Origin of the sequence: Caballeronia sp. AZ10_KS36, from assembly GCF_023631105.1 — a bacterium.
Lineage (GTDB): Bacteria > Pseudomonadota > Gammaproteobacteria > Burkholderiales > Burkholderiaceae > Caballeronia.
In genome coordinates this window covers 110,805-218,460 of sequence record NZ_JALQDQ010000028.1, presented here as the reverse complement: position 1 = coordinate 218,460, position 107,656 = coordinate 110,805, and the positions used below count along the sequence as shown (strand labels likewise).

Annotated in this window: 93 protein-coding genes, 2 pseudogenes and 2 CRISPR repeat arrays (1 of these 97 running past the window's edge); of the genes and pseudogenes, 30 read left to right on the top strand and 65 right to left on the bottom strand. The window is 63.9% G+C overall.

The genetic code is table 11. The annotated features are described in order from the left end of the window. The 11 genes from NCR35_RS19395 to NCR35_RS19345 all read right to left on the bottom strand — a co-directional run. Positions 1-203: PAAR domain-containing protein (locus NCR35_RS19395; RefSeq protein ID WP_250535702.1), on the bottom strand; the 203-nt coding region annotated here is incomplete at its 3' end. 885 nt (positions 204-1,088) lie between these two features. Then, a complete protein-coding gene (locus NCR35_RS19390) occupies positions 1,089-1,943 on the bottom strand; it encodes a glycine betaine ABC transporter substrate-binding protein (protein WP_250535701.1) in 855 nt (284 codons plus the stop codon). A gap of 100 nt (positions 1,944-2,043) precedes the next feature. Then, the gene (locus NCR35_RS19385; protein WP_502801702.1) at positions 2,044-3,237 is read right to left on the bottom strand and encodes an FAD-binding oxidoreductase; all 1,194 of its coding nucleotides are present in this window, start codon (positions 3,235-3,237) and stop codon (positions 2,044-2,046) included. 20 nt (positions 3,238-3,257) lie between these two features. Next, on the bottom strand, positions 3,258-4,553 hold the full coding sequence (locus NCR35_RS19380; protein ID WP_250535700.1) for an aromatic ring-hydroxylating oxygenase subunit alpha: 1,296 nt from the start codon (positions 4,551-4,553) through the stop codon (positions 3,258-3,260). A 62-nt stretch (positions 4,554-4,615) separates the two neighbouring features. After that, positions 4,616-5,374, bottom strand: a complete 759-nt coding sequence (locus tag NCR35_RS19375; protein ID WP_250535699.1) for an electron transfer flavoprotein subunit beta/FixA family protein — start codon at positions 5,372-5,374, stop codon at positions 4,616-4,618. Continuing rightward, positions 5,371-6,537 carry an electron transfer flavoprotein subunit alpha/FixB family protein gene (locus NCR35_RS19370; protein ID WP_250535698.1) on the bottom strand — a complete coding sequence of 389 codons (1,167 nt, stop codon included), beginning with the start codon at positions 6,535-6,537 and terminating at the stop codon, positions 5,371-5,373. The genes NCR35_RS19375 and NCR35_RS19370 overlap by 4 nt, the downstream gene beginning before the upstream one ends. Positions 6,538-6,540: 3 nt before the next feature. After that, positions 6,541-8,454: a (Fe-S)-binding protein gene (locus NCR35_RS19365; RefSeq protein ID WP_250535697.1), complete on the bottom strand. Its 1,914-nt coding sequence runs from the start codon at positions 8,452-8,454 to the stop codon at positions 6,541-6,543. Between the two features lie 15 nt (positions 8,455-8,469). Then, positions 8,470-10,533, bottom strand: a complete 2,064-nt coding sequence (locus NCR35_RS19360; RefSeq protein ID WP_250535696.1) for an NADH:flavin oxidoreductase — start codon at positions 10,531-10,533, stop codon at positions 8,470-8,472. A gap of 22 nt (positions 10,534-10,555) precedes the next feature. Further along, positions 10,556-11,098, bottom strand: coding sequence for a DUF5943 domain-containing protein (locus NCR35_RS19355; protein WP_250535695.1), 543 nt, complete (start codon positions 11,096-11,098; stop codon positions 10,556-10,558). 29 nt (positions 11,099-11,127) lie between these two features. Continuing rightward, positions 11,128-12,099, bottom strand: coding sequence for a dipeptidase (locus NCR35_RS19350; RefSeq protein ID WP_206469039.1), 972 nt, complete (start codon positions 12,097-12,099; stop codon positions 11,128-11,130). Between the two features lie 21 nt (positions 12,100-12,120). Next, a complete protein-coding gene (locus NCR35_RS19345; protein ID WP_250535694.1) occupies positions 12,121-13,395 on the bottom strand; it encodes a serine hydroxymethyltransferase in 1,275 nt (424 codons plus the stop codon). A gap of 450 nt (positions 13,396-13,845) precedes the next feature. Here NCR35_RS19345 and NCR35_RS19340 point away from each other — a divergent pair, with 450 nt between their 5' ends. Next, on the top strand, positions 13,846-14,841 hold the full coding sequence (locus NCR35_RS19340; protein ID WP_250535693.1) for a GlxA family transcriptional regulator: 996 nt from the start codon (positions 13,846-13,848) through the stop codon (positions 14,839-14,841). Between the two features lie 57 nt (positions 14,842-14,898). On the opposite strand, the gene fdhA is transcribed toward NCR35_RS19340, so the two are convergent. The 20 genes from fdhA to NCR35_RS19240 form a co-directional block, all read right to left on the bottom strand. Then, a complete protein-coding gene (fdhA, locus tag NCR35_RS19335) occupies positions 14,899-16,095 on the bottom strand; it encodes a formaldehyde dehydrogenase, glutathione-independent (protein ID WP_206469037.1) in 1,197 nt (398 codons plus the stop codon). A gap of 141 nt (positions 16,096-16,236) precedes the next feature. Next, positions 16,237-17,655, bottom strand: a complete 1,419-nt coding sequence (locus NCR35_RS19330; protein WP_250535692.1) for an MFS transporter — start codon at positions 17,653-17,655, stop codon at positions 16,237-16,239. A gap of 187 nt (positions 17,656-17,842) precedes the next feature. Beyond that, positions 17,843-19,396: direct repeats of the CRISPR family, unit length 29 nt; unit sequence GGGCCTATCTCCGCGTACGCGGAGGAACC. 299 nt (positions 19,397-19,695) lie between these two features. Next, a complete protein-coding gene (locus NCR35_RS19325; RefSeq protein ID WP_250535691.1) occupies positions 19,696-20,031 on the bottom strand; it encodes a hypothetical protein in 336 nt (111 codons plus the stop codon). Between the two features lie 152 nt (positions 20,032-20,183). Continuing rightward, positions 20,184-20,495, bottom strand: coding sequence for a hypothetical protein (locus NCR35_RS19320; protein WP_250535690.1), 312 nt, complete (start codon positions 20,493-20,495; stop codon positions 20,184-20,186). A gap of 168 nt (positions 20,496-20,663) precedes the next feature. After that, positions 20,664-21,470, bottom strand: a complete 807-nt coding sequence (locus NCR35_RS19315) for a hypothetical protein (RefSeq protein ID WP_250535689.1) — start codon at positions 21,468-21,470, stop codon at positions 20,664-20,666. Between the two features lie 668 nt (positions 21,471-22,138). Beyond that, positions 22,139-22,300, bottom strand: coding sequence for a type I-E CRISPR-associated endoribonuclease Cas2 (locus NCR35_RS19310; protein WP_250535713.1), 162 nt, complete (start codon positions 22,298-22,300; stop codon positions 22,139-22,141). A gap of 29 nt (positions 22,301-22,329) precedes the next feature. Further along, positions 22,330-22,407, bottom strand: a complete 78-nt coding sequence (locus NCR35_RS19305; RefSeq protein ID WP_250535712.1) for a type I-E CRISPR-associated endoribonuclease Cas2 — start codon at positions 22,405-22,407, stop codon at positions 22,330-22,332. Position 22,408: 1 nt separating this feature from the next. Continuing rightward, positions 22,409-23,296, bottom strand: a complete 888-nt coding sequence (gene cas1e / locus NCR35_RS19300) for a type I-E CRISPR-associated endonuclease Cas1e (RefSeq protein ID WP_250535688.1) — start codon at positions 23,294-23,296, stop codon at positions 22,409-22,411. Positions 23,297-23,311: 15 nt separating this feature from the next. Then, on the bottom strand, positions 23,312-24,103 hold the full coding sequence (cas6e, locus tag NCR35_RS19295) for a type I-E CRISPR-associated protein Cas6/Cse3/CasE (RefSeq protein ID WP_250535687.1): 792 nt from the start codon (positions 24,101-24,103) through the stop codon (positions 23,312-23,314). Continuing rightward, positions 24,090-24,842: a type I-E CRISPR-associated protein Cas5/CasD gene (gene cas5e / locus NCR35_RS19290; RefSeq protein ID WP_250535686.1), complete on the bottom strand. Its 753-nt coding sequence runs from the start codon at positions 24,840-24,842 to the stop codon at positions 24,090-24,092. Before cas5e ends, cas6e begins: the two co-directional genes overlap by 14 nt. Before the next feature lie 13 nt (positions 24,843-24,855). After that, positions 24,856-26,031 (bottom strand): type I-E CRISPR-associated protein Cas7/Cse4/CasC, encoded by a 1,176-nt coding sequence (gene cas7e, locus NCR35_RS19285; protein ID WP_250535685.1) that lies wholly within the window; start codon positions 26,029-26,031, stop codon positions 24,856-24,858. A gap of 48 nt (positions 26,032-26,079) precedes the next feature. After that, positions 26,080-26,706, bottom strand: coding sequence for a type I-E CRISPR-associated protein Cse2/CasB (casB, locus tag NCR35_RS19280; protein WP_250535684.1), 627 nt, complete (start codon positions 26,704-26,706; stop codon positions 26,080-26,082). After that, positions 26,703-30,968 (bottom strand): CRISPR-associated helicase Cas3', encoded by a 4,266-nt coding sequence (gene cas3, locus NCR35_RS19275; RefSeq protein WP_250535683.1) that lies wholly within the window; start codon positions 30,966-30,968, stop codon positions 26,703-26,705. Before cas3 ends, casB begins: the two co-directional genes overlap by 4 nt. A 332-nt stretch (positions 30,969-31,300) precedes the next feature. After that, positions 31,301-33,219: direct repeats of the CRISPR family, unit length 28 nt; unit sequence GGTTCCTCCGCGTACGCGGAGATAGGCC. Between the two features lie 65 nt (positions 33,220-33,284). Then, the gene (locus tag NCR35_RS19270) at positions 33,285-33,548 is read right to left on the bottom strand and encodes a hypothetical protein (protein WP_250535682.1); all 264 of its coding nucleotides are present in this window, start codon (positions 33,546-33,548) and stop codon (positions 33,285-33,287) included. Next, positions 33,545-33,973 carry a dihydroneopterin aldolase gene (locus tag NCR35_RS19265; RefSeq protein ID WP_250535681.1) on the bottom strand — a complete coding sequence of 143 codons (429 nt, stop codon included), beginning with the start codon at positions 33,971-33,973 and terminating at the stop codon, positions 33,545-33,547. The genes NCR35_RS19270 and NCR35_RS19265 overlap by 4 nt, the downstream gene beginning before the upstream one ends. Continuing rightward, on the bottom strand, positions 33,970-34,635 hold the full coding sequence (locus NCR35_RS19260) for a sarcosine oxidase subunit gamma (protein WP_250535680.1): 666 nt from the start codon (positions 34,633-34,635) through the stop codon (positions 33,970-33,972). The genes NCR35_RS19265 and NCR35_RS19260 overlap by 4 nt, the downstream gene beginning before the upstream one ends. Continuing rightward, positions 34,625-37,627 (bottom strand): sarcosine oxidase subunit alpha family protein, encoded by a 3,003-nt coding sequence (locus NCR35_RS19255; RefSeq protein ID WP_250535679.1) that lies wholly within the window; start codon positions 37,625-37,627, stop codon positions 34,625-34,627. The genes NCR35_RS19260 and NCR35_RS19255 overlap by 11 nt, the downstream gene beginning before the upstream one ends. Continuing rightward, on the bottom strand, positions 37,624-37,923 hold the full coding sequence (locus NCR35_RS19250) for a sarcosine oxidase subunit delta (RefSeq protein ID WP_250535678.1): 300 nt from the start codon (positions 37,921-37,923) through the stop codon (positions 37,624-37,626). The genes NCR35_RS19255 and NCR35_RS19250 overlap by 4 nt, the downstream gene beginning before the upstream one ends. Positions 37,924-37,936: 13 nt before the next feature. Further along, positions 37,937-39,181 carry a sarcosine oxidase subunit beta family protein gene (locus NCR35_RS19245; RefSeq protein ID WP_175940837.1) on the bottom strand — a complete coding sequence of 415 codons (1,245 nt, stop codon included), beginning with the start codon at positions 39,179-39,181 and terminating at the stop codon, positions 37,937-37,939. A 25-nt stretch (positions 39,182-39,206) separates the two neighbouring features. After that, complete coding sequence (locus NCR35_RS19240; protein WP_250535677.1) at positions 39,207-40,601, bottom strand: L-serine ammonia-lyase; 1,395 nt, start codon at positions 40,599-40,601, stop codon at positions 39,207-39,209. A gap of 308 nt (positions 40,602-40,909) precedes the next feature. Between NCR35_RS19240 and NCR35_RS19235 the strand changes: the two genes are divergently transcribed. The 3 genes from NCR35_RS19235 to NCR35_RS19225 all read left to right on the top strand — a co-directional run bounded on the left by NCR35_RS19235 (position 40,910) and on the right by NCR35_RS19225 (position 43,217). Then, positions 40,910-41,224 carry a hypothetical protein gene (locus NCR35_RS19235; protein ID WP_206469030.1) on the top strand — a complete coding sequence of 105 codons (315 nt, stop codon included), beginning with the start codon at positions 40,910-40,912 and terminating at the stop codon, positions 41,222-41,224. A gap of 118 nt (positions 41,225-41,342) precedes the next feature. Beyond that, complete coding sequence (locus tag NCR35_RS19230; RefSeq protein ID WP_250535676.1) at positions 41,343-42,428, top strand: GlxA family transcriptional regulator; 1,086 nt, start codon at positions 41,343-41,345, stop codon at positions 42,426-42,428. A gap of 24 nt (positions 42,429-42,452) precedes the next feature. After that, positions 42,453-43,217, top strand: coding sequence for a class II aldolase/adducin family protein (locus tag NCR35_RS19225; protein ID WP_250535675.1), 765 nt, complete (start codon positions 42,453-42,455; stop codon positions 43,215-43,217). Between the two features lie 32 nt (positions 43,218-43,249). Here NCR35_RS19225 and NCR35_RS19220 read toward each other — a convergent pair whose 3' ends face one another. The 7 genes from NCR35_RS19220 to NCR35_RS19190 all read right to left on the bottom strand — a co-directional run bounded on the left by NCR35_RS19220 (position 43,250) and on the right by NCR35_RS19190 (position 49,236). Then, positions 43,250-44,242 carry a GlxA family transcriptional regulator gene (locus NCR35_RS19220; RefSeq protein ID WP_250535674.1) on the bottom strand — a complete coding sequence of 331 codons (993 nt, stop codon included), beginning with the start codon at positions 44,240-44,242 and terminating at the stop codon, positions 43,250-43,252. A 7-nt stretch (positions 44,243-44,249) separates the two neighbouring features. Then, positions 44,250-45,152 (bottom strand): choline ABC transporter permease subunit, encoded by a 903-nt coding sequence (gene choW / locus NCR35_RS19215; protein ID WP_244849695.1) that lies wholly within the window; start codon positions 45,150-45,152, stop codon positions 44,250-44,252. After that, complete coding sequence (locus tag NCR35_RS19210) at positions 45,145-46,323, bottom strand: quaternary amine ABC transporter ATP-binding protein (RefSeq protein WP_244849694.1); 1,179 nt, start codon at positions 46,321-46,323, stop codon at positions 45,145-45,147. The genes choW and NCR35_RS19210 overlap by 8 nt, the downstream gene beginning before the upstream one ends. Positions 46,324-46,578: 255 nt before the next feature. Further along, positions 46,579-47,196 carry a flavin reductase family protein gene (locus NCR35_RS19205; protein WP_250535673.1) on the bottom strand — a complete coding sequence of 206 codons (618 nt, stop codon included), beginning with the start codon at positions 47,194-47,196 and terminating at the stop codon, positions 46,579-46,581. Between the two features lie 233 nt (positions 47,197-47,429). Continuing rightward, the gene (locus tag NCR35_RS19200; RefSeq protein ID WP_250535672.1) at positions 47,430-47,582 is read right to left on the bottom strand and encodes a hypothetical protein; all 153 of its coding nucleotides are present in this window, start codon (positions 47,580-47,582) and stop codon (positions 47,430-47,432) included. 214 nt (positions 47,583-47,796) lie between these two features. Further along, entirely contained in the window at positions 47,797-48,432 is a 636-nt protein-coding gene (locus tag NCR35_RS19195) for a hypothetical protein (RefSeq protein WP_250535715.1), read from the bottom strand. A gap of 120 nt (positions 48,433-48,552) precedes the next feature. Then, positions 48,553-49,236, bottom strand: coding sequence for an MgtC/SapB family protein (locus tag NCR35_RS19190; RefSeq protein WP_250535671.1), 684 nt, complete (start codon positions 49,234-49,236; stop codon positions 48,553-48,555). Positions 49,237-49,341: 105 nt separating this feature from the next. Between NCR35_RS19190 and NCR35_RS19185 the strand changes: the two genes are divergently transcribed. Next, positions 49,342-50,454, top strand: a complete 1,113-nt coding sequence (locus tag NCR35_RS19185; protein ID WP_250535670.1) for an AGE family epimerase/isomerase — start codon at positions 49,342-49,344, stop codon at positions 50,452-50,454. Here NCR35_RS19185 and NCR35_RS19180 read toward each other — a convergent pair. Then, positions 50,451-51,992, bottom strand: a complete 1,542-nt coding sequence (locus tag NCR35_RS19180; RefSeq protein WP_250535669.1) for a methyl-accepting chemotaxis protein — start codon at positions 51,990-51,992, stop codon at positions 50,451-50,453. The genes NCR35_RS19185 and NCR35_RS19180 overlap by 4 nt on opposite strands. 247 nt (positions 51,993-52,239) lie before the next feature. Here NCR35_RS19180 and NCR35_RS19175 point away from each other — a divergent pair, with 247 nt between their 5' ends. Beyond that, on the top strand, positions 52,240-52,677 hold the full coding sequence (locus NCR35_RS19175) for a PaaI family thioesterase (protein ID WP_175940824.1): 438 nt from the start codon (positions 52,240-52,242) through the stop codon (positions 52,675-52,677). A 69-nt stretch (positions 52,678-52,746) separates the two neighbouring features. Here the strand turns inward: NCR35_RS19175 and NCR35_RS19170 are convergent, their stop codons facing one another. The 4 genes from NCR35_RS19170 to NCR35_RS19155 are packed head-to-tail and all read right to left on the bottom strand — an operon-like array spanning position 52,747 to position 56,327. Further along, positions 52,747-53,595, bottom strand: a complete 849-nt coding sequence (locus tag NCR35_RS19170; RefSeq protein WP_175940823.1) for an ureidoglycolate lyase — start codon at positions 53,593-53,595, stop codon at positions 52,747-52,749. 45 nt (positions 53,596-53,640) lie between these two features. After that, positions 53,641-54,384, bottom strand: coding sequence for an SDR family oxidoreductase (locus NCR35_RS19165; RefSeq protein WP_250535668.1), 744 nt, complete (start codon positions 54,382-54,384; stop codon positions 53,641-53,643). 51 nt (positions 54,385-54,435) lie between these two features. Beyond that, positions 54,436-55,284 carry an amidohydrolase family protein gene (locus NCR35_RS19160; protein WP_250535667.1) on the bottom strand — a complete coding sequence of 283 codons (849 nt, stop codon included), beginning with the start codon at positions 55,282-55,284 and terminating at the stop codon, positions 54,436-54,438. Further along, positions 55,281-56,327: an aldo/keto reductase gene (locus NCR35_RS19155; protein WP_250535666.1), complete on the bottom strand. Its 1,047-nt coding sequence runs from the start codon at positions 56,325-56,327 to the stop codon at positions 55,281-55,283. Before NCR35_RS19155 ends, NCR35_RS19160 begins: the two co-directional genes overlap by 4 nt. Positions 56,328-56,521: 194 nt before the next feature. On the opposite strand from NCR35_RS19155, the gene NCR35_RS19150 reads away from it, so the two are divergent. Together NCR35_RS19150 and NCR35_RS19145 are read left to right on the top strand one after the other, a co-directional pair. After that, entirely contained in the window at positions 56,522-57,322 is an 801-nt protein-coding gene (locus NCR35_RS19150) for an IclR family transcriptional regulator (RefSeq protein ID WP_250535665.1), read from the top strand. 86 nt (positions 57,323-57,408) lie between these two features. Continuing rightward, complete coding sequence (locus tag NCR35_RS19145; protein ID WP_250535664.1) at positions 57,409-57,954, top strand: hypothetical protein; 546 nt, start codon at positions 57,409-57,411, stop codon at positions 57,952-57,954. Here the strand turns inward: NCR35_RS19145 and NCR35_RS19140 are convergent. Then, complete coding sequence (locus NCR35_RS19140) at positions 57,951-60,377, bottom strand: bifunctional acetate--CoA ligase family protein/GNAT family N-acetyltransferase (RefSeq protein WP_250535663.1); 2,427 nt, start codon at positions 60,375-60,377, stop codon at positions 57,951-57,953. The genes NCR35_RS19145 and NCR35_RS19140 overlap by 4 nt on opposite strands. A 233-nt stretch (positions 60,378-60,610) precedes the next feature. On the opposite strand from NCR35_RS19140, the gene parA reads away from it, so the two are divergent. From parA to NCR35_RS19130, 3 genes and pseudogenes are all read left to right on the top strand, one after another. Further along, on the top strand, positions 60,611-61,273 hold the full coding sequence (gene parA, locus NCR35_RS19135; RefSeq protein ID WP_250535662.1) for a ParA family partition ATPase: 663 nt from the start codon (positions 60,611-60,613) through the stop codon (positions 61,271-61,273). Positions 61,274-61,297: 24 nt separating this feature from the next. Continuing rightward, a pseudogene (locus NCR35_RS30095) lies at positions 61,298-61,403 on the top strand (ParB/RepB/Spo0J family partition protein); the annotation flags it as partial. 65 nt (positions 61,404-61,468) lie between these two features. Beyond that, positions 61,469-62,362: pseudogene (locus NCR35_RS19130) on the top strand (ParB/RepB/Spo0J family partition protein); the annotation flags it as partial. Between the two features lie 34 nt (positions 62,363-62,396). Here NCR35_RS19130 and NCR35_RS19125 read toward each other — a convergent pair. Next, positions 62,397-63,761, bottom strand: a complete 1,365-nt coding sequence (locus tag NCR35_RS19125; protein ID WP_250535660.1) for a replication initiation protein — start codon at positions 63,759-63,761, stop codon at positions 62,397-62,399. A gap of 1,652 nt (positions 63,762-65,413) precedes the next feature. Here NCR35_RS19125 and NCR35_RS19120 point away from each other — a divergent pair. Continuing rightward, positions 65,414-66,610, top strand: a complete 1,197-nt coding sequence (locus tag NCR35_RS19120) for a DNA-binding protein (RefSeq protein WP_250535659.1) — start codon at positions 65,414-65,416, stop codon at positions 66,608-66,610. Positions 66,611-66,660: 50 nt separating this feature from the next. On the opposite strand, the gene NCR35_RS19115 is transcribed toward NCR35_RS19120, so the two are convergent. Both NCR35_RS19115 and NCR35_RS19110 read right to left on the bottom strand, forming a co-directional pair. Then, on the bottom strand, positions 66,661-67,674 hold the full coding sequence (locus NCR35_RS19115) for a tyrosine-type recombinase/integrase (RefSeq protein WP_250535658.1): 1,014 nt from the start codon (positions 67,672-67,674) through the stop codon (positions 66,661-66,663). Between the two features lie 173 nt (positions 67,675-67,847). Next, the gene (locus NCR35_RS19110; protein WP_244850333.1) at positions 67,848-68,204 is read right to left on the bottom strand and encodes a DUF2471 family protein; all 357 of its coding nucleotides are present in this window, start codon (positions 68,202-68,204) and stop codon (positions 67,848-67,850) included. A 260-nt stretch (positions 68,205-68,464) separates the two neighbouring features. Here NCR35_RS19110 and NCR35_RS19105 point away from each other — a divergent pair, with 260 nt between their 5' ends. Continuing rightward, complete coding sequence (locus NCR35_RS19105; protein ID WP_206469004.1) at positions 68,465-68,653, top strand: CsbD family protein; 189 nt, start codon at positions 68,465-68,467, stop codon at positions 68,651-68,653. Between the two features lie 120 nt (positions 68,654-68,773). Here the strand turns inward: NCR35_RS19105 and NCR35_RS19100 are convergent, their stop codons facing one another. Continuing rightward, positions 68,774-69,376: a helix-turn-helix domain-containing protein gene (locus NCR35_RS19100; RefSeq protein ID WP_250535657.1), complete on the bottom strand. Its 603-nt coding sequence runs from the start codon at positions 69,374-69,376 to the stop codon at positions 68,774-68,776. Between the two features lie 132 nt (positions 69,377-69,508). Here NCR35_RS19100 and NCR35_RS19095 point away from each other — a divergent pair, with 132 nt between their 5' ends. Both NCR35_RS19095 and tdh read left to right on the top strand, forming a co-directional pair. Beyond that, the gene (locus NCR35_RS19095; protein ID WP_250535656.1) at positions 69,509-70,711 is read left to right on the top strand and encodes a glycine C-acetyltransferase; all 1,203 of its coding nucleotides are present in this window, start codon (positions 69,509-69,511) and stop codon (positions 70,709-70,711) included. 63 nt (positions 70,712-70,774) lie between these two features. Then, positions 70,775-71,806 carry an L-threonine 3-dehydrogenase gene (gene tdh / locus NCR35_RS19090; protein WP_250535655.1) on the top strand — a complete coding sequence of 344 codons (1,032 nt, stop codon included), beginning with the start codon at positions 70,775-70,777 and terminating at the stop codon, positions 71,804-71,806. 8 nt (positions 71,807-71,814) lie between these two features. On the opposite strand, the gene NCR35_RS19085 is transcribed toward tdh, so the two are convergent. Continuing rightward, positions 71,815-72,444: a YceI family protein gene (locus NCR35_RS19085; protein WP_250535654.1), complete on the bottom strand. Its 630-nt coding sequence runs from the start codon at positions 72,442-72,444 to the stop codon at positions 71,815-71,817. A gap of 224 nt (positions 72,445-72,668) precedes the next feature. On the opposite strand from NCR35_RS19085, the gene NCR35_RS19080 reads away from it, so the two are divergent. From NCR35_RS19080 to NCR35_RS19065, 4 genes are all read left to right on the top strand, one after another. After that, complete coding sequence (locus NCR35_RS19080; RefSeq protein WP_250535653.1) at positions 72,669-73,139, top strand: hypothetical protein; 471 nt, start codon at positions 72,669-72,671, stop codon at positions 73,137-73,139. Positions 73,140-73,677: 538 nt separating this feature from the next. Beyond that, on the top strand, positions 73,678-74,340 hold the full coding sequence (locus tag NCR35_RS19075; RefSeq protein ID WP_250535652.1) for a response regulator: 663 nt from the start codon (positions 73,678-73,680) through the stop codon (positions 74,338-74,340). After that, complete coding sequence (locus NCR35_RS19070) at positions 74,337-75,716, top strand: ATP-binding protein (protein ID WP_250535651.1); 1,380 nt, start codon at positions 74,337-74,339, stop codon at positions 75,714-75,716. Before NCR35_RS19075 ends, NCR35_RS19070 begins: the two co-directional genes overlap by 4 nt. A 54-nt stretch (positions 75,717-75,770) precedes the next feature. After that, positions 75,771-75,965, top strand: a complete 195-nt coding sequence (locus tag NCR35_RS19065) for a hypothetical protein (RefSeq protein WP_250535650.1) — start codon at positions 75,771-75,773, stop codon at positions 75,963-75,965. A 47-nt stretch (positions 75,966-76,012) separates the two neighbouring features. Here NCR35_RS19065 and NCR35_RS19060 read toward each other — a convergent pair whose 3' ends face one another. Both NCR35_RS19060 and NCR35_RS19055 read right to left on the bottom strand, forming a co-directional pair. Then, positions 76,013-76,936, bottom strand: a complete 924-nt coding sequence (locus NCR35_RS19060) for a LysR family transcriptional regulator (protein ID WP_250535649.1) — start codon at positions 76,934-76,936, stop codon at positions 76,013-76,015. A gap of 92 nt (positions 76,937-77,028) precedes the next feature. After that, the gene (locus tag NCR35_RS19055; RefSeq protein WP_250535648.1) at positions 77,029-78,435 is read right to left on the bottom strand and encodes an MFS transporter; all 1,407 of its coding nucleotides are present in this window, start codon (positions 78,433-78,435) and stop codon (positions 77,029-77,031) included. A gap of 271 nt (positions 78,436-78,706) precedes the next feature. Here NCR35_RS19055 and NCR35_RS19050 point away from each other — a divergent pair, with 271 nt between their 5' ends. After that, a complete protein-coding gene (locus NCR35_RS19050; RefSeq protein WP_250535647.1) occupies positions 78,707-79,477 on the top strand; it encodes an IclR family transcriptional regulator domain-containing protein in 771 nt (256 codons plus the stop codon). A gap of 13 nt (positions 79,478-79,490) precedes the next feature. Here NCR35_RS19050 and NCR35_RS19045 read toward each other — a convergent pair whose 3' ends face one another. Together NCR35_RS19045 and wrbA are read right to left on the bottom strand one after the other, a co-directional pair. Continuing rightward, positions 79,491-80,024 carry a nucleoside deaminase gene (locus tag NCR35_RS19045; RefSeq protein ID WP_250535646.1) on the bottom strand — a complete coding sequence of 178 codons (534 nt, stop codon included), beginning with the start codon at positions 80,022-80,024 and terminating at the stop codon, positions 79,491-79,493. A 664-nt stretch (positions 80,025-80,688) separates the two neighbouring features. Then, positions 80,689-81,294, bottom strand: coding sequence for an NAD(P)H:quinone oxidoreductase (gene wrbA / locus NCR35_RS19040; RefSeq protein ID WP_250535645.1), 606 nt, complete (start codon positions 81,292-81,294; stop codon positions 80,689-80,691). Between the two features lie 147 nt (positions 81,295-81,441). On the opposite strand from wrbA, the gene NCR35_RS30025 reads away from it, so the two are divergent. Continuing rightward, complete coding sequence (locus NCR35_RS30025; RefSeq protein ID WP_350029218.1) at positions 81,442-81,801, top strand: FUSC family protein; 360 nt, start codon at positions 81,442-81,444, stop codon at positions 81,799-81,801. Next, positions 81,774-82,742, top strand: coding sequence for an FUSC family protein (locus tag NCR35_RS19035; protein ID WP_350029217.1), 969 nt, complete (start codon positions 81,774-81,776; stop codon positions 82,740-82,742). Before NCR35_RS30025 ends, NCR35_RS19035 begins: the two co-directional genes overlap by 28 nt. 1 nt (position 82,743) lies before the next feature. Here NCR35_RS19035 and zwf read toward each other — a convergent pair whose 3' ends face one another. From zwf to NCR35_RS19015, 4 genes are all read right to left on the bottom strand, one after another. Then, on the bottom strand, positions 82,744-84,219 hold the full coding sequence (zwf, locus tag NCR35_RS19030; protein ID WP_250535644.1) for a glucose-6-phosphate dehydrogenase: 1,476 nt from the start codon (positions 84,217-84,219) through the stop codon (positions 82,744-82,746). Positions 84,220-84,399: 180 nt separating this feature from the next. Further along, complete coding sequence (locus tag NCR35_RS19025) at positions 84,400-85,299, bottom strand: LysR family transcriptional regulator (RefSeq protein WP_250535711.1); 900 nt, start codon at positions 85,297-85,299, stop codon at positions 84,400-84,402. A gap of 77 nt (positions 85,300-85,376) precedes the next feature. Beyond that, positions 85,377-87,455 (bottom strand): 2Fe-2S iron-sulfur cluster-binding protein, encoded by a 2,079-nt coding sequence (locus NCR35_RS19020; protein ID WP_250535643.1) that lies wholly within the window; start codon positions 87,453-87,455, stop codon positions 85,377-85,379. Between the two features lie 22 nt (positions 87,456-87,477). Beyond that, positions 87,478-88,098, bottom strand: coding sequence for a glutathione S-transferase family protein (locus NCR35_RS19015; RefSeq protein WP_250535642.1), 621 nt, complete (start codon positions 88,096-88,098; stop codon positions 87,478-87,480). Positions 88,099-88,324: 226 nt separating this feature from the next. Here NCR35_RS19015 and NCR35_RS19010 point away from each other — a divergent pair, with 226 nt between their 5' ends. Beyond that, positions 88,325-90,349, top strand: a complete 2,025-nt coding sequence (locus NCR35_RS19010; RefSeq protein ID WP_250535641.1) for an AI-2E family transporter — start codon at positions 88,325-88,327, stop codon at positions 90,347-90,349. Here the strand turns inward: NCR35_RS19010 and NCR35_RS19005 are convergent. From NCR35_RS19005 to NCR35_RS18985, 5 genes are all read right to left on the bottom strand, one after another. Further along, positions 90,346-90,579 carry a hypothetical protein gene (locus tag NCR35_RS19005; protein WP_159839271.1) on the bottom strand — a complete coding sequence of 78 codons (234 nt, stop codon included), beginning with the start codon at positions 90,577-90,579 and terminating at the stop codon, positions 90,346-90,348. The genes NCR35_RS19010 and NCR35_RS19005 overlap by 4 nt on opposite strands. Before the next feature lie 57 nt (positions 90,580-90,636). Next, entirely contained in the window at positions 90,637-92,214 is a 1,578-nt protein-coding gene (locus tag NCR35_RS19000) for a methyl-accepting chemotaxis protein (protein WP_250535640.1), read from the bottom strand. 139 nt (positions 92,215-92,353) lie between these two features. Next, the gene (locus NCR35_RS18995) at positions 92,354-93,145 is read right to left on the bottom strand and encodes a 3-hydroxybutyrate dehydrogenase (RefSeq protein ID WP_244849654.1); all 792 of its coding nucleotides are present in this window, start codon (positions 93,143-93,145) and stop codon (positions 92,354-92,356) included. 66 nt (positions 93,146-93,211) lie between these two features. Then, positions 93,212-93,940, bottom strand: coding sequence for a GNAT family N-acetyltransferase (locus NCR35_RS18990; RefSeq protein ID WP_250535639.1), 729 nt, complete (start codon positions 93,938-93,940; stop codon positions 93,212-93,214). Between the two features lie 698 nt (positions 93,941-94,638). Next, on the bottom strand, positions 94,639-96,039 hold the full coding sequence (locus tag NCR35_RS18985) for a GntP family permease (protein WP_250535638.1): 1,401 nt from the start codon (positions 96,037-96,039) through the stop codon (positions 94,639-94,641). 275 nt (positions 96,040-96,314) lie between these two features. Here NCR35_RS18985 and NCR35_RS18980 point away from each other — a divergent pair, with 275 nt between their 5' ends. Both NCR35_RS18980 and NCR35_RS18975 read left to right on the top strand, forming a co-directional pair. Further along, a complete protein-coding gene (locus tag NCR35_RS18980) occupies positions 96,315-97,748 on the top strand; it encodes a sigma-54 interaction domain-containing protein (protein ID WP_250535637.1) in 1,434 nt (477 codons plus the stop codon). Between the two features lie 99 nt (positions 97,749-97,847). After that, positions 97,848-98,102, top strand: a complete 255-nt coding sequence (locus tag NCR35_RS18975) for a hypothetical protein (RefSeq protein ID WP_175940781.1) — start codon at positions 97,848-97,850, stop codon at positions 98,100-98,102. A gap of 12 nt (positions 98,103-98,114) precedes the next feature. Here NCR35_RS18975 and NCR35_RS18970 read toward each other — a convergent pair whose 3' ends face one another. Further along, positions 98,115-98,684 carry a lipocalin family protein gene (locus NCR35_RS18970; RefSeq protein ID WP_244849650.1) on the bottom strand — a complete coding sequence of 190 codons (570 nt, stop codon included), beginning with the start codon at positions 98,682-98,684 and terminating at the stop codon, positions 98,115-98,117. 461 nt (positions 98,685-99,145) lie between these two features. Between NCR35_RS18970 and NCR35_RS18965 the strand changes: the two genes are divergently transcribed. Together NCR35_RS18965 and NCR35_RS18960 are read left to right on the top strand one after the other, a co-directional pair. Further along, the gene (locus NCR35_RS18965) at positions 99,146-100,120 is read left to right on the top strand and encodes an AEC family transporter (RefSeq protein ID WP_250535636.1); all 975 of its coding nucleotides are present in this window, start codon (positions 99,146-99,148) and stop codon (positions 100,118-100,120) included. Between the two features lie 578 nt (positions 100,121-100,698). After that, positions 100,699-101,250, top strand: coding sequence for an NADPH-dependent FMN reductase (locus tag NCR35_RS18960; RefSeq protein ID WP_206468949.1), 552 nt, complete (start codon positions 100,699-100,701; stop codon positions 101,248-101,250). Between the two features lie 71 nt (positions 101,251-101,321). On the opposite strand, the gene NCR35_RS18955 is transcribed toward NCR35_RS18960, so the two are convergent. After that, positions 101,322-102,695, bottom strand: coding sequence for a hypothetical protein (locus NCR35_RS18955; RefSeq protein WP_250535635.1), 1,374 nt, complete (start codon positions 102,693-102,695; stop codon positions 101,322-101,324). 92 nt (positions 102,696-102,787) lie between these two features. Further along, entirely contained in the window at positions 102,788-105,037 is a 2,250-nt protein-coding gene (locus NCR35_RS18950) for a hybrid sensor histidine kinase/response regulator family protein (protein WP_250535634.1), read from the bottom strand. A 690-nt stretch (positions 105,038-105,727) separates the two neighbouring features. Between NCR35_RS18950 and NCR35_RS18945 the strand changes: the two genes are divergently transcribed. The 3 genes in view from NCR35_RS18945 to NCR35_RS18935 are tightly spaced (at most 12 nt apart) and all read left to right on the top strand, a layout consistent with a single transcriptional unit that may run on beyond the window. Next, a complete protein-coding gene (locus tag NCR35_RS18945) occupies positions 105,728-106,096 on the top strand; it encodes a response regulator (protein ID WP_244849645.1) in 369 nt (122 codons plus the stop codon). Continuing rightward, complete coding sequence (locus NCR35_RS18940; protein ID WP_244849644.1) at positions 106,089-106,712, top strand: chemotaxis protein CheC; 624 nt, start codon at positions 106,089-106,091, stop codon at positions 106,710-106,712. The genes NCR35_RS18945 and NCR35_RS18940 overlap by 8 nt, the downstream gene beginning before the upstream one ends. A gap of 12 nt (positions 106,713-106,724) precedes the next feature. After that, positions 106,725-107,656 carry the 5' portion of a GGDEF domain-containing protein gene (locus tag NCR35_RS18935; protein ID WP_250535633.1) on the top strand. 10 nt of this gene lie beyond the right edge of the window, so 932 of the gene's 942 nt are visible here — the first part of the coding sequence; its start codon is at positions 106,725-106,727; its stop codon lies beyond the right edge, outside the window.

Sequence of the window (107,656 nt, the reverse complement as noted above, 5' to 3'; positions counted from 1 at the left end):
GCGACACGTCGCCCCTTATGCGTCATTTTGCCGGTGGCGATGATAGGGAAGGTGCCGCCGCACTTCGGGCACTCGGTCAGGTGTTGATCGAGGGCAACGGGAATCCCTAAATGCTTGAAATCGGGCGCTGCTTGAATCACTACACCGCCGTGTGTGGTCTTGTCGCCAAGGCGCGCGGCATCGCGGCCGTTTGCATCTCTCATTTGCTGTTCTCCACGAGAAGGAACCCGCGTCGGACGGGTCTCGTTGTTGTTGGTCGAGCGCAAGAACAGACGGGCCGAAGCAACGTTAGGAGTGGCAAATAAGAAGCCGGACGGCCCGCCCGCGACGGGGACAGTAGCACGGCACCTCTATGCCGGATAAATCGGAAAGGTCCTAAAATGCTGGTGGGACGTCTTGGCGTTTCTTTGACTTCTGGCGCGTGGTTGCGCCGGAACAGGTTTGACAGCCTGTAGCCTTTACGACCCGCGACGCCCGCGCACTGCGGGCTAGCGTTCGCGCGCGCGCCGACCTTTGACCAAAGAGCGCGCGTTGCCTGTGCTCGCCTATGGGCGGGACGTGGCAGGGGAGCCGCAAGGCTCGCCGGTATTGAGGATCAACTGCATGCTTGTGCTGCGATAACCATCAAAAGCGAAAGGGTAGTTTTCGGATGGCGTCAATTACATACGAAAGATCGGGCGTGCAAACGGCGAGCGCGAGCCACGAAGGACGAGCGACCGCGTCGGTGTAGGCGGGAACGACTGATCGGGCGAGGCGCGTAGACGGTGAGCGTCCTCGACGGCGGGCAGTCGAATTGGTAAAGGGAGAGGACGAGGCGAATGGACGAGCGCTAAGGGCGAGCGCCGCGCGCGACGGGAAGCGGTGGATACGGCGGGAGGACCGTCGCAGCACCCGCTGTTACTATCCGGCTACACTATATGTAGATTGTGTCCCGATTGCCGATTCTGCTGCGGAGGGGGTTCAGGGGGGGTGTAGGCTGAATTGCTTCGGAATCCGCTTTGAAATCGATAATTCAAAATTACTGGGTTACTTTCTTTGCAAAAAGCGCCGCTCACGAGCGGCGCTTTTTCATGGGTGCTGCCTAACGCTTACTTCACCCAGCTATCCACGCGATCACCGTGCGCGCTGATCCATGCGTCCGCGGCAGCAGCCGGCTTCTCGCCGTTCTGCGTCGCGAGCATCACGCTGTCGATCTCACCCGGCTTCCATTGGAATTTCTTGAGGAACGCGACGACAGGCGGCGCCTTCTTCTCAAGCTCGGGGTTGACCACGCTATCGACATGCTCGGCCTCGCCGAAGACCTTCTTCGGATCTTCGAGGAACTTCAGCTTGTACTTCGCGAACATCCAGTGCGGCTTCCAGCCGGTCACGATGATCGGCTTGTTGGCCGCTTCCGAGCGCGCAAGCTCGGCCGTCATCGCGCTGCCGGAACTCGGCATGAGCCGGTAATCGAGGTTGTATGCCTTGATCGCTTCGCTCGTCTTCTGCATGACGCCCGCGCCCGCGTCGATGCCGACGATGCGCGAATCGAACTCCGCCTTCTTCGCCTGGAGGTCCGCCAGGCTCGATACGTCGGCGTTTTCCGGCACGATCAGGCCGATCTTCGCGTCATTGAAGTTCGGTCCGAGATCCACGACCTTGGACTTGAAGTTGTTCCAGTAAGCGCCGTGCGTGACCGGCAGCCACGCGGACAGCGTCGCGTCGAGGTCGCCGCGAGCCACGCCCTGCCACATCACGCCCGCCGCGACCGGCACCAGTTGCACCTGATAGCCGAGCCGTTTTTCGATGATGCGCGCCGCCACGTTCGACGTGGCCACGCTATCGTCCCATCCTTCGACGTAGCCGATCTTGATGGTCGGCTTCTCATCGGCGAGCGCACCCATGCTCGCTGCGAGGGCCGCGCTCATCGCGCCCAGCACGAACAGTCTTCTCATCGCTTTCATTGCTTTCCCCTTTGCGGCCCCACGCCGTGTATGCAGAATCGCCAGCCAGAATTGCCACGTAACGCACTTTTACGACACGCAGTTGTCCAGAAGCGACGCGTTATTTATCGACGACGAGATCGCTAAGCGGCGTGCTGCAACACAGCAGCACCATGCCCTGATCGATCTCGCGCTGACGGATGCCGCCCGCATGTTTCATCGATACTTCGCCGGAGACGAGCTTCACCTTGCACGTGCCGCACATGCCCTGCGTGCACGACGACGGCAGGCGCACGCCCGCTTTCTTCGCGGCGTCGAGCACATGCTGCGTGCTGCCGCATTCGATCTCGCGCCGGCTCTTGGCGAAGCTCACCTTGAACGTGGTGTCCACCGGCGCGGGCGCGAAGCCGCTCGAATCATTGCGTGCTTCGATGGTCTCGGCGTGTGCGGCCAGTGCATCGCCGACATGCGCGCTCGCCAGTTGCGAGGCCACGTCCGCGATGGTCTCGAACGAGAAGCTCTCTTCGTGATAGTGCGTGCGATCGAAGCCGCCTTCATCGAGCAGATCGCGCACTGCTTTCATGTACGGCGCCGGACCGCACGTGAAGACTTCGCGTTCGAGAAAGTCCGGCGCAATCAGCTTCAGCAGCGGCAAGCTCAAAAAGCCCGTGATTCCAGGCCAATTCGTGCGCGCGCCCACCCGCTCGCACACGAACGCCGTGCGGAAGTTCGCATGATTCGACGCGATGAGATCCAGCTCGCGCGCGAAGATGATGTCGTCCGGCGTGCGCGCGCTGTGAACGAAGACGATATCGGCATCGTCGCCCAGTTCGTGATGCGCGCGGCTCATCGACATGAGCGGCGTAATGCCCGATCCCGCCGAGAGAAACAGGAACTTGCGCGCCGGATGCCGCGCGCAGGTGAACTCGCCCGATGGTCCGAGCACGCGCACGCGCGATCCCGCGACGACGTTGTCATGCAGCCAGTTCGACACCTTGCCGCCCGGCACGCGCTTCACCGTGATCGAGATGGTGTGCGGACGCGTCGGCGCGGACGAGATCGTATAGCAGCGGTTCACCGGCTCGCCGTCGATGTCCAGTTCCAGCGTAATGAACTGTCCCGGCTCGAAGACGAATGAGCGTTCATCGGCTGCACGGAAGAAAAAGCTCTTCACGTCGTGCGTTTCCTGCCGGACGTGGCAGCAGACGAGCGTATCGTCGGTGTCGCTGTTCCAGCGCGCGGGCAGCGCGCCCCAGAACCTCGGTTGAGTCACGCGGCTTGGAGTCGGCTCGAACGTCGCCTGATCGCGCATCATGATGTGCCTCTTTAACGCGCCTAGCGCATGAAGGAAACGACTTTCTCGCCATGCGACGCGAGCTTCTCGTCGGGCGCGTTCGCATAGTCGCCGAGCCGCCCGATGTACCACTCGCAGAACTTCTCGACGAGGCCTTCGGTATAGGGCGAATACGGGCCCGGCTCATAGGCGCTGCTCACCGCGCCGAGTTGCGAGTACTCGACGAGCGTGCGGTCCTGATCGTTCGTCGCGCGCCACACGGCGGTGAGGTTATCGACGTCGTAGTCGATGCCTTCCTGCGCGTCCTTGTGCACGAGCCACTTCGTGCGCACGAGCGTTTCGCCTGCCGAGAGCGGAATCACGCAGAACGTCACGATGTGATCGCTCATGAAGTGATGCCACGAATTCGGCTGCGTCCAGAACGACAGGCCGCCCAGGTCCGCGCGCGCGAAGCCGCCCAGCAGTTTCTTCGATGCGACCTTCGCATCTAGCGTCTGCGATTCGCCGTCGCGATCGAGCGGCAGGCGCTGCGTGCGAAAGCCGGTGACGAGGTCGGAGAGACGATCGATCTCCGCCGACGGCAGATTCATCGCTTCCCATTGCTTCGTGCGTTCGACGACCGTGCGCTCGAACGCCGCCATGCCTTCTTCGTTCGCGGGCGAGCGTTGATAGCCGAAGCCGTATTCATAGAGCGAAATGGTGAGCTCGGGATGATTCGCGACGCAGTGATAGCACTCGCGATTATTCTCCATCGTGAGCTTCCAGTTGCCCTTCTCCACGATATCGATGCTCGCCGCGATCTTGCAATCCGCAAGGCCATGCGGAAGCAGATACGGCTCCATGGCCGCGCGCATCACGGCGAAATCGGCGGGCGGTTCGTCGGCGAGACAAATGAAGATCAAGCCTGCGAGATTCTCGACATGCACCTTCTTCAGGCTGTGCTTGCAGCGGTCGAACTGGTCGCCCATGTGCTCCGCGAACATGAGATCGCCGTTGAGGCTATACGTCCAGCTGTGATACGGGCACACGATATTGCCGAGCGAGCCTTTCTCTTCATTGCACAGCCGCGCGCCGCGATGACGGCACACGTTATGGAACGCACGAATCTGCATGTCGTCGTCGCGCACGATCAGAATCGAATCGCTGCCGATCTCGACTGTCGTGTAGTCACCGGGCTCGGGCACGTCCGGCTCTACAGCGACCTGAATCCAGTGCCGCTTGAAGATGGCGTCCATATCGAGCGCGTGGATCTCTTCGCTCGTATAGAACGGCGCTTCGAGCGTGTAGCCCTTCTTGCGGCGTTCGATCATTGCGCGAACGTCTGCCGATACTTTCATCGTGTGCTCCTGCATCGCTTTGGCCCCGCTTTGGCCCGTTTATCGTCTGCTGCGCGTCGATATCAGTAATCGACCAGTTGATGCTCGCGCAAATACGCCAGAATCACTTGTGCTTTTTCGACGGAACTCCCTTCAATTACGACGCTGCCGCCACGGCTCTCCGTCGTCGTCGCGGAGAGCATGCGCGCGTGGCCGCTGCGCTTCTCCGGCGCGGCGAGGCGCTTGGGCTTCGCTGCGATAGGGCCGAGCGTCCACGCCTTGCTCTCGTTGTCCACCGGCGCATTCGATGCCATCGGCACGACCTGTCCCTCGCGCATGCGCGCATACGCATAACGCGGCGCGGCATTGGCGAGCGGATGCACGGCGATGAGCGCAGGCAGTTGCACGCGCACGCGCCGGCGCAGGCCCTTCGGCATGAACTGACGCACCTCGACGCCTTCCTTCGTCACGCTCAAATCCACCGCTGACCCGACGAGCGCGATGTTCAACGCATTCGCGAGCTTGTACGGCAACGTGCCGCTATCGAATGCGCCTTCTGCGCGCGTTCCCGTCAGCACGAGGTCATAGCCCGCGATGCGCCCTGCGAGCGCGGCGCACGCATCGCCTTCGGTGTTCAGCACTTCGACGCGCGGCGCGCCGAGTGCGAGATATTCCGCAAGCGCGGGGTTCGAAGGATCGCCCGCGTGCAGCACGTCGAGTTGAGCGCCTTGATGCTTCGCGATATCAAGCGCGATGGTCAGCGCGGCGGCGTCGTTGCGGCTATAGCGCGCGACACCGCTTACCGGATGGCGTCCCACGGAAACGAGTACGGCGATCTTCATGCGAACACTCCTTCCGCGAGCGGCGCGCCGAGCACGATGGACGCTCCGTTGCCACGCGATGCGCGCGCGGCCGCCGCTGCATCGGTAAGCGCCTTGATCGTCTCGTGCGTATCCGCGACGACCGTGAGGTTCGCGCGTTTCGCGATGGGCGCGCTTGCATCGGAATTCACCGCGATGACGTGACGACAATCCTTGATGCCTTGCAGATGCTGCACCGCGCCCGAGATGCCGAACGCGATATACACGCTCGCCTGCACGGTCTTGCCCGTTGCGCCGATCTGCTTGTCGCGCGTGAACTTGCCGTCATCCACTGCGACGCGGCTCGCGCCTATCGCAGCGCCGAGCGTGCTGGCAAGCGCCTCGAACGCGGCAACGTCGGAGACACCATTGCCCGCCGACACGATGAAATCCGCCTCTTCCAGCGCGATCTGCGCGGCGTCCAGCTCCTCGATGCCGAGATCGACATACGCGCTCGCCGTCGCTGCGGGCACGATGCCCTCGCTCGCCACGCGTTCGCCCGCGCCGACGAAAGGCAGCTTCGCATCCACCGCATTCGGCGCGAGCATCACGACCTCCGGCAATGCGCGCGATGCCCATGCGCGGCCCGCTTGCGCATAACTCGCGGCGTGCGTCGCATCCAGTTCGACGACATGCGTCGCGATGCTCGCACCGGCGAGCGCCGCGTAACGGCGGCCGAGATCGCCATCGCCCGTTGCGTTGTCGGGCATGAAAAGATGCGCGGGCGCGAACGCAGCGGCGCATGCGGCGAGCGCGCGCAGTTCTTCGTCGGGCGCGAAACGCCGGCTATCGAACGCATCGATTGCGATATAGCGATCCGCGCCGAGCGATGCCGCGTCGTCGTTGAACGCGCCAAATGCGATCAGCACGACCTCGGTTTCGTCGTCCGCGAGCAGCGCCGCAGCGGCAAGGGTCTGGCGCGCGTGGTCATCGAGCGCGCCGCGATCCGTATGCGCCGCCACCAGCACGCTGCGCCGCGCGGGCTTCGTCGTGCGACGCGGCTTTGCCGTATCGCGATGCGTGGCATGGGCCGACGCGAAATCCTGCAACACGCCCGTGCCGACTTCGCCCAGCGTGATACGCCGCAGGCCCGCTGTCGTGACGATGAACGGCCGGCGCGGATCGATTCGTTTGATCGTGTTCATGCGTTACTCCAGTGCTGCGGCGACCAGCTCCGCCACGTCGAGCACTTCGGGACGAGCACCGACCACGCCTTCGAGCATCGCGGTGCATTGCGGGCAGCCCACCGCGACCACATCGGCGCCCACCGCTTTCGCGTCCGCGATGCGAATGTCGGGAATGCGCTGCTTGCCGGGGATATCGGTGAGCGGCGCGCCGCCACCGCCACCGCAACAGCGCGCGCGCATGCCGTGACGCTCCATCTCGACGACCTTGATGCCGATGGTCTTCAGCAGCTTGCGCGGCGCTTCGGTCTCGCCGTTGTAGCGGCCGAGATAGCAGGGATCGTGATACGTGATCTTCTTGTCCGCGAGCACGGCGGCCGCCTTCGGCGTGAGCTTGCCGCCGGCCATGAGTTCGGCCATGAACGCCGTGTGATGCTGCACTTCGTAGAAGCCGCCGAGCGCGCGATACTCGTTGCGCAGGCTATGCAGCACATGCGGGTCCGCCGTGACGATGCGCCGGAACGTATAGCGCGACAACGTCTCCATCAGCTTCGAGGCGCATTGCTGGAACGTGGCTTCGTCGCCCAGACGGCGAGCGGTATCGCCCGTATCGGTTTCGACGCCGCCGAGCACCGCGTAATCGACGCCCGCCTTGTTCAGCACCTTCACGAACGCGCGCAGCGTGCGTTGATAGCGCATGTCGAACGCGCCTTCGCCTGCTATCAGCAACACGTCCACCGGCCGTCCCGGCTGGGCGACCTGCACTTGCAGATCCACCGACCAGTCGTAACGCGCGCCGATGTCGTAGCCATTCGCGCTGCCGGTCTCGCGCAGATTGGCGAGCGTGATCGGACCTTTGCCCGGCACGTCCCCTTCGACGAGCGTCTGATTGCGGCGCATATCGACGATGGCATCGACATGTTCGATCAGCATCGGGCACTCCTGCACGCATGCCCGGCACGTGGTGCAGGACCAGATCGTGTCTGCTTCGACCATGCTCGAAATCAGCGGCTTGCCCGGCGCGCCCACATGCTTGCCGACGGGAATGCCCGGCGTGGGGCTGCCCGCATAGGCCGCGTCCGTGCCGCCGACCATGCCGGTCACGAGATCCTGTATCAGCTTCTTCGGGTTCAACGGCTGGCCCGATGCGAACGCGGGGCAAGCCGCCTCGCACTTGCCGCACTGCACGCATGCATCGAAACTCAGGAGCTGGTTCCAGCGGAACTCGACCGGCTTGCCGACGCCGTATTCCTTCGCATCCAGCACGGGCTTTTTCAGCGCCGTGGGCGGCACCACGTCGTTTTCATGCTGTGCCTTGAAACGCTCCTGACGCGGATGAAACGCGAGATGCAGAAGACCCGCCATCGCGTGCTTCATCGGGCCGCCTCGCGCCGCGCCGAACGTCATCGTGTAAGCGCCCGCCGCGATCGACAATGCGACGATGATCGCAAGCGCACCCGACATCCACGTTGCAGGCAGCAGCGTGAACAACGCGAGGCCGAACGCGAACGCGCCGAGCAAGAGCGGCAACGCGTCCCACGGTCCGCGCGACAGACGCGCCGGCACTTGCTTCGCGCCGTGCCTGCGCTTCCACACGAAGAACGTGCCGCCCAGCATGACGAGCGCCGCGATGAAGATCAGCTTGTCGATCCACGGCGAATAGATCGCCAAACCGTAGTTGACGAAGACGAGCGCCATCGCGAGAATCGCGCCGCCCGCTGTCGCAACGTGCGTCTTCGCGATGTACGGATCGCGCGCCACGACATGGTGCAGGTCCACGAAATATCGCTTCGGGATACTAAGCAGATTCGCCCATCCGTACGCGCCGGCCGCGGTGGCGCGGCCTTCGCGCCAGTAGGCCGCGCGCTTCATGACGGCGAAGGCGAGACCCGCCACCGAGAGCCACAGCAAGGCGGTGATGACAAACACGGGGTTCATCGTGCAATGCCCTCGTCAAAAGTCTTTGCAAAGCCGCAGCGCGTCGTAGATCGCGCCGTGGATGTTGTGCATCGAGATGCAGTCGCCGACTCTGAACAGCAGGAAGCGCCCGTTGCCGAGCTCTTCGGACAAGCACGGCTGCGGTTGCGCCGCGAAGAGCGTGTGCACGTCCACCTGGCCGCGATTGAGCGATTCGGGCTTGAGCTTCCAGTACAGCGCGTCGTTGGGCGTGCTGCCGTTCTCGATCACCACCTGATCGACCGCGCGCTCTTCCTGCTCTTCCGTGTACTCGTTGCGCAGCACGGCGATCTTCTTGCCGTCTTCCTCGTACACCTTGTCGAGCCAGTAGTTCGGCGTATGAATCACGCCTTGCGCATACAGACGCCGATAGAAGATGGGGAACGTGGTGCCGCCTACGTCATCGGCCACTTTCACATCGGGCGTCACGATCTCGACGTTTCCACCGCGTGATGCGATGAAGTCCGCCACGCCCGCGCCGGCATGCGTGCTCACGCCGTCATAGACGAGCACGTTCTTGCCCGGCTCGACCTTGCCCGAGAGAACGTCCCACGCGCTCACGGCGAGCCCTTGCTCGACGCCCCATGCAGGCACCTGATCCGTGAACGACGAACCGCCCGTCGCGAGCACGACGATATCGGGCTTCTCCGCCATGATGGCCTTGTCGTCGGCCGCGACGCCCAGGCGACGATCCACGCCGAGCCGCTTCGTTTCCATGTCGAACCATCGCACGATGCCCGCCATCTGCTCGCGTTGCGGCGCCTTTGCGGCAAGCATGATCTGGCCGCCGACGTAATCGTTCTTCTCGAAGAGCACGACGTCATGCCCGCGCGATTTCGCCACGCGCGCCGCCTCGAGTCCCGCAGGCCCCGCGCCGACGACCACGACCTTGCGCTTCGGTCCGCGCGTCTTTTCGATGACATGCGGCATGGTCGCTTCACGCGATGTCGCCGCGTTCTGCACGCACAGCACGTCGAGCCCGTTGTACTGGCGGTCGATGCAGTAGTTCGCGCCGACGCATTGCTTGATCTCGTCCTCGCGGCCATCGCGAATCTTGATGACCATGTGCGGGTCCGCAATCTGCGCGCGCGTCATGCCGACGAGATCGACCATGCCGTTCGCGAGCAGACGCTCGGCCTGCCCTGCATCGCGAATGCTCTGCGCATGCATGATCGGCAGCTTCACCACCGACTTGATGCCCGCCGCAAGATGCACGAACGGCTCGGGCGGGAGCGCCATCGGCGGCATGCAGTTGGCGAGCGTGTTATGCGTATCCGCGCCGGAGCCGATCACGCCGATGTAATCGATCAGGCCCGTCTCCGACATGGCCTGCGCGATCTCCTTGAGGTTCTCGTGCGAGAGGCCGTCTTCATGGAACTCGTCGCCGCACATGCGCAGGCCCACACAGAAATCCGCGCCTACCGCTTCACGCACGGCCTTCAGCACTTCCACGCCGAAACGCAGGCGGTTTTCGAGCGAGCCGCCCCATTCGTCCGTGCGAAAGTTGGTGCGCGGGCTCCAGAACTGATCGATCAGATGCTGGTGCGCCGCCGAGATTTCGATGCCGTCCATGCCCGCATCTTTCACGCGCTTCGCAGCGGCAGCGAAGTCTTCGATGATGCGGCGAATCTCTTCCACTTCGATGATCTTCGCGTTACCGCGATGCACCGGCTCGCGCACGCCCGAGGGCGTCATCAGATGCGGCCAGTTCTCGCCATGCCATGCGGAGCGGCGGCCCATGTGCGTGGCCTGAATCATGATCTTCGCGCCGTGACGGTGCATGGCTTCGGCAAGACGCGAGAGCGGATCGATGATCTTGTCGGTCGACAGGTTCACCGACTTCCACCAGCCTTGCGGGCTGTCGATCGACACCGGGCTCGAACCGCCGCACACGGCGAGTCCCACGCCACCCTTCGCTTTTTCCTCGTAATAGCGGATATAGCGATCGCCGGGCAGGCCGCCCGGTTCGGCATAAACCTCCGCATGCGCCGTGCTGACGATGCGGTTACGCAGAGTCAGCTTGTTCAGCGTGAGCGGCTTGAAAAGGTTCGGGTAACGCATGGCGGACGACCTCGGATTGAAGCTACGCGTGGAGTTGCAACGGCGACACTTCGAACACGCAATGATCGTGGCCTTCCGCCGCGCATTGCGTTTCGATGGATCGCGAGCGCGGGCCCTTCTTCGCGCTGTCCGATACGGTGTCGTTCACCCAGTCCATCGCGCCGGCGAACCAGCCCGCGAACATGTAGCAGAGCTTGCCCTGCTTGCCGGGCTGCGCGAGCACGAACGACGAATGCCGCAAGTGGATGCGCGCCATCGCGCTTTGCGGGTCCGATTCGACGATGTCGAAGAGACCCCAGCCGCGTTGCGACAGGCGCTTCAGGTAATGCTCGAACACGTCCATGCCGGCGATGCCGTGCTTTGCGGCTTCCTTGTCGCACCAGTGATACGCGGACTTGTAGCCGGCCTTGTAGAGAATCTCGGCGTACGTCTCGCGTCCCAGCGCTTCTTCCACGGCCACATGATTGTTCGTGAAGAAGTGACGCGGCACGTAAAGCATCGGCAGCGCGTCGGTGGTCCAGACGCCCGTTTGCGCGTCCACGTCGATAGGCAGTTGCGGTTGCATCTCAGGTTCCTGTTCTTGTGTCGTTGCGTTCACACGTTCCAGACTTCGCCGAATACGCGCAGCCAGTTCTCGCCCATCACCTTCTTGATGCGCGATTCGCTCCAGCCCGCGCGCTCCATCGCGGCCGTCAGATTCGGAAATTCGCCGATCGTTCGGATTCCTTCCGGATTTACGACCTTGCCAAAGTTCGTGAGCTGGCGATAACGGCCCTTGTCGTGCGTGATCCAGTCGAAGAACTCCGTGCTGTAGCCTTGCGTGAAGTCCGTGCCGATACCCACGCGGTCTTCGCCGATGAGATCGACCACGTATTCGATGGCTTCCAGATAGTCCTCGACGGTCGCGTCCGGGCCGCGCTTCAAAAACGGCGCGAACATCGTCACGCCGACGAAGCCGTTGGCATCCGCAATCTCCTTCAGTTGCTCATCCGTCTTGTTGCGCGGATGCTCCTTGAGACCGGACGGACAGCAATGCGAATACGTGACGGGCTTCTTCGAGCACGCGATCGCATCCGATGACGTCTTCGCGCCCACGTGCGAGAGATCGACCATGATGCCGACGCGATTCATCTCCTGAATCACTTCGCGGCCATAGCCGGACAAACCGCCGTCGGCTTCATAGCAGCCGGTGCCGACCAGGTTCTGCGTGTTGTAGCAAAGCTGGACCACGTTCACGCCGAGTTCCTTGAACACTTCGATATAGCCGAGGTTGTCCTCGAACGCATACGAGTTCTGGAAGCCGAAGATGATGCCCGTCTTGTTCTCTTTCTTCGCGCGCAGGATGTCGTCGGTCGTGCGCACGAGCGTGAGAATTTCGCTGTAGTCGCGGATCTGCTGCTTCATTTCCGCGATGTTGTCCACGGTCTTCTGAAAGTCTTCCCACACGGAGACGGTGCAGTTCACCGCCGTGACGCCGCCCTTGCGCATGTCCTCGAACACGGAGCGCTCGAACTTGGAGATGTTGAGGCCGTCGATGATGATGCTGTTATCGTGCAGAGTGCTCATCGCTTGTTGCTCCGTGTGTGCTCAGTAGATGGGGAAGCGTTCGCACAGCGCGAAGATTTCGCGGCGCACGCGTTGTTCGGTTTGCGGGTCGCCCTCAGGATGCGCGCGCAGCGAATCGAAGACTTCGAGAATCAGGCGGCCGATGTCGCGAAACTCGTTCACGCCGAAGCCGCGCGTCGTGCCCGCCGGCGTGCCGAGGCGAACGCCTGACGTGACCGTGGGCTTTTCCGTATCGAACGGAATGCCGTTCTTGTTGCAGGTGATGCCCGCGCGCTCCAGCGCCTGTTCGACCTGATTGCCCTTCAGGTTCTTCGGACGCAGATCGACGAGCAACAGATGGTTGTCGGTGCCGCCCGTCACGAGATCGACGCCGCCTGCCTTGAGCACTTCGCCGAGTGCCTGCGCGTTGGCGAGCACGTTGTCGATATAGCTCTTGAAATCGGGCTGCAGCGCCTCGCCGAAGGCCACCGCCTTGCCCGCGATCACATGCATCAGCGGACCGCCTTGCAGCCCCGGGAACACGGCGGAATTGATCTTCTTGGCGATGTCTTCGTCGTTGGTCAGCACGAAGCCGCCGCGCGGACCACGCAGCGTCTTGTGCGTGGTGGACGTCACGACATGCGCGTGCTCGACCGGATTCTCATGACGCCCCGCCGCGATGATGCCCGCGATGTGCGCCATATCGACCATCAGCTTCGCGCCTGCGTTGTCCGCAATCGCGCGCAGCCGCTTGAAGTCCAGCTTGCGCGGATAAGCCGAGAAACCAGCGATGATGAGCGAGGGCTTGTGTTGCTGCGCCAGTTCCTCGATCTGCTCGTAGTCGATCAGCAGGGTGTCGCGGCTCACGCCGTACTGCACCGCGTTGAACCACTTGCCCGAGAGCGCCGGCTTCGCGCCATGCGTGAGATGGCCGCCTGCATCCAGCGACATGCCGAGCACGGTGTCGCCCGGCTTCGCCAGTGCGAGCATCACCGCGCCATTGGCCTGTGCGCCCGAATGCGGCTGCACGTTCGCGAACTTCGCGCCGAAGAGTTGCTTGATGCGATCGATTGCGAGCGCCTCGACTTCATCGACGAATTCGCAGCCGCCGTAATAGCGCTTGCCCGGATAGCCTTCCGCGTACTTATTCGTCAGAACGGAGCCTTGTGCTTCCAGCACGGCGCGCGACACGATGTTTTCCGACGCGATCAACTCCACCTGCGATTGCTGGCGCTCCAGCTCTTTCAGTATCGCGCTGCGCACCGAGGCATCGCGGGCCGCGAGCGGCGCTTCGAAGAAGGGATTCGAGTTCGACATGGGCTTGAGTCCGGGTCAGGAAGATCGGTCGTTGGATGAAGCTCGCGTCGCGTGTTTCAAGGCCGCTCGTGTCTTCATCGTTGCGTCTATTCTTGACCCTCGCCCTGCTGGTCAATTTATGAATTCAGACGTGTTCTTGGCCTTTTCCGACATGCGCGTCCTTTTTCGACAAGTGGCGAAAAGGCTTTGGGTGTAGGGCGCTTTGCTCGCACGCGCTGCACTGCGGAGGAACGGTCGTGCGCTGTAAGAGTGCTTTGGAACGGGCGTTCGCGCCGCGTTAGTGCGTGCTTTGACGCGTGAATCGCAGATGCATTGAGGCGCTCAGGGTTTAGCCTGATGGCATGGTAGTTGCACTCGAAATCAAAATGCAGAAGTGTCAATCAATGACACTGTGACCAAGCGCCGCGAGTGACGGCGTCGAACATCAGATTCCAAGGAATCAACTCCCCCATGTCTTCCGATCGCACGGCGTCGCTGGCGCACTTCGCCTTCATGCCGCTTCCCAACTTCACTATGATGGCGTTCACCAACGCGATCGAAGTGCTGCGCATGGCGAACTATCTGACGGGGCAGCCGCTGTATCGATGGTCCATCGTGAGTCCCACGGGCGGGCCCGTCACGGCGAGCAATGGGCTCTCCGTCGATACGGGACCGGTGGAATGCGTGGGCCAGCCGGACATCGTGTTCGTGGTCGGCGGCATCGACGTGCAGCGTTCGACCGCGCTCGAACATCTCTCCGCGTTGCGCCGCTTCGCGCGCACGGGCTGCGTGCTCGGCAGCCTCTGCACCGGCACGTATGCGCTTGCGCGTGCCGGCTTATTGGCGGGTTATGCCTGCGCGATTCACTGGGAGAACATGTCGGCGCTCAAAGAAGAGTTTCCGGACACACGCTTCCTGAAGGAACTCTTCGTGATCGACCGAGACCGCGTGACGTGTACCGGCGGCGTCGCGCCGCTCGACATGATGTTGAATCTGATCGCCTCGCGCGTCGGCACATCGCGCGTCACGCAGATCGCCGAGCAGTTCATCGTCGAACACGTGCGGGATACGAGCGCGCAGCAGCGCATGCCCCTGGTCGCGCGGCTCGGATCGGCGAACAAGTCCTTGTTCGAAGTGATCTCGCTGATGGAGAACAACATCGAAGAGCCGTTGTCGCGCGAAGAACTCGCGCGGCTTGCGGGCATGTCGCAGCGGCAATTGCAGCGGCTCTTTCGCGAGCATCTCGGCATGACGCCGACGCATTACTATCTGACGCTGCGTTTGCGACGCGCGCGCGAGCTGCTGTTGCAGACGGATATGTCGATCATGCACATCACGATGGCTTGCGGATTTCAGTCCGCGTGCCACTTTTCGAAGAGCTATCGCGATGCATTCGGCACTGCGCCCACGCGCGAGAGAAGGAAGCAAGTGCCGCCTTTGAGTTCAGTGCCTGTGATGGTGGCTTGAGTTAGTTCGGCGGTATACGGAAATGCGCCCCTTCTTCAAGGGGCGCATTGTTTTTGTTTAGGCCGCTTTGAGCATGCCGTGCGGATCGAGCACGAACTTGCGCGGCGCGCCGCCATCGAATTGACGATAACCGTCAGGCGCCTGATCGAGCGATACCACGGACACGTTCACGATATCCGCAATCGGCAGTCGATCCCACAGAATGGCCTGCATCAGGTTGCGGTTGTACTTCATCACCGGCGTTTGGCCCGTGTGGAACGAATGCGACTTCGCCCAGCCGAGGCCGAAGCGGATGCTGAGACTGCCCTTCTTCGCGGCGGCATCGGCGGCGCCGGGATCGTCGGTGACATAGAGACCCGGAATGCCGATCGCGCCCGCTGCCTTCGTGATTTCCATCAGCGAATTGAGGACCGTTGCCGGCGCTTCCGCGTTGTGCTCGCTGCCATGACCGTGCGCTTCGAAGCCGACGCAATCGACGGCGCTATCCACTTCCGGCTTGCCGAGAATCTGTTCGATCTGTTGCGCGAGCGTCGCGTCCTTCGATAGATCGACCGTCTCGAAGCCCATCTTGCGCGCGTGCGCGAGGCGCTCTTCGTTCATATCGCCGACGATGGTGCAGGCCGCGCCCAACAGACGCGCCGATGCCGCCGCCGCCATGCCGACCGGTCCCGCGCCCGCGACATAGACGGTCGCGCCGGGCTTCACGCCCGCCATGACGGCGCCGTGATAGCCGGTCGGGAGAATGTCGGAGAGACAGGTGAGGTCGCGGATCTTGGACATCGCCTGAGCCTTGTCGGGGAACTTGAGCAGGTTGAAGTCGGCGTACGGGACCATCACGTACTCGGCTTGTCCGCCGATCCAGCCGCCCATGTCGACATAGCCGTATGCCCCGCCCGCACGCGACGGGTTCACGTTGAGGCACACGCCCGTGTGCTGCGCCTTGCACGTCGGACAGCGGCCGCACGCGACGTTGAACGGCACGGACACGAGATCGCCGATGGCGAGCGTTTCGACGTCGCGGCCGATCTCGATGACTTCGCCTGTGATCTCGTGCCCCAGCACGAGTCCGATGGGCGCGGTGGTGCGGCCGCGAACCATGTGCTGGTCCGAACCGCAGATGTTGGTGCTGACGACTTTGAGAATGACGCCGTGGCCGATGTCGCGGCCACGCGGATCGACCATTCTCGGATAGTCGATGGACTGAACTTCGACCTTGCCCTGACCGAGATATACGACGCCGCGATTCGTGCTCATGTGACTCGTCTCCTTGGATTCGTGGACGGCCGGCGCGAGCTCGTTCTTTGCGATGCTCGCGGCCGTGCGGGAAGAGTACGCCCGGCCGCTGAAATCACTTGCGTCGAATGCGACGTGGGTTTGGTTGTGAGCGACAGCGGCTCAGTTCTTGGCCGAAGCCCAGACCTTCGCGCCTTCATCGTGCTCGGCTTCGGACACGAGTTTCTCGAGCGCCACGCCTCGCGTCTCCACGCCCAGCACCCAGACCGCCGAGGCCGCGACCACGAAGCACAACGCTCCGAGCGAGAACACGCCGCCCTGCCCGAACACCGGCAACACGACGCCCACGACATAAGGCCCGATCAACGACCCCACGCGCCCGATCGCCGACGCGAAGCCCGACCCGGTGGCACGCGCGCCGGTTCCGTACAACTCGGGCGTATAGGTGTAGAGCGCGGCCCACATCGCGAAGAGGAAGAATTGCATCGCGAGTCCGGCGCAGATGAGCAACGTGGGCGTTTCGGCGTGCAGCGCCGTCTGTCCGTACAGGTAGGCCATCACGCCGCTGCCGACGAGCGATGCGATGCACGTCGGCTTGCGTCCCCATCGCTCGACGAGCCACGCCGCGCACAAGAAACCCGGCACGCCGCCGAGCGAGATCAGCACCGTATAGAGCACGGACTTCGTCACCGCGAAGCCCGCTTGCTGCATGAGCGCGCCGAGCCATGAGGTCAGCCCATAGAAGCCGAGCAGCGCGAAGAACCACAGCATCCATACCATGATCGTCCGACGCCTGTACGCCGCGCTCCAGATTTCACGGAATGCGCCGACGCCTTTCGCGACCGGCGGCTCGGCGAGCATCGAGGGCGCCGGCAGCTGGCGCAAGCCGGTCGCCTTCATCACCTTTGCTTCGACTTGCGCGAGCACGCTGTCCGCGTCAGCCGTGCGCCCGCGATGTTCGAGCCAACGCGGCGACTCGGGCACCACGCGCCGCACGATCAGCACGAACACCGCAGGAATGGCGAGCAACGCGAACTCGGTACGCCAGCCGAAGTGCGGCAACACGAAGTACGACACCACGCCGGATGCGATGAACCCGAGCGGCCAGAAGCCATCCATCAGGGCAATCACTCTGCCGCGCGATGCGGTCGGCACGAACTCGGACAACAGCGTCTGCGCGATCGGGAATTCCATTCCCATGCCGATGCCGAGCAGCACGCGATAGAAGATGAGCGATTCGACGGAATGCGCCGTCGAACAGAGATACGACGCGACGCCCCAGAGCACCATGCTCCACTGGAACACGGGACGTCTGCCGAAGCGATCGGCAAGCAGGCCCGCGACGGCCGCGCCCAGCACCATGCCGAAGAAACTCGCGCTCGCGACGAGGCCCGCTGTCGCGGTCGACAGGCCGAACTCGGTCTTGATCGAACCGAGGACGAAGGTCATGGTGCCGAGATCGACGGAATCGAAGAAGAAGGCCACCGCGATGATGATGAAGATGGTGCGGTGATAGCTCGAAAACGGCAGGCGTTCGAGCCGCGCCGCGGCGCTCGCGCGGGGCTGTGTGGCGGTGGACATTTGGTTCCTCTCGATGCGGTGGGTGGACGCTTGGTTCGTTGCTGGCCTTTTCAGTAGACGCCGACATAAATCCGGGACATAGAAGGAATGCGTCATGGGGGTGGAATGGGGGCGTCATGGGGGGTGTGGGCTGGGTGGGGGTATGGGGAGAAAGCGAAGTTCAGCGCGAGCAGGAGGCACCGCTTCCGGGGCTATCTCCGCGTAGGCGGAGGAACCTTGCGCATCGCTCGACGGCGCAGCAGGCGATGCGGGCTATCTCCGTGTATGCGGAGGAACCCGGACACATCCCTGAAGGCTGACGCCAAGGTGGGGCCTATCTCCGCTTGCGCGGAGGAACCTTGGTCTGATCTTCGCTGAGGCGCTCGTGAAGGGGCCTATCTCCGCGTACGCGGAGGAACCAGCGAGGAATCAGCATGAACTGGGCGGGCGATGGGCCTATCTCCGCGTACGCGGAGGAACCCCTGTTGTTGAATCCGGGGTGGGTGCTCTGGTGGGCCTATCTCCGCGTACGCGGAGGAACCCCTCGCGGGCAATCTTAGTCCGCGAAGGAGCAGGGCCTATCTCCGCGTACGCGGAGGAACCATTGCATCGAACTCAGGACCATCGCCTTTCAGGGGCCTATCTCCGCGTACGCGGAGGAACCTCGTTTTGCGCGGCGTCGACAACGGGCGAGGGCGGCCTATCTCCGCGTGCGCGGAGGAACCCTCATCGCGATCATGTCCAGAAACGCGCGCCGGGGCCTATCTCCGCGTGCGCGGAGGAACCTCGTCCAGGCCCGCGATCCACACTTCGCTGCCGGGCCTATCTCCGCGTGCGCGGAGGAACCGGTTGCTGCGGGCGTTGCTGGGCTGCTCATGGGGGCCTATCTCCGCGTGCGCGGAGGAACCGTGCGTGCGCGCATCGACATCCCCGATGGCGCGGGCCTATCTCCGCGTGCGCGGAGGAACCATGGGGCCTCGAGCGCGCTCAGGATTCGGATGGGGTCTATCTCCGCGTGCGCGGAGGAACCGCGGACCAGATCGGCGCGGATCCGCCTATGGGGGGCCTATCTCCGCGTGCGCGGAGGAACCGAGGGATATGCGTAGTCCATCATGAAATAGACGGGCCTATCTCCGCGTGCGCGGAGGAACCCATCCTCGCAAGGACGCGTGCGCGGAAGTCTTCGGCCTATCTCCGCGTGCGCGGAGGAACCACCTCGACCTTCAACCTCCCAGATACTCGCGGGGGCCTATCTCCGCGTGCGCGGAGGAACCGGAGTCACCGAGAATTGACCGGGGAACGTAGGGGGCCTATCTCCGCGTGCGCGGAGGAACCAGTAGCGTCGCGTTGCCGATCTGTATTCTCTCGGGCCTATCTCCGCGTGCGCGGAGGAACCCCATGCCTGCTCCGGCATCTTCACGAGAAAGCCGGCCTGTCTCCGCGTGCGCGGAGGAACCAGCGGAGGCGACGAGCTGCGCAAGGAACTGGCGGGCCTATCTCCGCGTGCGCGGAGGAACCGTGATTTCGCCGACGGTGTGCATGTTGCCCTCGGGCCTATCTCCGCGTGCGCGGAGGAACCCATCGGGTACGGTGCCGTCTTTCGACCAACAGGGGCCTATCTCCGCGTGCGCGGAGGAACCGTCGGCACAGACGTCACCTGATCCCAGATCAGGGGCCTATCTCCGCGTGCGCGGAGGAACCTCCATGACCATGAAAGAAAACAAGGGATATGACGGCCTATCTCCGCGTGCGCGGAGGAACCTCTCCCTCATAAACTCCATGATCGCAAACGCAAAATGCCCAACTCCATCCACCGAAGAATTCAGATTTTCAAAGAACGAATATCGGCTCGCCCAGCGCGCTTCCCGCCTCACCAGATACACCGCGACCACATCTATGATCTTCCTCGCTGACGATCTCAACTGCGCGATCCCTATTCCCCGCCCGCATCCAGCTTCCGCCAGAGCTCGGCTCGGCGCCGTGCCACTCGGCGAGCACCGACCACGTTCGCTCGCCGACACCTCTGTTCATTTGCAGCGCCACGCACACGCCAGCCGTCAATCAGCACCCATAGTCGTCTTTCGGTTCCGCCAGCCCTACATCAATCTCGCCCCATTCCATCGTGCCTGGCGTACCGAACTGGAACCGGGACCGGAGTTCGGGGTGTGCGATCCCTTGACTCAGTACCGCAACTCCCCCGATCTGCCTCAAGACTTCATCGGTAATGGGCAACGTGTTGTCGTCATCTGCACCGAGCGGCAGGTTCATGGCGAGCCCACGCGATAATCGTCGGTCGATCACGCTCTGCACTTCAGTCAGAGGCACGGTGCATAGCTGCAGTTGCTGGCTTTTTGCGTTATAGAAAACGATCGTAGCGCGTGGTAGTTGGGACATCATGGTCCTTCGTCGTCTCAACGTCGTTGCGTGGCGCTCATGTATTGTTTCGGTTCGGGCTGACCTACCGCCAGAAGGTTGCCCATGCGACGCCGAGTGCTTTCATCGCCAGCGGCTGTCCCTATAAGCCCAATTGTTGAAGCGACAAACTGTACTCAGTGTCCGCCGTCTCGATCTTTTTCAGGCGCAGCATCCCAATGCATCGGCTCCTTGAGTGTGAGACGCAGGCGCGCTCGCAGTTCGGGATGGTTCTGTGCTTGACTAAGAATGGCCATGTAACCGATCTGACGTGCGTGTTCATCCGTCACAGGTTCCGTGCTGAAATCTTCCCTGTCAGTGGGAATATTGAATACAAAACCGGCGCGATCGATGGCCGACTGCACGCGATCGCGGAATGTGCCGCATAGTCGAAGTTGCTGGGTGTCTTCGTCATAAAAGACGACCGTTGCGTAAAGACGTTTAGTCATCAATATCCTCGACAGGCTTGATATCTTTCGAACGCACGCTCTTTGCAGAGCGCAAGCGTGCGCAGGTCTTGGAAGGTGGCGCGAGCAGCCTCGCACATCGTCAGATTCATTTCATACTCGCCAAAGCAGTCCGCCTCATCGGCCTCGCTCACGCTTCTCGCTGCTAGGTCAAGCACATCGCCCAGAAGTATCCTCAGAATACTCGAATGGCGAAGCGTCACTGAGCGGTGTGCTGTCATCGCCGAAGGTCATCGCCTGCGAACTGGCGTCATCAGATTCGAGATCGTCGGTGGCCGCCCGTGCGACCGTCATCATGATTCCAGCGAACTGCGAGCCGCCCTCGGTCAGCGGCGTAGCGATGCGCCCGTCCGGCAGCACGTCACCCGGCATTGACCGGAAGATCGCAGGTCCGTCTTCAGCCGGAAGCCTCTGCCATGAGCGGACGACGCGCCCGAGCGCGCTGTCTGGTCTTTCTGGCACAGCTTTGCGATAAAGCTGCGACGGGGTTACCGTCGCATAAGAGGGACGCGGTGGCGGCTCTGCTCGACCGCCCCAGCCTGCTTGTCGCGACTCCCGTGGGGACGAGACGGCCACAATGTCGCCGCTGGCCACCCCGTCCTTCAGCCGACGCAAGACGTCCGAAGGATGGATGTCTGGCGACAAGTATCCGCCGCTCGTATGCCTGCCCAGGAACTTGCGCAGGCTGTCCGAACCGTCCACCGATAGGTGAAGTGTTTGTGCTAATTCGATCGCTCGGCGCGCCTCGAAGTCTCCGCGTTTGGTCGATTCGTTGCGGGAATACAAGGTGACGTCAACAAAGCGAACCGATAACCGACAAGCCATGATGTGCTTCTCTGCTAACTTCGTTTCATTAGGAAAGCAGAATATCGGCTTGAAGCGTTTGTGTGCCGGCCCTTGCGCGTCAAAAATTGTGGGGCTCTGCAGTAAGCATGGGAGAAGCTTTCCCGTTCCCATGAGGAATCGCTGCGGGCAGAACGGCAGGGGTGGGATTGCAGTCGGTGACCTTCTGCTTGCGCCGCCGAGGGACGGGGTGAGCAGGACCAACAGAGGAACTAGTGAGGCAATCCCCGATGGTACGGCCCATCTCCACGTACGCGGAGGATCCTCGCCGGTCGCCTCTCCTCGGCCGGGGGCGCTGGGCCTATCTCCGCGTACGCGGAGGAACCGGCCCTTCGATCAAGTACGGGTTCCGCGATTCGGGCCTATCTCCGTGCACGCGGAGGAACCGTGATGCTGGACAGCGCATCGCCAATTTTGTGGGGCCTATCTCCGCGCACGCGGAGGAACCCTGGCCGGACGGGTGTAGTCGCGTCTGTTCAAGGGCCAATCTCCGCGTACGCGGAGGAACCAGTGCGTAACTCGTAGTGCCGGCCGAACCGACGGGCCTATCTCCGCGTATGCGGAGGAACCCCTTCGAGCGACTTGATCGATTCGGCGGTGTGGGGCCTATCTCCGCGTACGCGGACGAACCAGTTCAAAGCCCGATGCCCCATGGAGGCACGAGGGCCTATCTCCGCGTACGCGGAGGAACCTCTTCCACATAACTCGATGATTGGAAACGCAAAACGCCCAACCCCATCCACCGAGAAATCCAAATTTTCAGAGAACGAATGTCGGCTCGCCTACCGCCCTTCCCGCCTAACCAAATACATCCCATCCACATCCACGAGCTTCCTCGCAGGCGATCCCAACTGCGCGATCCCGATTCCGCCGACCGCATCGAGCTCCCGCCAAACCATCACGACGCTGCCCCTCGGCTCCGCGCCATGCCACTCGGCGAGCACGGACCACGTCCGCTCGCGCACGCCTTTGTTCACCGCGGGGCCACGTACACGCCAGCCGACAGCTCGAGCATCACCGATGCCAGATACCCCCGAAAGCGGTCCGCCACGTCACACGTCACCACTACGACCAGCGCCGTCCGCCTCCTCCAGCTTCTCGTCGACCCTCAGCACCTGCTTGATACGATCGATCATCGCGGGAATCACCTGCTGCTTGCGAAAGACGCGCGCCGCCTCGCGTCGCACGAGCCGGTCGATGCTCTCCGCGCCACGCTCGGCCTGCTTGACCGCGGCAAAGGCTATCGAGAGCGTCACGTCGTCGCGGAAAAGATCAGCGATATCCAGAACGAATGCCTGGCCCGAGTCCTCGTGGATGAACCCCAACTGAGGCACCGCCGCCAGCGCCTGCACGGCGATGGCCGCCGCCGCCTGGACCGCCGTCGCCGCGTGATTGATGGCCTGATTGGCGAGATCGGCGGCATCGGGATTCGCGCGGTCGTAGTGCCGCCCGTTCCAGTCGATGCCGAATTGCTGCGCGCGCAACCGATAAATCGTCTTCACGCGCGCCCCTTCGATGCCGCGCAGCGTGTCCAGATCGCGATGCGGCAACACCTCGCCCAACCGCAGCGCATACATGTGCCGCGCAAGGGCCAGGCGTCGGCGCGCGCTGCCCCACAGCTCGGCCTGCCGCCGCGCGACATCCGAGCGATCCGGCATGAGCGGCAACGCGGTGTAACTGCGCACCCCGCTCGCGCCGACTGCGGCAAGCATGGTGCCGTGGCGCGCAAGCAAACGCAGTGCGTCGTGCGTCACGCTGCCGCCCGGGCCGAGCAGAATCATGGATACCGACTGATGCGGAATCTGATCGACGTATTGCCCGCTCGTGAAATGCAGGCACCCATCGATCACGCTGAGTTCGCCGCGCTCCAGCCACAGCAGCCCATGACGATCCCTATACGGCACGCGCGACGTGTCGAGCGGGAGCCGCCCCTTCAGCATGTCGCGCCTGCGCGATCAACCGTCGATTGACGCCGGCTTCAGCACCAACATGCCGAACCCGAACGCGCGATGTCGTCCGACGCCGCGCGCGAGCAGCCGAGCGAAGGCATCCGCCTCTTCGACGCGCAAGTGTCCGGTGAACACCGCATCCGGGCCGTCGATGGAACGTGACTGCCGAGGTGTGCCGTCGCCGGCAACGGCTTGCGTGCGACGAAGCACCGGCGTCAGCTGGAACCGCGTCATGCGAGCTTCGACCAGACTGGCCGCTCCGGTCGATCGGAACTGTTCGTTCAGCCATTCGGCGTAGACGGCCTCGCGTCGCAGATCGTCGTCTTCGGGTCGTTGCGAGCACGCGACCAGGAACGCATCGCGTTCGCGGACTCTTTTCTCGTCGGCGCGTTCGCGGACTTTATTCTCGTCAACGTACTCGCGGCGTCGCGTGGGCCGCACGCGAACTTCGAAGCCCAGCACGCGCCCTGCCTGCCATTGCGTCGGAAACGCGCGGATGTTGAGGCCCGCGCTACGCGGGCCTGCATCGAGGCCGAGTGCATCGGCGAGTTCGGGCGCGGCGCAGAGCGCGCTCGCCTCCCGCAACGCCTGAGCGGAGTGTGGGGAATAGGCGATCAGCCCGGCGCGCGCGTCGCGGTAATAGAAAGGCTTGGGCGCAAGCGGGCCGAAGACTGCCTGCAGCGCCGCGTGCAGTGCGTAGCCGAGATCGCCGCCGGACGGCAGCACGCCATGCCGCGATGCCCACAGCCCGAACTTCTGCGGATCGGGCCGACAGTGAATGAGATTAAGCGCGGTCATACGAGAATTCCGGCGATATCGATGGATGTTCGACGAACGATGCCCGCTTCGCGCTCATTTCCAGAACGGGACGCCATCCGCCATGCACGCCGCTTGTCCAGTTGCGCTCGTCGCAGACGTCGAGCGCCTCTCTCTTCGCCTCAGGCACCGCGCCTTCGTCTTTCGGCCATTGAATGCGGAAGGCGTCATCGGGCGCGCCTGGCGGCAAGGGCGCGCGCAGCAGCGCATCGAGCACATGCTCGGCGTCGATGAAACCCGCGAACACGCGCGTGGACGGCAAGCATGGTTTGCGTCCGATAAAAAGCGGACGCTGCGGCCGGTCGAGCGCGCGAGCAATGTCGGCGAGCGTAGGCGACTCGTCGGCGGGTTCGACTCGCAATGCGACCAGCGCATCGAGGCCGGCGTGATAGTCGCGGTATCGCAGGTGCGGGCTTTTGTAGGTATCCTCGCCGCCATCGCGCGACTCAGGAATGCCTCGCCACGTCCAGCCGCTATCTTTCCGCGAAATCTGAGCCGTCTGAAAGTCGCAGAGCCGCTCGCCGGAATTGTCCAGCCGCGTTCCCATCACGAGACGCGTCTGAAGGCGATCATGCTTCTCGCATTCGCCGCGATCCCAGCCGAGTGCGTTCGCGATCAGCCCGGTAATCATCGATAGCGCCGGGAAGTCGCGGATCACGCCGTACCTGTCGATCGCCTCGCCTCCGAACGCGACGAGCGGCGCACGCAGGCGCATCAACATGTGACGCCGCATCTCACGCGCCCTTGACGATGCGCGTCTGCACCCAATTCGCGAGCTTATCCAGCGAATAGTGCTTGGCGTTCGGAATATCGGCGGGATTGAGAGCGATAAAGCCTCGGTCCAGCGCGCCGTATGCGGCATCGTGCTTCTTCAACTCTTGCGCGATGCGATCGACAGCGGCGTTGCGTATGTCATGGCCCTTCAACGGCAACGCGGTTTCGAAGGCCGCGCTCAGGCTGCGCGGCTGCCAGTCTCCCGTCTCCACGAGCATCAGATTGGCGTAGCCGAAAGGAGCGGTCGATCCGCGTTTCGCGCCGGGGCTGACGGTAGCGATCAGATGCAAGAGGTGATGCACGACCTGAGCAGCAAGCTCGCGCCGGTCCGGAGGCGCATTGAAGCACTCGCTCGCGGCGATGCCTTCCAGATTCGCCACGAGTTGCGGAATATCCACGACGACGTAACCGTAGTAGAGGCCCGATGCCAGTTCGGTATCGAAAATGCCCGCGGAACCTTGCTCGCCAGCTTCGCGAAGAAGGTCGTCGACAACGGTGAAGTAGTCGTTCTCCACCTGCGCCTCGTGGACCGTGAACGCATGCGCGACGTACACGGCGGCATCGCGCTGAGCGAGCACATCGGACGTCACCATGCGCCCGAACAACGCCGATTCGAGACCGCTGCCATGCTTCAGCGCAACGATATTGGCGGCTTCGCTCTTCAGAAAAGCAGCGACTGCCGCCTTGAGGGCGTCTTCATCCTGATGCTCGCGCGCAAGGGCCGTGCAACGTTCGACCAGGTAGTTGATCTCCGCCGTGCCGAGCAGCACCGCCTGACCTGTCTTGACCGCTTCGTCTCCCTTGCGGGGCTTGCCGGCCTTGTCAAGAAGGCCGCCGAAGCGCAACGCTTCCACGGCAATCTGCGCCAAGGCTTCCGAGACGCCGTTCTTGACCAACTCGTCGCGGACCAGCGCGAGCGTTTCCCGCGAACGGACGGCCATCGGAACGCCGAGCGTCGAAAGCGCATGACGGTCTTCCGCAACCCGCCAGTGCCGTTTCAGGCATTGCGACGAAATGCGCGTGCGAATGGCATCGCCCATAGGCAGCCGCTTGGCCATGCCCGAGTCGTCGCGGTTGAGCAAGGCGGCGGAATAGCTGTGCAGCGTGTGAATCTGAATAAAGCGCGGATACGTCATTTCATTGTCCTAAACTTGTCGAACGTTGTTGCCACCGAATACCGCCCTTCACTCGTCCCGCGATTCGCCGGGCATCGCCGAGAAGAACCCATGCGCGATATCGAGGCGAGTCTTCTCAGCGATACGCCGTCCTTTGTCATCGCGTGCGCCTTCGTTCAGGACGAGCCTCGCGAGTTGTACCCAGTTCGGTTTCACGCTTTTGCTCGCCAACAAGCGAAGGACGCGGCGCAGCAACTGGAAGAACACGGTTCCGCGCGCGTCGAGCAGCCGCGTCACGCGCGCCTCCGACACACCGGCCGTCGCGAGTTGCCGGCCAAGATTCGCGCCGATGCCGCCGTCCTCCGCGCCCCGATCGTGCCCGGCAAGCGCGATGCCGTATGCGATGAACGCCCATCGGCGCCATCGGTCGAGACTCCAGTGAATGGTGTCCAGCTTCGCGCGATGTGCGGCGTGGGTGAGCGCGGCGATTTGCGCGGTGGTGAGTTCCTCGGCTTCCGGGTCGAGACGCGCGAGCGCCACGCGGTCGTTCTTCGATGCCTTCACTCCCTCGCCGGCGTCTTTCAGAAATGCAGCGATGGCTTCTATTTGGTAGCTCAGGCTGGGCGTCGCAGTCTGTACAGCAGCTTGCCCCGCAGACTGTTCCGGTGCTCCGGCCGATGTATCTGTCGACTTCATATCGCACGTCCTTGCATATCCGATTCCATAGCCGCCTTGCGCGCTTGCGAACGTTGCTTCAGTACGCGCGCCATGGTCTGTAGTTCGTTCTTCTTCGAATGGATACCAGCGCGAAAACGCGAGAGCGCCGCGCTCTGCGCACGGTATCGCCGCGTACTCGCGCGCGGCCCTGCGACGAACGCGCGAGTCAGCACCTGTTCCGCGCGGTCCGCCAGTTCAGCGAGCCATTCCTCGTGCGCGAGTTGCCGTTCTTCAGACGTGTTGCCATCGATTTCCACGATCAGGTCGTCAAAGAAGCGACGGTCTTCGGCCTGCTCGAATGACTTCGCGAAGCGGCTCGCCTTGTCCTTCGCGTTGTCGGCAGCGGTGTCGTCCCCGTTGCCAAACAGAGCGCAGAGCGCGCTCCATAGCACCGTGCGCATATCGCCGATCACGCTGATACGTCTGTCGGCGGCCTCGGCGAGTTCATCGATGCGGCCGTTCAGGAACGCCTCGCGCATACTCCGGGATATGGGCATGCGTCGTTCGTGATAGCCCTCTGTCTTTCCCTGCCCCCGCGCGACAGCTTGCGCAAGCAGCACGATGCCCTTCTCGCCGTCGTCGCGCGTGATCTTGCGAGTGATCGTCTCGGCATAATCACCCTTGAACGCGAGCTTGCTCATCAGCTTGTAATCGAAGCCTCTCGCCGTGATGGACAACGCTTCGCCACCCGCGACGGCGACGGGCGTCCACGCATCGCCCGTTGCGCCCAAACGATCTTTGGCCGCGATGCGCGTGGTCTTGCTACTCGTCGTAAGCGCGATCAGCTTTCTATTCGCCAAGTCCAAACGCACGCGGCGGCACACTTCGATATAGAACGGATCGAGTTCGCTGAACGATAGACTGCTAACGCCGTCCCAGGGCTTCGTCCAGACCAGCGCAAGTCCGTTGGTCTCCTTGAGCCCCGTCTCCTCGACGATCTTTTGACGATGCTGAAGCAGCCGCCGCGTGTCTCTCTGCCACCGTTTGCCCCAGAGTCCTTGCGGAACGGCTCCGAATGCCGGCCGGCTGGACAGACCGCCGTTCATGCGTGAGATGCCGTAATTGCCGGCGCCCATGACGCCCTCTTGCGTCTGCAAACTCACGAGCGCGTACACCCAGTCCTCCGGCTGCGCGTTCGTCATGCGCGCGGCTTTCACGTCGTGATTGCGCGAAGTCACCAGCATGTCCAATGCGTCGGGCGTCACAAGCGGCGCTTTCTTCCACGTGTGCGATTCCCCCGGCGCGCATGGCGCTTGCAAAAAGGCGGGACGGTCGTCAGGCGCAACGAGCGAGAACGCCGCGCCGTCTGGATCGTCCGGCGTCAGAGCGAGAAGCGCCGCCCGCCATTCGTTCGCGGTCTCGAACGGCTCCGACCGCCCCGCTGCGTGCAACGCAATCGCCGCGAGTTGCGTCAGGAAGGCATGCCACGGATGCCGTTGATGCGGCCGCAGCGCAGGGAAGTCGCGCACGGCGTCGGCCGTCATCGCGACGAACAGTTCGGGCAGCGTGGCATCGTGCGCGTGACCCGAAGCATCGCGATAACGCAACAGGCGGTCATCCAGCAAGCGATGGTGAAGGGTCGTGCAGTCATCGTCCTTGCGCTGCGCGTTCACACGCTCGACGCCGTAGCGGCCATAGCGGAACACGTTTGTGCCGAGCGTGAATTCGAAGCCGTGCTTGACGAGCTTGATGCTGAAGGGTTCCGCGTCTGGATCGACGTCGTCGTCCAGCATGTGATGACGCAGCGCGATACGCTGCACATCGACGCCGAACGGACCGGGCACGGGTGGATCGAATTCGATCAGGCGGTCTTCCATGCCAAGTCGTGTCGCCAAGCGTCGCTCGTCGTCCGGGAACAGAAGGTCGAGGAATGGCGTCTTGTAGTCGAGCGCATGCATGCGGGCAAGAGACCGCTCGGCCCCTTGTCCGCCTTCGAGTTGTTGACCGAGCTTTTCCCACGCGGGTCCGAGTTCGCTTTGGATCGCAAGCAAACAGTCGGGGTGCGTCGCACGTTCGACCAGAAGACGGTTATCGCGCGGAATCACGCGGCATGGCGCTTCTTCGATGAGTCGTCGGGTGACTTCGATCATGCGCAGATCGCGGTACACGCCGCCCCCGTTCTTCGATCGCCCGAGTCCATTGCAGGGCTCGTCTATATAGGCTTTTAACCGATTACCGGCTGGCGTCAGGACCCACGCATATGCGTGCCGAAAGCCCTCGGGCCGCTCGTGTGCGTCTCGCTCATGCCGATGCAGACGGCCAATGCGTTGCAGCAGCACATCCATAGGGCAAATGTCGGTGATGAGCAGATCGGCGTCGATATCGAGGCTCTGCTCGAGCGTCTGCGTGCCGACCACGATGCAACCCTTCAGCGCCGACCGCGTCTTGCCGAGGCGCGATTCCACCGCTGCATCGAGCAGCGGACGGTCCTGGCGGCTAAAGTGACTGTGATGCAGCGTGACGACGCCGTTCACCTCGAACAGTATGCCTCGATCGCTCAAACCGTCGATGAGACGCTCAATGGCTTGCTGTGTCGCGACGGCCGATGGCACCGTGTTACGAACGATCAGCACGCGTGCGCCACGGCTCGCTGCATCGATCGCCAAACGCGCGATGCGCTCGGGGTCATCCATTGCGTCGAGCGTGGACCAGTGGACGGTCTTGGACGCGCCACTGGCCGTCAAGCTGCGGATGTTCGCGCCGTCAGTCAGCGCGGGATAAGGCAACGCGCAGGCTTGCTCCACGCTCGGCAAAGCGAGCGCCGCCGCCGACCGCTGCGCGATCTGCTGAAAGCGCGTTCGCTGCCTGGAACCGAGCGTCGCCGACAACAGCAATGCATGGCCGCCCGTGCCAACGTGCGCGGTCAACACCTGCTCCAGCAGTTGCGACATATAGATGTCCGACGCATGCACCTCGTCGACGACCAGCAACGAGCGGCTCAGCAAGGCATGACGCATGTGCGCGTGACGAACCATGAGCCCGGCGAGCAGAACCTGGTCGATGGTGCCGACCGCGATCGTCGCCGCCAGAAAACGCTTCGGCGATTCCGCCGCCCAGCGCGTCGCGGCTCTCGCGTCGTCGGGGTGATCGGACCATTGCACTATGAAGTCCGGCAGCGCGATCTTGTCGCTGCCGTCGGCGCTTTCATAGCCCGGAAGCGCGCGAACGACAACGGGCGCGTCGAGCGGCCAGAGACTACGCACGAACTTCAGCACGCGTTCGTACACCTGTGCTGCGGCGACGCGCGTCGGCAGCGCGAAGTACAGCGAATCGACCTTATGCTCGGCCAAGAGCCGGACGAAGCGCCATAGCGCGGCTTCCGTCTTGCCGCTACCCGTCTCCGATTCGAGGATGAGCAACGGTCCGAGGTCACTGTCGCCGAGCGCGGCTTGCACGGGCCTCGGCGCTTTGCCTTCGAATGCGGACTCGAACGAGATAGGGCGTTGCAGGAGCTCGATGCGCGCGGCGCACGCATCGAGGCCGATTGTGGATACAGCACGTGTCGCGCGTTCTTCGGCCTCCGCTCGCGTCCGGCGTGTGCCCGGATCGCTGAAGGGAAAAAAGCCAGGATGTGATCCGAGCCAATCCGCGAACTGGACGACGCCCGCGAAAAGATGAACGAACGCCGGAGTCGATGGCAGCGGCTCGCCATCGGACTCGAACGCGCGGGGGAAGTCTCGCTGCAACTGCTCGCCGATTTTTCGTACTGCTTCTTTGGGACTGTAGATAACGGAGCCTGCGCGGTCTCGCACCGGCTTCCAGATGATCGGGTCTTGACCGTTCGAAGCCGGCAATGGGCGGCCGTGATGCGAAAGGCTCGCCAGCAACAACGACTCCGCGTCCGGACTCCATGTTCTGATGGATTCGAGCGGCAAGGAGGAAGCGAGGTCTTCGTCGCGAAACAGCAAGAATGCTTCGACGCCATGACCCGCGGGCGACGGCCAGCCAGCCGGCGCGTTGCCTTTCCAACGCTTTGCCTGGAAGCCGCTGTTCGCCTTGCCGAGATCATGGAGGCAGGCGAAGACCGCGAGCCGCTCGATGTCTTGCTCGCTCAAGGTTCGACCCGCCACGGTGTCGAAGGCGTTGCGCAAACGCGTGCCTTCTTTGAGCGCGGCTAGAAAGCAGGCGGCGACGTCCATCATGTGGTCGTACAGCGGGTGCATGCTGCGTTCGCCGATGCAGTCGGCGGCGTCGCGGCTCAGTTTTCCCCACGGCTCTAGCGGATTCGCTTGCGGTTCCATGATTACCTGCTGTGGTCCTCGTCGTGCCTTTTATCCCTTACGGCTATTTGTTTGGAATGCTTAGGTTAGCATCGACTACGGGCGGACAAGGCTTGTTTAAGTGTCAAAGTTTATCGATGCAAGGAAGCAGCGATGTTGGCCGTTGCCTCATTGCTCCATTGCTTTCGATAGCTGCGTTCGGACGGGCGAGGCCGTCCCCCGCATACGCAAACGGCGCTCAACGACCGCATTTGACAGCGGATTCTCGACTCACCATACTCGCGTGCAGAGAAGCGAATTCGAGACATCGGATATGCGGGTTGTTCTTTAACATCATTGAGTTAGGTGGTAGAGGTTCCTCCGCGTACGCGGAGATAGGCCGTTCTGCGGCTGGGCGGTGCGGGGGCGGGAGATGGTTCCTCCGCGTACGCGGAGATAGGCCATTGCGCAGATAACAGATCAAGCATTGCACGAAGGTTCCTCCGCGTACGCGGAGATAGGCCGTGATGGCGGTGAGTCAAGCCGGAGCGGTGGCAGGTTCCTCCGCGTACGCGGAGATAGGCCTCATCGGCGCAGACCTGTTCTCCGAGCCGCCCGGGTTCCTCCGCGTACGCGGAGATAGGCCCGTTGAAACGCCGTCGTAAAGCAGCGCGTTACGGGTTCCTCCGCGTACGCGGAGATAGGCCCCAGTTGTAGCCATTCTCCTTCAATGCAAGCGCGGTTCCTCCGCGTACGCGGAGATAGGCCCGGCGTTCAGTCGGTCTACGGTGCTGTGCTCAAGGTTCCTCCGCGTACGCGGAGATAGGCACTGGTCGAGCGGCTTTGATGCGCGCGGGTCTTCGGTTCCTCCGCGTACGCGGAGATAGGCCGCCGTGCTCGCGCATGACGGCGCAGAATGCCTCGGTTCCTCCGCGTACGCGGAGATAGGCCCTATCTGCGGCAAGACGAGCGCAGACAGGACCTGGTTCCTCCGCGTACGCGGAGATAGGCCTCAATACGCGACCGGATTGGAAGACGGTCAAGCGGTTCCTCCGCGTACGCGGAGATAGGCCCCCGGAGCCGAAACCCGGCGGCAACGACGACAAGGTTCCTCCGCGTACGCGGAGATAGGCCCTGCATGACCGGGCCATCAGTGGCATTGCTCGGGGTTCCTCCGCGTACGCGGAGATAGGCCCTTGCTCAAGCGTCTGAGCCGTGCGCCGCAGATGGTTCCTCCGCGTACGCGGAGATAGGCCGTCGCGGCGGCATTCTCTGCGGCGTTGCTGGCCGGTTCCTCCGCGTACGCGGAGATAGGCCCTACGCCGCTGCGAGCAAGGCGCTCGGCGTCGAGGTTCCTCCGCGTACGCGGAGATAGGCCCGACTGGTTGCCTCTGTCGATCAACGCCATCGCGGTTCCTCCGCGTACGCGGAGATAGGCCCCGGCGTCTGCACGCGCCCCGCAGTCACACGCGGGTTCCTCGGCGTACGCGGAGATAGGCCCCAGGATGATCGCGTTTGGCAGCGCCCACCCCCGGTTCCTCCGTGTACGCGGAGATAGGCCCCCGCGGTCCGATATCGAGCAGCTGCGAGGCGCGGTCCCTCAGCGTACGCGGAGATAGGCCTTGTCGACGTTGACCGAGCCCGCGATCTCCTGCGGTTCCTCCGCGTACGCGGAGATAGGCCCCACAGTTCACGCTCGATCTGACTGTTCGGGTAGGTTCCTCCGCGTACGCGGAGATAGGCCGTGCGAGCACAACGGCATCAAGTTTGACAGTCTGGTTCCTCCGCGTACGCGGAGATAGGCCGTACGGGAGGCTTTCGAGCGACTGGCGCGATGAGGTTCCTCCGCGTAGGCGGAAATAGGCCGTCTCCGGCTCCGTCCGGCCAGCACCGCGCGGGGGTTCCTCCGCGTAGGCGGAGATAGGCCCGAAATCGATTCGACCGTTCTGCGAAGCAAGGCGGTTCCTCCGCGTGCGCGGAGATAGGCCCTGTTCGACCACGCGTGTGGCCGCCGCATCATCGGTTCCTCCGCGTACGCGGAGATAGGCCTCATCACGCTGCACCGCTCGCCTGTTACATGCGGGTTCCTCCGCGTACGCGGAGATAGGCCCGTAGGGGAAAACAGTGGACATGCGTGCTTTATGGTTCCTCCGCTTACGCGGAGATAGACCCTACTGGATGGACGTCCTACGCGCCGACATCGTGGTTCCTCCGCGTATGCGGAGATAGGCCCGCCTCGTTCCTGTCCGCGAGCACGCCACCGAGCGTTCCTCCGCATAAGCGGAGATCGACCGCACACGCTCTCTCTTCTCGCTCTCGCGCTCGCTTCCTCCGCCCATACGGAGACAACTCAACCCCCTAACCCCCCAACCTCCCCCGCGCCGCCCTCACCACCCCCGCCAACGCCTCCCCACTCAACCTCGAAGCGACCTCCTCAACATACACATGATGCCGCCCCTCAAGCGCCGCACCGAGATACTGCGCGTGCAAGTACCGAATCAGCGCAATCCGCCGATGCCCCAACGCGATGCTCCTATCAAGCAACGCCAGCGCCGCGTGCGCATCGTGCTCCTTACAAGCGCGTTCGGAAAGCCGCGCCGCCGCATCGCGCGATGCGTTCATGCGCTCGACACAGCCAACGCCTGCTGCACACGCCACGCATCGTAATCCGCGCGCCGCCAGTCGAGTTCCAGCGCGAGCCTTCGCGTGCCCTCGCGAATCTTCGGCTTGGAGAGCGCAAGCGTCAGCGCATCGAGCGCCGGCCATTCATCGAACGATAACGCGGCGATCTCCACCGCAAGCGTTTCGAGCAAGCGCGTATGCGTCTTCTCTTGCAGATACGCCGTCACGCGATTGCACCACGCCTCGTAATCGATCAGCTCGTCTTCGCGAGGCATGCCGCGATACCGCAGGCTCGCATCGATGGATAAAGCCTGCGGCGCGCGATGCTCGTGCTCATAAAGCCCGACGCGCGTCATCACGACGAGTTCATCGACGATGACGCGCCACCCTTGTCCGCCCGCATGCAACGGCTCGTACGGTTTCATGCGAGTAGCGGCTCGGCCGCATCGAGCATGATCTTCACGAAGTAATCCGCGAAGCTGCGACGCACGATGATCTCGAAGCGATCGCCGCCCAGAGGCACCAGCGTGATCGACGCCTTGAAGTAGTGGCTCTGCGCACACTGTCCCGCGCCGAAGACCTTCGGATGCAGATCGAGCGGACAGCCGCGCGAAAGCACATCGCGCGTGCGAGGACCGTCGATATCGAGCACCGTATAACCGCTGCCAATATCCACCGCCGATGCGAACACGCCCGCGAAGGCTTCGCGCAATCGCGCTTCGAGCGGCGCCGCGCGCGATGCATCGTGCTGCGCCTCGGACACCACGAGCCATTCGTCCGGCCCGAGCCACAGCATGTCGTAGCCGTTGCCCTTCGCGATGGTGTTCGGCATCGAAGGCGGCGCGCAGCCGATCACGCTCTCCGCCGCACGCAAGAACGCGGCATCGCGTGTATCGCCGCGCACGTTCACGAGTTGCAGGAACGGACGCTCCGTCAGGCGAAACGCCTTCGATGCGCCCGTATGATGCGCCTTCATCAGCGCATCCGCGCCCACGAGCGGCGACTCCTGCCACGTCGGGCCGAGGTTGCTCTGCCCGACCGTCATGCGATCCACAACGGTCGAGGAAGCTTTGGTTTCATTCCACATGTTGACGTGCTCCTTCGCTGTCGTAGAACACCGAACTGGTGATTTTCGCGTTGATTTGCTTGCCGCTCGCAAGCGGAATCGTGACGGTTTCGCCGATCTTGTCGAGCCCGCCCTTCACGACGGCCAACGCAATCGAACGCTTCAAAACAGGGCTGTAATAGCTGGACGTCACGTGACCGAGCATCGGCGCGGTATCGCCCTGGAAGGGACCCGCCACGATCTGCGATCCCTCGGGCAGCACGAACGAAGGATCGTCCGTGAGCAAGCCGACGAACTGCTTGCGTCCCGCCTTCGCGGTATCCGAGCGCGTGAGCGAGCGTTTGCCGATGAAGTCCTTCGACTTCGCGACGAGGCCGCCCATGCCGAGGTCGAACGGCGTCATCGAGCCATCGGTATCTTGCCCGACGATGATGTAGCCCTTCTCCGCGCGCAGCACGTGCATGGTTTCGGTGCCGTACGGCGTGATGTCGAACTCCGCGCCCGCTTCCATGATGGCTTCCCACACCGCGCGGCCCACGTTCGCCGGCACGTTCACTTCGTAGGCCAGTTCGCCCGAGAAGCTGATGCGCATGACACGCGCCGATGCACCCGCCACCGTGCCATCGCGATAGCTCATGAACGGGAATGCGGCGTTGGCGAAGTCGATGTCCTGACACACCTTTTGCAGCACCTTGCGGCTATTCGGTCCGACCACGGCGAACGTCGCCCAATGGTCCGTCACCGATGCGAGCCGCACGCGCATGTCGGGCCATTCGGTTTGCAGCCAGCGTTCGAGCCACGTGAGCACGCGCGCCGCGCCGCCGGTGGTCGTCGTCATCATGTAGTGATGTTCGGCGAGGCGCACGGTCACGCCGTCATCGAAGATCATGCCGTTCTCGTCGAGCATCAGGCCATAGCGGCATTTGCCGACTTCCAGCTTGCTCCACGGGTTCGTGTACACCCAGTTCAGCAGCTTCGCGGCATCGGGGCCCTGAATGTCGATCTTGCCGAGCGTCGATGCATCGAGAATGCCGACGCTCTGACGCACCGCGAGCGATTCACGCGCGACCGCCGCGTGCATGTCTTCGCCGCCCTTCGGGTAGTACCAGGGGCGCTTCCAGTTGCCGACGTCCTCGAACATCGCGCCGTTCTGCACGTGCCATTCGTGAACGGCGGTCTTGCGCACGGGATCGAGAAATTCGCCCAGTTCGCGGCCCGCGAACGTGCCGAACGTGACAGGCGTGTAGTTCGGGCGGAACGTGGTGGTGCCCGTCTCCGGAATGGTCTTGCCGAGCGCCTGCGCAAGAATCGCCATGCCGTTGATGTTGCCGAGCTTGCCCTGATCCGTGCCGAAGCCCATCGCCGTATAACGCTTGACGTGCTCCACGGATTCGAAGCCTTCGCGCGCGGCGAGATAGATATCGGCGGCGGAAACGTCGTTCTGGAAATCGACGAACTGCTTCGGTCCGCGCGTCGCGAGTTCGCGTCCGCCGACGAGCCACAGCGGCATGATCGGCGCTTCAGCGATCTCCGCGACCTTCACCGGCTGCGTCCGCGCCACGATATGTCCCGCTGCGCGCGCGGCTTCCGCGCCCGCTTCGAGACCGAAGCGAATGCCGCGTGCCAGCGTGAAGTCGCCCGCGCATGCACCGACGCTCGTCTCCGCCTGCATCGCCTTGCCGGGGACGAAGCATGCTTTCTCATCGTGCCAATGTGCCTTGCCGCCGGATTGCGCGAAGAGATGCAGCACCGGGCTCCATCCGCCGGACATCGCGACGAGATCGCAAGGCAGGTCGGCTTGCTTCGCGCCGACCGTGCCGTTCGCATACGAAGCCACTTCCACCGACGACACGCGCAGCTTGCCGTGCGCTGCCGTCACCACGGCGTCGTTCATCACGCGCACGCCGTAGCGTCGCGCGGCTGCGGGCAATGCGCCCTTGGTTTCTGCAGGACGCGGATCGACAACCGTGACCTGCGCGCCCGCCGCCTTGAGATCGAGCGCGCATTGATACGCGTCGTCGTTGTTGGCGAACACCACTGCGTTGCGGCCCGGCAGCACCGCATAGCGATGCAGATACGTCGATACCGCGGACGCCAGCATCACGCCCGGCAGATCGTTGTTGCCGAACACGATGGGACGCTCGTGCGCGCCCGTCGCGAGAATCACGCGCTTGGCCCGCACTTTCCACATCAGTTCGCGCGTGCCCTTGCGCATCGACACGGGCAAGTGATCGGTCAGCCGCTGCGTCACCGTCACGAGGTTGTGGTCCTGATAGCCGAACGCCGTGCTGCGTGAAAGTATCTTCACGTCGGGCATGTTGCGCAATTCGGCTTCGATTTTCTGCACCCATTGCAGCGCGGGCTTGCCGTCGATCTCCGCGCGGCAAGAGAGCAGCGAGCCGCCCAGTTCGCGCTGATCGTCGACGAGAATCACGCGCGCGCCGGACAGGCCCGCCGCATACGCCGCAGCGAGACCCGACGGCCCGCCGCCGACGACGAGCACGTCGCAATGCGCGAAGCACTTGTCGTAGCGGTCCGCGTCGCGTTCCTCGGGCGCCTTGCCGAGACCGGCTGCATCGCGAATCACTTCCTCGTACTTCGGCCAGAGCTTGCGCGGCCACATGAACGTCTTGTAGTAGAAGCCCGCCGGAAGGAAGCGCGCGAACTTCTGATTGATCGCCATGCGATCGTTCTCGATGTTCGGCTTCGCGTTCACGCTCTCCGCGACGAGTCCCTGATACAGCTCCACTTCGGTCGCGCGCGCGTTCGGCACCGTATAAGCGCCTTTTTCGAGCTGCACGACCGCGTTCGGTTCTTCCACGCCCGCCGTCACGATGCCGCGCGGCCGGTGATACTTCCAGCTTCGCGCGACGAAGTGTTGCCCGTTGGCGAGCAGCGCGGACGCGAGCGTGTCGCCCTGAAAACCCTGATACGTCTTGCCGTTAAATGTGAAGGTCAGCGCGATGGCGCGATTGATGCGCCCGCCCGTGGCGAGTCGGTCTTTCTGGCTCATTTCGACGCTCCCTCGTTGTTGTCCATCACAGCCAGCGGACGGTCGAACGTCTCGTAGCCCTGTATCTCGTAGCTCACCGTGTCACGCTGCGCCTTGAACCAGCGGCGGCAGCCTTGCGCGTGCATCCATTGTTCGCGATGCACGCCGCGCGGGTTTTTGCGCATGAAGAGGTAATCGCCCCATTCCTTGTCGGTGAGCTTTTCCGTTTCCAGCGGGCGCGCAATGTCCGCTTCGCCGCCGCAGGAAAATTCGCTTTCGGCGCGCGGCCCGCACCAGGGGCATTCGATCAGCAACATGTTCAGTACTCCTTCAGTGCGCCACGGCAGCCGCGCCGTGTTCGTCGATCAGATGGCCGGTATAGAAGCGGTCGAGCGAGAAAGGCGCATTCAGCGGATGCGGCTCGTCTTTCGCGATGGTGTGCGCGTACGCCCAGCCGGAACCCGGCGTCGCCTTGAAGCCGCCCGTGCCCCATCCGCAATTGAAGTAGAGGCCCTTCACGTCGGTCTTGCTGATGATCGGGCATGCGTCCGGCGAGACATCGACGATGCCGCCCCACTGGCGGTTCATGCGCACGCGCGAGAACACGGGGAACATCTCGACGATCGCTTCCAGCGTGCCTTCGATGATCTGAAAGCTGCCGCGCTGCCCGAAGCCCGTGTACTGATCGACGCCCGCGCCGATCACGAGATCGCCCTTGTCGGACTGGCTGATGTACGCGTGCACCGCGTTCGACATGACCACTGTGTTGACCACCGGCTTGATCGGCTCGGACACGAGCGCCTGCAACGGATGGCTTTCGAGCGGCAGGCGCACGCCCGCCATGTCCGCGAGCGTCGTCGTGTTGCCGGCCGCGACGATCGCAACTTTCTTCGCCTTGATATGGCCTTTGGTGGTATCGACGCCGGTCACGCGATTGCCCTCGCGCCGAATGCCCACCACCTGACAGTTCTGGATGATGTCCACGCCCGCCTGATCCGCGCCGCGCGCGAAGCCCCAGGCCACCGCATCGTGACGCGCGACGCCGCCGCGCCGCTGAATCGACGCGCCCAGCACCGGATAGCGGCTATTGAGGTTGATGGTCGGCTCGATCTCCTTGATCTGCGCAGGCGTCAGGAACTCGGCATCGACGCCATTGAGCCGGTTGGCATTCACGCGGCGCTCGGTATCGCGCACGTCTTGCAGCGTGTGCGCGAGGTTCATCACGCCGCGCTGGCTGAACATCACGTTGTAGTTGAGGTCTTGCGAAAGACCTTCCCACAGCTTCATCGCCTTCTCGTACAGCGCGGCGGATTCGTCCCACAGATAGTTGGATCGCACGATGGTCGTATTGCGCGCGGTATTGCCGCCGCCGATCCAGCCCTTCTCCAGAATCGCGACGTTCGTGATGCCGTGCTCTTTCGCGAGATAGTAGGCCGTCGCGAGGCCGTGCCCGCCGCCACCGACGATCACCACGTCGTATTCGCGCTTGGGCTCCGGGCTGCGCCATTGGCGCTCCCAGTTCTCGTGATACGACATGCCGTTGCGCAGCAGGCTGAATATCGAATAGCGGCTCATGTGTTTCTTCCTTCGTAGCGGTGTTTCAGCACTCGATGACGTTCACGGCCAGCCCGCCGCGCGACGTCTCCTTGTATTTCGTCTTCATGTCCGCGCCTGTTTCGCGCATGGTCTTGATGACCGAATCGAGCGAGACGTAATGCTGGCCGTCGCCCTTCATCGCCATGCGCGCGGCGTTGATCGCCTTGATCGCGCCCATCGCGTTGCGTTCGATGCACGGAATCTGCACGAGGCCGCCGACGGGGTCGCACGTCATGCCGAGGTTGTGTTCCATGCCTATTTCAGCGGCGTTTTCCACTTGCGCAGGCGTGCCGCCCATCACGGCAGCAAGCGCGGCGGCGGCCATCGAGCACGCGACGCCCACTTCGCCCTGACAGCCCACTTCCGCGCCGGAAATCGAAGCCGTCTCCTTGTAGATGATGCCGATGGCCGCTGCCGTCAGAAGAAAGCGGACGATGCCTTCGTCGTTCGCGCCGTGCATGAACTTCACGTAGTAGTGCAGCACGGCGGGAATCACGCCCGCCGCGCCGTTGGTCGGCGCAGTGACCACGCGTCCGCCCGAAGCGTTTTCTTCGTTGACGGCCATCGCGTAGAGATTCACCCAGTCGAGCATCGAGAGCGGATCGCGCAGCGATTCCTCGGAACGCGAGCGCAGTTGCGCGCACAGGTCCGCTGCGCGCCGCTTGACCTGCATCGGTCCCGGCAGATCGCCGCGCTCCTTGCAGCCGCGCTCGACGCACGCGGCCATCACGCGCCATACGGCCAGCATGCCCTCGCGCACCTCGTCTTCGCTGCGATTCGCGCATTCGTTTTTCATCGCGACATCGGCGATAGACAGACCTGTCTCCCGGCAGATGCGCATGAGATCGTCGCCGGTGCGAAACGGATACGGCACGCTCGCGCCGGCGCGCACGCCGTTCACGCGCTCGCCTTCGCGGTTCGTGACGAACCCGCCGCCGACCGAGTAATACTCCTTCTCGACGAGCAGTTGACCGTTTTCATCGAACGCCTGAAAGCGCATGCCGTTCGGATGCACCATGCTCGAGCCCGCCGCGCCGGGCATCAGCTTGCGATAGAAGCCGATGTGCTCGCGCTCGTCGAACACGATGGCGCGCTTGCCGAGCAAGTTCAGACGCTTGGTCGCGCGGATGTCGGCGAGGCGCGGCGCGATCGCGTCCGGGTCGATCAGATCGGGCAGATTGCCTTCCAGCCCGAGCAGCACGGCCTTGTCGGTGCCGTGGCCCTTGCCCGTTGCGCCGAGCGAACCGAACAACTCGGCGCGCACGCGTGTGACGAAGCCGAGCAGATTCGCGTCCTCGATATGCGACGCGAAGCGGCACGCCGCGATCATCGGCCCGACGGTATGCGAGCTGGAAGGTCCGATGCCGATCTTGAACAGATCGAAAACGCTGACATTCATGGCGTGGCCTCAAGGTTGGCGGTTCGCGTCGTTCGAATGAGCGAGCGCGTTCGACATGGCCTCATTGCACCAAACCGCAATTCCGGCAGATAGAACAAAAACGGCATGGAAATGGGATGGCGGCGTCAGCGCCTACCAGAGCGCGCAGGCCGCAGCGCGTTCTTGCGCAGTTTCGTTGCAAACCGGGGCATTTTTGAGATTGCTCCGAACGGCTAAACAAATGCGCCTCGGTATATTCCCTAGGTCCGTGAGAGCTCGCGCGAATGCGTCTCTCGTCTTCCAGTCCCCCGTTTATCCCGTTTGCAGCAATGGAAAGTCACGCTCTTCCCGATCAGTTCTTCAAGTCCTGGGTGTTTGCGTTTCTTGTCGGCGTCGGCGTCGTCGGCGCGCTTCAGGCCACAGGCGTTCTGGCTCCCGAACACGTGCTCACCCGCGAAGCGCCTTTGTGGGTCGCGCTGATGCTCGTCTGCTCGATCGATCCGGTATTGCGCTACTTCGGCGTCTTGAAAGCCGAGGTCGAGCAGCGTTGGGGCGATTACACCGTAGCAAGCCTGCTCGGCCGTTCGACGGGCGCGCTGATCGGCGGCGTGTTCGCCTGGGCGTTCGCTGTTCTCGGCGCCTGATTCATCGCTTCACGCCGCGCGTTCTGCGCGGCGTTTCCTTCCTTTCTGACGATGCGCCCGTTGCGCGCGCCCGGTGTTATGCTCGCCGCATACCCCAGAGCCGCCGCACCGCACGCGCATGAATCCCGCAGAATCCCTTCCGCCGCTTTCCATCGACGGCCAATCGAAATCGCGCATCCGCTTCGGCATCGTACTGTTGCCGAACTTCACGCTGACCGCGTTCTCGGGCTTCGTCGATCTGCTGCGTCTTTCCGCTGACGAAGGCGACTTCAGCCGCCCGGTGCGCTGCTCGTGGAGCGTGATCGGCGAAACGCTCGCGCCCGTGCGCGCTAGCTGCGGCATCCAGATCACGCCGTGGGAAACCTACGAGCAGGCCGAACCGTTCGACTACGTGGTCGTCGTCGGCGGCCTGCTGCATTCCGGGGCTTCCGCGAGCGATGCCACGCTGCAGTTCATTCGCCGCGCCGCCGCGCGCGACGCGACTATCGTCGGCATGTGCACGGGCGTTTTCACGCTGATGCGCGCGGGCGTGCTCGACGGCCATCGCGTGTGCGTGAGCTGGTTCCACTACTGGGACTTCGTCGAGCGTTTCCCGCAAGCGGACGAGCAACTGCTCGTCGCGGACCGGCTGTTCGTGATCGACAGAAGGCGCATCACGTGCTCGGGCGGGCGGGCTTCCATCGACGTGGCCGCCGCCATCCTGCTGCGGCACTTCGAGACCGCGACGGTGCAAAAGGCGCTGCGCATTCTGCTCGTCGACGACATGCAGAAAGGCAACGCGCCGCAGCCGCATCCGCCGGGCCTCGCGCCCGCCACGCATCCGAAGGTCAAGCGCGCAATTCTTCTGATGGAGCAGCACGTCGGCCGTTCGCTCACGCTCGATGAACTCGCGCACAAGCTGGACATGTCGACGCGGCAACTCGAACGCCTCTTCAAGGCCGAGACGGGCAAGGCGCCGCAGGCGTACGCCAAGCAGGTGCGGCTGCGCACGGCCGCGTGGCTGCTGACGAGTTCGGACAAGACGGTGGCCGATATCGCGTCGAGCTGCGGTTTCTCCGATGCATCGCACCTCGGCCGCGAATTTCGCAAGCAGTTCGGTCTGCCGCCGATGATGTACCGCGAACAGCGCGGCGCAGATACCGAGGAAGTGCATCACGCAATGGACTACGACGAGACGTTTCCCGGCCGCGCGCAGGCCATCTGACCAATTCCAACGAAGGAGACTGGCATGGAGACTCACGGCTATTCGGAAGAAGAGTGGGCGCTACGCTGCGACCTGGCGGCGCTGTACCGCGTGATCGCGCATTTTCGCTGGACCGACATGATCTTCACGCACATCAGTGCGCGCGTGCCGGGGCCGGAGCATCACTTCCTCATCAATCGATACGGCGTGCTCTTCGACGAAATGCGCGCGTCGGACCTCGTGCGCATCGACAGCGAAGGCCGCCCGGTCGATGCGAACGTGGCCGAGCTTCCCGAGCGGTATCGCGTAAATCCGGCGGGCTTCACCATTCACTCGGCCATTCACATGGCGCGGCCGGATGTGGTCTGCGTCGTGCATACGCATACGCCGGCGGGCGCGGCGGTCTCCGCGCAGAAGCAGGGGCTCTTGCCCATCAGCCAGCATGCGCTGAAGTACTACGGGCAGATCGGCTATCACGACTACGAAGGCATCGCGCTGGATCTCGCGGAGCGTGACCGTCTCGTCAACGATCTCGGGCCGCATAACGCGATGATCCTGCGCAATCACGGACTGCTTGCATGCGGCCGTTCGATTCCCGCTGCGTTTCAGGAAATCTATTTCTTGGAGCGGGCCTGCGAGATTCAGCTGCGCGCGCTCGCGGGCGGCGGCGAGCTGAATCTGCCTTCGCCCGAAGTGTGCGAAACGACGGCTGCTCAGTATCGCAGCGACAGCATAGAAAGCATCACCGCGCTGCAATGGCAGGCCGCGTTGCGCATGATCGAAGGCGGCAAGACGGATTATCGAACGTGATCGTGAGCTAGCTTCGTAAAGCTACGGCGGCGTCAAGCGGAAAGTCGCCGCTCCGCGCTCGGCGCATGGCCGAATTGCGCGCGATACGCCTTGCTGAAGTGGCAAGGCGAATGGAAACCGCAGATGCTCGTCACGCGCGCAATCGATGCATCTGTGTTGCGCAACAGATCGCGGGCGCGTCGCAGGCGCAACGTCAGATAGTAGTGCGTCGGCGACACGCTGAGGAACATCTTGAACATGCGCTGAAGATGCCGCTGCGACAGATGCACGAGCCGCGCGAGTTCATCGAGCGACAGCGGCTCTTCGATATTCGCTTCCATCAGCCGCACGACTTCCACCAGTTCCGCCCGCGTGAAGCCGACGCGCGCATCGACCGGAATGTGCTGATAGTCGGTCGACCCGCGTATGCGCTCGACGATGAACTGCTCCGACACTTGCGCCGCATGCGCCTGCCCGAGCCGCAGACTCACGAGATTGAGCATGAGGTCGAGCGGCGCGGTGCCGCCCGTGCAGGTCACGCGGTCACGATCGATCACGAATAGCTCGTCGGCGAAGCGCACATGCGGGAAGCGCTTGTTCACCGGCGACATGTCTTCCCAGTGCAGCGTGCAACGGTAGCCGTCCAGCAACTTGGCCGCGAGGAGCGCATACGGCCCGGTGCAGATGCCGCCAAGCGGCACGCCCGCCTCATGCACGCGCTGCAACAGCGCGATCACGGTGTCGTCGACATAATCGGCGACGTGCCAGCCGCCGCACACGATCAGCACGTCGGGCATGCCTGCTTCGTCCAGCGTCGTCGCGGGCTTGACCGTCATGCCGTTGCTCGCCCGCGCCGGCTCGCCGTCCGGCGTGATGACCGACCATCTGTAGTGCTCCGTGCGGCCGATGTAGTTCGCCATGCGCAGCACTTCGACCGCGCTCGTGAACGCGATCATCGAGAAGTTCGGCAGCGTCAGAAAGCCGAAGTGCGCGAGATGGGCGAGCGGCGAATCGGCGGCTGCGGGGGCGATCGCATCGCGCTTCATGGGCGCATCAACCTTGTTGCGCGGCCGGCGCGCGGCGCACGCGCATCACGGACTTGAAGCCCGAGAACAGCGGCGCGCGAGCCATGCCCGGCGAACGTCCGAAGCTCTCCGTGATGCGGTCCAGGATGATCGCGAGCAACACCACGGACAAGCCGCTCTCGAAGCCCAGACCGATATCCAGCCGCTGAATGCTCGCGAGCACGTCGTTGCCGAGGCCGCCCGCGCCGACCATCGACGCGATGATGACCATCGACAGCGCCATCATGATGGTCTGGTTCACGCCGGTCATGATGGACGGCAGCGCGTTCGGAATCTGCACCTTGTAGAGCAGTTGCCACGGCGTGCAGCCGAACGCCTGACCCGCTTCCACGATCTCGCGATTCACATGCTTGATGCCGAGCGACGTGAGGCGCACTGCGGGCGGCATCGCGAAGATCACGGTCGACAGAATGCCGGGCACGCGGCCGAGGCCGAACAGCATCGCGGCCGGAATCAGATACACGAAGGCAGGCATGGTCTGCATGAGGTCGAGCACGGGGCGCACGACCATTTCGACCATCTTGCTCTTGGCGGTCCATATGCCGAGCGGCACGCCGAGCAACAGGCTGATCAATGTTGAGGACAACGTAAGACCGAGCGTGATGACCATCTGATCCCAGAAGCCTGTCGCGTAGACGAGCAACAGCGAGAGCAGCGTGAAGGCCGCGAAACGCCAGCCGACGCGCCACAAGCCGATGCCGACGAAGATCGCCATGAGCGCCCACATCGGAATGGCCTGAAGGCCGTGTTCGATGAGCGCCGCGAAGCTCTCGATGACTTTGCCGATGGAGTCGAACGTTTTGGCGTCGTGGTCGAGCAGATAGTGGACGCCGTGATCGACCCAGCTACCGAGCGGAATGATTTCAGACATGGGAACCTCGATGGCGCGTTAAGACCTGGAGCACGTTCGTCTTGTTGACCGAACCACAGTACGAACCGTCTGCATCGACCACAGGCAGCGGCGCGGGGCTGGCGACCACGCGGTTCACCACGTCGTCGAGCGTCATGGTTCGCTCAATGCATTCGACGTGATGGATTTGCGGCACCGCGTTGCCCGTGGCGTCGCGCCCGACGAAGCCGCGAATGCGGCGCTCGCCGTCCAGCACGAACGCGTATTCCGCGCTGCCGTTGAGCGTCTTAGCGACGCTCGATGCGTCGATCTGCGGCGAATGCTTCATGACCGGCACGGCATCGGTCTGCATGAGATCGCCGGCCGTGAGGTAACGGCTCGTGTCGATGCCTTCGAAGAAGGCCTGCACGTAGTCATCGGCGGGATTCTTGATGATTTCCTGCGGCGTGCCGATCTGCACCACGCGGCCGCCTTCCATGATCGCGATGCGCGTGCCGATGCGCATGGCTTCTTCGAGATCGTGCGAGACGAAGAGAATCGTGCGGCGCTGCTCGCGCTGAAGGTCGAGCAGCACGTTCTGCATTTCCTTGCGCTTGAGCGGATCGAGCGCGGAAAACGCTTCGTCCATGATCATCAGCGAAGGGTTGACGGCGAGCGCCCGCGCGAGGCCCACGCGCTGCTGCATGCCGCCCGACAACTGCGACGGCAGCTTCTGCGCGAACGGCGCGAGGCCCACTTGTTCGAGCACGGTCATGGCGCGCGATTCGCGTTCCTTGCGTCCGACGCCCGCCACTTCCAGCCCGAACGCGGCGTTGGACAGCACCGTGCGCTGCGGCATCAGCGCAAACGACTGGAACACCATGCTCATGTCCCGGCGGCGCAGCGCCGTGAGTTCCGAGCGCGGCACGGCGGCCACATCGCGCCCGTCGATCAGCACTTTGCCGGCGGTCGGATCGACGAGCCGGTTGATCAGGCGAATCAGCGTCGATTTGCCGGAGCCGGAGAGGCCCATCAGCACGAAGATCTCGCCTTCCCTGACATCGAACGAGACGTTGTGGACGCCGACAATCTGGCCGGTACGCGAGAACACTTCTTCCTTCGACGCACCGCCGGCCAACAGGTCGATCGCCTGTTTGGGGTTGCTGCCAAACACCTTGCACAGCCCTTCGACCACTACCTTGGGGGAATCCATCGACATTCTCCAGAACCGTGGCGGACGCGCTTCCGCGCTCTGCATACATAGTTGCCAGAAAAAAGTGCCGTGAGCCGACTATTTGCGACAATCACATGTGGAAATACGACACCGATTTGTCGCAGTTTTGCGGTAGACAGCCGGACGGCCTTGTGGGACAAGGCTCTGCGGACGAAGGGAGAGAAGCGCGCAACGGTGGACGCGTGTCGCGCCACGACAAGTCGCGGCGCGAAGCCGATGTTTTCGCCTTTGGGGTCAGGCGCTCGGACGGATCATCTGGAACATTTCGCCGATCTCGGCGTAGTCCGCGCGATAACCCGCGCGCATGATCGGGCGCGCGGCGGCGGTATCGAAAAGACCGTCCTTCAAAAACTCGCTGCGGATATGCACGCCCACCACCTGCCCGAGCGCGAGCCAGTTGTTCATCGGCTGGCCGGAGAGGTCGTGGATGCGCACGACTTGCAGCAGCCGGCATTCGAGCGCCGCCGGCGACTCCGCCACGTGCGGCACGTCGACATTGCGGCCGGGCGCTTTCGTCAGCCCGGCGAGCTCGAATTCGTCGATTTCAGGCGCCACCGGCGCGGACGTGCGGTTCATGCGCTCGGCCAGCGGGCGCGTCGACATGTTCCAGACGAATTCGCCGGTCGCCTCGATGTTGCTGATGCTGTCCTTGCGGCCTTCGCTGGAAAAGCCGATCACGTACGGGAATGTCGCGAACGCGCCGAAGAAGCTATACGGCGCGAGGTTCACGCCGCCTTCGGCGGTGCGGCTGGAGATCCAGCCGATGACGCGCGGCGCGACGATTGCCTTGAAGGGGTCATGCGGCAGGCCGTGGCCTTCGCTCGGATCGTAGAAGTGGATGTCGCCGGTCATGAGGGGCCGCGCAATGCGCGATGGTTCGTGAGACCGAAAGGATACCGCGGCGGCTCGTCGGACGACGGGCGCGGAAAAACTGCGGGGGAAGTGATGCCGTGTCGCGCGCTTGGAGCGCGGAAGTGGAATGCTAGAAAACTGCTAGAAAAACTACAGAACTGGCGGGCGGGTGTACGGCGCTTGCCGTCGCATATTGCTTCTACTGTGTGTCCCGCGCCGCCTTTAGCCGCGCATTACAGACGAATGCCGAAAGCCGTGCCGCGTGACTTGCGCTGACGCTCCGATTCACGGAAACGCGCTTGATACGAATAGTCCTTGTCCATCGGCAGATGCGGCGATTCGAACAGCGAAGCAAGTTTTTGCAGCAGTGCGAAGAGGTAGCTCATGTGAGACTCCGGTTAGTGATTGAGGGTTTTCCCTTAGCCATGATTATAGGGTTTGCCCTGCCGGATTCCTAGTGCGATGCAGCATTTCCTTCCCAAAAATGTTGTAGTTTTTCTACAGACACGGCTTTTTTGACCGGCTGGAAAATAGGGGCGGGGCGTGAGGGGCCGCGCGGCGGTCATCCTGCGCGACCCCGAGGCTTGTTGCCGCAGGGGACTATCGCGTGCTGAAGACGTCGGGAACGGTAGGGAGGCACGTCACCGGCTGGGCGATGACGGTCGCGTAGGTCGCGAGCATGGCGCACAGCAGCCAGGCGAACGACTGAAACGAGTGCGAGGCAACCGCCGCGACGTGCCGATCGAGCGAGACGGCATCGGGCGCGTGAAAAGCGGTCGCGGTAGCAAGGAGCGTCGGGCCGTCATCCCCCGGATCAGGCGAGTCGAACGAATCCGCGATCAGATCGCCTTGCATCGGCGTCTCCGCCCGCGCTTCGGCCGGCGCCGCTGCACGCGCTGCGCGCCGCCTCGCCGACGATTCCACCGCCGCCAGAAACACCTCCGGCAACTCGAATCCCTCGAACGTGCCCTGACGAATATCGGTGTTCATCGCCTGCTGGGTGGCGCGTTCCGCGTCCTCGGCGAAGAGGTCGAGCGTTTCGCCGGGGCGGATCGCTTCGCGCAGTTGGGCGACGCGCTGCGCGGTGCGCGCCGGGCTCCGGCGGCCGGTTTTCGCGGAAGGAACGGTATCGTCCGATGAGACGTCAGGATTTCGGGGTACAGCGGAATCTGGCATAGGTCGGAAGCTGCGGATCGAAAGACTGCGGCCGGAACTGCTGGCGCGCAGCGCGCCCATGCGGTCCGGCGATAAATTTCGAGGCCGCATTGTCGCACGGCTGCGGGCCTTATCCAGCGGCTTCGCGCGATGTTTCAGCATTCGATTTCGCATCCGTGCGATGCATCTGCGCGCCGCCGCTCAGACGGTGCCGTCTTCGCGAAACTCGCGGACGACTTCGAGTTGCCGCAAGCGCGCGCAGATCGACCGATACTCTTGCTCGGACACGCGCGACAACTCGACTTGCACCTCGTCCGAATCCGGCGACTCTTCGCTCTGCTGCACAACGAACTGCTTCACGCGCACGCTGCCCGGCCCGAGCGCCTCGTGCAGTGCATGAAACGAAAGCGAGCCGCGATCGACCAGCATCGTCAGTTGTCGGCGCTGCCTCACCGAGATGAAGCGTCGCTCGAGCGGCTTCAGCCCCGCCAGAATGATGAGGATGATTGCGGTCGCCGCAATCGACGCCGTGTACAGGCCGCCGCCGACCGCGAGTCCGATGGCCGCGACGGACCACAGGCTCGCCGCCGTCGTCAGGCCGCGGACGATTTCGCCGCGCAAAAGAATCGAGCCCGCGCCGAGAAAGCCGATGCCCGATACGACCTGCGCCGCCACGCGCGATGGGTCCAGCACCACATGTTCGGCCTTGAGCGCATCTGCGAATCCGAACGCGGACACGATCATGATGAGCGCCGAGCCGACGCACACGAGCATATGCGTGCGCAGGCCGGCGGCCCACGAAAGCCGCTCGCGCTCGAAGCCGATCACGCTGCCGAGCACGGCGGCCATGACGAGCCGGGAAACAAGTTCGACGTTGTTCAACATGTTTTTCTCTCCTCGTGATGCCGGCTTGTCGCGCAACGAGCGCCGTTTGCTATGCTTGCCAGGCTACGCCGTAGCGCCTCTCGGAACACTTCTAAAGACTGTCGCATGCAACATCAATCCACGCCCGGCGCGCCGTCGACGCCGTCCGCGCATCCTCAAACCGGCGCGGCGCTGCGCGCGCACTACGCGAACGTCGTGCTTCCGCTTTGGCGCGGCCCCGGCTTGAACGCGACGCTGCGTCTGCCGTTCGAAGCCGTCGGTCCGAACGACCACGCGCCGCTGCCGCCCAAGCGTTATCGCGCGATGGCATGCGCGCGGCAGCTTTTCGTTTTCGCGGATGCAGGCGATCTCGACCATGCGGCGACCTTGTTCGAATCGTTGCAGCACTACTTTCACGACACGCGCCACGGCGGATGGTTCTACAGCGTGGATGCAAACGGCGCGCCGCTCGAACGGCAAAAAGACTTGTACACGCACGCGTTCGTCGTTTTCGCGTGCGCGCACTACGCGGCCAAGAGCGGTTCGGCGCGCGCGTTCGCCGTCCTCGATGAAACGGCGAAGCTCATCGAAACGCGGTTCGCGCGGGTCGGCGAAGTGTTGAACGCGGTCGTGGCGGAAGACTTCTCCGAGACGTTGGAAGGCCCGCTGCAAAACCCGCTGATGCACCTTGCGGAAGCGTGGCTCGCTGCGCGGGAAGCAACGGGCGACGCCGCCTACGACGCGCGCCTCGCCACGCTCGCCGAATGGATCGCGCGCATGTTCGTGCACGAGCCGACGGGCTGCATCGCCGAACTGCCTATCGGCGCGGCGGACAACCGGCTGGAGCCGGGACATCAGTTCGAATGGTATTTCCTGGTCAAGGGCAGCGGAGATGCTGCATTCGAGGCCGTCGCGCTCGATGAGCGGCTGGAACGCGCGTTCGACTTCGCGCAGAAGCACGGCGTCGAAGAGAAGACGGGCGGCGTGTTTGCCGCGCTCGATGAAACCGGCCGCGTGATTGACGGCACGCAGCGCATCTGGGCGCAGACCGAATATCTGCGCGCGCTCGCCACGCGCGGCGACGCGCTCGGCGAGCAGATCGGCCGATACGCCGCGCGCTTCTTGCACGCGCGGGGATGGGTGGAGTGCCGCGCGGCCGATGGCAGCATCAGCCGGGCGGAAATGCCGTCCACGACGCCGTATCACCTCGCCACGGCGTACGCGTCGTTGCCTGCTTAGGCGAGCTGGAACACGGAGACCGCCGCCTTCAACTGGCGCGTCTGCTCGTGCAGCGAAGACGCGGCAGCCGCGGCCTGCTCGACGAGCGCCGCGTTCTGCTGCGTCATCTCGTCCATCTGCGTGACCGCCTGATTCACCTGCTCGATGCCGACGCTCTGCTCCAGCGACGACGCGCTGATTTCCGCCATCATCTGCGTGACGCGCGAGATCGACGTGGACACTTCGCGCATCGCGGAGCCGGCGCGCTCGACCAGTTCCGAGCCGTCGCTGACCTGAGCGACGGATTCGCCGATCAATTCCTTGATTTCCTTCGCCGATTGCGCCGAACGCTGCGCGAGGCCGCGCACTTCGCCCGCCACGACCGCGAAGCCGCGGCCCTGCTCGCCTGCGCGCGCCGCTTCGACGGCCGCATTCAACGCGAGGATGTTGGTCTGGAACGCGATGCCGTCGATGACCGAGATGATCTCGGCGATCTTGTCCGAGCTTTGCGCAATCACGCGCATCTTGTCGACCACGTCGTCCACGACGCTCGACCCGCGCGACGTCGCTTCGAGTGCTTCGCCCGCGAGCGCGTTCGCTTCGCGCGCGTGTTCCGCGTTCTGGCGCACGGTGGCGGTCAGCTCTTCCATGCTCGATGCGGTTTCTTCTAGCGAAGCCGCCTGATTCTCGGTGCGCGCCGACAAGTCCGCGTTGCCGCTTGCGATTTCGTCCGCGCCGAAGTTGATGGATTCCGACGTCTCGCGCACGGTCTTCACGGTGTTCGCGACGCTCGCCTGCATCGCGGCGAGACCGGCGAACAGGCGGCCGATTTCGTTGGTGCCGCGATCCGCGATGCGCTCGTCGAGGCGGCCTTGCGCGATGCGCTCGAAGTGGCGGCCGGCTTCTTCCAGCGGCGCGATGACGCCGCGGCGCAGCGCGAAGTGCACGAGCACGACGCCGCCGATCAGCGCGACCGCGATCGCCATGCCCACCGCCCGGAACCACGCGTAGCGCGTGTCGATCGATTCGAGGTACGCGTTGCTCGACGCATTGCCGAAATCGACGAACTTCTGCTGTTCCGCGAGATAGCGGTCCTGGAAGCCCTGCGTCGGCTGATCGAGAAACGCCTGGATATTGCCTGCGTCGAGATACTGCACGAGTTCCGACAGCGCCTTCGCGTACTCCGCGTACTTCGCCTGCAGCGCGTTCATCCGCGCGACGTTTTCATCCCCGGTCTTGGGCGCGTTCATGAACGCGCCGAACGACTTTTCCGCGCTCGCGATCTGTTCGCGCGCGTGCTGCACGATCTCGACCGGCTCCGTGCCGCCGCGCACCATGCGCGTGCCGGCGCGCGACAGGTTGATGCGCGCATCCATCAGATGCTGCGTGGTCTGGTTGACGGCGTTGACCTGTTTCAGCGCGATGTTCGAAAGATTATTGACGTCGTCGTGCGTCCTCGAAAGCGACCAGAAACCCAGCCCTTCGGTCACCAGTTGAAAGACACAGAACACGACGAGTACCGCGAGCAAGCCCGATGCAACCTTGATTTTTCCAAACATCACTTCCATCCGTACTGACGAATTGACCGTTCCATGACGGCGACAGTGCGGGTTTACGGCAGGCAGCGCGACAAGCTTGAATCGTTGGCGGCGAAAGCTGTCTATGCGGGAAGACGTCCGGGCGCGCGGGCGTCGCGTTACGCCGAAATGCACCATTGCACGATTTTTGCCGAACTTCCTTGCGAAGCGCGCTAACGCTATCTATTGTCTTTGCAGGACGGCGCCGAACCCACCAAGGAGTGTCCGAATGGCCGAAATTGTCGATATCGCACGCGGTGCACTGAACGCGCAGCCGTTCAGCGCCTTGCTTGGAACCAAGCTGATGCAGGTCGATTCAGCGAGTCTCACGCTGTGTCTGCCGATCCGCGACGAATTGAGGCAACAACACGGCTTCGTGCATGGCGGCGTGGTGAGCTATCTGGTCGACAACGCCCTCACCTTCGCGGGCGCATTGCGGCTCGGTCCCAAGGTGGTCACGGGCGAGTTCAAGATCAATCATCTGCGCCCGGCGGTGACGGGCACGCTGATGGCGCGGGCGCGCGTGATTCATGCGGGCATGGCGCAGGCGACTTGCCAATGCGATGTCTTCGTCACCGACGGCAATACGGAGCGGCTCGTCGCGGTGGCGCAGGGAACCATCACGCGCATCGGCGACGGCGCGGCCGAAGCGCTCTACGACGCGTAGCCCGTTTTCACCGTGAGGAAGCAAAAAACCTCGCCGCGGCGAGGTTTTCTGTTTGGAACGCGCGGTGTATTACTTCGCCGCGACGGTCTTCTGCTGCTGCTCGCCGAGGCCCTGAATGCCGAGACGCATCGTCTGGCCGGCCTTCAGGAACACCGGGCTCGGCTTCACGCCCATGCCGACGCCCGGCGGCGTGCCGGTGGAGATGATGTCGCCGGGCTGCAGGCTCATCGTCTTCGACAAATACGCAACCAGTTGCGCGACCGTGAAGACCATCGTCTTCGTGTTGCCGTTCTGGTAGCGATGGCCGTCCACTTCGAGCCACAGGTCGAGCTTCTGCGGATCGTCGATTTCGTCTTTCGTCACGAGCCACGGGCCGATCGGGCCGAATGTGTCGAAACCCTTGCCCTTGTCCCACTGCGTGCCGTGTTCGAGCTGCCATTCGCGCTCGGACACGTCGTTGATCACGCAATAGCCCGCGACGTAGTCAAGCGCGGTGGCTTCGTCGACGTACTTGGCTTCCTTGCCGATCACGACGCCCAGTTCGACTTCCCAGTCCGTCTTCTTCGAATCGCGCGGAATCTCGACGTCGTCATTCGGGCCGCAAATGGCGCTCGTCCACTTGCCGAAGATGACCGGCTCGGTCGGCACAGGCAGGTTCGATTCGGCTGCGTGGTCCGCGTAGTTCAAGCCGATGCACACGAACTTGCCGACCCGCGCGACGCACGGTCCGATGCGCGGATTGCCCTCGACGACGGGCAGCGACGCCGGATCGACGGCGCGCAGTTTCGCCAGGCCCGCATCGGTCAGCGTGTCGCCGGCGATGTCGCCCACGACCGACGAAAGGTCGCGAATCTGGCCGTCCGCGTCGAGCAGGCCCGGCTTTTCCTGACCCTTGGGGCCGTAACGAAGCAGCTTCATCTGATCTGATCCTCTTGGTTCTGAAAGTTGAAAAGCGACGGATGGTCAGTTGGACCAGCCGCCATCGATAACGTGAATCTGACCCGTAGTGAACGACGACTCGTCCGAGCCGAGATATAGCGCGAGCGCCGCGATCTCGCTCGCGCGGCCGACGCGCCCCATCGGCTGACGCGCGACGAACGCGGCCTGCACTTGCTCGACCGTCGCGCCTTGCGCCTGCGCCTGCTCCGCGATGCGCTCCTTCAGCGACGGCGACTCCACCGTGCCCGGGCAAATGGCGTTGCAGCGGATGCCGCGCGTGACGAAATCCGCCGCGACCGACTTCGTCAAGCCGATCACCGCCGCCTTCGACGCGCCGTACACGAAGCGGTTCGGCACGCCCTTCACGCTCGACGCCGCCGACGACATGTTGATGATCGAGCCGCCGCCCTTCTCCAGCATGGCGGGCAGGAACGCGCGGATCGTGCGATACATGGCCTTCGCGTTCAGGTCGAAGGCGAAGTCCCAGTCGGCTTCGGTCGCTTCCAGGATCGAGCCGGCGTGAACGTAGCCCGCGCAGTTGAACAGCACGTCGATCGGGCCGATCTCGTTCGCGAGATCGCTGATCGCCTGAGCGTCGAGGACGTCGAGCTTGCGCGCCTCGAACGGCTTGCCTTCGAGCGATTCGATGCGGATATCCGTCGCGATGACGCGCGCGCCTTCAGCGGCGAACATTTCGGCCGTCGCGAGCCCGATGCCTTGTCCCGCCGCCGTGATCAGCGCGGTCTTGCCTGCCAGTCTTTGTACCATCCACTGCTCCATTCCAGGTTGATTTTGAGACATGCCGGGTATATGCAGGTCTCAGAGACGGTAGAACGCGCGGGCGTTTGCGCCGAAAATCGCCGCTTGCCCGGCTTTTTCGAGATGCGCGGTGAGGCGCGTGGCGGCAGCATGCCACTCAGTGTAGCCGCCGTTGAGATTCAGCACCGGCCAATCGCTGCCCCACATCAGACGTTCTGCGCCGAATTGATCGATGAGATGCGCGACGTAGGGTTGCAGCGTCGCATCCGTCCAGTTCGGCGCGGCCTCGGTGGCGAGGCCCGACAGCTTGCAGTAGAGCCGCTGCGGCAGCGCCGCCAGTTGCGCGATGCCATCGGCCCAGGATTGCCAGCCCGCGTCGATGCCGTCGCGAATCGGCGGCTTTGCGCCGTGATCCACGACGATGCGCAGCAACGGAAACCGCCTCGCGAACTCGATCAGCGACGGCACGTGCCGCGCGAAGATGAGCGCGTCGAAGGCGAGATCGAGGTCGATGAGGCGCTGTATCGCGGCGTCGCGGGGCGCGTGAGCGATCCACGTATCGTCGGGCAAGTCCTGAAGCATCGGGCGCACGCCTTTGAACTTCGGTTCGCGCGCGAATTCGTCGATGATTTCCAGCGCGTCGTCGGAATCGAGCGGAACCCAGCCGACGACACCCGCCACCGATTGATCGTCGCGGGCCAGTGCAAGCAGATAGCGGGTTTCATCGACCGTCGGCGCAGCCTGAACGACGACCGTGCGCGCGACGCCCGTCGCCTCGCGCAGCGGCGCGAGATCGCGTGGTGCGAATACGCGAAAGAGCGGCTCAAGCTCGGGCGCGAGCCAGCCGTAGTCGCCGCGCGCAGGGTCCCAATAGTGCTGATGCGCGTCGATTGCGTCGTCCGCCATCATCGCGGCACCGGCGCGTTCGCGTGAAGCAGCCCTTCGGCGCGCAGCGCATCCCATAGCGCGGGCGAAATCGGCGTCGCGAACGAGGCGGCGTTCTGGCGCACTTCGTCGGGCGTGCGCGCGCCCATCAGCACGGTCGCCACAACTTTATGCGCATAAGGAAACTGGAGCGCTGCGGTGGAGAGCGCCACGCCGAAGTCGCGGCAGACGCGCTCCAGTTTGCCGACGCGTTCGACGATTTCTTTCGGCGCGTCGCCGTAGTTGAACTTGAGATCGCCGTGCGCATTCGTATCCAGACCGCGCGCGAGGATGCCCGAGTTGAACGCTCCGCCGAGCAGAATACTGACGCCGCGCTTCTCGCATTCGGGCAGCAAATCGTCGAGCGTGTTCTGTTCGAGAAGCGTGTAACGTCCGGCCAAGAGCGCGCAGTCGATGTCGTACTCGGCCATCGCTTCCATGACGGCTGCGCCCTCGTTGACGCCGAGTCCGACGGCTTTGACGCCGCGAGATTGCTTCAGCTCATCGAGCGCGCGAAAACCGCCCTCGTCGGTCAATTGACGCCAGTAGTGCGCGTTCTTTTCGCCGTGCGTGTATCGCCCGATGTCGTGAATGAGCACGATGTCGATATCGATCATGCCGAGCCGATGTTGACTGTCTTCGAAGGAGCGGAGGACGCCGTCGTAGGTGTAGTCGTAGATCGCCTGAAACGGCAGCGGATTTGCCCACCCTTCCCTCCCGTCATCGGGCGTCGTTCGCGGCACGAAACGGCGGCCGACCTTCGTCGAGAGAACAAAGTCTTCACGCGGATACCGGCGCAGCGCATCGCCCAGACGATGCTCGGCCTTCGTGTGACCGTAGTGCGGCGCAGTGTCGAAGAAGCGGAGACCCGCTTGCCACGCGGCATCCACGGTGGCGCGCGCTTCGTCTTCGGTCAGTTCGTGATAGAGGCCGCCGAGCGGCGCGGTGCCGAGCGACAGCGCCGTCACTTCCAGCGAAGTCGATCCGATTCGGCGTCGGGGCAAAACGTCCTGCTTTTCAGCGGTCATCTGCAAGCCTTGGAGAGTTAGTGCGATTGACTGCGGATCGAGCTGTTGGCGAATCTAGCGCTCGGGGTGGCGGTACATTCATTAATGAACGTATTATTCATAGACGCACAAAACCAAGTCAAGGATGGCGCGACCTTGGGCGGTCGGTGTATTCCCTAAGCACGGTGGCCCTGCGCACGAACACCCCCCAGAATATGAACCGACAGACCCCAACCGCCGTGGACGCCGAAGACAACGATGCCGACCGATATCGCGCGCCGGCACTCGACAAGGGACTGGACATTCTCGAACTGCTGGCCGAGCAGAAGTCGGGGCTCACGCGTGCGGAAATCACGAAGCTGCTCGGCCGCAACGCGAGCGAGATGTATCGCATGCTCGAGCGGCTGGTCGCGCGGCAGTACGTCGTGCGCTCGCCCGAGGGCGACCGTTACTCGTTGAGCCTTAAGCTGTACGCGCTCGCGCACCGTCACCCGCCGATGAACCGGCTGATCGCAGAGGCGTTGCCGGTCATGCAGCGTTTCGCCGACGCGGCGGAGCAATCGGTGCATCTCGCCGTCTACGATCGCGGCAACTTGCTCGTCATCGCGCAGGTGGACGGCCCGGGCGCCTGGGGCATTTCCGTGCGTCTCGGCTCGCGCGTCGGATTGATCGACACGGGATCGGGCCGCGTGATACTGGCTTTTCAAACCGACGAACAGCGCGACTACATGTTGGCCGAGCATACGAAAGTCAAAGGCGAATTGCCGATCGACCGCAGCGTGCTCGACGCCGATTATCGACGGATCCGGGAAGCGGGCTATTCGAAGAAGGAGAGTCAGCAAACCTTCGGCATCACGGACGTGACGTTCCCGCTGCTGGGTCCGTCGGGGCAAGCAATCGCGGCGCTGACGTGTCCGTACATGCGGCGAATCGACGAGTACGTGGCGCCCTCCATCGAGGAAGTCACCTCGCTCTTGAGAGACGCCGCGGCCGCGCTTTCGATGTCGCACGTTTAGCCGCGCGCGGATCACGTTAGAATGGCGGCCCTCTCAAAATAGCGGCTGCCTCTGGGAGCCGCCGTGCCTATCTCGACGCATCATCCATGGCGAAACTTCTCTCCGATTCCGAGTTCCTGCGCTTTTCCGAGCTTCAGCAAAAGCAGGCGAGCTTCACCATCACGACCGACGAGGCCGACGAACTGCGTGACATCGTCGCCCGCGCGCAGAAAAAGCGCGACGATCGCGCCGCCGCCATGCAGGCCATCGAAGCGCACATCGCGCAGTTCGACATTAGCCCGGACGAACTCTTCTCGCCCGAGCAGATCGGCGAGGCGGCGCGCACTTACGGTCTGATCCCCGCCGCGAAAAAAGAGCGCACGCTGCCGCCGCAATTGACCCACAACGGCAAGCCGTACCAGTGGACGTCGCGCGCGTTGCCCGATGAGATTCGCGCGCCGCTCTTCGAAGCGTTCACAGCGGGACATTCCGTGAAGTCGTTCATCGCGACGCCGAAGGACGCCGCGCGCTGCGCACTCACCATCGCGCGGCTCGAACGCGAGACCGGCGTTTCGTATGCCGAAGCATTGCTGAGCGAACTGTCGCTGTCGCGCGAACAAATCGACGACGCATTGTCGAAGATCGGCGCCTAACTACGCGTGACGGACGGCGGCTGTGCCGGCGTCTCGCCGAGCCGCATCCTGAAACCGACGACGCCCGGGTCGTCGGTGCGCGTCAGTTCGAAACCCAGCTTGCGCGCCAGCCCGATCATGCCCGCGTTCTCCCGCAGGGCTTCGCCGATCATCCATCGCGTGCCGCGCTTCTTTTCGTAATCGATGATTCGCGTGAGCAGCAGCGAGCCTAAGCCCTGCCCTTTCATGTCGGAGCGCGCGGCGAGCGCGAACTCGGCCGTCTCGTTGTCCGGGTCGGCAATGGCGCGCGCGACCGCAAGGGTCTCGGAGCCACCGTCCGCGTTCGTTCGCGTCACGATGAGCGCCATCTCGCGGTCGTAGTCGATTTGTGTCATTCGCGCGAGTTGCGAATGATCGAAGCTGCGCACCGCGCCGAAGAAGCGCAGTCGCAAATCTTCCGCCGTGTTCGCAGCGACAAAGGCTCGGTGCGCGTCTTCGTCCTCCGGTCGAATCGGCCGCACGATGATGCGCATGCCGCGCCAGTCGAGCGTCTCTTCCATCGCGCGCGGATATGGGACGATAGCGAACGGCTTGCGGCATGCGCCCAACGTCAGTTTCGGCTCGTGCACGGCAACCGAGTCGCGCGTCACGTGTAACGTCAGCCGAAGCGCGACGATTTCATCCACATAGCAGACGAGTTGCGACAGCGCCGTAAGCGCATGCAGCAGCATCTCGCCGGGCAACTCCCGTGAGCGTGGCGAACGTGCGATCAGATCGCGAGCGAGCACGGGATTCAGCGGCGGAAGCGAGAACTCATGAAGCGCATCAGCGAGCCCGAGCGCGCCCTCTGCACGAAACTCGAACACAGGGCCGAAGACGTGATGATCGAGAAGGCGCGTCTCTATTTCGATCGCCTCGCTTGATCTTGCACCGCAAGGGCCCGGCTTCACGGCAATGCCGAAGCGAACGAGAATGCGCGCTGCGCGTTCCCCCTCCAGTTCCACCGTGCCGTTCGACAGTGCGGCGCGGACCTCGTTTTGCGCATCATCGATGTCTTTTGGCACGTCGGCGGGCAGTCCGTCGGGCGTCTGCATGAGCAATTCGCGGCCGTGCCGGAAGTCGACCAGTCGCGCAAAACCACGCGCCAGTCGATGCGGCGTCGTGTGCACAGGGATCCCGGCCGCGTGGAGATCATCGCGGGTCGCCGCATCGATGCATCCGAAGAAGCATGCAAGCAGACCGCGATAGGTATGCTGGCGCTCCGCGATCAGCGTGCGCGCAACGTCAGCGACGGGCGCGCTGTGCGTCGGCGCATGCACGACGAACGCCGTGCCGGTCTCGCGATACGGTGCGAGCGTTCTGAGCGCGTCGCCGAAATCGCTCGCCGATGCGTCATCGCCGAGCAGCAGCGGATTACCGGCTTGCGCTCCGGGTAACGCAGTCGCGACGGCGTCCCGTGCGGCTGCGGGAAAGGTCGCGAGCCCGCCTCCCGCCGCGCCGAAGGCGTCTTTCGCGAGGGCCGCCACGCCGCGATCGCTAGTGATGACGGTCGCCGCGTCGCTGGAGGCGACGCGCCCGACGCCAAGGGTTTCGATTTCGTCGAGAAGGTCGTCGAGTGAGTCGACGCGGACCAGCCCTGCACGTCGAAACGCAGCGCCGTACAGCCGGTCGAACGGGTCGTCGTGACCGGTGCGCAGTACCAGCACGGGCTTGTTTCGCGCGGCCGCGCGCGCAGCGGACATGAATTTTCGCGCAGCGCTTATCGTTTCGATGGCGAGAAGGATTGCCCGCGTCGACGCGTCGCTCGCCAGAAAGTCGACGACGTCGCCGGCGTCAACGTCGGCTTCGTCGCCGAGCGCGACAACTCTCGAAAAACCGAGGCCGCGAGCGCGGGCCCACCCGAGCACGCCATTCGTCAGCGCGTTCGACGCTGACACCCACGCGACTCCGCCCGATTTCACTTCGCACACCGGCGCACCGAGACAGGCGCCGATCGACGGCGTCATGACGCAGAGGCTAGCCGGCCCGACGACGCGAAGCAGATGCGGGCGCGCGGCAGCCAACGTTAGAGATGTCCATTTCTGCTGTGACGAATGCGCGGATGCCCCATGCGACGCAGTGGGGCCGCCTCCCTCCGCCTCGCCGACGATTACGACTGCCTTCGTTCCTCGCCGACCGAGACTCTCAACCAGCGAAGGCCATGTTTCAGGCCGCGTGCACAAGACCGCCACACTGGGCGCCTCGGGCAGGTCGTCGATGTCAGCGAAGACCTGTTGTCCGTCGAGCGAGGCGTGCTTCGGATTCACCGGCCAAACCGGGCCCGCGAATCCGGACGAGATGGCACGTGTCCACACCATTTCACCGATGCTTCGCGCGCGTGACGACGCACCAATTACTGCGATCGACTGTGGAGCGAACAGAGTGTCGAGATTGCGAACGGTCATGGCGCGTCTCACCGGGTTGGTCAGCGACAAGCATAGGCGATTTCGCCTGGCGGTCGATCGGCCGAGTGTGGACCTGGGACTTTATGCGCATAAAGCGTCGCGAACGCCCGCCCCGCCAGTTTTATGCGCATAAAGCCTCGTCCGTTTGGCCAACGCGTGACATTAGGTCGAATATCGCTGGAAAAACTTCTATCGCTATGTAGAATTTCAATCGGACATTTTCGGAGCAAAACGTGGCGGCGGAAATCATAGCGATCACGCAACAAAAGGGTGGCGTCGGCAAAAGCACGATAGCGATGCATCTTGGCGCAGCCTTTCATGAGAAGGACAAGCGCGTGCTAGTGGTAGACGCGGACGGTCAGAATACGCTGATTCATTGGTCGAGCGCCGCCTCGGAAGACGCGTCAGGCATTCCATTCCCAGTGGTGAATCTCTCGGAGGCGGGCGGCCAGATCCACCGCGAGATTAGGAAGTTCATCAACGACTACGACATCATCGTCGTGGATTGTCCGCCGTCAATCACCGAGAAGGTCTCGGGCGTTGTACTCCTCGCCGCAAGCATCGCAGTCATTCCGACGTCGTCGTCGCCCGCCGATTACTGGTCGAGTGTCGGGCTGGTCAAGCTGGTGCAGCAGGCGCAAGTGATGAACGAAGACTTGCGCGCGGTCTTCTTGCTCAACAAGACCGAGGAGAAACGCATGCTGACCCGGGAGCTAAAAGTCGCGCTCGAGGAGCTCGGCTTCCCGCTGCTCAAAACCCAGATTCCGACGCGCGAGTGCTACAAACAAGCAATGGCGCTCGGCCAGACCGTGCTGCAAATGACAGATCGCGGCTCACGGCTCGCAGCGGCAGAGATCCGCGCGTGCGCCGACGAGATCCTCGCCATGCTCGCCTGACTTTATGCGCATAAAGGACCCTGAATGAAACCGTCGCAGTTCGCAAAGGGCTTCAAAGCCCGCCCCGATACCACAAGCAGTGAAAAGAGAACCGCGCTTGATCGAATCAACGCGATCGACGGCATCGTCGACCTACAACAGGTCTCGCAAGCCGCAGCCAATGGCCGGTCGAGCGCATTTGTCGCCGACGACCAACCCGACGCTAACGCGGCACACGAGTCCGAGCAATACCGAGCCTGGCGGAGAGCGAATCGCTACACGGTAGGGCAGGTGATCGAGTTGCCACTAAGGGCCATTAAGCCGAGTCCGTTCAACCCGCGTCACTTCTATCTGAAGGCTTCGATTGCCGAGCTGGCAGTCAATTTAGCGAAGCAAGGCCAGCAACAAGCCATCCATGTCATTCCCGACTACGATGAGCCGGGCATGTTCTTCGTGAGCGACGGCGGGCGGCGCGTGCGGGCGTTGAAGGAGGCCAATAAGGAGACGGTCAAGGCAGTGGTCGTGGACTTGCCGATCGGCATCGAGAGCTACAAGCTCGGCTACGACCTCAACGTCCAGCGCGATTCGCAGACCGTCTTCGACAACGCGGTCGTGTGGCGCCGCTTCCTCGACGAGCAACATTTCCAGAGTCAGCGTGAGTTGGCGGAACATCTCGGGCTGGACGAATCGACGATCGCCGTGGCGCTGTCCATCGCGAAGCTGCCCGAAAACGTCATGCAAGAAATGGTCGCGCGGCCGGACCGGTTCGGTTCCAATATGGCCTACCAGATCTCCCGCTACCACGCGGCGCGCGGAAGCGACGCGACGCTCCGGCTGATCAACAAGATCACGTCGGACGACCTCAGCACTCGCCAGGTCGCGGACATCGTCAAGGGGCGCGCCAGCGGGCAAGAGGCGCCGAAGCCGGCCGGTCGCCAACGGTACGCGCAGCGCCTGGAGGTCAAACTGGACGGCGTTGCAGTCGGGGATCTCAAGTCTTATGGCGAGGATCGGCTCGAGTTGAGGCTGCGGGGCTTGTCGCGCGAGAAACGCGACGAGTTACTGCATCAAATCGAGACGATGCTGGAGAAAGCCAACACGCAGGATTAGCGTCACCGAACCGGCGGCATTGGTGCCGCCTTGTTCAGCCTGCTCGCGACTGGCTGAGTGTAAAAGCGAGCAAGTCCCCATCGGTCGGCTCGCCCCACGTCCGCCGGGCGAGCCAGTCGAAGAACGATGTTTCAGCGAGCTTGGAGTCTAGGCCGCGCTTGCGCCAATCGTCGCGCATATGCGCGCCGAGTTCCGGCAACAACTCTTGCTCGAAGCTTTGGCGTGCGAGCTCCCGTTCTTCCTCACCTTGCTCTTCGTACATCGCACGAGCTTCCTTTCGTCGAAAAGCCGAAAATTCGCCCAGCAAGCGCGCTTTTAGATCGTCGGCCGCTGCTGCGCTTGGCGCACCGGCCCGCGGTGATGCGCCGTTCGCAGCCGGCGGCAAGGCTTCGACCGGCGGCGCATAGCCCTTCTTCAACGCGTCCTTGAACAACGCGGCTGCGCTGCGAACCGGCGGCAGGGTCGTGCTGCGCATGCGCTGCTCCGTCATGAGCAGAGCGGCACGGATGCGGTTTTCCTCGCTGTCCGCATAGAGCGTCTGCGCCTCCTTGAGCGGGATGCCGATCTTCACCATCCGGTCGACAAGCGTGCTGTCGAAGACATTCGGATGCTCATCCAACGCGAGCATCGGCTGCTTACGCTCTGTCACGCGGAACTGGATTTCGGCGACACGCCGTCCCTCTCGATGCTCCACTAGTTCGACGAAGATGTTCGTTACGGCGTTGACTTCTGCAATCGCGGGACGCAGGTAATCGCGTTTAAAGTATTTGTACTCGCGTTTCGCCTCGTCGCCGGCTTCGGTATCGGGCGTGCCAGACAAAATCGGCCGCCACCATTCCCAAGTTTCGCGCATCGTCAGATGGCTGGGATTTGTCAGATACCGGACGCAGATCTCGTAGAGCGCAAGGCCGGCGCTGCTGCGCAATTGGCTCTGGAATTGCAGGCTCAGCCTGGCATACTGAACCGGGTCGAGCAGCTTCTTTTTGATCTTCGGGGCGAATGAGAATTCGACCCACACCCGACGCGTAGACGGGTCTTCAAGAATTTCCGCGTCCGCGATCAGCGTGGATATGCCCCACTTACGGCCGGGCTTCTGGCTCGAGGTACCGGTGCTCCACTCCACCTGAACCGAAACCATGCGGCGCAAGTGTTCTTTGACGAGGGCGGTGTCGTTCGAATCGAAGGCCGAATTTGCGACGATATCGGAGAGCAGCGCGCGATACGTGTCGCCGGATTCATCCGCTTGCTGCGCGACGGCGAGCAAGACGTTGAACAGCTTTCGCGTCAGCAGCGTGATCTTGCCGCTTTTGGGCTGAATCGCGATGGCCTCAACGGCCTTGCGCAATTCCGCCGAGCTGGGGCTGACTACGTCGGTTTTCTTTGCGCGCCTGGTCGCCATACAGGTATCGAATTTAGTATTGCGGCAAGCATAGCGGGTGCGGTGATCCGCGTCTACCGGGTGGCATCACCCTTTCGACGGTGATGGCGATCTGTGTTCGCAGGCTCACTGCGGTGCGCTCCCGAAAAGGCTCACCGCTCACCTGTCGTCCTCGTTCGCCTTACCCAGAGTCCGCGCGGGTAAACGCTTCGCGGACTTTTTCGGCAGCGGCAACCGACTTCCACAACGCTCCTGAAAGTCCTCACCTAAAGAAGTTTTTTGACGCGAAACAAAGGTGTGGCGCACGAGAGACAAACGAAAACCGTTCGCTTTCCCGCAGTTCGGTCAATTAGCACTCGTTTTCTGCGACTAGAAGAGCGACCGCTGAACCTTCACGCGAGGCTCACTCCCGGACAATCTCACCTTTGCGCGCAAGAAGCGTCACGTAGCGGCCTTCGAAGCCGCCGACCCTGGACAAACCGCAGCGACCAGTCCCGAAAAATCTCACCTACCGTCGAGGACCACTTGCAGCGGCTCCCGAAAACCCTCACGTCCGGTTTCCTGCAAACCCTCACCTCTCGGTTTTGTGGACGCCAAACAAAGCGAAGAGGAGGCTGATTAGGAGGAGAGCCGGTCCGTCGAACGGCGAGCACTCCCGAAAAAGCTCACTTTGGCCGGTCCGCAGGCATTCGAACAAGGCTTAACGCGCTCCCAAGGCTTCCAACTTCTCTTACAGAACGGAGCTAAATCGTTGGCGCGGCTGGGTTCTCTGCGTTGGACGCGCCAGTCGCGGTGCCCTGTACGCGCATCCCGAATAATCTCACCCACCGCAAGGCTGCCGTTCGAAAGGCGCTCGATCTCCCGAAAACCTTCACCTTTGGCTACAACGACCGTAGTGCACGCTCCCGAAAAGCCTCACCAAAGGCTGCCCAAAAAGGGCAGTCGCGCGCGGCACGTTAGTAGATGCTCCTGAATAGCCTCACCTCAGAGAGCGAATTCGCCCCGTAAACGCTCACCGGAGGGAAAAACAGGCACAAAAAAGCAACGCAAACAGGGTTTCGCCGCTCTCCCGCATCGTCTCACCGATACAAAGACGCACGGCGCTCCGGTTTTCGGCACGGCAAGGCGCTCAACGGCGGGTTCTCCCGTATTCGCTCACCAATCTGCGAATGCTTCTCCCCGAAGCCGCTCACTATGTCTCCTGGTTCTTCTCACTGATCATCCCGAAGCCCACCACCTACGCCACCCGTAGCATCTCACCACCTATCCCGCAAACCTTCACCCAGCCGGCCGGAAAGCCTTATGCCATAAGGGTTGGACGAAGCGTTAACTGTTTTAACAAGGGTTCAAGGGTGTTTACTTCTAATACTCTCAAGGCTGTGCGCTCCGATGCTAGGAACTACCGACCGCTCCCCACGAAGCGCTCGTATGGCTTGGCCACAACTCCCTGTGAAACAGGCGGCTGTTCTGCGTTTGGGTCGCAATCGCCGACAAATCATGGGTTTAGAAGAACATTCTCATCATGTTTCACATCGATGGTCTACAATCCAAACCGTCGCTCGATGAAAACGGGCCGTCGCATCGCAGTAGCCTTCTATCGGCCGAGCCAAGATCGTCGCTGTATCGAGTGAAACGTAAATCGTGCTGGGCAAAACAATTCTTGTTGAGGATCAATGGACACGCACCTTCGCGACACTGTTCGCCAAGAGCTGGAGAGAATGCGTGCAGCTGGCGCGCGCCGACACGAACTCTCCCAGCATGCCTGCCGACGTCTGTTTTTCGACCTCGGGATTCGCCCGTCTGTCACGACAGTGCGAGAGTTGACCCAGGTCGGTAGTGCGACCGACATTCCGCGAGACATAGACGCTTTCTGGGAAACCGTCCGCTCGAGCGTTCGGGTGCGCGTCGAGGCAGGCGGGATCCCGCAGGCATTGCAGGAGCGCGCGGGCGAATTGCTGGCAGAACTCTTTGTCGAAGCCAGACAGCAGGCGGGCATTGCGTTAGATGACGAACGCTCACGAATGAATGAAAAGCTCGCTCGTGTCGAAGCGAGCGCCCGCGAGACGGATATTCGTTGCCAGACGATCGAGCAAGCGCGCCAAGCTGCCGAGACCCGAGCCGAAGCTGCGGCGGCGCGGATCGCTTCGCTGGAACTGGAATTGGGCCGGCTGCGCGAACGTGAGTCTGCTTTGCAAGAAGAACTTCGCAACGCGATCGCGCGCCCCCAAGCCGAAAATTCGGCGCTTGCCGAACGTCTTGCGGCAGAGCAGTCGCAAACGGCGCGTCTGCGCGACCGTTTGGACGAACTCCAGGACGAACTGCGGAGCAACACAGAACGTTACGCGCAGCAAATCAACGACGCGGTCAAGGACGCAGAGCGACGCGTGAAGCCGATGCTCGTCGAACTCGACAGCCTACGAGGCGTCGCCGCGACGTATCAGGCGAGCATCCGCGAAGCCGGCCGCAAGGAATTTGAGTTCATTCAACAGCTTAGCGTCGCACGTAGCCGCGCGGATCGCCTGGAGTCGCAAGTGCGCGCGCAATCCGACGAGATCGACGCACTCACGCGCGAGCGCGACGCCCACCGGGTACGGGGTGGCATGAGCACGGAAGTCGGCGAATTGATTGCGTCGCTGGCGGTGAACGGACGGCTCACCGATGAAGAAATAGCAGTCCTGGGAAAGCAAGCCGACCCGTACGTAGCGATGCCGGGCACCTGCCCCGGCTGCGAGGACGGCGAACCCGAACTGCAGTTGCACGAAGACGAATACGAGCTGTGTTGCCCCAAATGCGAGCGAACCTCCGGCCCGGCGGCGTCGAAACTGTCGGCGCTATATGGCTTCCGCCACGCTTCTCAGGTGCGTGCCTGACGGGCTGATTGGCTCGAAAGCGCGAGAGGTGAGTGTTTTCGGGAGTGCCGTCAGACGCCGGTGAAGCCTGCCTCTTCGCTCCCGCCGGCCTGTGCCTGAGCGAGATCGCGCTCCCGTATTTGCTCACCTGTCCAGTCCTGCCACGCCCGATGAAGCCGATGCACGGAAATCATTTGCTGGAAGCCCAGCCACTGGCCAACGCGCTCCGGGTCGACGCCTTCGTCGAACAGCTCCGCCGCGTAGGTGTTGCGAAGCGTCTGCGGGCTGGCTCGCGCAACCCGAGACGCTGCGATGCCCGACGCGGCCACGACCGCGTCGATGGCGCGTAGCATCGTCGCCTTGTGCATTGGCCGGCCCGACGGCGCTGCCGGAAAAAGCAACTCACCCGCGAGCCCGGCGGCTCGGCGCTCGCTGATCCAGGCGTCCAGCAACTCGACGGCGAACGGCGCAAGGCGCGCCTGGCGAATCAAGAGCGGATTCGTCGCATCGACCGTTATGTAAGGCGCGCCAGGCGCATAGCAATCGACGGTCAACTGCGCCGCCTCGCCCGTTTTCACCCCCGCGCCCAGGAAGGCGGCAACCAGTGCGCGGTCGCGTTGTTCACGCCAGCGCTGTCCGGCAGGCAGCGCGCCCAAAGGCGAAAATAGATGCGCGATCAACAAGGCTCGCTCGTCATGCGTCAGGAAGCCGGTCGGCTCGTTATCGCGGGCTTTGCGCCAAGCTGCATCGCCGTCCTGCGCGATGAACCGCGCCGGATTGGTCCCTGCAGCCTCGATTTCCCGCACGTGATCCAGCACGCGCTCGATCAAACGCAGGTAGCGCATTCGCTGCGGACGCCGAATGTCGAGCTGCGAGACGAACTGTTCGATGACGGGCTGCTGCACGGTATGGAGCGTCGCCCGCTTCGCTTGTAGCCATTCGAGAAAGTTGCCCCACTGCGCGCGATAAACATCGGCGGAAGACGCGCGGAATTCTTGTTGAGCAAGCCATGCGTCGAAGGCAGCGTGCGGGTCGGCCTGCCAGTCCGCGCGCTGTTGGTCGAAGAGATCGGGGGTAGTCGGCATTGTGTTCAGAGGGCGCTTTGACGCGGTTCGCTTTGCAGAGAGAGTCGGGCTTCACGCGACGGGCGTCAAGCGTCCACTGTACCGAAGCCTGCGCGCGCTGGTTGCGCCCGCATGTGCTGATCGGCGAAGTTAGTTGTTTATCGCGGTGTTGACCGTCGATCTGGGCCGCTCAATCAATGACCCGCGAGCGCGAGTTGCGGCCGGCCCTGCCGGGCAGCGCACTCGTACGCGTCGACGGCGAAGCCGAATACCGCAGGCAAAGCGTCGGACGAGGCGATGTCCACAACGTCGTCGGTCTCGGGATAAGCGAAGTTCTCGGGGCGCGCGAACAACTCGCGCAGCGCGGCTTCGTGACGCCCTGCGAAACCGAGGTCTGCAACCGCCTCCGCCTCGATGGCATGCAAGAGGCGCCACGTCAGTGGCACGCCTTTTTCGATGTAGCGAGCCGCAATCTGCCGCGTAATGCGTTCGAGGTCGCGCACGGCCCGCTCGAACTGTTTCTTGCTCAGATGTTCGCCGTTCGACTCCATGTTGTCACCCCTCGCACCGGTCTTTGTACTGTATAAATATACAGTATCTTCGCGCCTGAAAATAGCGTCGCGCCGTTCGGTGTCTGTGTATGTGCGATTCCGCCTACGCCTTGTTCAGACATCGTCGGCTGCAAGGCGGCGTTGAAAAGGCGCATCCTCGAACCATGCTCGGAGCAGGTTTCTATCGGCTGAAACGCGATGAACGCGATCTATGCGACGAGCACCGCGAAGTTTTCGCGCTGAACCTAAAGGAGAACGTGATGAATAAGGACCAAGTTAAAGGCGTCGGCGAGCAAGTGAAGGGGAAGATCAACGAAGTGGTCGGCAAGGCTACCGACGATCCCGCGCAGGAAGCGAAGGGTGACATGCAACAGGTCGCCGGCAAGATCCAGAAGGGAGCGGGTGACGTGCGCGAAGATTTGAAGGACAGCGTGCGGAAGAACCCGTAACTACGGACGCGGCCGGCGTGGCCATTGTAGGCGGGGCGTCCACTGGACGCCCCGCTTTGCATCAGCGGTCAATACACAGAACTTGATGCGCATAAAGTTCCGCGGGGCCCTTCAGCTGCCTCAACCGTGGATTACGACGAGCAGCGCCTTGGCTTCCGAGCGTCCTGCGTTGCGAATCGCGTGACTGTCATCGGCCGCGTATCGCGCGGTCTCGCCCGTTTTCAAACGGCGCGTCGAGGCGGCCACTTCCACTTCGATCGTTCCGCTAAGAACGGTCAAATGCTCGCGCGTGCCTGGCTCGTGAGCGTTGGAGCGGAGCGCTGCGCCGGCCTGCAACGTGAGTTCATACCACTCGAACTTTCCCGCAAGTTCTATCGGTCCCCAGACGCGTAGGTGATATCCACCGTTGTCGCCGCTCAAGGTCGGTATATCGTGCGGGCTCGCGACGCGGATTGCTTCGGCCGGACGTTGTTGCGCGAACAACTGGTCCAGGCTGATGCCAAGCGCGTTCGTGAGCCGCCACGCCACTGCAATAGTCGGATTCGCTTTGTCCCGCTCGATCTCGGACAGCATCGACTTAGATACGCCTGCCGCTCGGGACAGATCGTCGAGCGTGAGCTTTCTTTCGTTGCGCAGTCGTTGAATTTGCTCGCCGACGCGTGGCGGCACAGAGCCGGCCGCCGCCGATTCCGCGACTATCGGTTCTGAACGCGAACTTGCCATGACGCTGTTGTTCCCTTAGAGTGTTCTCCATATTGGAAATCTGTTCGAAATATCGAACGTGTCCAATACGATGATTCGACTATAACAGGGCTAACAGGCCGCGTGCGCACGCGGATGCAACCGGAAGACGCCATGAGAGACCGATATCTGTCCCACCTGCGCGACGTCATCGACGATATTCGCGCGGCTGGGTTCTATAAGAACGAGCGCATCATTGCGAGTCCGCAGTCGCCGGAGATTCGGCTCGCGGACGGGCGCGACGTGCTGAACTTTTGCGCAAACAACTACCTCGGGTTAGCGGATGATCCGCGTCTGATCCAAGCCGCCAAAGCAGGGCTCGACGCCGACGGTTTCGGCATGGCGTCGGTGCGCTTCATCTGCGGCACGCAGACTGTGCACAGGTCGCTGGAAGGCGCCATTGCGCAGTTCCTTCAGACGGACGATGCGATTCTTTATTCAAGTTGCTTCGATGCCAACGGCGGCCTGTTCGAGACGCTCTTGACCGAAGAGGACGCCATCATCAGCGATGAACTGAATCACGCCAGCATCATCGACGGCGTGCGGCTTTCGAAAGCGCGACGTCTGCGCTACAAGAACAACGATCTGGCGGATCTCGAAGCGCGTCTGAAGGAAGCGGACGCCGCCGGCGCGCGCTTCAAACTGATCGCCACTGACGGCGTGTTCTCGATGGACGGCATCATCGCGAATCTCGCCGGTATCTGCGATGTGGCCGACCGTTACAGCGCGCTCGTGATGGTGGATGATTCGCACGCGGTCGGCTTCATCGGCGAGAAAGGACGCGGCACGCCCGAGCACTGCGGCGTGCTGGATCGCGTGGATATCATTACCGGCACGCTCGGGAAGGCGCTCGGGGGCGCTTCCGGCGGTTACGTCGCGGCTCACAAGGAGATCGTCGAACTGCTGCGCCAGCGCAGCCGCCCGTATCTATTCTCCAACACGCTCGCGCCCAACATCGCGGCGGCGTCGCTGGAAGTGCTGAGATTGCTCGACAGTGATGAAGGCGCGGCGCTGCGCTCGCGGGTGCGCGACAACGGTGCCCGGTTCCGTCAGGCTATGTCTTCTCTCGGCTTCGATCTTGTCCCGGGCGAGCATCCGATCATTCCGGTCATGCTCGGTGATGCGCAACTCGCGTCCCAAATGGCCGATGCCCTGCTCGACGAAGGGGTGTACGTGATCGGCTTCTCGTATCCGGTGGTTCTAAGGGGACGTGCACGCATTCGCACGCAGATGAGCGCGGCGCATACGCCGGAGCAAATCGATCGCGCGGTGGAGGCTTTCGCTCGTGTGGGACGGTCGCTTGGCGTCATCCGGTGAGCGGTGTCGCTCGGCCAAGTTTATGCGCATAAAGCACCCACAAACCCCAAGGACGAAGGTCACATGAAAGCTCTAGCCAAACTCGAACGCGCACCCGGCCTCACGCTGACCCGCGTGAAGCGTCCAGAGGTCGGCCACAACGACGTCCTCATCCGTATTCGCAAGACGGCAATCTGCGGTACGGACATCCATATCTGGAAGTGGGACGACTGGGCGCAGAAGACGATACCGGTGCCGATGCACGTGGGCCACGAGTACGTCGGCGAGATCGTCGAGATGGGACAGGAAGTGCGCGGCTTCGCAATCGGCGATCGGGTGTCGGGCGAAGGTCACATCACATGCGGCTTCTGCCGCAATTGCCGCGCGGGACGACGCCACTTGTGCCGTAACACCGTCGGCGTGGGCGTGAATCGCGAGGGCGCTTTCGCCGAGTATCTCGTGATACCGGCGTTCAACGCGTTCAAGATTCCCGCCGGCATTTCCGACGACCTCGCCGCAATCTTCGACCCGTTCGGCAACGCCACGCATACCGCCCTGTCGTTCAACCTTGTCGGCGAAGACGTGCTCATCACCGGCGCGGGCCCGATCGGCGTGATGGCGGCTGCCATTGCCCGGCACGTCGGCGCGCGCAACGTCGTGATCACCGATGTCAACGACTACCGGCTCGAACTGGCGCGCAAGATGGGCGCGACGCGAACCGTCAACGTCGCACATGAGGATCTACGCGATGTCATGCGCGATCTCGGCATGACCGAAGGGTTCGACATCGGTCTGGAAATGTCCGGTGTGCCGAGCGCCTTCACGGCCATGCTCGAAGCGATGAATCATGGCGGCAAGATCGCGCTGCTCGGCATTCCGCCCGCGCAAACGGCCATCGACTGGAATCAGGTCATCTTCAAGGGGCTGGAGATCAAAGGCATCTATGGCCGCGAGATGTTCGAGACCTGGTACAAGATGGTGGCGATGCTGCAAAGCGGACTCGATCTCTCGCCGATCCTCACGCATACCTTCGCGGTCGACGATTACGAGCAAGCGTTCGCGACGATGCTCTCCGGCAACAGCGGCAAAGTCGTGCTCGACTGGACTGCGGCCTAATCTCCGAGCTACTCCTTCAGCTTTCCGAACTCCGCTTGAATGGCGACGTGCACATCGTCGCCGACGGCGGGGAACCATGTCGTCAGGCCGAACGCCGCGCGGCTGAAATGCCCGTCGGCGGAAAAGCCGAGTGTTTCCTGTTTCGTCAGCGGGTTCACCGCGTGGCCGTTGAACGTGACGTTCAGCTTGACCGGGCGTGTCACGCCGCGAATCGTCAGGTCGCCGGTGAGTGTGCCGGTGTCATCGCCCGTACGCTCGAATGTCGTGCTCTGAAAAGCGATGTTCGGATACCGCGCGGCGTCGAACATGTCGGGTCCTTTCAGCATCCGGTCAAGCAGCGGCACGTTCGTGTCGACGCTCGACGCGTCGATGGTCGCCTCAACCCGGCTCGCCGCGATTCCGCTGGCGTTCCAGTCAAGGCGCGCCGATACCTTGTCGAAGCGGATGACGAATCGCGAATAATGAAAGTGATCGACGTCGAAGCTCACATTCCAATGATGCGCGTCGAGTTCGTACTGTCCGGCCGGCACGCTGGCTTCGTTCCCCGAAACGTGGTGCGTCACGACACCCAAGGCCGTGCATCCGCATAAAAGCGCGACCGAGCAGACCAATTTCAGATAGTGCCTCGCAGCCTTCATCACGGACTGACTCCAGAGAGAATGAACACGCAAGCAGACGACAACTAGAAATACAACGGCCGTCACGCCGATTTCGTCCGCGCAAACGAAAATTACGCGATTCAGGTAGAGTTCGCGACGATTCTCATCTCAGAAAAGGCGCCATGGCTACGGGCGATGGCGGATAAAACATGCGCTTCTGGCGGCACCGCTTTTACCCGCTTCGCTTTCGATGGCTTGCTGTCATGCTGCTGATCGTGTCAGCCGCCGTCTCTTCCACGCCCGCGCAGGCCGCATGGTGCGACGACGGACTATGGATCGACGCCATGATCGGCTCGCATCATTTCCATCCCGACAAGCACTTCGAGCAATTCAATCCGGGAATCGGCGCGGAATGCTGGCTCGCGCCGCAATGGGCCGTGACCGGCGGCTATTTCCGCAACTCGCTGTCGAAACCGTCGTTTTATGGCGGCGGCGTCTGGGCGCCCGAATTTCTCCATTGGGGCTTCGTACGGCTCGCCGCGATGGGCGGTCTGATCTCGGGCTACGACTACGGCCGCTGGGGCATCGGGCACGATCACATGGTCGGCCCCGTGGCCGCGCCGCTGGTGATGGTGGCGTACAAGCGCGTCGGCGCTAACTTCATCCTAATCCCGCCGATTCCGTCCAGCGATCTGCCGTTCACGATCGGGTTTCAGCTTCGCGTGAAGTTCTGATGCGGCGCAGTCTGCAACAACGGACCAGCCTGCTCCCGAAAACCCTCACCTGAGCCCCGCGCAGAAGCCCGCCGACAGGCGGCTCTTCCACCTGGTTCCCGAAAACCCTCACCTTTAGGCTAGCCCGAGCGCCCGCCGGACAAAAAAAGAGCCCGGCCATGAGCCGGGCTCGAACCGGACCGGGCGAGTTCCGAGTCACGCCCGACCGCGTGGACTTCTCGACGAAAGCGCGCGGCAACGACGGCTTTCGGCGATTGCAGTTCGAGATGCGGCGGGACGACCCAGCCATGCGCATCGTCTTGATGGAGAAGGGCCGCGCACGGTCCGTCCGCAGCGTCGAATGCGAGCCTCGCGATGCGTCGTCCGATGCGTATCAGCGCGACGAGCACCGCATGCGCGCGCACGGTCTGCGGCGCGCGTGGCGGTATAGTGCGGGCTGGTTGCTTATGCGATGCTTAAGCTCGGCGTGCCGGGCGTTAAGTGGCGCTTAAGCAAGACGCAAGGAGAATGGCCGCCACGTCAAAGCTTGGGGAAGGGCATGCGCCTGCTTTTGGTAGAGGACGACGAAATGATCGCCGAGACGGTGCTGGCCGCGTTGCGCCGCTCCAGCTACACCGTGGATTGGGCGCAGGATGGCCGCGCGGCCGAATTGTCGCTCGGCAATGACGTGTACGACCTCGTCTTGCTGGATCTCACCTTGCCGAAGCGTGACGGCCTCGATGTGCTCGGCGTCTACCGCAAGAACGGCGGCCATGCGCCCGTCATGATTCTCACGGCGCGCGACGCGGTGGACGACCGCATCCGCGGCCTCGACGCCGGCGCGGACGACTATTTGCTCAAGCCTTTCGATCTCGATGAACTCGCCGCCCGCGTGCGCGCGCTGCTGCGCCGCCGCACGGGCCATACGCAGCTCGTCTACACGCACGGCGACTTGTCGCTCGATCCGGCCGCCCACGAAGCCTCGAAGGACGGCGTCGCGCTGAATCTCGTGCCGCGCGAATTCGCGCTGCTTCAGGCGTTGATCGAGGAGCCGTCGCGCGTGTTCCGCCGCTCGGAGCTGGAAGAGAAACTCTATGGATGGGGCGAGGAAGTGGGCAGCAACGCAATCGAAGTCCACGTGCATAGCCTGCGGCGCAAGATCGGCGCGGAGCAGATCGTGACCGTGCGCGGCGTGGGTTATCGGCTGAAGAGGATCGGATGAACTCCATCCGGCGCTGGCTGCTCGGCTGGCTCATCTGCGGACTCGCCGCGGCGTGTCTGCTCGCAGGCTACGGCATCTTCCACATGGCGCAGCTGGAGGCGGGCGAACTCTTCGACTATGAGCTGCGCACCGTTGCCGTCTCGCTGCCGGGCAACATCACCGCCGCCGATGTCGCGGAAGGACGCAGCCACGATCTCGTAGGCATCGCCGACGACCGGCTCGTCATCGACATTTGGGACAAGAGCGGGCGGCTCATCTATCACTCGCCGCATGAACCCGAGCTGCCGCGTTTCGGCGACGGCTTTCAGTCCGCCGAGCGCGAAGGCTACCGCTGGCGCGCGTTCGGCATGACCTTGCCGGATCGCTTCGTGCAGGTGGCGCAGCCGTACTTCGTGCGCGAGGACATGGCCATTTCCCTCGCGCTGCATACCATCTGGCCGCTCGCGCTTTTGATACCGGTCATCGTGGTGATCGTGCTCGTGGTCGTGGCGCGCGGCCTCGCGCCGGTGCGCTGGCTCTCGCGGTCGCTCGCCGCGCGTTCGCCGGAATCCGTCGCGCCCGTGTCGCTCGCCGCGCGCACACCCGTCGAACTGCGTCCGCTCGTCGATGCGCTGAACGGCCTGCTCACGCGTCTCAACGAGGCGTCGGAGGCGCAGCGCACGTTCATCGCGGATGCCGCTCACGAACTGCGCACGCCCCTCACCGCGCTCAAATTGCAGATACAAGGCGCCATCAGCGACGGCTCGCTCAAAGTAGACGAAGCGACGGTCGGCAAGATAGACGGTCGGCTGAACCGGCTGATTCATCTTGCGCAGCAGTTGCTCAGCATGGCGCGCGAGGATGCGGCACGCGAAGCGGCCATCGCGCCGATGAGCCTGCGCATGCTATGCGAGACGCGCGTGTCGGACTTCTCGTTGATTGCCGAGGCGAAGTCGATCGACCTCGGCCTCGAACTGGAAGATGCACGCAGCGAGGACGACGCGTTCGCGATTCTCGGCGACACGCATGCGCTCGCCGTGCTGCTCAACAATCTGCTCGATAACGCGATCCGCCACACGCCGCCCGGTGGACGCGTCGATGTGACGCTGCGCCGCGAGTCGAACGGCATCGCGCTGACGGTTCTGGATACGGGCCCCGGCATTCCGCCCGACGAGATCGAGCGCGCGTGCGACCGGTTCTATCGCGGCGCGGGGACGCACGGGCAGGGCAGCGGACTCGGGCTTGCCATTGCGTCGCGCGTGGCGCAGCGGCATCAGGCGACCTTGACTGTCGAAAACCGCGCGGGCGCGGGCGGGCTCGCGGTGTCGGTGCGCGGCTTGCGCGGCGTCGAAATGAAAGAGCAAGCAACGGAGTGCGCTGCCGTGGCGATGCGGTGAGACTCGGAGCTTTGACGAGGCTCGATCATGTTCAACCGCTGGTTTCGTGTTGCCTTGCTGCTGCTCGTCCTTGCATCGGCCCGCACTGCCGCTGGCAACGATGCCGCCGGCGCGTCGGCCGCCTCCGAGCCCAAGACGCTGAAAGAACGTCTCGGCGACAAAGCCAGCGACGAGCAACGCGTCGACAATTGCAAGGTGCCGCCCGAGCGTCGCGGCACGAAAGCGCGGCCCGATGCCTGCGCGCGCTGACCACTCGACGCGCGCAGAGCCACTGCAATAAACACCGCGCACCGCAATCACCCGCCTGTCTCCGCCCCGGTCAGCGCAATCACCATGTCGAGAAACGCCCGCGTCTTGGCCGGCGGATGATGCCGCGACGGATGAAACGCATAGAGCGGAAAGCGCTCGTCGGGCCAGTCCGGAAACAGGTCGATCAGCGCGCCCTCCGCCATCAGATGCGCGTGACCGAGTTCGAGTATCTGCGCGATGCCGTATCCGGACAGGCACGCGCTCAGCATGGTGCCGGGATCGTTCAGCGTCAGATGCCCGCGCGTTTCGACCGTGAGCCGCTTCTTTTTCCGATGAAACTCCCACGGAAACGGCCGCCCCGTTTCGGGATCACGGAATTCGATGCACGTGTGCGCGCCGCTCGCGAGCGCCTGCGGCGTCGCGGGCCGCCCGCAGCGCGCGATATACGACGGCGCGGCCACGGTGCGCACCGGCGTATCGAGCAGCTTGCGCGCGACGAGACTCGAATCGCGCGGCTCGCCGAAGCGCACGGCGAGATCGAAGCCGTCGGCGATCATGTCGCCCAGCCGGTCGCGCGTGAGCAACTCGAGTTCGAGCTCGGGATGCGCTTCCATGAACGCTTCGAGCTTCGGGCCGAGCACGAGCCGCGAGAAGATCGGGTCCACGTTCACGCGCAGCCGCCCGCGCACCGCCGTCGCGCTGCCGGATGCGGTGGCCGCCGCTTCTTCGAGGCCGACGAGATGCGGCATGACCTGTTCGAAGAAGCGGCGGCCGTCGTCGGTGAGCGAGACGGTGCGCGTCGTGCGGTCGAACAGGCGTATCTTCAGGCGCGCTTCCAGACGCGCGATGGCGCGGCTCACGCCCGGCTGCGACATGCCGAGCTTCTCGCCGGCTGCTGCGAACGTGCCCGCATCGACGATCGCAGCGAACACGCTGATGCCGTTCAGGATGCGCTCGTTGAACCCCGCCATTCATGCCTCCGCGTCATGCAAGAAGTGGCTCGCATGTTATCGCGAAGCAACAAAAAGGGCCCCGGAGGGCCCTTGAACAACGCGTGTTGCGTTCAGGCGTGAGCCTTGGCCACCTTCTCGACGGCCATCGAATCGGCGCGCATGCGCTCGTATTCCTGCTCGCTCATCGGCACGGCGTCTTTCTTGCCGAGGTCGTCCAGACGCACGCGATACGTCTCGCGCGCCGACCACGCCGCAATCGCCGCGATGATCGTCACGCCGAACGCCAGCGCGCCGACCGTGAGCGGAATGTTGGCCGATCCCGGAGGCGCGACCGCCGCGAACAGCGCGGGCAGCAGCGCGGTGATCGTGGTGCCGATGTTCTGCGCGATTGCCATGGCCGACACGCGCGAACGCGTCGGGAACAGCTCGGGGAAGAAGCTCGGGAAGATCGCGTTATAGCCCTGATACACGACGCCCCACATCAACAGCGACATGACGATGGCGAGCGGCACGTTGCGAATGCTGATGGCATACAGATACGCGAACGACAAGAGACCCGCGAGCAGCGAACCGACGATCATCGGCATGCGGCGGCCGATCTTGTCGGACAGGTTGCCGACGAACGGAATCACCAGCACCGCGAGAATGTTGCCCATGACCGGGATCCACAGATACACGCTCTTCTGGAAGCCGATGCCGTACGACGCCTGCACCGCATAGGCCGCGCCGAAGATGGTCGCGACGACCGGGATCACGTTCATGAGCGCCATGCAGACGACGCGGAGCATGTCGGGCGTGCTGTTGGCGAAGGCCTCCTTGATCGGCGACTTCGGCAGCTCGCCGTGCGCGCCTTCCGCCGAGAACGCGGGCGTTTCGTGCACTTCGCGCCGGATGATGTAGCCCGCGACCAGCACCAGCGCCGACAGCAGGAACGGCACGCGCCAGCCCCACGAATTGAACATGGGCTCGGGCATGAACGCAGCGAGCGGCAGGAACACGGCAGCCGCGAGGATCTGGCCGGCCTGCACGCCCTGAAGCGTGAAGCTCGCGTAGTAGCCGCGCCGGCCGAACGGTGCGTGCTCCAAGATCATCGAGCTTGCGCCCGAGATTTCGCCGGCCACCGCGAAGCCTTGGATCAGCCGCAATACGACGAGCAGCGTGGGCGCCAGCATGCCGACGCTGTGATACGTCGGCAAGAGTCCGACCGCCATCGTCGAGAAGCCCATCAGGAACATGCAGGTGAGCAGCACGTTCTTGCGGCCGTGGGTGTCGCCCAGATGCCCGAGCACGAACGCGCCGATGGGCCGCGCCACATAACCCACGCCATACGTCGCGAGCGATGCGACGATCGCCACCTTCGGATTGCCCGACGGGAAGAACAGCTGCGGAAAGATGAGCGCGGCCGCCTGCGCGTAGATGAAGAAATCGTAGTACTCGAGCGCCGAGCCGATCCAGCCGCTCGCCGTCGCTTTTTTCGCCTGGCGGCCGCCGTGCGCCTCTTCCTTAAGGCTAGCCATAGAAGTGTCTCCGAATAACGGTTTAACGAGTGGTTCTGCTGCGCCTGTGCCTTCTTCTTCCCTGCGTTTTCTGCCGATTCGCGCCGCCGCGTGGTCGGGCGGCGTGGCAATCGAGCCAGGCTCGCGAGCATGTCCCTTACGAGTGAAACGAGCATAAGAGCGCAGCCACGAGCGGGCAACGATTTGTGATAAAGTTTGCGCGATTATCGCACGCACGCGTTCGATAATCGGCCGCTTTGGGGGTTAGCACTAGCTGAGGCTCGAACCGCATATGACTAAACCGCCACTGGACAAGCGCGACTGGATCGCCGGGCTGGAGAAGGGGTTGGCGATTCTCGAAGCGTTCGACGACCAGCACGCGCGCATGACCCCGACCCAAGCGGCCGTGCGCACCGGCATCACGCGCACGGCGGCGCGCCGGTATCTGCTCACGCTCGCGCATCTCGGCTATGTCCAGACCGACGGCAAGCTCTTCAATCTGACGCCGCGCGTGCTGCGCGTGGGCTGGTCGTACTTCGACTCGGCGCGGCTGCCGCGCATCGTGCAGCCGTATTTGCAGCACCTGAGCGCGTTGATCCATGAGAACGTGTATGTCAGCGTGCTGGACGAATGGGATCTCGTCATCATCGCGCGCAACGGCGCCTCGCGCGTGATGACCACCGGCTTCGTGCTGGGCGCGCGCGTTCCGGCTGCGTTGATGTCGGCCGGACTCGTGATGCTCGCCTACAGGACGGACGAGGACGCGGTGCGCGCATGGCTCGACGCAACGGAGTTCAGGCCGTTCACGCCGCTCACCATCACGGACAAGGAGGCGCTCTACGACAAGATTCGGCAGGCGCGCGCGGACGGCTTCGTGGCGTTCGAGCAGCAGTTGCAGGTGGGCGTGCGTGGCGTCGCGGTGCCGATCAAGAACCGGCACGGGCAAGTGGTCGCGGCGCTGTCCGTGAACATGCCGATCGGGAAAGAGACGAGCGAGGCCGCGCTCGCCCGCGTATTGCCGCCGTTGCAGGAGACGGCGCTTGCGATGCTCAATGTGATCTAGCGGTGCCCGCCGTTTATCGCGTAGACCAGAAGGCCCGTTGCACGCGCAAGACTTCTTCCTCGACTTCGGCGATCGGGCCGATCAGCTCCACCTGCTTCTGGCAATGGTCGAAGACATAGCGCGACGAGACGCTCATCGTCGGATTCTCCGCGTGGTTACCGGTGGCTTCGAGCAGACGCTCTTCGGTCAGCCCGTAGACCACGCGTCCGATGTTGGCCCAGTAGGCCGTTCCGGCGCACATGCAACACGGCTCGACCGATGTGTACAGCGTGCAGCTCCACAGATAGTCCGGCGTGAAGTTGAGCGCCGCGACGCGCGCCAGCACCGATTCCGCATGGTTGACGGTATCGACGTTGCCTTGCTCCATCAGCACGCTTTCCTGATCGGGGCCGACGAGAATCGCGCCGAACGGATGATGCCCGAGCAAGGTCGCGCGCTCGGCGACGGCGCTCGCGTGCCGCAGATGCCGGATGATTTGCTCGCGCGTGGGCGTGAGGCCCTGCGGCGGTAGGTTCTGGGGCTGCGAGGCGGGGGCGGTCAGGCTCATGGTGGCGGGTTTGGCAAAGGTGAGGAGTTACGGGATCGGTTTGCGGTGAGCGTTTTCGGGAGCGATGGTGCCCGGTCGGCGGGCTTCGTCACCAGGCTTGCGAACAACGGTAAAGCGTCCTCGATTCGGACGCAACCGCCACGATGCAATGAGTAACGTCACGCAGTTTGCGATAGTCATGCAGTTCTGCGCGCGCACGCGGCGTTGTGCCTGCGAAGGTCAAGCAATCATATCGTTAGTTATACGAATTAAACCGGCGCGAAGCGGGAGCGCTATGCGTCCGCACAGGAAGAGCATTGTGCGTCATCCGGCTGCGCCCTTGCTGCCGTTCATCTGATAGATCGCTGCGGTCAGCGCCGCAGCCGGCGACAGCGCGTTATGCGTCGGCACTCGCGGATTGGAGATGCACGGGCTGCGCGCCATCGAGCTTGCCCGACGGGAGCCGGAGATACCCGCTTTCACGCGACCACGAATGAATAAGAGAACGGACCGGCGCAAGCAGCGGCCGGTCCGGTCGCGCTTTGCAGTGGCAGGCAGCAACGCGCGACGCGCTCGTTACGCAGCGGCCGTGCCAATCCCGCGCGACGGCTCGCAGCAAGGCGAGCGCGAGCGCCGAGCATCGCAGATGTCGCATAAGCGCCAACAGATTGAGCCAAAGCGCGTCTCACTTGCCCGCGATCCTGACTGCCAGCTCGGCCACGTGCTTGCCCTGATAACGCGCGATGTCGAGTTCGTTCTGCGTCGGATGACGCTTGCCGTCCGCACCGACGATGGTGGTCGCGCCATACGGCGTGCCGCCCGAGATCTCCGACATGCTGGTGAGCGCGGCGCACGCGTAAGGCACGCCCGCAACGATCATGCCGTGATGCAGAAGCGTCGTGTGAAACGACGTGATCGTGGTTTCCTGCCCGCCGTGTTGCGAAGCCGTGGACGTGAACACGCTGCCGATCTTGCCGACCAGCGCGCCTTTCACCCACAGGCCGCCCGTCTGGTCGAGGAACGTGCGCATCTGCCCGGCCATGTTGCCGAAGCGCGTAGGCGTGCCGAAGATGATGGCGTCGTAGTTCGCGAGTTCGTCGATGGTGGCCACGGGCGCCTGCTGATCGAGCTTCACGCCGATGACGGCGGCCTGATCCGCCGGAATCGTTTCGGGCACGCGCTTCACCGTGACCTCGACGCCCGGTACGCCGCTCGCGCCTTCCGCGACGGCGCCCGCCATGGTTTCGACGTGACCGTACATCGAGTAATAGAGCACCAGTACTTTCGCCATGAGATGTCCTCGTGATGTCGCCGGTTCATTGCAGGTTGCGAGTCTCAACCATAGCATCGGCGTGCGGATGCTGCCGGACGCCGACGCATCCATTGCGCTCGTGCCGATCCGCGTCTACGCTCAGACAAGAACCCGCCACCGCCGACGATGCCGAACGATCATTCCACGATTCACAACCCTTCCGCCACGGTCGCCACGTCGCGCGGGGCATTCGCTGCATTCGACACGGTCGCTGGTCTCGTGCGCGAGGCGTTCGTGTCGCTCGGGGGCGAACTGGCCGCCATCAGGCCGACGCCCGCCCGCGCGTTCTTCGCGACGCAGGCGATGGCATCTGTCGCGCTCGCGGTCGCGCTTGCATATGCCTTTCGGCTCGAACATATCTGGTGGGCGGCGATCAGCGGCTTCGCGGTCATGCAGTCGAAGTTCTCGGCCTGCGCGCAGCGTGGCGTGCATCGCGTGCTCGGGACCTCGCGGGCGCGTTGCTCGGCGCGACGGCGGGACCGCTGATCGGCGATACGCCGTGGCTCTTCGTGCCGTTGCTGGCGCTGATCGCGGGCGTGTCGGTGTATCGCGCGCTCGCGTCGGATGCCGGCTATGCGTGGGTGCTGGGCGCAGTGACATCGCTGATGGTGACGTTCGAGGCGCATCGGCTGGCGTCGGCGTCGGCGACGGCTTCGTTCGCGTTGTCGCGCGTGGCCGAAGTCGTCGTCGGGACGCTCGCGTGCGTCGCCGTGTCCGCGCTCTTTCACGCGGCGGCGCAGCAGTATCGGAAGTCGCGGGGCGCGGCGCCCGTATCGAGCGCGAGGGCGTCGTCGACGGCGGATCGCGTCGATGGATCGAGCCAAGAGACGGCGGCCGTCTCCGTCATTGCCTCGAATGCGGCCACGAGCCTGCACGCACTCAGCGCGCAGCAAGCCATGCAGTCCGCCCGCGTCGCGCGCAAACGCCTCGCGTGGCATGCGGCGTGGTCGGCGGCGATATTGGCGTCGGTGGCGTATGCGTGGCACTTGCCCGGCTTCGCGCAGGCGATGGTCACGGCGATTGCCGTTTTAATCCTTCCCGCATCGGCGCTCGGCAAGCCGACGCGCCGGCCCATTGGGTCGCGCATGGTGCAGCGCGTGCTCGGCTGCCTGATCGCGGGCGCGGTGAGTCTCGCGCTGTTGCCGCTCATCGGCGATAGCGAGCCCGCGTGCATGCTCGCGCTATGCGCGGGCGTGTGGATCGGCTGTCATGTGCAGACAGGCGCGCAAGGCGCAAGCTACGTCGGGCGGCAGTTCACCATCGCGTTCATCATGGTGTTCGTGCAGGATCAGCACTGGTCGTCCGATCCGATGCCCGCGGCGCTTCGGCTCGCGGGCATCCTGTGCGGAATCGGCGTGCTCGCGGCGGTGATGGCCGCGGGAAGGGCGCTCGCATCGCGGCGCGTGGCGCGCCCCGCGATGCGCTGAATCAACCTTCTTCCGCCCAGGCCAGATTTTCCCGCGCCATCAACGCGGAAGACGCCGCCGGCCCGAACGTGCCCGCCGTATAGCCGCGCGGCCGGTCGCCGAGTTCCTTCCAGCCGTTGAGAATCGGCTCGACCCAGGCCCACGCCGCTTCGAGTTCGTCGCGGCGCATGAAGTGCGTGAGCCGGCCGCGAATCACGTCGATCAGCAAGCGTTCGTACGCCTCCGCGCGGCGCTGGGTCATGGCCTGCTGAAGGTCCAGATTCAGGTTCACGGGCAGCATCTGCATGCCGCTGCCCGGTTCCTTCGCGAGCATCTGCAACTGGATGGACTCTTCCGGCTGCAACGTGATGATGAGACGGTTGCCATAGTTGCGCGGCCCGCTCGGGATGATGGAAAACGGCAGATCCGCGAAGTCGATGACGATTTCCGAGCGCCGCGTCTGCATGCGCTTGCCGGTGCGCAGGAAGAACGGCACGTTGGCCCAGCGCCAGTTGTTGATATGCGCGCGCAACGCGACGAACGTCTCCGCGCGGCTGTCGGGCGGCACGTTGTCTTCTTGCAGATAACCCTTGACCGGCTCGCCGCCGACCGCGCCCGCCCCGTACTGGCCGCGCACGGTGTCGCGGGCGGTGTCGGAAACGGTCATCGGGCGCAGCGACTTCAGCACCTTCAGCTTCTCGTCGCGCACGGCGTCCGGATCGAGCGAAACGGGCGGCTCCATTGCGACGATGCAGAGTAGTTGCAGCAAGTGGTTCTGCACCATGTCGCGCAGCGCGCCGGTGTGATCGTAAAAGCCCGCGCGGCTGCCCACGCCCACCGTTTCCGCCACCGTGATCTGCACGCTCTTGATATACGGCGCCTGCCACAGCGGCCCGAAAATCGGATTGCCGAAGCGCAGCACCATCAGGTTCTGCACCGTTTCCTTGCCGAGATAATGGTCGATGCGGTAGATCTGCTCTTCCTTGAAGTGCCGGCCGACCGCGTCGTTGATGGCCCGTGCCGAAGCCAGATCATGGCCGAGCGGTTTTTCCAGCACGACGCGCGCTTGATCGTCGACGATGCCGGCCGCCGAGAGGTTGTCGCAGATCGTCGTGAAGAGTTCGGGCGACGTCGAGAGATAGAACACGCGCTGCACGTTCGGGCGCGTGACTTCCCCGAGGCGGCGAAAGTCGTCGGGATTCTCCACATCCACGCGCACGTAGTCGAAGAGGGCGAGGAATTTGTCCCAGGACTGCGCATCGAAAGCCTTCTCGTCGATGAACGGACGCGACTGCTTCTCCATGAAGTTCTTCAGATAATCTTCGCGCGTCCAGTCCTTGCGGCCGATTGCGAGAATGCGCGTCTCGGGGGGCAGGTTGCAGTGCGTGTGCGCCATGTACAGCGCGGGCAGCAGCTTGCGCGCCGCCAGGTCTCCGCCGCCGCCGAAGATGATCATGTCGAGCGGGCGTTCATTGTTGGGAGAGGTCGGGTTCGTCATGGTGCGTGAGCCGTTGAGGTTCGGAAGAGCCGGTTCGTCGAGCCGGAACGCGGCTGGAAGCGCAAATACGCCGAAGAGAGCTATGTTGCATGGTTTGCCGCCATTTTGCACGGCTCGCGCCCTAACGGGCGTTCGATTCTTCAAAGATCACGAAGCGGCCACGCGCTTCGTTTAGCCCGATTAGCGCAACGATGCATCCGCGCGCAACGTCGCCACGGCCAGATCCAGAAACGCGCGGACCTTCTGCGTGACGTGGCGTCCTTCGCGATGCACGAGATGAATGGGAAGCGGCGGCGGCTCGAATTCGGCGAGCACGATCACGAGCCGGCCTTCACTTACGTGCTGCGCGACCTGATACGACAGGAGCCGCGCGATGCCGAAGTCCGCGAGCGCGGCATCGATCGCCGAATCGTTCGTCGTCGTGACGAAGCGCGCTCGCGTGCGGACGATCACGGTGCGATCGCCGTCGTGAAGACGCCATTCAGGCGGCGAAGACGAGCCCGTCGACGCGATAATCGTGTGTGCGTCGAGGTCTTCCGGGCGCGACGGCGTGCCGTGCTTCTCGAGATAGGCGGGCGACGCGCAGAGCACGCGCCGCACGCGTCCGACGGGAATCGCCTGTAGCGACGAATCCGGCAGTTGCGCGATGCGCACGGCCACGTCGATGCCCTCGTCGACGAGATTCACCACGCGATCGACGAACCAGCAGTTGGCATCGGCTTCGGGATAACGCGAAAGGTAGTCGAGCACGATGGGCGTCACATGCAGCCGGCCGAACAAGACGGGCGCGGTCAACGAGAGCACGCCGCGCGGCGATGCGTGCGTGCCCCGCGCGGCGAGTTCGGCGGTGTCCACTTCGCCGAGAATGCGCCGGCAGTCTTCGAAGAAGCCGTTGCCGGCGTCGGTCAGGCGCACGACGCGCGTGGTGCGCGTGAGCAGCCGCACGCCGAGGCGCTCTTCGAGTTCGGTCACGACGCGGCTCACGACCGAAGGCGAGACATCGAGCTTGCGCGCGGCCGACGCGAAGCCGCCTGTTTCGACCACCGTGACGAAGGTCGACATTGCCTGAAAACGGTCCATGTCGGATGCGGGAAGCGGGCTATAAAGTTGCCGTGCATTCTCGGGCATGCCGGGGCGTCCCGCAATCGCGCATCGCTTCACAGATCGAGTTGCAGCCAGGCGTTCGCGTCCGCCGCCGGGCGCGCGCAGCAGATCAGCGCTTCATCGTCATCGACGTGAAACGCCGGCTCGCTCGCATACGACACCGCGCCGCTCACGATGCGCGTTCTGCACGTCCCGCACGTTCCGCCGCGACAGTTCGATTCCGTTTCCACGCCGCACGCTTCGGCCAGTTCCAGCAGCGTGCCGCTCGCGGGCTGCCATTGCGCATCGCGTTGCGATTTCACGAAGCGCACGGGCACGGCTTCGGTGGCGGGCGGGCGCATGGGCTTCATCTCGACGCCGCGATCCGGCGTGCGCACGAGCGATGCGGGACCGAATGCTTCTGCATGAATGCGCGTATCGGCAACGTTCAGTGCGCGCAGGCCGTCGTAGAGCGATTGCATGAACGCGCCCGGTCCGCACAGATAGAAGTCGTAGTCGTTGAAGGGCAGCACGCTCGTCAGCAGGTCGATGTCGATGCGGCCCGACACGTCGTAATCGCGCTTGAGTTGCGCGCCTTGCGGGTCGCTCAACACGCGTATCACGTTGACCGCTCCGCCCGCACTTTGCGCGAGCGCGTCGATCTCGGCGGCGAACGCGCGGTTCGCGAGCGTGCGCGCCGACGCGATCAGCCAGACCGGACGCACGCGCCGCTTGCGCAGTCCTTCGTAGACGACGTGGCGCAGCATCGCGAGCATCGGCGTGATGCCGACGCCCGCGGCCAGCAGCACGGCGGGGCGCGCTTCGAACGGATCGATCGTGAAGCTGCCCGCCGGCTGCCGCGCTTCGATGATGTCGCCCACTTTCAGCGCGTCGTGCAGATATGCCGACGCCCGGCCCTCGCGCTTCACGCTGATGCGATACACGCCGTCCGCCGGCCCGACCGACAGCGTGTACGTGCGCACGAGCGGCTTGCTTTCGCCCGGCAACGTCACGCGCACCGGCAAATGCTGGCCCGCCGCATGTGGCACGATGCCCGCGCCATCCGCCGGTTCGAGCCAGAACGAGCGGATCACGTCGCTTTCATCGACGATCCGGCTCACGCGATACGGCCGCCACGCATTAGCGAGCGCCGCAGCCTTCATGCGCTGCGCGGCTTCGTTCCAGTCCCCCGTCATCAGCGAGTTCGGCGACCAGCCTTCGCGGCGAAACGTCCAGCGAAGCGGCAGCGCGTCTTCGCGCAGCAGAACGCGGCGCGGCACGAAGCGCCACAGCCGCTCGGCGCCCTGAAAAGCGGCGGTTTCGGGCGAGTCGAGCAGCACTTGCGCATCGCCCGTGAGTTGCAGGACGTCGCCGGTTTCGAAATCGGCGAACACGAGTCCCGCCCGGCCGTTCACCGCGATATTGCCGAGCGTGTTGAAGAACAGATTGCCCGCGAAGTCGGGAATGGTAAGCGCGCCGTCGCCGGACACGCGCACGAAGCCCGCCTTGCCGCCGCGATGCGACACGTCCACCTGGCGACGCCCGTCCTCGCGATCGAAGTACGACGCGACGAAAAACGTATCGGCGCGCTCGATCATCGCCCGCATGCGCGGCGACTGCGCATCGAGCGAAACGGGACTGGACGGCGAGGGCGCCGACGCGTCGCGCACGAACGCGAAGTCGCGCAACTGAATGTACTGCGGGCAATTGCCGAAGCTCTGCTCGACGGCCACCTCAAATGCTTGCCCGTGAGCCGCGTTATTGCGATGAATCACGCCGTTCACGCGATTGCGCCGCCGCGTATGCATCTCGATGCCGAGCAAGCCGACCGACGCGCCGTCGGCAAGGCCCGCGTCGGCGGGATCGAGCGGATCGCGAATGTGCTCGACGGAAAGCGTGGTCGCATCCGGCGTGCTCATGAAACCGGGGCGGCCGGTCAGAAACGTGGCCCACGCGTCGCCGTCGGCATCGACCGTACCGGCAACGATGAACGGCAACTGCGCGAAGAATTGCCGATGCTGATCCGGCATGAACGGGCGCACGACGCGCTGTCCGACGTCGTGCATGCGCGCCGCGACGCCAGCGGCGGTTTGCAGCTCGAGTTCGCCGCGATGCCAGGGCGAAGGCGCGGTAATCGAAGCGGTGGCAGGCATGATCGTCGTCTCCGGCAAGCGGTCAGGCGCGCAGGCCCGCGGCGGTCTGTTGGATCGGCACGAAGCCCGGCAACGCCTCGATGCGCGCGAGCCACGCCAGCACGTTGCGATAGCCAGACAGATCGACATTGCCTTCCGGCGCGCCCGCGATGTAGCTGTAAAGCGCGATATCCGCGATGGTCGGATGCGCGCTGCCGATATCCGCGATCCAGTCGCGGCTTTGCAATTCGTCGTCGATCACCTTGAGCACCGCATGCGCGCGGGCGATGACTTCGTCGACGTCGAACTTGCTGCCGAACACCGTGACGAGACGCGCGGCCGCCGGGCCGAATGCGATCTGCCCCGCCGCGACCGAAAGCCAGCGCTGCACGGCGGCGGCTTCGGCGGGCGTTTCGGGTAGCCATTGCGTCGCGCCCGCCTTCTTGGCGATGTAGACGAGGATCGCGTTCGAATCCTGAACGACGTGCTCGCCGTCGACCAGCACGGGCACCTGGCCGAAGCGGTTCAGGCGCAGGAATTCGGGCGATTTGTGCGCGCGGGTGCCGAGATCCACTTCCTCTTCGTCGTGCTCGACGTTCAGCAGATGCAGAAAGAGGCGAGCGCGGTGCGAATGGCCGGAAAGCGGGTGATGGTAGAGCTTCATGGCAACTCCTCTCATGTGGACCGGGGGACTCCCGGTCGCTTGAGAGGCAGTATGAGTTCGTGCGTGGCGAAGCAGAATACGAGCGGAAATCAAATGACTGTTCTCATTTCCAGATCAATCCGCGCGCGTTTCCCGTATCGGCTCACCTATCGACGACGCGCTCCCGAAAAAGCTCACCGGCACGCGCCTTGCTTCTCTCGGAAAGGATTTCCTACGAGCCGACTCCATGCCTCCACTTCCCGGCCCGCGCCGGCCTCCTGCGAAGATCCTGCCGCCCGACGCGCCGGGCCTGCGCGCGCTGGCGTCGCTCGTGGCGGTCGTCGTCGTGATATGCGCCTTGTATTTCGGGCGTGCGGTGATGATCCCGATCATCCTCGCGATCCTGCTCAGTTTTCTGCTCGCGCCGTTCGTCGATTTTCTGCGGCGGCTGCGCTTCGGCCAGGTGCCGTCGGTGATCGTGGCGGTCGTGGTCGCCTTGTCGGTGCTGACGGCCGTCGGCGCGCTGATCGGCGCGCAGGTCGCGCAACTCGCGGGCGATCTGCCGAAGTATCAGGTGGCGGTCGAGCGCAAGGTCGACAGCATCCAGCGCATGACGGTCGGCCGCGCGGACGCGTTTCTCGGGCGCGCGTCGCGTGCGCTGAAGCGTCTGTCGCCGGCGCGCGAGCAGGAGCCGCACGCGAACGAGGACAACCCGGCCGCTTCGCCGATCGACCAGCCGATGCCCGTCGAAGTCCACGAGCCCGCGCCGTCGCCGCTGGAACTCGCGCAGCGGTTTCTCTCGCCCGTGATCAGTCCGCTGGAAACCACCGGCATCGTGCTCGTCGTCGCGGTGTTCATCCTGTTGCAGCGGGAAGACCTGCGCGACCGGCTGATACGCCTCTTCGGTTCGCGCGACCTGCATCGCGCGACCACCGCGATGGACGAGGCCGCGCGCCGCCTCTCGCGTTATTTCCTCGCGCAACTGGGCATCAACGTCGGCGTGGGAACGGTCATCTGCATCGGGCTTGCGGTGATCGGCGTGCCGGGGGCGTTGCTCTTCGGCGTGATGACGGCGCTCCTGCGCTTCGTGCCGTATGTCGGGACATGGATCGCCGCGTTGCTCGCGGTGATTTTCGCGGCGGCGGTCGGGCCGGGCTGGACCATGCTCATCTGGACCATCGTGCTGTACGGCGCCACCGACATCGTGGCCGGGCAGATCGTCGAGCCGCTTCTGTACGGACACAGCACGGGCCTTTCCCCGTTCGCGGTGATCGTCGCGGCGATTTTCTGGAGCTGGATCTGGGGGCCGATCGGCCTCGTGCTTTCGACGCCGCTCACGCTTTGCCTCGTCATTCTCGGGCGACACGTGGACCGCCTCGAATTTCTCGATGTGCTTTTCGGCGACCGGCCCGCGCTGACACCGGCGGAAAACTTCTATCAGCGCCTGCTTGCCAACGATCCAGACGAGGCGCTCGTGCAGGCGGAGTCGCTGCTGAAGGAACGGTCGCTCGTCGCGTATTACGACGAAGTCGCGCTCGAAGGCTTGCGGCTCGCGCATAACGACGTGCTGCGCGGCGTGGTGACGGCGGACCAGTTGAAGCGCATCAACGAATCGGCGCTCGATATCATCGAAGGCCTGGAAGACGCAGAGGACGTGACGCCCGTGGTTCAGCGCAAGGAAGAGCCGCTCGTGAACCTCGCCGCCGACGACACGACCGCAATCGCATCCGAATCGCCGCCCGAATACTTCGACGCGGGCGCGGAAGGGCACACCGCGTCGGTGCTGTGCATCGCGGGGAGAAGTCCGCTCGACGATCTCGCCGCGACCATCGCCGTGCAGCTTTTCCGCAAGCATGGGCTGGGCGCGGATTTCACCGGCTACGAGCGGTTCTCGCGCGGGCGCTTCGGCGAAGTGGACTTGTCGGGCGTGACGATCATCTGCGTCGTCTCGTTCGATGCCGCCGAATCGCCGCCGTATCTGCGCAACCTGCTGCGCCGGCTGCATCAGCGCGCGCCCGCGGCGGAGTTGATCGTCGGGCTCGTGGTCGCGGAAAGTCCGCTGCAAGGCGAAGTGCTGGTGCGGACGAGTTCGGCGGCGGTCTCGTTCAAGGAACTGGTCGATGCCTGCGTGGCGGCCGCGCGCCGCCAGTCCACCGATGGCGTGTCGTGGGCCGGCCTCGATTCGCAGACGAACGCGCCCACGGTGGAGGACCGCAGCCGCGCCGCGCAAGACGACGTGCCGGCCTTGCGCAAGGTACTGGGCGACGCCTAGCGGTTGCCGTCGAAGAGATCGTTGAGCATGGTGTCGAAGGACGCCTGCGCGTCTTCGAGCTCCTGCAGCGCGGCGTCGAACGTCTGGAGCGCCATCTGCGAGGGCCGGCCGTCGCCTTCGGGCGGAAACTGCTTTTGCAGCGCGACGAACGCGGACTGCACCTGCCGCGTGGCATTGACGATACGTTCCATCGCGCGCGCTTCTTCCGCGCGATTGTTCTCAGCAGTCATCGGAGACACTCCTCGTTGGCAATGTCCCGATAGTACCAAGCGCCGCGCGCTTGCAGACTACGCCGTCGCCGGTTCGCGCGGCGGCGCGACCGTGAAGAGCCGCACGGCTTCGTCCAGGACGACCGCGCGCTCGGCGAGCCGCTTCGCGGTCGTCGCCGCCTGCTCGACGAGCGCGGCGTTTTGCTGCGTCGAATCGTCCAGATGCGCGACCGCCTGATTCACCTGCGCGATGCCTTCGGCCTGCTCGCCGCTCGCCTTCGCCACTTCCATGATGATGGTCGAGACGCGATGCACCGCTTCGTCGATGGCGCGCATCTGGCTCGTCGTGCGCGACACGAGGCTCGTGCCTTCCTCGATCTGCGCGACGCTCGTGGCGACGACGCTCTCGATTTCCTTCGCCGACGCCGCGCACCGCTGCGCGAGGTTGCGCACTTCGGTCGCGACGACGGCGAACGAGCGGCCCGCTTCGCCCGCGCGCGCCGCTTCCACGGCGGCGTTGAGCGCGAGAATGTTCGTCTGGAACGCGATGCCGTCGATTACGTCGGTGATATCCGCGATCCGGCGCGACGCGGCCGTGATGCCCGCCATCGTTCGCTCGACCTGGCTCGCGATGCGTCCGCCGTCTTCCGCCGCCGACTGCGCTTCCTTGACGACTTCGAGCGCGCGCACCGTGGCGTCCGCGTTGCCCTGAACCGTCGTGGTGAGCTGGTCCATCGTCGCGGCCGTCTGTTCGAGCGACGCCGCCTGCAATTCGGTGCGGCGCGACAGATCCGTGTTGCCGCTGGCGATGTCGCGTGCGGCGTCGAGCATGCCGCCGATCTGGCCGCGCACGTCGAAGACGATCGCCGCGAGATTCGCCTTCAACTGGCCGAGCGCGCGCTGCACGTCGCCGAGATCGTCGTGGCGCGCGGCGGGCATGTCGACCGTGAGATCGCCTGCGGCCATGCGCGCGGCGAATCCCGACATGGTCCGCACCGGCGCGTCCAGCTGACGCGAAAGCGCGAGCCATCCCGCGAAGCTCGCCGCCGCGCCCGCGCCGAGCGCGATCCAGAACGGCAGCGGCGGCGCGCCACGCCAGGCGACAAGCGCCGCGATCAGCGCAGCGACGGGCGCCGCCGCGAAACCCGCCGCGACGCGCATCGTCACCGGCACGCGCCCGAGCGCCGCCAGCTTGCCCGCGATGCCGCGCCTGATGAGCGCGCCGCGTTCGAGCCGGTATGGCGCATTGCCGGCGCGCATCGTCGCGTAGAGAGCTTCCGCTTCTTTGACTTCGGCGCGGCTCGGCTTCACGCGGACGCTCAGATAGCCGACCGCCTTGCCGTGCTCCATCACGGGCGTGACGTTGGCGCGCACCCAGTAGTGGTCGCCGTTCTTGCGGCGGTTCTTGACGAGCGCGGTCCACGAACGGCCGGCACGCACGGTCGACCACAAGTCCGCGAATGCTTCGCGCGGCATGTCCGGATGCCGGATGATGTTGTGCGGCTGGCCGATCAGTTCTTCGCGCGTGAATCCCGACACGTCGACGAAAGCCGGATTGCAGTACTGAATGTTGCCGGAGAGATCCGTGGCGGAGACCAGCATTTCTGCTGCGGGGAAATCGAATTCTCGCTGGGTAACGGGCTGGTTGTCGCGCATGATGTCCTTTCTGGTTTGCTTCGCGAGGCGCGTTCCGACGTCGAACGCCACCTCGCATTACAAGGACATAACGGCTAATAGCCCTACCGACTTGAGGGATACCGGCGCCGCGCGGATGCGGCGCATTGTCGCTGGACGCTTACTGCGCGCTCCATCCCCCGTCGATCTGCAACGCCGAGCCGCGCATCTCGCTTGCGGCGTCCGAGCACAGAAACACGGCCATGTCGCCGATCTGCTGCGGCGTCACGAACTGCGCGGACGGCTGTTTTTCGCCGAGCAGTTTCGCGCGGGCGGCGTCGGGCGAGAGCGATTCGCGGGCGGCGAGGTCGTCGATCTGCTTTTGCACGAGCGGCGTCAGCACGAAGCCGGGGCAAATAGCGTTGACGGTGACGCCCGTGCGCGCGTTTTCGAGCGCGGCCACCTTCGTGAGTCCGAGAATGCCGTGCTTGGCCGCGACATACGCCGACTTGCCCGCCGAGCCGACGAGCCCATGCACCGACGCGATGTTGATGACACGGCCCCAGCCGCGCTCGCGCATGCCGGGCAGCGCGACGCGCATGGTATGAAACGCGGAACTCAGGTTGATCGCGATGATCGCGTCCCAGCGTTCGACCGGAAATTCGTCGATGGTCGCGACGTGCTGGATGCCTGCGTTGTTCACGAGAATGTCGAGCGCGCCGAAGCGTTCCGCCGCGAACGCGATCATGGCTTCGATCTCGGCGGGCTTGGTCATATCGGCCGCGTGATGCACGGCCTTCGCGCCGGTTGCCTCGATCTGCGCGAGCGCGCCGCTCACGTCGCCGAAGCCGTTCAGCACGAGATTGGCCCCCGCTTGCGCGAGCGCCGTGGCAATGCCGAGGCCGATACCGCTCGTCGAGCCGGTCACGAGCGCGGTCTTGCCGGCCAGGTTGTTCGATGCGGATTGAGTCATGAGCGGTTTCCTTTTCCTGTAGCGCTGCGGGTACGACTATCTTCGATATTAATCAAAACGGGACAGCTAATCGCTTTCAGGCGTCGCCTGCGCGACCGATTTTCGCACGACGCGATTCACGACGCGCATGGCGCGTTCGCGTGTCTGTTTGACGAATTGCTTCGTCATATAACCGGTTTGTCCCCACGGCGTGGCGAGCACCATGAACGAGGACATCGGATACGACTCGCCGCCGCTCCACGACGTTTTATAGCGTTGCTCGCCGGGACCGAAGTCGAAGTCGAGACGATGTTCGAAAGCCCATTTCACACATTCATCGACGAGAATGGTGCCCGGTGAGAATTTCTTCAGGTTCATATCGTAAGTGATCGCGATGAGATAGAAGGTATTGCTATTCATCGAAACGATATTCGCCGCGACCGGTTCGCCATTGAACGTCATGACGAAGAGCCGAAAGATTCCGGAGGCCGCGGCAGGACCGGAAAGAAGCGCCTTCCAGAATTTCAGGCTGGCATCCGAGAATGTCCATAGACTCTCCCCGATTTTCTCGGTCGCCCACTTTCGTTTTTGAACCACGAACCATTCGATAAACGATTCGAGGCGCGGATCCGAAGGTTCGATCAACTCGATTTTGAACTGTCCTTCCTTCGCGAGCCGCCGTTTGAGGTACTCCGGCTTGGTTTTCTCTCGTCCGGACCGCGAGCGGCTGAAAGCATTCCAGTCCTGAACGCCGCGTAAGGCAGCGTAAGGCGTGAGGTCATCTTCTTCGCGGCGAATTACCGCCTGGCGCTTCACGCACGCATAAAGCGGCGAAGTCTTGCGAATGCGCCATAACTCGAAAACGTCGGCACGCGTGGCTCGCACGGTCTCTTTGTACAGCGCCTCGACGATTTGCTGCGCGTCCTTTTCCGGTGCGACGAGAATATCGCTCGGCGAACGGTTTTGCGGTGTCAGCGGTTCAGCGAATTTCCAGCAATTGCGATACGACACGAGCAACGGCCACACGGCCACCATTTTTCCGTTGCGCCTCGCGACGACACAGTGCGGTTTGCGCCGCGTGCCGACGTGTTCGCTCATCAGGCTGCTATAGCAATATTCGAATGATTGAAAATATTCGCCGTCGACGAGGCGATATAATGCGGTCCATTCCGCTTCGAGAGCGCGAATGCTTTCGGGATCGCGGCAGTGCTCGAATGCCAACGACCGATCGGCGGACGCCGGAATAACAGCGCGAGAGACATTTTCTTTTTCAGGAGTCAGATTCACGTAAAAGCCCGCGATTGAGATGTTCCAGATTAAGCGTGAGCACATGCTTACGCTGGATGCGCTGTCGTCTCGTCATTTTATCAGGCATCAATTAATCGAGCACAAAACTGGCGCATTAGATACTAAATGACCGACTATCGGGCGGTAATGAGGGTAAACCTGCTCGTTTTAATCGGACAAACAATAGCAAATGGCCGCCGCGCTAAAGCGTGCGGCCATTCGATGCATTACACGATGCCAGTTGCGTAGTAGACGCCGATGACGAAGAACACCGCCAGCGTCTTGATGACGGTGACGGCGAAAATGTCGCGATAGGACTCGCGGTGCGTCAGTCCGGTGACCGCGAGCAGCGTAATGACCGCGCCGTTGTGCGGCAGCGTGTCCATGCCGCCGCTCGCCATCGCGACCACGCGGTGCAGGACTTCCAGCGGAATATGCGCCGCTTCCGCGCCCTTGATGAAGAGGTCCGACATGGCGGCGAGCGCGATGCTCATGCCGCCCGACGCGGACCCCGTGATGCCAGCGAGCGAACTAACGGAAATCGCGGCGTTGACGAGCGGATTCGGGATGCTCTTCAGCGCGTCCGAGACGACCAGGAAGCCTGGCAGCGCCGCGATCACGCCGCCGAAGCCATATTCCGACGCGGTGTTCATCGCGGCGAGCAGCGCCCCCGCCACGGCGGCGCGCGTGCCCGGCGCGAAACGCTCCTTCACGCGGGAAAACGCCGTCAGCAGAACGAGCAGAATGCCGAGCAGCAACGCGCCTTCGACCGCCCAGATCGCGATGACCGGCTTGATGGCCGTGGTCACCGGCGTGTGCACGCCTGGCAGCGCGCTGGGCGCGACGGTATAACTCGCGCCGTACCACGTCGGAATCCAGCGCGTGAGCGCGAAGTTCGCAACACCGACGAGCACGAGTGGCGCGACCGCGAGCAGCGGATTCGGCATGTTGGTGGATTCGACGCGTTCCGGCTCGTTCACGAGCGAGGTGCCGTAGCCTTCGCCCTTGGCCATGGCCGAGCGTCGGCGCCACTCCAGAAACGAGAGCCCCACGACGATGATGAACACCGAGCCGATTACGCCCAGCCACGGCGCGGCCCAGCCGGTCGTCTTGAAGAACGTCGTCGGGATGATGTTCTGGATCTGCGGCGTGCCGGGCAGCGAATCCATCGTGAAAGAGAACGCGCCGAGCGCGATGGCGCCGGGCATCAGCCGCTTCGGGATATTGCTCTGCCGGTACATTTCCGCTGCGAACGGATACACGGCGAACACGACCACGAAGAGCGACACGCCGCCATAGGTGAGCAATGCGCATACGGCGACGATCACCGCATTGACCCGCGACTTGCCGATGTAGCGGATCGCGGCGGCAACGATCGATTCCGAGAATCCGGAGAGTTCGATCACCTTGCCGAACACCGCGCCGAGCAGGAACACGGGGAAGTAGAGCTTCACGAAGCCGACCATCTTCTCCATGAAGATGCCCGAGAACACCGGCGCGACGGCGGCGGGATCCGTGAGCAGGACGGCCGCGAGCGCGGCGATCGGCGCGAAAAGGATGACGCTGTAGCCGCGATAGGCGGCCAGCATCAGGAACGCCAGGGCGGCGAGCACGATGAGGAACGACATTGAGTCTCCGTTAATGGTTGTTTTTTGAACTTCGTCGACGGCTTCTTCGGCGGGCCGCCGGCGGCGCGCAAATATGCAGCTTCCGTGCCAATGGTCTGGAAGGCACACCGGCGCGAGCGCAAAGGCGGCGCGACTTGCGGGAAGCCGCCCGATTGTCTCCGAAAAGAGACGGCCAAGCTTTCGCCCGACTTACTTCACGCGCCATATAAGCCTGTCGACTGTCTCCGATATGAGATACGCTGTCGCCAATAAGAGAAAGATGGAGACACGCGCCGATGCGCAACGACTGGATCAACGTACCCGCCGACTACAGCGACGTCATGCGGCGCGCCATGGAGTCGCTCTTCAAGACGTTCGAGAATCTGAGCGAAGGCACTTTTATCGTCGATGCCGACGCCCGCGTCGTCTGGATCAACAAGCGTTATGCGGCGCGCTTCGGCTTCTCCGATCCGACCGATGCCATCGGTCTCGACTGCGAAGCGGTGATCCCGAACAGCCTGATGCGCGAAGTCGTCGCGACCGGCAAGCCGATTCTGCTCGACGTGCTCGAGACGGACCGCGAGCCGCTCGTCGTCACGCGCCTGCCGTTGAAGGACGACCAGGGCGCGACCGTCGGCGCAATCGGCTTCGCGCTCTTCGACGAGATGAAGGCGCTCACGCCGCTCTTCGCGCATTACTCGCGCGTGCAGCAGGAATTGATCGCGACGCGGCAGTCGCTCGCGCAGGCGCGGCGGGCGAAGTACACGTTCGCGAGCTTCGTCGGCACGAGCCCGGCGAGTCTCGAAGTGAAGCGGCAGGCGCGGCGCGCGGCGCTCGTCGATTCGCCCGTGCTGCTGCTCGGCGAAACCGGCACTGGCAAGGAACTGCTCGCGCACGCGATCCACGGCGCATCGACGCGGGCGGCCAAGCCGCTCGTTACCGTCAACGTCGCGGCGATCCCGGACACGCTGCTCGAAGTGGAGTTTTTCGGCGCGGCGCCGGGCGCGTACACGGGCGCGGAACGCAAAGGGCGTGTCGGCAAATTCGAACTGGCGGATGGCGGCACGCTGTTTCTCGACGAAATCGGCGACATGCCGCTGCCGTTGCAGGGCAAGCTCTTGCGCGTGTTGCAGGACAAAGAGTTCGAGCCGCTCGGGTCGAACCGCATCGTGCGCGCGGACGTGCGCATCATCGCGGCGACGTCGGCGGACTTGCCCTCGCTCGTCGCGGCGGGGCGCTTTCGCGCCGACCTGTTCTATCGTCTGAACGTGCTGACGATCCACGCGCCGCCTCTGCGGGAGCGGCTCGGCGATATCGAGGCACTCGCGTACGCGATCCTCGAAGACCTGTCGGGCGAAGCGCGCACGGGCCGCATCCGCCAGTTCGTGCTTCACGACGACGCGCTGCGTCTTCTGACCGCGTGCGCGTGGCCCGGCAACGTGCGCGAGCTGCGCAACACGCTCGAACGGGCGCTGATGCTTTCGGACAGCGAGCATATCGACGCGCGCGCTCTCTCTCCCTTCATCGACTCGAAGCCGGCCGCGCCGCTCGAAAAGACACAGATGGAAGCGCCTGTCCCCTACGCGCAGGCGATGAACGACTTCGAACGCCGCTTTCTCGCCGACGCATTGCGCGCGAGCGGCGGGCGCGTGGTGGAAGCAGCGCAACGCATCGGCATCGGGCGGGCGACGATGTACAAGAAGATCGCGGCACTCGGCATCGATGTGTGAACATCGCGCCGGGCGTCGTAAATCGGCGCGAAAGCTGTGCGTGGCATACTCGCGAAACCACGTAATCAACAATAACGACCTGAAAACAAGGGGTGCGGGATGAAGCTCGGCAAGGCAATCGGCCATATCGTCATGCTCGCTGCGAGCGCGTGGGCGCTCGGCGGATGCAGCAGCGCGCCGCCGCTTTTTTCCGCCGACGGCCGGCCGACGCAACTCGTCACCTGTCCGGCCTATGGCGGCTGGCGTCTGTGTACCGACAACGCGAAGGTGGCGTGTCCCGCCGGCTACGACGTGCTCGATCAGTCGAGCGACAACAACCAGAATTCGCTGCTGCTCGCCTGCAAGGCGAACTGAGCCGGAGCGCGCTCAGTCGTGCTGCGTTTCGCGCAGCATCGTCGTGTCGTAGCCGAGCGCGGCGGCGCGCACGAGCAGCGTGCGGCGCAATTCGGCCGAAGGGCGGGCCTCGCGCGTGAGAATCCACAGATAGCGGCCCGTCGGCTCGCCGACGATAGACCACGAATAGTCGTCGGCGTGATCGAGAATCCAGTAGTCGCCGACATAGAACGGCCCGAAGAACGAGACCTTGAGCTTCGTTCCGTTCGACCCGGGCACGACCTTCGCGCGTCCTTCCGCCGAGCGGTATCGCCCGGTCAGGCTGCCTTCGCGGCACGCGTTGATGACCGAAATGAGACCGTCCTCACGCCGCGCGTAGTTAGCGGTGACGGCTTCGCAATTGCGCTCGAAGCGGTTTTCGTAGCGGGCGAATTCGAACCAGTGGCCGAGATAGCGGTCGAGGTCCACGGCCTTCGACGGCTCCGGCACGTTCTCGTTTCCGCTGCGCTTGGCGCCTTTCAGTCCATAGGCCGCGAGCGCGCCGATGCCTCCTATCGCTATCAGCGCCGCGGCGCCATACGCCCAAGGTCGTCGTGATTTCATTGCGTTTGAAGTCCGTTAGAGACCAATCGGTTAGCAATGAGCGTTCCGACGCGAGCGGTCCCGGAAAGTCTCACCTTTGGCGCGTGCGGCGTGGTGCGGCAGCCCGGCGGCTATGCCGAAAGCCGTTGCGATCATTGGCTTTTTTCCCGCGTGCCGATCACGCGCTAGGCCGCGCTCGCCGCCTCCCGAAACGTCTCACCTCAAAGCGCAGCGGCGCAGTGACAGCGAAACGTCGAGCGAGTGTGTCGCCCGCAAGGCTGAAAATCGGCGAAACCCGCGTTCTGTCTGGAATCAACGACTTGCGGCGATTAGTGAAAGCTCTGTCACGCGTGCGCCGAATCGTGAAGTGAGAGCCGTCGGCGCAGCGGTCCTCACCGTCCGGCCGCTCCCGAAACCTCTCACCTAACTATCTGCGAGTATGCTTTCGGCTCTTCCGATTCCGCTCGCGCCAGCGTTCTTTCATGTCATCGCCGGTTTCTTCGCCCGTTGCGTTTCTCTCGTCGCTCGTCGGTCCGCTCGTCACCATCGTCTTGCCGGTCTTCGGCCTGATCGCTGCGGGCTACGCGTGCCGCAAGCTCAACAAGCTCGGGCCCACGGCGGCGTCCGAGTTGAACCGCTTCGTCGTTTATCTCGCGCTCCCGGCGCTGCTCTTCGACATCATGGCGAAGACGCCGTTGAAGATGCTCGACCAACCGGCGTTCATCGCGGCATTCGGCATCGGATCGGCGGTCGTGTTCGTGCTGACGCTCGGCGTGCGGCTGATGCAAGCCCGTCCGCTCGCCGATGCCAGCATCGACGGGCTGAACGCCGCTTATCCGAACACGGGCTTCGTGGGCTTGCCGCTCTGCCTGCTCGCGTTCGGCAAGCCGAGCCTCGCGCCCGCCGTCATCGCGACGATCATGACCGTGTGCGTGCTCTTCGGCATCGCGATCGTGCTGATCGAACTCGGCTTGCAAGCGGGAAGCGGTATCGGCGCGACGCTGTGGCGCGTCACGAAGTCGCTCGGAAGGAACCCGCTGCTGATCGCGCCGGTCGCGGGCGCGTTGATGAGCGGCAGCGGCGCGACGGTGCCCGAAGGCGCGGAAGCGCTCATCAAGCTGCTCGGCGGCGCGGCGAGTCCGTGCGCGCTGGTCGCGCTCGGGCTCTTTCTCGGCGCGAAGGGCGAAGCGCGCAACGCGCGGACGACGAGCGCGCTCGTCGCGCTCAAGCTCCTGGCGCAGCCGCTTCTGACGTGGTGGCTCGCGGTCCAGGTGTTCGCGCTGCCGCCGCTGTGGGCCAAAAGCGCCGTGATTCTCAGCGCGCTGCCGACCGGCACCGGCCCGTTCATGCTCGCCGAGTTCTACCGGCGCGAGGGCAGCGTGACGTCGAGCACGATCCTTTTTTCGACCGTGCTGTCGCTCGTCACGGTCACGCTCTGTCTCGCGCTGATGGTGTGACCGCGCTCCGATTATTGCAAACGCGGCAAATATCACTTTAGTCGAAGCCGCTTTTTCCGCCGTCGTGACGCCGATAAAGTTCGCCTCATCCGATCCGACCGGTCGGTCAACGAACTCAGCGGAGGCATTCCATGAAGCGCATTCTTTCCATTCTCGCCGCATCCGTCGCTCTTTTCGCAGCAGCCGGCGCTGCGCAAGCGGCCGATTCTCAGCCGTCGACGTGTCAGGGCACGGCCGCGCAATGCAACGTCTTTTTCGGTCAATGAGAGGCGTTTCCCATCCCACAGAAAGGGCCTGCCGTCGCGCTTTGTTTCGTTCCTGAATCGAAAAGCGCGGTCCGCCAGTCGTTTCGCGTACTTATCCACAGTTTCTGTGGATAAACGTGGGGATAGCTCGCCGCAAAGCGAGTGTTCATGCGGCGCGGGCTGGACTGCCCGATTGGTTACAGAAACGGAGCCGCGGACCATTCGCGGCATCCCCGTGACGATCGCCGGGCGATGGGCCTATGATGTGCTCTCGCGTTGGTTACAGATGACGTATCGATGGTTTAATCTCATCCTTTCGACGGGGGAAATGTCATGGCGTACAAGATCGCAGTGGTCGTGGGGAGCCTGCGCAAGGATTCATACAACCGGCAACTTGCGCACGCGCTCGAATCGCTCGCGCCGAGCGATTTCACTTTCGAGCATCTGGACATCGGCAGCCTGCCGCTCTACAGCCAGGAATACGACAGCGACTTCCCCGAAGCCGCGCGCACGCTCAAGCAGAAGATTTCCGAAGCCGACGGACTGCTCTTCGTCACGCCCGAATACAACCGCTCGATTCCCGGCGTGCTGAAGAACGCGCTCGACTGGGGCTCGCGGCCGTGGGGACAAAGCGCGTGGGGCGGCAAGCCGGGCGCGGTCATCGGCACGTCGGTCGGCGCCATCGGCACGGCGCTCGCGCAGGCGCATCTGCGCAGCGTGTGCGCGTACCTCGACGTCGCGCTGATGGGCCAGCCGGAGATGTACATCAAGCATGACGAAAAGCGCATCGACGCGAACGGAAATATCGTGAGCGAAGACACGCGCAAGTTCTTGCAAACCTTCGTGGACAGATACGTCGCGTGGGTGCGCGATTTCGCTGCCTGAGGCTGAGGCGCGTTACGAACGACAACGGCCCGCGCGAAGCGGGCCGTCGTCATTTGAACCGGGGATCGCGGTCACACGTGATGGTGCCCCGTCACGCGATCCCAGCCGTGACGGATCGCCGCCTTGAAGCGGTCCCACGTATCGCCTTCGGGATGGCGGCTCTCCCAGTCCCGCCGCATCTCATACTCCATCTGGTCGTCCCACGCGCGGTCGCGGAAACGCTCGTCGTTGCCGAGCGTCGCGCCGTAGCGATACGCGCGCTCATAGTCCTCGTACGGCTCGCCGGTCGTCGCGTACTTCGTGGCGTAGTCGGCGCGGAAGTCTTCTTCGTAATCCATGTACTCGTTCGGCACCGTGCGCGGACCGAGCGGAACCGCAGCCTGCGACGCCGCCGACGTGCCGATCGGATCGCCTGCCGCGCCCATCGCGGGCATCGACTGCGATTGCACCTGATTCTGCATGTTCAGTTGCTGCGGCTTGGCGGGCTCGTCCAGCGTGCTCAACGGCTCGATCGTGTCGATGGAGCGCCAGTCCGTGTTCGGATCGACGTGCACGCCGGTCAGCGGATCGGTCTGCGCCTGTGTTTGCGCCTGTCCTTGCGATGCAGTCGCCGGCTTCGTTTCGACTTGTTCGTATTGCGTCGTGGAAGGCTCCGGCGTGCCGCGCTGCGGGCGCGTCGCCGGCATCAGCGGATCGTCGGCGGGGTCGGTCACGTAGTCGCGCGAGGTCAGCGTCGCGGGATCGGAGCGCGTGAAGGCTTCGGCGCCCGTTTCGCTGCCGATTCCGCCGCCCGCCGGCGTGCGCGGCTCGCCGATCGGATCGAGCAGCGGATCGCCGAGCGGACCGGCGAGCGGGTCGATGACCGGCGGCGCCACCGGATCGGCAACCGGCGCGTCCGAGCGCGGATAAGCGCGCGCGCGCGGCACGTCCGCACGCGGCGGATTCACGGGATCGCGGCCCGGAACGCCGCTGCCGCGACCGAGGCCGAGTTCGTCGAGAATCGAATGATCGCGGTCGTCGGTGGTCGCGGGCGGCGTCGCGGCCGCGCCGTGCGAGAGCGTGGACCAGCTCGCCGCGCGTTCATCGATGTCGATGGCGCCGCAGTCGGTCAGCGTCGTGCGCGCGATGTCGGCTTGCGTCTCGCTCGGCGTATCGACGGCGACGAGCACCGCGCCCCGGCGCACCGCTTCCGAATAATGCGCGACTTCCGGCGGATGATCGCGTCCGCCGAAGAGCATGCTGAAGAACCGCTCGATGTTGGCGAGCACGCCGGGCTGCGCGTGCGTCTCGGCGTCGCTCAAGCTCGACGGCTGCGCGGCATCGTCCCGCTTCGGGTTCGCCTGAAGCTCGATATCGCCGCGCGCGAAGCCGGCCGTGACGAGCGCCGAGCGCGCATCCTCGGCCTGGGTGTAGGTATCGAATACTCCGATGACGGTGTGTCGCATGGTCGTCTCCTCTCGTTGAGCGGAATCCGCGGATCGGCAACGCCGGGTTGCCGCACATGCGTTTGCTCACGCAACAGTCATGCCGGGGTGTGTTAGCGGTCCTCGGAACGCGCGGCGTGTTTCTCGCGGATGCCGCGCAAGAGCGTATCCAGCAGCGCGATGTCGAACGGCTTGGCGAGCACGCGCGCATCGACCTGGCGCGCGCGGTCGAGTTCTTCGGCATAGCCGGTCACGAGAATGACCGGAATGCGCGGCTCGAACCGCTGCATGCGTTCAGCGAGATCGATGCCGTTGAGTTGCCCGGGCATGTGGATGTCCGAGAGCACGACATCGAACGGGAAGCCCGAGACCGCCATGTTCTCCCGCGCCGCCTGGAGCAGCGTCATGGCGGTGTCGGCGTTGAACACGTACGTTACGCGATGGCCCATCATCGTGAGCAGCGCCTCGGTGCCGGCGGCGACTTCCTCGTTGTCTTCGACGAGCAGCACGCGCAAGCCGTCCGCCTCCTGCGCCGTCGCGGCGGCCTGCTCCGGTTCCGCGTGGGGCGCGTCCGTCGCCGTCGCCTGCGGCAGATAGAGACGCACGGAGGTGCCCGCCCCGATGGCGCTGTCGATGGTCGCGAGCCCGCCCGCACGCTCGCAGAACGCGAACACCTGCGGCAAGCCGAGCCCGGTACCCATGCCTTTCGGCTTCGTCGTGAAAAGCGGCTCGAACGCGCGGGCGAGCACGTCCGCGCTCATGCCGACGCCCGTGTCTTCCAGCGAAATCTGCACGAATTCGCCGATGAGCGGAAAGCCGTCCTCGTGGCGAAAGCGCACGTTGTCCGCACGCACGGTGAAGGTGCCGCCGTTCGGCATCGCGTCGCGCGCGTTCACGGCCACGTTGATGAGCGCGAGTTCCAGCTCGGCCGGGTCGACGCGAATCTTCCACACGTCCGCCGCGACCTCCGAGTGCAGCGCGACCTTCGCTCCGAGCGACGCGCGCAGCAGTTCGCGCTCCGCCGTCACCCATTTGCCGATGGCGATGACCTCACTGCGCAACGGCTGCTTGCGCGCGACGCCGAGCAACTGCCGCGTGAGCGACTGGCCGTTCTTCAACGCGCGCTCTATCGCGGTCAGTTCGCGATCGAGCCCGATTGGGCCGCGCCGCCGCGCAATCTGCACGTTCGTGGACACGATCATCAGCAGATTGTTGAAGTCGTGCGCGACGCTGCCCACGAGATTGCCGAGCGCCTCCATCTTGCGGGCCTGCCGGTACGCGGATTCGATGGAGCGGCGCATCGACGCCTCGGCCTGCCAGCGTTCCCACGCTTCTTCCTCTTTTGCGAGCCGCCGCAGCGACTGCCCGATCACGCCCCACAGCACGATGCACGGTGCGAGGATCGACAGCGCGAGCACGGACAGATTCCGGTACCACTGCGCCCAGATCGTTTCGACGGGAAAGCCGCTCGACACATAGAGCGGATAGTCGCCGACCCGCCGAAACGCGACGATCTTCAACTCGTTGTCGAGCCCCGAGACCATCTTCATCACGCCGTCGTGCGTGCCGGCGCGATACGCCTCGCGCAACGGCGAACTTGCGGCAAGCGCCATCCGGTTGGGCGGCCGCTCCGGATACCACGCGAGCACTTCGCCGTCGGCGCGGGCCAGACCGAGCGAGACGGTCGAGTTGTCGCCGAGCAGTTCGCGATAGAAGTCGTTGAAATACGACGGACGCAGCGCAATCGACACCATGCCGGCGAATCGACCGTCCGGCGTCTTGCGCGCGACGGCCGTGTTGAACACGCGCTCGCCGGCGATCTTGCCGAGCATGAGGCGCGAGATCTGCGCAAGCCGGCTGTCGGCGCGCACCCCTGCGAAGTCCTCCCGCCCGCTCGCCGTGACATCGGGCGTCGGCCAGGCGCGGCTCGTCGCGAGCAACCGGCCGTCTGGACCGAACACCGAGGCCGCCGACACCTGATGGTAGCTGCCGATCAACTGGCTCAGGCGCGTGTGGACGACGCCGTCCTGGCGGCGAATCGCGTCCGCGTCGAGATCGTCGAGCAGATCGACGATGCGTTCGTTCAGCGTGACGTTGAGATCGAAAACCTTGAGCGCGTGCTCTTCCGCGATTCTCGCGTTGCGGGCGACCGCTTCGGAGGCGCTCGCCACGCGAGCACGGTAGTCGGATATCGCGGTGATGGCGACATACACGCACGGAAGCACGACTGCGGCGACCAGCAGCGCGTAGAGCGTCATCCGCTGCGCGGCGAAATTGCGTTCGGGGACGACGGGAAACGGCGGTTCGTCCTGCCGCGGTGCTGCGGCAGGCCCAGCGTCGTGCTCCTCACGTTGCAGCGTCATTTTGGCAGCGAAGTGGAAAACTTTACTCGACCGTTGGCGCGATCGCCCGTTCGATAAATGGTGGACGGGGCGCGCGGGGCGTAATCGCGTAACGCAAGCAGCTTTCATGCCTAATACGAAAACGTCTCATGTCTCCCCGACGAAGTAGCACGCCCGTGCGATCCTCACTTAGCGAGAATATCCGTAGCGCAAACGTACACCGAAGCAACCAGCATCTGATCGCGCGTTAGACGGAAAAAGAACTTCTCAGTCGCCACATAAAACGAGAAACGGTTTCCCCGAGCGGCGCGCCGGCGAGTTGCTTTCGCGCGGATCGGGGCTGACAATGCAATCGTCCGATCAATCTGCCCTCAGAGCGGGTATCGGATACAGATGGTTCGCTACGCGCGCCGCGCGAGCGAGCAATAAAACGAAAAGGCCAAGGTCCGGCGCGGCTCGCCGCCCGGACGACGCACGGGGCAAGGCAACATGACGCCGAACCAGACGCTCGGGTGCGCGCTCGCCGCGTACCGTTCCATCGCGCCAGAGAGCCGCGCCGCGCCGGCGCTGTCTCATTCGCATACGCCCGCCATCGGCGGCCGGCGACGGTCTCCCTAAAGATCTCCGCAGCCGCGCCGTAAACGCCTACGAGAGCATGCCGTGTAGGCCGTGCTTCCCGTCAGCCACGAACGCTCACCGATTCGACCGACCATGCCTTTGCCGATTGTCATTGCCGATGATTCCCTGCTCGCGCGCAAGGTGTTGACGCGCGCACTGCCCGCGGACTGGGACGTCGACATCTCGTACGCGACGAATGGGCGCGAGGCGCTCGCGTTGTATCGCGCGGGCCGCGCATCCGTCATGTTTCTCGATCTGACGATGCCCGACATGACCGGCTATCAGGTCCTCGACGCGCTTCAGCACGAAGACCTGAACACGTTCGTGATCGTCGTTTCCGCCGACGTGCAGCCGCTCGCGCAGGAACGCGTGCGCGCGCTCGGAGCCATTGCGTTCCTGCCGAAGCCCGTGACGCCCGAGGCGCTGCGTCCCGTTTTGAAGGAGTACGGTCTCCATGGTTGAACCCGCCCTCAACGAAGACCAGCGCGACGCGCTGCAGGAAGTCGCCAACATGGCGATGGGTCAGGCCGCCACGCGCCTGTCGAAGCTGCTCGGCACGTTCATCGAACTGTCGGTGCCGCGCGTGCGCGTGGTGAACGTGTCGGAAGCGTCCGCCGCGCTGCGCGAGATGACCGGCATCACCGACGCCGTGACCGCCGTGCGGCAGGGCTTTCGCTCGGACATCAAGGGCGAGGCGATCGTGCTGTGCAAGAGCGGCAGCGTCGATGACCTCTGCGCGCTCGTCGACGATCCGTACACGAAGTCCACCTACGAAGCGACCACGCGCACGGAACTCGTCTTCGACGTGGCGACGGTGCTGATCGGCGCGTGCGTGTCGTGCATTCTGGACCGGCTCGGCCGCGCGCCGATTTTCTCGCCGCCCGGCATGCTCGGCGCGGAACTCGCGCTGGAAGAAGTCTTTCAGCCCGCGATGCTCGCGTGGAAAACGGCGCTCCTGCTCGAAGTCAACTTCGCGCTGGAGGATCACAGCTTCCGCGCGCATCTGGTGATGCTGATGGCCGAAGACGCCATCCAGCATGTGAACGAGGCGCTCGACGCGCTGCTTTCCAGCTTCTGACGCCGCACCGATATGGAAGAACTGCGGCATGTGCTGAGCGAACTGGTGATCGAGCGCGTGGGCTTCGGCATCTTCGTGCTCGACCGCGATCTGAAGGTGCTCATGTGGAACCGCTTCATGGCGGACCACAGCGGCAAGACGGCCGAGCAGGTCACGGGCAAGTCGATTTTCGCGAGCTTTCCCGAACTGCCGCGCGTGTGGCTCACGCGCAAGGTGGAAAGCGTGTTTCAACTCGGCAGCTTCGCGTTCAGTTCGTGGGAGCAGCGGCCGTATCTCTTCAAGTTCGATCACGACCGGCCGATTACCGGCGGCGTCGACTTCATGCAGCAGGACTGCACGTTCATGCCGCTCACGCACGAGCGCGAAGTGCGCGCCGTCTGCGTGACCATTTCCGACGCCACGCACGCGAGCATGATGCAGCGCGCCCGCGACGAAGCGGTGGCCAAGCTGCAGGAGTTCGCCGACCGCGACGGCCTGACCGGAATCGCGAACCGGCGCTATTTCGAACTGCGCATCCGCGACGAATTCTCGCGCTGGCAACGCTACGGCGGCGATCTGTCGATGCTGCTGTTCGATCTGGACCACTTCAAGCGCATCAACGACGAACTCGGGCATCTGGTCGGCGACACGGTGTTGCGCGTGATGGCCGAGCGGGTGGCGGCGACGGTGCGGGTGCAGGATGTGTTCGGGCGCTTCGGCGGCGAGGAATTCGCGCTGCTTCTGCCGTGCACGAACTTCGACGACGCGATGATCGTCGCGGAGAAAGTGCGCCACTCGATCTGCGAGACGCCTATCGACGTGCAGGGCGCGCGCGTGCCGGTGACGGCGAGCGTCGGCGTGGCGTGCGCGCGGCGCGAGGTGACGTCGTCTTACGAGGCGCTCATCAACGAAGCCGACGCCGCGCTGTACGTGGCGAAGCGCGAAGGGCGCAACCGCTCGGTCGG

Excerpts from the sequence above, each read along its gene's own strand:
- cas3 (WP_250535683.1), bottom strand. The coding sequence starts at position 30,968 with ATGGAACCGCAAGCGAATCCGCTAGAGCCGTGGGGAAAACTGAGCCGC.
- NCR35_RS18980 (WP_250535637.1), top strand. The coding sequence starts at position 96,315 with ATGCGCAACGACTGGATCAACGTACCCGCCGACTACAGCGACGTCATG.
- NCR35_RS19150 (WP_250535665.1), top strand. The coding sequence starts at position 56,522 with ATGAACCGACAGACCCCAACCGCCGTGGACGCCGAAGACAACGATGCC.
- NCR35_RS19240 (WP_250535677.1), bottom strand. The coding sequence starts at position 40,601 with ATGAATGTCAGCGTTTTCGATCTGTTCAAGATCGGCATCGGACCTTCC.
- NCR35_RS18985 (WP_250535638.1), bottom strand. The coding sequence starts at position 96,039 with ATGTCGTTCCTCATCGTGCTCGCCGCCCTGGCGTTCCTGATGCTGGCC.
- NCR35_RS19200 (WP_250535672.1), bottom strand. The coding sequence starts at position 47,582 with ATGAGCTACCTCTTCGCACTGCTGCAAAAACTTGCTTCGCTGTTCGAA.
- NCR35_RS19385 (WP_502801702.1), bottom strand. The coding sequence starts at position 3,237 with ATGATGCGCGATCAGGCGACGTTCGAGCCGACTCCAAGCCGCGTGACT.
- NCR35_RS19105 (WP_206469004.1), top strand. The coding sequence starts at position 68,465 with ATGAATAAGGACCAAGTTAAAGGCGTCGGCGAGCAAGTGAAGGGGAAG.
- cas7e (WP_250535685.1), bottom strand. The coding sequence starts at position 26,031 with ATGACGTATCCGCGCTTTATTCAGATTCACACGCTGCACAGCTATTCC.
- NCR35_RS19195 (WP_250535715.1), bottom strand. The coding sequence starts at position 48,432 with ATGGGCGCGCTGCGCGCCAGCAGTTCCGGCCGCAGTCTTTCGATCCGC.
- NCR35_RS19050 (WP_250535647.1), top strand. The coding sequence starts at position 78,707 with ATGACTAAACCGCCACTGGACAAGCGCGACTGGATCGCCGGGCTGGAG.
- NCR35_RS19085 (WP_250535654.1), bottom strand. The coding sequence starts at position 72,444 with ATGAAGGCTGCGAGGCACTATCTGAAATTGGTCTGCTCGGTCGCGCTT.
- NCR35_RS19270 (WP_250535682.1), bottom strand. The coding sequence starts at position 33,548 with ATGAACGCATCGCGCGATGCGGCGGCGCGGCTTTCCGAACGCGCTTGT.
- NCR35_RS19255 (WP_250535679.1), bottom strand. The coding sequence starts at position 37,627 with ATGAGCCAGAAAGACCGACTCGCCACGGGCGGGCGCATCAATCGCGCC.
- NCR35_RS19095 (WP_250535656.1), top strand. The coding sequence starts at position 69,509 with ATGAGAGACCGATATCTGTCCCACCTGCGCGACGTCATCGACGATATT.
- NCR35_RS18995 (WP_244849654.1), bottom strand. The coding sequence starts at position 93,145 with ATGACTCAATCCGCATCGAACAACCTGGCCGGCAAGACCGCGCTCGTG.
- NCR35_RS19265 (WP_250535681.1), bottom strand. The coding sequence starts at position 33,973 with ATGAAACCGTACGAGCCGTTGCATGCGGGCGGACAAGGGTGGCGCGTC.
- NCR35_RS19110 (WP_244850333.1), bottom strand. The coding sequence starts at position 68,204 with ATGGAGTCGAACGGCGAACATCTGAGCAAGAAACAGTTCGAGCGGGCC.
- NCR35_RS19140 (WP_250535663.1), bottom strand. The coding sequence starts at position 60,377 with ATGACCGTTCGCAATCTCGACACTCTGTTCGCTCCACAGTCGATCGCA.
- NCR35_RS19350 (WP_206469039.1), bottom strand. The coding sequence starts at position 12,099 with ATGAGCACTCTGCACGATAACAGCATCATCATCGACGGCCTCAACATC.
- NCR35_RS19210 (WP_244849694.1), bottom strand. The coding sequence starts at position 46,323 with ATGGATTCCCCCAAGGTAGTGGTCGAAGGGCTGTGCAAGGTGTTTGGC.
- NCR35_RS19055 (WP_250535648.1), bottom strand. The coding sequence starts at position 78,435 with ATGGCTAGCCTTAAGGAAGAGGCGCACGGCGGCCGCCAGGCGAAAAAA.
- NCR35_RS19360 (WP_250535696.1), bottom strand. The coding sequence starts at position 10,533 with ATGCGTTACCCGAACCTTTTCAAGCCGCTCACGCTGAACAAGCTGACT.
- NCR35_RS19380 (WP_250535700.1), bottom strand. The coding sequence starts at position 4,553 with ATGAAAGTATCGGCAGACGTTCGCGCAATGATCGAACGCCGCAAGAAG.
- NCR35_RS19330 (WP_250535692.1), bottom strand. The coding sequence starts at position 17,655 with ATGTCCACCGCCACACAGCCCCGCGCGAGCGCCGCGGCGCGGCTCGAA.
- NCR35_RS19045 (WP_250535646.1), bottom strand. The coding sequence starts at position 80,024 with ATGAGCCTGACCGCCCCCGCCTCGCAGCCCCAGAACCTACCGCCGCAG.
- NCR35_RS19390 (WP_250535701.1), bottom strand. The coding sequence starts at position 1,943 with ATGAAAGCGATGAGAAGACTGTTCGTGCTGGGCGCGATGAGCGCGGCC.
- casB (WP_250535684.1), bottom strand. The coding sequence starts at position 26,706 with ATGAAGTCGACAGATACATCGGCCGGAGCACCGGAACAGTCTGCGGGG.
- NCR35_RS19100 (WP_250535657.1), bottom strand. The coding sequence starts at position 69,376 with ATGGCAAGTTCGCGTTCAGAACCGATAGTCGCGGAATCGGCGGCGGCC.
- NCR35_RS19340 (WP_250535693.1), top strand. The coding sequence starts at position 13,846 with ATGTCTTCCGATCGCACGGCGTCGCTGGCGCACTTCGCCTTCATGCCG.
- NCR35_RS19000 (WP_250535640.1), bottom strand. The coding sequence starts at position 92,214 with ATGCGCGACAACCAGCCCGTTACCCAGCGAGAATTCGATTTCCCCGCA.
- cas6e (WP_250535687.1), bottom strand. The coding sequence starts at position 24,103 with ATGACCGCGCTTAATCTCATTCACTGTCGGCCCGATCCGCAGAAGTTC.
- NCR35_RS18975 (WP_175940781.1), top strand. The coding sequence starts at position 97,848 with ATGAAGCTCGGCAAGGCAATCGGCCATATCGTCATGCTCGCTGCGAGC.
- NCR35_RS19220 (WP_250535674.1), bottom strand. The coding sequence starts at position 44,242 with ATGAAGCGCGATGCGATCGCCCCCGCAGCCGCCGATTCGCCGCTCGCC.
- NCR35_RS19225 (WP_250535675.1), top strand. The coding sequence starts at position 42,453 with ATGGAGACTCACGGCTATTCGGAAGAAGAGTGGGCGCTACGCTGCGAC.
- NCR35_RS19025 (WP_250535711.1), bottom strand. The coding sequence starts at position 85,299 with ATGGACCGTTTTCAGGCAATGTCGACCTTCGTCACGGTGGTCGAAACA.
- NCR35_RS19080 (WP_250535653.1), top strand. The coding sequence starts at position 72,669 with ATGCTGCTGATCGTGTCAGCCGCCGTCTCTTCCACGCCCGCGCAGGCC.
- NCR35_RS19375 (WP_250535699.1), bottom strand. The coding sequence starts at position 5,374 with ATGAAGATCGCCGTACTCGTTTCCGTGGGACGCCATCCGGTAAGCGGT.
- wrbA (WP_250535645.1), bottom strand. The coding sequence starts at position 81,294 with ATGGCGAAAGTACTGGTGCTCTATTACTCGATGTACGGTCACGTCGAA.
- NCR35_RS30025 (WP_350029218.1), top strand. The coding sequence starts at position 81,442 with ATGCCGAACGATCATTCCACGATTCACAACCCTTCCGCCACGGTCGCC.
- NCR35_RS19175 (WP_175940824.1), top strand. The coding sequence starts at position 52,240 with ATGGCCGAAATTGTCGATATCGCACGCGGTGCACTGAACGCGCAGCCG.
- NCR35_RS19245 (WP_175940837.1), bottom strand. The coding sequence starts at position 39,181 with ATGAGCCGCTATTCGATATTCAGCCTGCTGCGCAACGGCATGTCGTAT.
- cas5e (WP_250535686.1), bottom strand. The coding sequence starts at position 24,842 with ATGTTGATGCGCCTGCGTGCGCCGCTCGTCGCGTTCGGAGGCGAGGCG.
- NCR35_RS19020 (WP_250535643.1), bottom strand. The coding sequence starts at position 87,455 with ATGCCTGCCACCGCTTCGATTACCGCGCCTTCGCCCTGGCATCGCGGC.
- NCR35_RS19015 (WP_250535642.1), bottom strand. The coding sequence starts at position 88,098 with ATGAAGCTCTACCATCACCCGCTTTCCGGCCATTCGCACCGCGCTCGC.
- NCR35_RS19120 (WP_250535659.1), top strand. The coding sequence starts at position 65,414 with ATGGACACGCACCTTCGCGACACTGTTCGCCAAGAGCTGGAGAGAATG.
- NCR35_RS19165 (WP_250535668.1), bottom strand. The coding sequence starts at position 54,384 with ATGGTACAAAGACTGGCAGGCAAGACCGCGCTGATCACGGCGGCGGGA.
- NCR35_RS18970 (WP_244849650.1), bottom strand. The coding sequence starts at position 98,684 with ATGAAATCACGACGACCTTGGGCGTATGGCGCCGCGGCGCTGATAGCG.
- NCR35_RS19070 (WP_250535651.1), top strand. The coding sequence starts at position 74,337 with ATGAACTCCATCCGGCGCTGGCTGCTCGGCTGGCTCATCTGCGGACTC.
- NCR35_RS19145 (WP_250535664.1), top strand. The coding sequence starts at position 57,409 with ATGGCGAAACTTCTCTCCGATTCCGAGTTCCTGCGCTTTTCCGAGCTT.
- NCR35_RS19155 (WP_250535666.1), bottom strand. The coding sequence starts at position 56,327 with ATGACCGCTGAAAAGCAGGACGTTTTGCCCCGACGCCGAATCGGATCG.
- NCR35_RS19010 (WP_250535641.1), top strand. The coding sequence starts at position 88,325 with ATGCCTCCACTTCCCGGCCCGCGCCGGCCTCCTGCGAAGATCCTGCCG.
- tdh (WP_250535655.1), top strand. The coding sequence starts at position 70,775 with ATGAAAGCTCTAGCCAAACTCGAACGCGCACCCGGCCTCACGCTGACC.
- NCR35_RS19160 (WP_250535667.1), bottom strand. The coding sequence starts at position 55,284 with ATGATGGCGGACGACGCAATCGACGCGCATCAGCACTATTGGGACCCT.
- NCR35_RS19250 (WP_250535678.1), bottom strand. The coding sequence starts at position 37,923 with ATGTTGCTGATCGAATGCCCCTGGTGCGGGCCGCGCGCCGAAAGCGAA.
- NCR35_RS19060 (WP_250535649.1), bottom strand. The coding sequence starts at position 76,936 with ATGGCGGGGTTCAACGAGCGCATCCTGAACGGCATCAGCGTGTTCGCT.
- NCR35_RS19370 (WP_250535698.1), bottom strand. The coding sequence starts at position 6,537 with ATGAACACGATCAAACGAATCGATCCGCGCCGGCCGTTCATCGTCACG.
- NCR35_RS19075 (WP_250535652.1), top strand. The coding sequence starts at position 73,678 with ATGCGCCTGCTTTTGGTAGAGGACGACGAAATGATCGCCGAGACGGTG.
- cas1e (WP_250535688.1), bottom strand. The coding sequence starts at position 23,296 with ATGCTGAAGGGGCGGCTCCCGCTCGACACGTCGCGCGTGCCGTATAGG.
- fdhA (WP_206469037.1), bottom strand. The coding sequence starts at position 16,095 with ATGAGCACGAATCGCGGCGTCGTATATCTCGGTCAGGGCAAGGTCGAA.
- NCR35_RS19185 (WP_250535670.1), top strand. The coding sequence starts at position 49,342 with ATGCAACATCAATCCACGCCCGGCGCGCCGTCGACGCCGTCCGCGCAT.
- NCR35_RS18965 (WP_250535636.1), top strand. The coding sequence starts at position 99,146 with ATGTCATCGCCGGTTTCTTCGCCCGTTGCGTTTCTCTCGTCGCTCGTC.
- NCR35_RS19345 (WP_250535694.1), bottom strand. The coding sequence starts at position 13,395 with ATGTCGAACTCGAATCCCTTCTTCGAAGCGCCGCTCGCGGCCCGCGAT.
- NCR35_RS18950 (WP_250535634.1), bottom strand. The coding sequence starts at position 105,037 with ATGACGCTGCAACGTGAGGAGCACGACGCTGGGCCTGCCGCAGCACCG.
- NCR35_RS19320 (WP_250535690.1), bottom strand. The coding sequence starts at position 20,495 with ATGACTAAACGTCTTTACGCAACGGTCGTCTTTTATGACGAAGACACC.
- NCR35_RS19125 (WP_250535660.1), bottom strand. The coding sequence starts at position 63,761 with ATGGCGACCAGGCGCGCAAAGAAAACCGACGTAGTCAGCCCCAGCTCG.
- choW (WP_244849695.1), bottom strand. The coding sequence starts at position 45,152 with ATGTCTGAAATCATTCCGCTCGGTAGCTGGGTCGATCACGGCGTCCAC.
- NCR35_RS18960 (WP_206468949.1), top strand. The coding sequence starts at position 100,699 with ATGGCGTACAAGATCGCAGTGGTCGTGGGGAGCCTGCGCAAGGATTCA.
- NCR35_RS19170 (WP_175940823.1), bottom strand. The coding sequence starts at position 53,595 with ATGAAGCTGCTTCGTTACGGCCCCAAGGGTCAGGAAAAGCCGGGCCTG.
- NCR35_RS19325 (WP_250535691.1), bottom strand. The coding sequence starts at position 20,031 with ATGATGTCCCAACTACCACGCGCTACGATCGTTTTCTATAACGCAAAA.
- NCR35_RS19355 (WP_250535695.1), bottom strand. The coding sequence starts at position 11,098 with ATGCAACCGCAACTGCCTATCGACGTGGACGCGCAAACGGGCGTCTGG.
- NCR35_RS19230 (WP_250535676.1), top strand. The coding sequence starts at position 41,343 with ATGAATCCCGCAGAATCCCTTCCGCCGCTTTCCATCGACGGCCAATCG.
- NCR35_RS19115 (WP_250535658.1), bottom strand. The coding sequence starts at position 67,674 with ATGCCGACTACCCCCGATCTCTTCGACCAACAGCGCGCGGACTGGCAG.
- NCR35_RS18945 (WP_244849645.1), top strand. The coding sequence starts at position 105,728 with ATGCCTTTGCCGATTGTCATTGCCGATGATTCCCTGCTCGCGCGCAAG.
- NCR35_RS19180 (WP_250535669.1), bottom strand. The coding sequence starts at position 51,992 with ATGTTTGGAAAAATCAAGGTTGCATCGGGCTTGCTCGCGGTACTCGTC.
- NCR35_RS19205 (WP_250535673.1), bottom strand. The coding sequence starts at position 47,196 with ATGACCGGCGACATCCACTTCTACGATCCGAGCGAAGGCCACGGCCTG.
- zwf (WP_250535644.1), bottom strand. The coding sequence starts at position 84,219 with ATGACGAACCCGACCTCTCCCAACAATGAACGCCCGCTCGACATGATC.
- NCR35_RS19235 (WP_206469030.1), top strand. The coding sequence starts at position 40,910 with ATGGAAAGTCACGCTCTTCCCGATCAGTTCTTCAAGTCCTGGGTGTTT.
- NCR35_RS19365 (WP_250535697.1), bottom strand. The coding sequence starts at position 8,454 with ATGAACCCCGTGTTTGTCATCACCGCCTTGCTGTGGCTCTCGGTGGCG.
- NCR35_RS18940 (WP_244849644.1), top strand. The coding sequence starts at position 106,089 with ATGGTTGAACCCGCCCTCAACGAAGACCAGCGCGACGCGCTGCAGGAA.
- NCR35_RS19005 (WP_159839271.1), bottom strand. The coding sequence starts at position 90,579 with ATGACTGCTGAGAACAATCGCGCGGAAGAAGCGCGCGCGATGGAACGT.
- NCR35_RS19315 (WP_250535689.1), bottom strand. The coding sequence starts at position 21,470 with ATGGGAACGGGAAAGCTTCTCCCATGCTTACTGCAGAGCCCCACAATT.
- NCR35_RS19190 (WP_250535671.1), bottom strand. The coding sequence starts at position 49,236 with ATGTTGAACAACGTCGAACTTGTTTCCCGGCTCGTCATGGCCGCCGTG.
- NCR35_RS18955 (WP_250535635.1), bottom strand. The coding sequence starts at position 102,695 with ATGCGACACACCGTCATCGGAGTATTCGATACCTACACCCAGGCCGAG.
- NCR35_RS19260 (WP_250535680.1), bottom strand. The coding sequence starts at position 34,635 with ATGTGGAATGAAACCAAAGCTTCCTCGACCGTTGTGGATCGCATGACG.